Annotated in this window: 77 protein-coding genes (1 of these 77 cut by a window edge); 45 read left to right on the plus strand and 32 right to left on the minus strand. The window is 68.6% G+C overall.

The features are described from left to right. The 3 genes in view from ACG02S_RS11705 to ACG02S_RS11715 are tightly spaced (at most 6 nt apart) and all read left to right on the plus strand, a layout consistent with a single transcriptional unit that may run on beyond the window. Nucleotides 1-283: the 3' portion of an ABC transporter permease gene (locus ACG02S_RS11705; RefSeq protein ID WP_394470632.1), read on the plus strand. It extends 2,192 nt beyond the left edge of the window; only the last 283 of its 2,475 coding nucleotides appear in the window; its start codon lies beyond the left edge, outside the window; it ends in the stop codon at nucleotides 281-283. Next, nucleotides 280-1,542: an efflux RND transporter periplasmic adaptor subunit gene (locus tag ACG02S_RS11710; RefSeq protein WP_394470633.1), complete on the plus strand. Its 1,263-nt coding sequence runs from the start codon at nucleotides 280-282 to the stop codon at nucleotides 1,540-1,542. The genes ACG02S_RS11705 and ACG02S_RS11710 overlap by 4 nt, the downstream gene beginning before the upstream one ends. Before the next feature lie 6 nt (nucleotides 1,543-1,548). Next, nucleotides 1,549-2,232: an ABC transporter ATP-binding protein gene (locus ACG02S_RS11715; RefSeq protein ID WP_394470634.1), complete on the plus strand. Its 684-nt coding sequence runs from the start codon at nucleotides 1,549-1,551 to the stop codon at nucleotides 2,230-2,232. A 134-nt stretch (nucleotides 2,233-2,366) separates the two neighbouring features. Here the strand turns inward: ACG02S_RS11715 and ACG02S_RS11720 are convergent, their stop codons facing one another. Together ACG02S_RS11720 and ACG02S_RS11725 are read right to left on the minus strand one after the other, a co-directional pair. Beyond that, a complete protein-coding gene (locus ACG02S_RS11720) occupies nucleotides 2,367-2,927 on the minus strand; it encodes a prolyl hydroxylase family protein (RefSeq protein ID WP_394470635.1) in 561 nt (186 codons plus the stop codon). Nucleotides 2,928-3,010: 83 nt separating this feature from the next. Continuing rightward, nucleotides 3,011-3,319, minus strand: a complete 309-nt coding sequence (locus ACG02S_RS11725) for a hypothetical protein (RefSeq protein ID WP_394470636.1) — start codon at nucleotides 3,317-3,319, stop codon at nucleotides 3,011-3,013. 210 nt (nucleotides 3,320-3,529) lie between these two features. On the opposite strand from ACG02S_RS11725, the gene ACG02S_RS11730 reads away from it, so the two are divergent. The 7 genes from ACG02S_RS11730 (at nucleotide 3,530) to ACG02S_RS11760 (ending at nucleotide 13,156) form a co-directional block, all read left to right on the plus strand. After that, nucleotides 3,530-4,279: an AAA family ATPase gene (locus tag ACG02S_RS11730; protein ID WP_394470637.1), complete on the plus strand. Its 750-nt coding sequence runs from the start codon at nucleotides 3,530-3,532 to the stop codon at nucleotides 4,277-4,279. A gap of 58 nt (nucleotides 4,280-4,337) precedes the next feature. Beyond that, nucleotides 4,338-7,433, plus strand: a complete 3,096-nt coding sequence (locus tag ACG02S_RS11735; RefSeq protein WP_394470638.1) for a ligand-binding sensor domain-containing diguanylate cyclase — start codon at nucleotides 4,338-4,340, stop codon at nucleotides 7,431-7,433. A 114-nt stretch (nucleotides 7,434-7,547) separates the two neighbouring features. Then, a complete protein-coding gene (locus ACG02S_RS11740) occupies nucleotides 7,548-10,388 on the plus strand; it encodes a xanthine dehydrogenase family protein molybdopterin-binding subunit (RefSeq protein ID WP_394470639.1) in 2,841 nt (946 codons plus the stop codon). Continuing rightward, complete coding sequence (locus tag ACG02S_RS11745) at nucleotides 10,385-10,912, plus strand: (2Fe-2S)-binding protein (protein ID WP_394470640.1); 528 nt, start codon at nucleotides 10,385-10,387, stop codon at nucleotides 10,910-10,912. The genes ACG02S_RS11740 and ACG02S_RS11745 overlap by 4 nt, the downstream gene beginning before the upstream one ends. Next, the gene (locus ACG02S_RS11750) at nucleotides 10,909-11,922 is read left to right on the plus strand and encodes a hypothetical protein (protein WP_394470641.1); all 1,014 of its coding nucleotides are present in this window, start codon (nucleotides 10,909-10,911) and stop codon (nucleotides 11,920-11,922) included. The genes ACG02S_RS11745 and ACG02S_RS11750 overlap by 4 nt, the downstream gene beginning before the upstream one ends. Nucleotides 11,923-11,943: 21 nt before the next feature. Continuing rightward, a complete protein-coding gene (locus tag ACG02S_RS11755; protein ID WP_394470642.1) occupies nucleotides 11,944-12,075 on the plus strand; it encodes a hypothetical protein in 132 nt (43 codons plus the stop codon). A 28-nt stretch (nucleotides 12,076-12,103) separates the two neighbouring features. After that, nucleotides 12,104-13,156, plus strand: a complete 1,053-nt coding sequence (locus ACG02S_RS11760; RefSeq protein ID WP_394470643.1) for a fatty acid desaturase — start codon at nucleotides 12,104-12,106, stop codon at nucleotides 13,154-13,156. Between the two features lie 33 nt (nucleotides 13,157-13,189). Here ACG02S_RS11760 and ACG02S_RS11765 read toward each other — a convergent pair whose 3' ends face one another. Beyond that, nucleotides 13,190-13,858 (minus strand): glutathione S-transferase family protein, encoded by a 669-nt coding sequence (locus ACG02S_RS11765; protein ID WP_394470644.1) that lies wholly within the window; start codon nucleotides 13,856-13,858, stop codon nucleotides 13,190-13,192. A gap of 102 nt (nucleotides 13,859-13,960) precedes the next feature. On the opposite strand from ACG02S_RS11765, the gene ACG02S_RS11770 reads away from it, so the two are divergent. Beyond that, nucleotides 13,961-14,284: a hypothetical protein gene (locus tag ACG02S_RS11770; RefSeq protein ID WP_394470645.1), complete on the plus strand. Its 324-nt coding sequence runs from the start codon at nucleotides 13,961-13,963 to the stop codon at nucleotides 14,282-14,284. A 2-nt stretch (nucleotides 14,285-14,286) separates the two neighbouring features. Here ACG02S_RS11770 and ACG02S_RS11775 read toward each other — a convergent pair whose 3' ends face one another. After that, complete coding sequence (locus tag ACG02S_RS11775) at nucleotides 14,287-15,708, minus strand: peptide MFS transporter (protein ID WP_394470646.1); 1,422 nt, start codon at nucleotides 15,706-15,708, stop codon at nucleotides 14,287-14,289. Nucleotides 15,709-15,850: 142 nt separating this feature from the next. Here ACG02S_RS11775 and ACG02S_RS11780 point away from each other — a divergent pair, with 142 nt between their 5' ends. From ACG02S_RS11780 to ACG02S_RS11790, 3 genes are all read left to right on the plus strand, one after another. Beyond that, nucleotides 15,851-16,921: a serine hydrolase domain-containing protein gene (locus ACG02S_RS11780; protein WP_394470647.1), complete on the plus strand. Its 1,071-nt coding sequence runs from the start codon at nucleotides 15,851-15,853 to the stop codon at nucleotides 16,919-16,921. A 66-nt stretch (nucleotides 16,922-16,987) separates the two neighbouring features. Continuing rightward, nucleotides 16,988-17,632, plus strand: a complete 645-nt coding sequence (locus tag ACG02S_RS11785; RefSeq protein WP_394470648.1) for a cytochrome c oxidase assembly factor Coa1 family protein — start codon at nucleotides 16,988-16,990, stop codon at nucleotides 17,630-17,632. Continuing rightward, the gene (locus ACG02S_RS11790; protein ID WP_394470649.1) at nucleotides 17,629-18,654 is read left to right on the plus strand and encodes an NAD-dependent epimerase/dehydratase family protein; all 1,026 of its coding nucleotides are present in this window, start codon (nucleotides 17,629-17,631) and stop codon (nucleotides 18,652-18,654) included. Before ACG02S_RS11785 ends, ACG02S_RS11790 begins: the two co-directional genes overlap by 4 nt. Nucleotides 18,655-18,666: 12 nt before the next feature. On the opposite strand, the gene ACG02S_RS11795 is transcribed toward ACG02S_RS11790, so the two are convergent. The 4 genes from ACG02S_RS11795 to ACG02S_RS11810 are packed head-to-tail and all read right to left on the minus strand — an operon-like array spanning nucleotide 18,667 to nucleotide 23,589. Further along, entirely contained in the window at nucleotides 18,667-20,724 is a 2,058-nt protein-coding gene (locus tag ACG02S_RS11795; protein WP_394470650.1) for a hybrid sensor histidine kinase/response regulator, read from the minus strand. A gap of 33 nt (nucleotides 20,725-20,757) precedes the next feature. After that, a complete protein-coding gene (locus tag ACG02S_RS11800; protein WP_394470651.1) occupies nucleotides 20,758-21,048 on the minus strand; it encodes a hypothetical protein in 291 nt (96 codons plus the stop codon). 2 nt (nucleotides 21,049-21,050) lie between these two features. Then, a complete protein-coding gene (locus ACG02S_RS11805) occupies nucleotides 21,051-23,294 on the minus strand; it encodes a helicase-related protein (protein WP_394470652.1) in 2,244 nt (747 codons plus the stop codon). A gap of 46 nt (nucleotides 23,295-23,340) precedes the next feature. Next, nucleotides 23,341-23,589 (minus strand): hypothetical protein, encoded by a 249-nt coding sequence (locus tag ACG02S_RS11810; protein ID WP_394470653.1) that lies wholly within the window; start codon nucleotides 23,587-23,589, stop codon nucleotides 23,341-23,343. 155 nt (nucleotides 23,590-23,744) lie between these two features. Between ACG02S_RS11810 and ACG02S_RS11815 the strand changes: the two genes are divergently transcribed. Genes ACG02S_RS11815 through arsH form a run of 4 tightly spaced genes read left to right on the plus strand, consistent with a single transcriptional unit; the run spans nucleotide 23,745 to nucleotide 25,966 of the window. Further along, nucleotides 23,745-24,068 (plus strand): ArsR/SmtB family transcription factor, encoded by a 324-nt coding sequence (locus ACG02S_RS11815; RefSeq protein ID WP_394470654.1) that lies wholly within the window; start codon nucleotides 23,745-23,747, stop codon nucleotides 24,066-24,068. A gap of 5 nt (nucleotides 24,069-24,073) precedes the next feature. Then, nucleotides 24,074-24,577, plus strand: coding sequence for an arsenate reductase ArsC (locus ACG02S_RS11820; protein ID WP_394470655.1), 504 nt, complete (start codon nucleotides 24,074-24,076; stop codon nucleotides 24,575-24,577). Nucleotides 24,578-24,579: 2 nt separating this feature from the next. Continuing rightward, a complete protein-coding gene (locus ACG02S_RS11825; RefSeq protein ID WP_394470656.1) occupies nucleotides 24,580-25,242 on the plus strand; it encodes an aquaporin in 663 nt (220 codons plus the stop codon). Next, nucleotides 25,235-25,966: an arsenical resistance protein ArsH gene (gene arsH / locus ACG02S_RS11830; protein ID WP_394470657.1), complete on the plus strand. Its 732-nt coding sequence runs from the start codon at nucleotides 25,235-25,237 to the stop codon at nucleotides 25,964-25,966. Before ACG02S_RS11825 ends, arsH begins: the two co-directional genes overlap by 8 nt. 60 nt (nucleotides 25,967-26,026) lie before the next feature. Here arsH and ACG02S_RS11835 read toward each other — a convergent pair whose 3' ends face one another. Continuing rightward, nucleotides 26,027-26,896 carry an oxidoreductase gene (locus tag ACG02S_RS11835; protein ID WP_394470658.1) on the minus strand — a complete coding sequence of 290 codons (870 nt, stop codon included), beginning with the start codon at nucleotides 26,894-26,896 and terminating at the stop codon, nucleotides 26,027-26,029. Between the two features lie 124 nt (nucleotides 26,897-27,020). Between ACG02S_RS11835 and ACG02S_RS11840 the strand changes: the two genes are divergently transcribed. Next, nucleotides 27,021-27,980 (plus strand): LysR family transcriptional regulator, encoded by a 960-nt coding sequence (locus ACG02S_RS11840; RefSeq protein WP_394470717.1) that lies wholly within the window; start codon nucleotides 27,021-27,023, stop codon nucleotides 27,978-27,980. A gap of 33 nt (nucleotides 27,981-28,013) precedes the next feature. Here ACG02S_RS11840 and ACG02S_RS11845 read toward each other — a convergent pair whose 3' ends face one another. Both ACG02S_RS11845 and ACG02S_RS11850 read right to left on the minus strand, forming a co-directional pair. Next, nucleotides 28,014-28,694 carry a phosphatase PAP2 family protein gene (locus ACG02S_RS11845; protein WP_394470659.1) on the minus strand — a complete coding sequence of 227 codons (681 nt, stop codon included), beginning with the start codon at nucleotides 28,692-28,694 and terminating at the stop codon, nucleotides 28,014-28,016. After that, nucleotides 28,691-29,338 carry a hypothetical protein gene (locus ACG02S_RS11850; protein ID WP_394470660.1) on the minus strand — a complete coding sequence of 216 codons (648 nt, stop codon included), beginning with the start codon at nucleotides 29,336-29,338 and terminating at the stop codon, nucleotides 28,691-28,693. The genes ACG02S_RS11845 and ACG02S_RS11850 overlap by 4 nt, the downstream gene beginning before the upstream one ends. On the opposite strand from ACG02S_RS11850, the gene ACG02S_RS11855 reads away from it, so the two are divergent. Further along, complete coding sequence (locus ACG02S_RS11855) at nucleotides 29,324-31,255, plus strand: vanadium-dependent haloperoxidase (RefSeq protein WP_394470661.1); 1,932 nt, start codon at nucleotides 29,324-29,326, stop codon at nucleotides 31,253-31,255. The two genes, ACG02S_RS11850 and ACG02S_RS11855, sit on opposite strands and share 15 nt — an antisense overlap. Nucleotides 31,256-31,281: 26 nt before the next feature. Here the strand turns inward: ACG02S_RS11855 and ACG02S_RS11860 are convergent, their stop codons facing one another. The 10 genes from ACG02S_RS11860 to ACG02S_RS11905 all read right to left on the minus strand — a co-directional run bounded on the left by ACG02S_RS11860 (nucleotide 31,282) and on the right by ACG02S_RS11905 (nucleotide 37,196). After that, nucleotides 31,282-31,620, minus strand: coding sequence for a hypothetical protein (locus ACG02S_RS11860; RefSeq protein ID WP_394470662.1), 339 nt, complete (start codon nucleotides 31,618-31,620; stop codon nucleotides 31,282-31,284). Then, nucleotides 31,617-32,171: a DUF2242 domain-containing protein gene (locus ACG02S_RS11865; RefSeq protein WP_394470663.1), complete on the minus strand. Its 555-nt coding sequence runs from the start codon at nucleotides 32,169-32,171 to the stop codon at nucleotides 31,617-31,619. The genes ACG02S_RS11860 and ACG02S_RS11865 overlap by 4 nt, the downstream gene beginning before the upstream one ends. A gap of 411 nt (nucleotides 32,172-32,582) precedes the next feature. Continuing rightward, nucleotides 32,583-33,170: a DUF4304 domain-containing protein gene (locus ACG02S_RS11870; RefSeq protein WP_394470665.1), complete on the minus strand. Its 588-nt coding sequence runs from the start codon at nucleotides 33,168-33,170 to the stop codon at nucleotides 32,583-32,585. A 102-nt stretch (nucleotides 33,171-33,272) separates the two neighbouring features. Continuing rightward, on the minus strand, nucleotides 33,273-33,773 hold the full coding sequence (locus ACG02S_RS11875; protein WP_394470666.1) for a DUF2199 domain-containing protein: 501 nt from the start codon (nucleotides 33,771-33,773) through the stop codon (nucleotides 33,273-33,275). A 57-nt stretch (nucleotides 33,774-33,830) separates the two neighbouring features. Further along, on the minus strand, nucleotides 33,831-34,319 hold the full coding sequence (locus tag ACG02S_RS11880; protein WP_394470667.1) for a hypothetical protein: 489 nt from the start codon (nucleotides 34,317-34,319) through the stop codon (nucleotides 33,831-33,833). A gap of 425 nt (nucleotides 34,320-34,744) precedes the next feature. Then, nucleotides 34,745-35,056 carry a DUF6968 family protein gene (locus tag ACG02S_RS11885; RefSeq protein ID WP_394470668.1) on the minus strand — a complete coding sequence of 104 codons (312 nt, stop codon included), beginning with the start codon at nucleotides 35,054-35,056 and terminating at the stop codon, nucleotides 34,745-34,747. Between the two features lie 516 nt (nucleotides 35,057-35,572). After that, nucleotides 35,573-36,016: a DMP19 family protein gene (locus ACG02S_RS11890; RefSeq protein WP_394470669.1), complete on the minus strand. Its 444-nt coding sequence runs from the start codon at nucleotides 36,014-36,016 to the stop codon at nucleotides 35,573-35,575. A gap of 97 nt (nucleotides 36,017-36,113) precedes the next feature. After that, the gene (locus ACG02S_RS11895; RefSeq protein WP_394470670.1) at nucleotides 36,114-36,530 is read right to left on the minus strand and encodes a hypothetical protein; all 417 of its coding nucleotides are present in this window, start codon (nucleotides 36,528-36,530) and stop codon (nucleotides 36,114-36,116) included. A gap of 65 nt (nucleotides 36,531-36,595) precedes the next feature. After that, nucleotides 36,596-36,904: a hypothetical protein gene (locus tag ACG02S_RS11900; RefSeq protein ID WP_394470671.1), complete on the minus strand. Its 309-nt coding sequence runs from the start codon at nucleotides 36,902-36,904 to the stop codon at nucleotides 36,596-36,598. An 85-nt stretch (nucleotides 36,905-36,989) separates the two neighbouring features. Next, nucleotides 36,990-37,196, minus strand: a complete 207-nt coding sequence (locus tag ACG02S_RS11905; RefSeq protein WP_394470672.1) for a hypothetical protein — start codon at nucleotides 37,194-37,196, stop codon at nucleotides 36,990-36,992. A gap of 886 nt (nucleotides 37,197-38,082) precedes the next feature. Between ACG02S_RS11905 and ACG02S_RS11910 the strand changes: the two genes are divergently transcribed. Beyond that, nucleotides 38,083-38,526 (plus strand): OsmC family protein, encoded by a 444-nt coding sequence (locus ACG02S_RS11910; protein WP_394470673.1) that lies wholly within the window; start codon nucleotides 38,083-38,085, stop codon nucleotides 38,524-38,526. Nucleotides 38,527-38,580: 54 nt separating this feature from the next. On the opposite strand, the gene ACG02S_RS11915 is transcribed toward ACG02S_RS11910, so the two are convergent. From ACG02S_RS11915 to ACG02S_RS11935, 5 genes are all read right to left on the minus strand, one after another. Next, nucleotides 38,581-39,852: a Glu/Leu/Phe/Val family dehydrogenase gene (locus ACG02S_RS11915; protein WP_394470674.1), complete on the minus strand. Its 1,272-nt coding sequence runs from the start codon at nucleotides 39,850-39,852 to the stop codon at nucleotides 38,581-38,583. Nucleotides 39,853-39,990: 138 nt separating this feature from the next. Beyond that, nucleotides 39,991-40,749, minus strand: coding sequence for an AlbA family DNA-binding domain-containing protein (locus ACG02S_RS11920; protein WP_394470675.1), 759 nt, complete (start codon nucleotides 40,747-40,749; stop codon nucleotides 39,991-39,993). A 91-nt stretch (nucleotides 40,750-40,840) separates the two neighbouring features. Next, the gene (locus tag ACG02S_RS11925; RefSeq protein ID WP_394470676.1) at nucleotides 40,841-41,950 is read right to left on the minus strand and encodes a PDDEXK nuclease domain-containing protein; all 1,110 of its coding nucleotides are present in this window, start codon (nucleotides 41,948-41,950) and stop codon (nucleotides 40,841-40,843) included. After that, nucleotides 41,947-42,576, minus strand: coding sequence for a restriction endonuclease subunit S domain-containing protein (locus tag ACG02S_RS11930; protein WP_394470677.1), 630 nt, complete (start codon nucleotides 42,574-42,576; stop codon nucleotides 41,947-41,949). The genes ACG02S_RS11925 and ACG02S_RS11930 overlap by 4 nt, the downstream gene beginning before the upstream one ends. Further along, complete coding sequence (locus ACG02S_RS11935) at nucleotides 42,500-43,195, minus strand: DEAD/DEAH box helicase family protein (protein WP_394470678.1); 696 nt, start codon at nucleotides 43,193-43,195, stop codon at nucleotides 42,500-42,502. Before ACG02S_RS11935 ends, ACG02S_RS11930 begins: the two co-directional genes overlap by 77 nt. Nucleotides 43,196-43,206: 11 nt before the next feature. On the opposite strand from ACG02S_RS11935, the gene ACG02S_RS11940 reads away from it, so the two are divergent. Both ACG02S_RS11940 and ACG02S_RS11945 read left to right on the plus strand, forming a co-directional pair. After that, nucleotides 43,207-43,518: a hypothetical protein gene (locus ACG02S_RS11940; protein WP_394470679.1), complete on the plus strand. Its 312-nt coding sequence runs from the start codon at nucleotides 43,207-43,209 to the stop codon at nucleotides 43,516-43,518. Next, nucleotides 43,515-45,506: a cation:proton antiporter domain-containing protein gene (locus tag ACG02S_RS11945; protein WP_394470680.1), complete on the plus strand. Its 1,992-nt coding sequence runs from the start codon at nucleotides 43,515-43,517 to the stop codon at nucleotides 45,504-45,506. Before ACG02S_RS11940 ends, ACG02S_RS11945 begins: the two co-directional genes overlap by 4 nt. 10 nt (nucleotides 45,507-45,516) lie before the next feature. Here ACG02S_RS11945 and ACG02S_RS11950 read toward each other — a convergent pair whose 3' ends face one another. Further along, nucleotides 45,517-46,986 (minus strand): sensor domain-containing diguanylate cyclase, encoded by a 1,470-nt coding sequence (locus ACG02S_RS11950; protein WP_394470681.1) that lies wholly within the window; start codon nucleotides 46,984-46,986, stop codon nucleotides 45,517-45,519. Between the two features lie 236 nt (nucleotides 46,987-47,222). Here ACG02S_RS11950 and ACG02S_RS11955 point away from each other — a divergent pair, with 236 nt between their 5' ends. The 3 genes from ACG02S_RS11955 to ACG02S_RS11965 all read left to right on the plus strand — a co-directional run bounded on the left by ACG02S_RS11955 (nucleotide 47,223) and on the right by ACG02S_RS11965 (nucleotide 50,178). After that, on the plus strand, nucleotides 47,223-48,203 hold the full coding sequence (locus ACG02S_RS11955) for a TRAP transporter substrate-binding protein (protein ID WP_394470682.1): 981 nt from the start codon (nucleotides 47,223-47,225) through the stop codon (nucleotides 48,201-48,203). A gap of 131 nt (nucleotides 48,204-48,334) precedes the next feature. Next, a complete protein-coding gene (locus ACG02S_RS11960; protein WP_394470683.1) occupies nucleotides 48,335-48,886 on the plus strand; it encodes a TRAP transporter small permease in 552 nt (183 codons plus the stop codon). Continuing rightward, nucleotides 48,877-50,178 carry a TRAP transporter large permease gene (locus ACG02S_RS11965; RefSeq protein ID WP_394470684.1) on the plus strand — a complete coding sequence of 434 codons (1,302 nt, stop codon included), beginning with the start codon at nucleotides 48,877-48,879 and terminating at the stop codon, nucleotides 50,176-50,178. Before ACG02S_RS11960 ends, ACG02S_RS11965 begins: the two co-directional genes overlap by 10 nt. Here the strand turns inward: ACG02S_RS11965 and ACG02S_RS11970 are convergent. After that, on the minus strand, nucleotides 50,168-52,141 hold the full coding sequence (locus tag ACG02S_RS11970; RefSeq protein ID WP_394470685.1) for an acyltransferase family protein: 1,974 nt from the start codon (nucleotides 52,139-52,141) through the stop codon (nucleotides 50,168-50,170). The two genes, ACG02S_RS11965 and ACG02S_RS11970, sit on opposite strands and share 11 nt — an antisense overlap. Before the next feature lie 93 nt (nucleotides 52,142-52,234). Here ACG02S_RS11970 and ACG02S_RS11975 point away from each other — a divergent pair, with 93 nt between their 5' ends. Beyond that, complete coding sequence (locus ACG02S_RS11975) at nucleotides 52,235-53,497, plus strand: acyl-CoA dehydrogenase family protein (RefSeq protein ID WP_394470686.1); 1,263 nt, start codon at nucleotides 52,235-52,237, stop codon at nucleotides 53,495-53,497. Here the strand turns inward: ACG02S_RS11975 and ACG02S_RS11980 are convergent, their stop codons facing one another. Next, a complete protein-coding gene (locus tag ACG02S_RS11980) occupies nucleotides 53,498-55,291 on the minus strand; it encodes a RecQ family ATP-dependent DNA helicase (RefSeq protein ID WP_394470687.1) in 1,794 nt (597 codons plus the stop codon). After that, a complete protein-coding gene (locus ACG02S_RS11985; protein ID WP_394470688.1) occupies nucleotides 55,288-56,076 on the minus strand; it encodes an esterase/lipase family protein in 789 nt (262 codons plus the stop codon). Before ACG02S_RS11985 ends, ACG02S_RS11980 begins: the two co-directional genes overlap by 4 nt. A gap of 162 nt (nucleotides 56,077-56,238) precedes the next feature. On the opposite strand from ACG02S_RS11985, the gene ACG02S_RS11990 reads away from it, so the two are divergent. Together ACG02S_RS11990 and ACG02S_RS11995 are read left to right on the plus strand one after the other, a co-directional pair. Beyond that, nucleotides 56,239-56,634 carry a DUF2177 family protein gene (locus ACG02S_RS11990; protein WP_394470689.1) on the plus strand — a complete coding sequence of 132 codons (396 nt, stop codon included), beginning with the start codon at nucleotides 56,239-56,241 and terminating at the stop codon, nucleotides 56,632-56,634. A 17-nt stretch (nucleotides 56,635-56,651) separates the two neighbouring features. Continuing rightward, a complete protein-coding gene (locus ACG02S_RS11995) occupies nucleotides 56,652-56,885 on the plus strand; it encodes a DUF2805 domain-containing protein (RefSeq protein WP_394470690.1) in 234 nt (77 codons plus the stop codon). Here ACG02S_RS11995 and ACG02S_RS12000 read toward each other — a convergent pair whose 3' ends face one another. Continuing rightward, nucleotides 56,886-58,142 carry a peptide MFS transporter gene (locus ACG02S_RS12000; protein WP_394470691.1) on the minus strand — a complete coding sequence of 419 codons (1,257 nt, stop codon included), beginning with the start codon at nucleotides 58,140-58,142 and terminating at the stop codon, nucleotides 56,886-56,888. 282 nt (nucleotides 58,143-58,424) lie between these two features. On the opposite strand from ACG02S_RS12000, the gene ACG02S_RS12005 reads away from it, so the two are divergent. From ACG02S_RS12005 to ACG02S_RS12070, 14 genes are all read left to right on the plus strand, one after another. Next, a complete protein-coding gene (locus tag ACG02S_RS12005; protein WP_394470692.1) occupies nucleotides 58,425-61,301 on the plus strand; it encodes a TonB-dependent receptor in 2,877 nt (958 codons plus the stop codon). Nucleotides 61,302-61,384: 83 nt separating this feature from the next. Further along, nucleotides 61,385-62,338 carry a glycoside hydrolase family 43 protein gene (locus ACG02S_RS12010; protein WP_394470693.1) on the plus strand — a complete coding sequence of 318 codons (954 nt, stop codon included), beginning with the start codon at nucleotides 61,385-61,387 and terminating at the stop codon, nucleotides 62,336-62,338. Between the two features lie 116 nt (nucleotides 62,339-62,454). After that, the gene (locus tag ACG02S_RS12015; protein WP_394470694.1) at nucleotides 62,455-64,209 is read left to right on the plus strand and encodes an IlvD/Edd family dehydratase; all 1,755 of its coding nucleotides are present in this window, start codon (nucleotides 62,455-62,457) and stop codon (nucleotides 64,207-64,209) included. A gap of 9 nt (nucleotides 64,210-64,218) precedes the next feature. Continuing rightward, nucleotides 64,219-65,805: an aldehyde dehydrogenase (NADP(+)) gene (locus ACG02S_RS12020; RefSeq protein WP_394470695.1), complete on the plus strand. Its 1,587-nt coding sequence runs from the start codon at nucleotides 64,219-64,221 to the stop codon at nucleotides 65,803-65,805. 157 nt (nucleotides 65,806-65,962) lie between these two features. Next, nucleotides 65,963-67,507 (plus strand): alpha-N-arabinofuranosidase, encoded by a 1,545-nt coding sequence (locus tag ACG02S_RS12025; RefSeq protein ID WP_394470696.1) that lies wholly within the window; start codon nucleotides 65,963-65,965, stop codon nucleotides 67,505-67,507. Nucleotides 67,508-67,683: 176 nt separating this feature from the next. Continuing rightward, the gene (locus tag ACG02S_RS12030) at nucleotides 67,684-69,252 is read left to right on the plus strand and encodes a glycoside hydrolase family 43 protein (RefSeq protein WP_394470697.1); all 1,569 of its coding nucleotides are present in this window, start codon (nucleotides 67,684-67,686) and stop codon (nucleotides 69,250-69,252) included. Nucleotide 69,253: 1 nt separating this feature from the next. Then, the gene (locus ACG02S_RS12035; protein ID WP_394470698.1) at nucleotides 69,254-71,608 is read left to right on the plus strand and encodes a beta-L-arabinofuranosidase domain-containing protein; all 2,355 of its coding nucleotides are present in this window, start codon (nucleotides 69,254-69,256) and stop codon (nucleotides 71,606-71,608) included. Between the two features lie 20 nt (nucleotides 71,609-71,628). Next, on the plus strand, nucleotides 71,629-73,254 hold the full coding sequence (locus ACG02S_RS12040; RefSeq protein WP_394470699.1) for an alpha-L-fucosidase: 1,626 nt from the start codon (nucleotides 71,629-71,631) through the stop codon (nucleotides 73,252-73,254). A 110-nt stretch (nucleotides 73,255-73,364) separates the two neighbouring features. Continuing rightward, entirely contained in the window at nucleotides 73,365-74,318 is a 954-nt protein-coding gene (locus ACG02S_RS12045; RefSeq protein WP_394470718.1) for an ABC transporter substrate-binding protein, read from the plus strand. Between the two features lie 85 nt (nucleotides 74,319-74,403). Then, nucleotides 74,404-75,984 carry a sugar ABC transporter ATP-binding protein gene (locus ACG02S_RS12050; RefSeq protein ID WP_394470700.1) on the plus strand — a complete coding sequence of 527 codons (1,581 nt, stop codon included), beginning with the start codon at nucleotides 74,404-74,406 and terminating at the stop codon, nucleotides 75,982-75,984. Nucleotides 75,985-76,007: 23 nt separating this feature from the next. Next, a complete protein-coding gene (locus ACG02S_RS12055; RefSeq protein ID WP_394470701.1) occupies nucleotides 76,008-78,929 on the plus strand; it encodes a glycoside hydrolase family 31 protein in 2,922 nt (973 codons plus the stop codon). Nucleotides 78,930-78,946: 17 nt separating this feature from the next. Further along, a complete protein-coding gene (locus ACG02S_RS12060; protein ID WP_394470702.1) occupies nucleotides 78,947-79,933 on the plus strand; it encodes an ABC transporter permease in 987 nt (328 codons plus the stop codon). Beyond that, the gene (gene yjfF, locus ACG02S_RS12065) at nucleotides 79,930-80,907 is read left to right on the plus strand and encodes a galactofuranose ABC transporter, permease protein YjfF (RefSeq protein WP_394470703.1); all 978 of its coding nucleotides are present in this window, start codon (nucleotides 79,930-79,932) and stop codon (nucleotides 80,905-80,907) included. Before ACG02S_RS12060 ends, yjfF begins: the two co-directional genes overlap by 4 nt. Continuing rightward, nucleotides 80,907-81,869 (plus strand): glycoside hydrolase family 43 protein, encoded by a 963-nt coding sequence (locus ACG02S_RS12070; protein WP_394470704.1) that lies wholly within the window; start codon nucleotides 80,907-80,909, stop codon nucleotides 81,867-81,869. The genes yjfF and ACG02S_RS12070 overlap by 1 nt, the downstream gene beginning before the upstream one ends. A gap of 87 nt (nucleotides 81,870-81,956) precedes the next feature. On the opposite strand, the gene ACG02S_RS12075 is transcribed toward ACG02S_RS12070, so the two are convergent. Next, nucleotides 81,957-82,190: a hypothetical protein gene (locus ACG02S_RS12075; RefSeq protein WP_394470705.1), complete on the minus strand. Its 234-nt coding sequence runs from the start codon at nucleotides 82,188-82,190 to the stop codon at nucleotides 81,957-81,959. A gap of 164 nt (nucleotides 82,191-82,354) precedes the next feature. On the opposite strand from ACG02S_RS12075, the gene ACG02S_RS12080 reads away from it, so the two are divergent. Next, nucleotides 82,355-82,654, plus strand: coding sequence for a hypothetical protein (locus tag ACG02S_RS12080; RefSeq protein WP_394470706.1), 300 nt, complete (start codon nucleotides 82,355-82,357; stop codon nucleotides 82,652-82,654). A gap of 39 nt (nucleotides 82,655-82,693) precedes the next feature. Continuing rightward, complete coding sequence (locus tag ACG02S_RS12085; protein ID WP_394470719.1) at nucleotides 82,694-83,089, plus strand: glyoxalase superfamily protein; 396 nt, start codon at nucleotides 82,694-82,696, stop codon at nucleotides 83,087-83,089. The last annotated feature ends 594 nt before the right edge of the window (nucleotides 83,090-83,683 follow it).

The raw sequence follows: 83,683 nt of genomic DNA on the forward strand, positions 1-83,683 counted from the left end.
GCTGCGCAAGCTGCATGGCGCCGGCGCGGGCGCCGTGTCGGCCTTGCTGGCGCGGGAGTTCGCGGGCGTGCTGGCGGTGGCCTGCGCGCTGGCGCTGCCGGTGGCGGCATGGCTGTCGCAGCGCTACCTGGCGGACTTCGTCGAACGCGCGCCCGTGGGGCCGTTCTCGCTGTGGGTGCTGCTGGCGTCGGCGGCGTTGCTGGCGGTGGTGACCTTGCTGGCCGTGGCGCGCCACCTACGCGCCGCGCTGGCGTTGCGGCCGTTGCTGGCTTTGCGCGGATGACCACGATCCCCGCCTCCGGCGCTGCGATGGACCGCCACGTGGCGGTGCCGCGACGTTACGGCGCTTTTGCGCTGGTGGTGGTGGCCGTGGCGCTGCTGGCCGTGCTGGGCGTTCACTACTGGCCGCGCGGCGTGCCGGTGGCGCGCGCGGACGTGGAGATCGCGGCGGCGAAGACGGGCCCCTTTCGCGACGTCGTCGTCGGCCGCGCGACGACGCAACCGCTGCAGTCCGTGCTGCTGGACGCGACCGAGGATGGCCGCGTCGAGCAGGTGCTGGTGGGTGACGGCGCGCGCGTCGAGGCCGGCCAGCTGCTGGTGGTGCTGAGCAGCACGCAGCGCGCGCAGGAGTTGATGGCGCGCTCGGCGGAAGCGGCCCAGCAGACGGCCAACCTCGCCACCTTCCGCGCCGGCCTGATGCAGGCCCAGGCGCAGCTGCGCCGTGAGCTGACTCAAGGCCAGTTCGAGCTGGAGCGGGTGCGCCGCCTGCACGAGCGCAACCGTGAGCTGGCCGCCACCGGCTTCCTGTCGCCGGCGGCGCTGGAAGACTCGGCCGACAAGCTCGTGATGACCGAGCGCCTCCTCACGCAGGCGCGCCATGACAGCCACGAGGAACTCGCCACGCGCCAGCAGTCCATCGAGGCGATGCAGCGCGCCGTGACCGACCTGGACCAGCGCCTGGCCGCCATGCGCACCGCCAGCGAAGGCCTGGTCATGCGTGCGCCGGTGGCTGGCCGCGTGACGGGCCTGACGCTGCAGGTCGGCGAGAGCGTGCGCGCGGGCACGCGCATCGCGCGGCTGGACAGCCTGGGCCGCTTCAAGCTCGACCTTCGGCTCGACGAATTCCACCTCGGCCGCGTGCGCGAGGGCCTGGCGGCCACGCTGGCCCACGGCGGGCGGGAGCACCCACTGCACGCCGCCCGCATCGACCCGCAGGTCAAGGACGGCCGCTTCAGCGTCGAGCTGACCTTCGACGCCGACCCGCCGCCGCTGCAGGTCGGCCAGGGCCTGGACGTGCGCCTCGCGCTGGGCCAGCCCACGCAGGCGCTGCTGCTGCGCGACGCCGGCTTTTACGCCGACACCGGCGGCGCCTGGGCCTTCGTGCTCGACGCGGATGGCCGCCGCGCCGAGCGCCGCCCGCTGCAACTGGGTCGTCGCGCCGACGGCGTCGTCGAAGTGCTGGGCGGCCTGCAACCCGGCGAGCAGGTCGTCGTCTCTCCCTACCGTGTGTTCACGAACGCGCCCGCCCTCCAACTCCACTGAGCCGTCATGTTCCAACTCAAGCACCTGACCAAGACCTTCCGCACAGGCGACATCGAGACCACCGCGCTGGACCGCATCGACCTTGACATCGAGCCCGGCGAATACCTCGCCATCACCGGCCCCTCGGGCTGCGGCAAATCCACGCTGCTGGGCATCCTCGGGCTGCTGGACGCGCCCAGCGGCGGCGAGTACTGGTTCGATGGCCACAACATCGCGGGCTGGAACGAGCGCCAGCTGAATGCGCTACGCCGCGGCCGCATCGGCTTCGTGTTCCAGAGCTTCAACCTCATTGACGACCTGACCGTGGCCGAGAACATCGGCCTGGCGCTGGAGTACGGCGACCTGCCGGCGCGCGCGCGCCGCGACCGCGTCGCCGAGGTCATGGAGCGCCTGGGCCTGAGCCACCGTGCCGGCCACCGGCCCAGCCAGCTCAGCGGTGGCCAGCAGCAGCGCGTGGCGATCGCGCGCGCGATCGCGGCGCGGCCCGCGCTGCTGCTCGCCGACGAACCCACCGGCAACCTCGACAGCGCCCACGGCGCCGAGGTCATGCGCATCCTGCGCGAGCTGAACGCGCAAGGGACGACGCTGGTGATGGTGACGCACTCGCTGGAGCATGCAGCGCAGGCGTCGCGGACGCTGCGGCTGCTGGATGGGCGGGTGGTGGTGGATGCGGCGGCGGCGGTGGGTTGAGGGCAGCGCGCTCCGCGAATGCTCCGCTCTAGCAGCGAAGCTGATCTGCGCGCTGAGCCAGCGAACCGGAGGGCGGAAGCTCTTCAGAGCCCCCATGGGCGGATTGGCATTGCGTGTCCGTGTTGAGCGACCTGCTACGCATCCAGCGTCCCGGCGTCTACGGCGTACAAGACGTCGGATCGGAGAACGTACTTTGTTCCTTCCTTGACAGACGCGCCCTCATGCCAAGTGTCATGAACGAAGAGCAGTGCAGCGCCCGTAGACGGCACGACCTTGAACTCACGAAAGTCCGTTTCTCCTCCGATGAATCCGTCGTTCAGATAAACCAAGAAGGTGAGTTTGCTTGCGAGTCCACGCTCCTTCCAGGGGCCGTCCTTGTGCATCTTGAAACGCTGACCACTCGAGTACTTGTAGAAGCGGATGTCTTTGGGGAGCCCAACGGCGACCTCGCCGTCCACCTTTGGCAGACGTGTGATGGCAATTCGCTGCCAAAGAGCGTCCACCCAGCAACGATGTTCGAACATGGCCCGCTCGTTGTTCCGGATCTTCGGCATCGCAACCTGGCGTTCAACCGTCCGCACGCTGGCTGATTCAAACCCACTGGCCTCTGCGAGGCCAATCAGCTCAGCGCATTCGACCCGGCTCAGAAAGCAGGGAATGCTGAAGACTCGATCCGAGTGGGCTATCAACTGCATGGCGAAACTGGTCTTCAGGAGTCGAAGTTCAATGTCAGCGGGACGGCGGAGCCACCAGCTGCAGTGAAGGGTTGGGATGAGGGTCAGCGGAGGCGTGTGCCATCTGGGTTGATCGCAGCTTCATCCCTTCTTGTCGGGTAGTACTGCTTCTTTTGAGGCATCTCGTAGAAAAGAATGCCGTGGATCCCTTTTGCTTCGGCCTTCGCAACGCGGCGCTGCCAAATCGCGGCGAACGCATGATCCAGCGCGGCCACTGGTGTGCGCGCTATCACTTCGTCAATGAACGCCACATCCTGACCTGCCGGGAAGATCAACGCGAACTCGTCCTCGGTCGCGGCAAAGATGTCGTACATCGCGTTGTCCGCGCCGTCGATGACTTGGATGTTCCTCATGCGTTTAACGTTCTATACGCGGATTGCCAATGAATTCTGCCCAACATCTGCGCATGCAACTCTGCCTCCCAGATTCGGCTCAGAGTGTTGCTCGACCGACGCCGCAGCTGGATGATGCTCAGGCCCGGACGGCCGACGCTACGCTGGCGGCCCGCACCGCTGCCATAGAGGCCGCATAGTCCCGTCCGCCCCTGCCGCGAAGCGCCCGCCATGCTCGCCTCCCAATTCGTCTTCCACCTCGCTCTGCAGCGCGACAAGGTCGAGTCCTTCGACTGCTATCCGTTCAACCTGCCGGCGATCCGTTCGCTGGAACAGCGGCTGGAGCTGCACCCCAAGGTGACGTTCTTCGTCGGCGAGAACGGCTCGGGCAAGTCCACGCTGCTGGAGGCGCTGGCCGTGTCGCTGGGCTTCAACGCGGAGGGCGGCAGCAAGAACTTCAACTTCGGCACGCGTGCGTCGCATTCGGTGCTGCATGAGGTCCTGCGCGTGGCCAAGGGCGTGAAGCGTCCCAGGGACGGCTGGTTCCTGCGGGCGGAGAGCTTCTTCAACGTCGCGACCGAGATCGAGCGGCTGGACGAAGGGCCGGGCGGTGCGTCCGTCATCGGTGCCTACGGCGGCCGCTCGCTGCACGAGCAGTCGCACGGCGAGTCCTTCCTGAAGCTGCTGAACGAGCGCTTCGGCGGGCGCAGCCTGTTCCTGCTCGACGAGCCGGAGGCGGCGCTGTCGCCGCAGCGTCAGCTCGACGCGCTGGCGCGTCTGCACGAGCTGGTGAGGCGGGAGTCGCAGTTCGTCATTGCGACCCATTCGCCCATCCTGATGGCCTACCCGGATGCCTGGGTCTACCGCTTCGACGCCGACGGCATCCACCGCGTGGGCGTCGAGGACACCGAGCATTTCCGCGTCATGCGCAGCTTCATGGCCGATCCCGGTCGGGCGCTGCGCCAACTACTGGACAACTGAGGCCGTCAGATCGCGCCGCAGGGGCCGGAGCCCCGAATCCGGCCCTTAGGATGCCGGGATGATCCTCCTGGTTCGCGGCCTCCTGGCGCTCGCCCTGTTGGCCGGCGCGCCTGCGGCGTGGGCGGATGCCAGCCCGCTGGAGGTGCAGTTCCGCAGCGTCACGGTGCCGATGAACTCGGTGCCGGCCATGGCGCAGGACAAGGCCGGCTTCATGTGGGTGGCCACGTCGCGCGGGCTGACGCGCTACGACGGCTACCGGCTGCGGCCCATCGAGCTGGCGCGCGAAGGCCCGACGGACACGCGGCAGCGCAACCTGGGCTGGGTGCGCGCCATGGCCGCCGGCGGCGATGGCCGCCTGTGGATCGGCACCGAGACGCAGGGCCTGGCGGTCTATGACCCGCAGGCCGACCGCGTGGCGGCGCTGGGCAGCGGGGCGGCGCCGGGCGTGCCCCAAGCGCCCATCCGCGCGCTGGCGGTGGACGCGGCCGGTGATGTCTGGGTGGGCAGCGTGGGCCAGGGGCTGTACCGCTACAGCCCGGTGTCGGAGCGTTTCGAGTCGCAGCCGCTGGTGGTGGGCGGCCAGCCCGAGGCCCGCGTGCTGGCGCTGCGCGTGGGCGCCGACGGGACGGTCTGGGCCGGCCACTGGCGGGGTCTGGCGCGCCTGAAGCCAGGCGGCGGCTGGGAGCAGCTGCCGCTGCCGGCGCTCGGCGACTTGCCCGCGGTCGCGACCGTGCTGACGCTGCTGGAGAGCCGCGGCGGCCGGGTGTGGCTGGGCACGCAGGACGGGCGGCTCGGCGTGGTGGACGCCGCCGGCGTGCGCTGGGTGCAGTCGCTGCACACGCCGGTGCAGGCGCTGGCCGAGGGCCCGGATGGCCGGCTGTGGGTGGGCACCAAGACCGGCCTGTTGTGGATCAACCCCGGCAGTGAGGCCGTCGAGGCGCGGCTGACGCACGACCCGCGCCGCACCATGGGCCTGGCCGGCAACGACATCAGCGCGCTGCTGCGCGACCGCAGCGGCGCCATGTGGGTCAGCGGCTACGGCCTGGGCCTGCAGCGCCACCTGTTCCACCCGGCGCTGGCCGTGCGCGGGCCCGACCTGGAGCCGGCCGCCACGCTGGTCGACGCCGACGTGCGCGCCGTGCTGACGCTGGCCACCGGCGACGTGCTGGGCGCCACGCAGCAGGGGCAGGTCGTGCGGTTGGACGGCCGCGGCGACCTGCAGACGCTGGGGCAGCTGGCGCGCGAGCGCCGCACGGTCGTCGAGATCATGGCCGAGGCCGGTGACGGCAGTCTGTGGCTGGCCGCGGCCGGCCGGCTGGAGCACCGCGCCGCGGACGGCCGCCTCCTGCGCGACTGGCCGCTGGACGGTGGCCGGGCGCAGCGCCTGCTGGTGCGCGCCGGCGGTGACGTGTGGGTGGGCACGCAGGAGGGCCTGTACTGGCTGGCCGCGGCCGACGCCGCGGCGCTGGAGCGCGTGGCGCTGGCCGATGGCCGGCCGCTGCACGGTGCCATCCATGCGCTGATCGAGCGACCCGGCAGCGGCGAGCTGTGGCTGGGCGGCCAGGCGGGCCTGATGCGCGTGCGCGACGGGCGGCGCGCGGAACTGCTGCCGCAGTCCCGCAGCGAGGCGCTGGCCAACCCGGTGGTGCTGGCGCTGCTGCCCGGCCGCGACGGCACGGTGTGGGTCGACACGGCCGTCAGCGGCCTGCACCGCCTGGTGGGCTGGGACGCGCAGGGCGGCGCTCGCTTCGAGCGCGTCAGCGAGCGCATGGGGCTGGAGGGTGCGTTCGGGGGCAACCTGCACGAGGACCGGCAGGGGCGCATCTGGAGCCAGATGAACGTCTACGACCCGCGCGCCCAGCGTGTCGACAGCTTCGGCAGTGCCGAGGGGGCCAGCTTTGGCAGCTTCTGGTTCTTTGCCAGCACCGAGCTGCCTGGCGGCGGCCTGCTGTTCGGCGGCAGCCGGGGCCTGCTGCGCGTGCTGCCCGAGGCTTTTTCGCCGCTGATGACCAGCCCGCCGCTGGTCATCAGCGGCCTGCGCGTCAACGGCCAGCCGCACCGCCCGCCGGGCCCGGACGGCCTGACGCTGCCGGCCGGCACGCGCAGCCTGGGCGTGGAGTTCGCGGCGCTGGACTACGCGGACCCGGCACGGCTGCGCTACCAGTACCGGCTGCTGGGCCTGGACAACGACTGGACCCGCGTTGACGCCAGTGCCCGCAACCCCAGCTTCGGGCCGCTCAAGCCGGGCCGCTACGTGCTGCAGGTGCAGGCCAGCGCGCACCAGACTTTGTGGGGCGCCGAGCAGCTGGAGCTGCCCATCGAACTGCTGCCCGCCTGGTGGGAGACCGCCACCGCCCGCGCGCTGGCCGTGGCGCTGGCACTGGTTGCCATCTGGGGCTGGATGCGCTGGCGCACGCGGCTGCTGCGCCAGCGCGAGGCCGCGCTGCAGGTGCTGGTGGACGAGCGCACCGCCGAGCTGCGCGAACTCAGCCTGACCGACACGCTGACCGGCCTGCGCAACCGCCGCTACCTGGAGCTGCGCCTGGATGAAGACCTGCGGCTGTGCCTGCGTCGCTTCGAGGCGACCGATGGCGACGCCCCCGGCCAGAGCGCCGGGCCGGGGGCCGACCTGCTGCTGATGCTGCTGGACCTGGACAACTTCAAGCGCATCAACGACCAGCACGGCCACGCCGCCGGCGATGCGGTGCTGATGCAACTGGCCGATCGGTTGCGCAGCGTGTTCCGCGAGACCGACTCGCTGGTGCGCTGGGGCGGCGAGGAGGTGCTGGTGCTGGTGCGCGAGACCGAGCGCCGCGACGCCGCCGCGCTGGCCGACCGCGTCTGCGCGGCAGTGCGCGAGCAGCCATTTGACATCGGCCCCGGCGAGACCGTGCACGTGACCGTGTCCATCGGCTTCAGCGCCTTCCCGCTGGACCCGCGCCACCCGCGGCTGTGGGACTGGCGCGCCTGCCTGGGCCTGGCCGACTCGGCGCTGTACGTCGCCAAGGCGCAGGGCCGTGACGGCTATGTGGGCGCCGTGCGCGCCAACGGCTTGTCGCCGCGCGACGCCCCGCAGGGTCTGGACGCCTGGCAGCGCGAGACGCGGCTGGACGTGGCGCGCAGCGCCGTGCGCGACGCCACGCTCGTTGACTGACGCCGGGGCGTCGCGGTCTGCGGGCAAATCCGGGGCCCAATCCCGTCTGATCTGCCGACTGCAGCGGGGGCTGCGGTGACACACTCGCGCCCGAACCTAACTGAGGGAGCCAACGTGTCGCAGTTGCCGGACAAGACCGGGCCTTTCCAGCTGACGCGCCGCCGCGTGCTCGGCAGCGGCGCTGCCGCCGTGACGCTGCTGGTGCACGAGCTGGCGCTGGCGATGCGGCCCGCCACGCCGCCGCTGCGTGGCGCGCGGCCGCCGCAGCCGGGCAACCCCACGCAACCCTTTGTCGGCAACACGGCGCCCCCCGGCGCGCCAGACTGGTCCGGCGGCCCCGGCAAGGCGCGCTTTCGCATCGAGGGCCTGGCCAAGGTGACGGGCCAGAAGATCTATGCGCGCGACTTCCGTGCGAGCGACATGCCGCAGTGGCCGGCCACCGAGCGCATGGCCATGATCCTGCGTGCGACCGACCCGGGCCGCGTGTTCTCCGGGCTGGACCTGAGCGCGCTGGCCGGCGCGGACGCGCAACCGCTGCTGGTCATCACGCAGACACCGTTGGGCGACTACACCGGCGCGCAGCGCGACCTGGTGTCGCTGAACCTCACGCTGCCCTTCTCCAGCGCGGGTGCGGACGGCATCAAGCAGCTGCTGGTGCCGGTGGGCAGCGCGCCACAGTTCTTCGGCCAGCCGGTGGCCATCCTCGTCTTTGCCGACGGCAACGCGTACCGCCGCGCCAGGCGCGCTCTGCAGTTCCAGCCTGGCGTCGTGCAGACCGGCGCCCTGCCCCCGCCGCCCGCGCAACCCTGGGTGATGGCCTACAGCCCGGTCAACTACCTGACGCGTTATGACGCGCCGGGCCTGCCGCCGTTCTCGCAGGTGCAGGCGGGCTACGCGTCCGACCCCTACCAACCCGACTCCACCAGCCAGCCCGTCAACAGCACCGCCCGCGCGCTGCGCCAGCGCATCGACGCGGCGCTGCAGGCGCCCCGCCCCACCGTGCTGCAACTGGGCGGCACTTACAGCACGCAGGTGCTGGACCCGATGTTCATGGAACCGGAGGCCGGCCTGGCCTGGCTGGACCGCTCTGGGGCAGGCACGCTGCACCTGGTGCTGGGCACGCAGGCCACCAACGGTGATGCGACCGACAGCTTCACGATGTTCAGCAAGAACAGTCCGGTGCAGGTCGGCACCGTGGTGCTGAACTCCTGCTACCCCGGCGGCGGCTTCGGCGGGCGCGACGTGTCCACCTTTGCGTCGCTGCTGACCGTCACGGCCGCGCTGGCCGACGGGCCGGTGCGCATCGCGCAGGACCGCTACGAACAGTTCCAGGGCGGGCTGAAGCAACTCGCCAGCACCATCACGCAGCGCATTGCGGTCGATACGAAGACCGGCAAGTTCCTCGCATTCGGCAGCCAGCAGGTGCTGCCGTCGGGCGGGCAGAACAACTACAGCCAGTTCGTCGCCATGCTGGCGGCCTACTGTGGCCTCAGCGGCTACGACATCAAGCAGGCCTATGTGGACGCCATTGCCCAGCCCAGCACCGGCGTGGTGGCCGGCTCCATGCGCGGCTTCGGCGGGCCGCAGGCCAGCTGGGCGGTCGAGACGCTGGTGGACGAGGTGGCCGTGGCGCTGAAGCGCGACCCCATCGCGCTGCGCGAGGCCAACGCACTGCGCGAGGGCGACCGCACCATCACCGGCGCGCCGCTGGAGCAGCCCATGCGGCTGCATGAGATCTGCCGCCGCTCGCGCGAGCACGCGCTGTGGCGCAACCGCGAGGCCGTGAAGCGGCGCAAGGCGCGCGAGGGCATCCGCTACGGCGTGGGCTTTGCGCTGGCCAACCAGGCCTACGGCACAGGCAAGGACGGCGTGATGGCCGAGGTGGCGCTGGCGCCCGATGGCCGCCTCACCGTGCGCAGCAACTGCGTGGACATGGGCAACGGCTCGGCGACGACACTGGCCATTTCCACCGCCGGCTGGCTGGGGCACAACGCGCACGACGTCGTCATGGGCGATGTCGGCTCCTTCAACGCGCTGGACCTGAACAGCGACTACGGCGGCAGCTGGACCGACCCGCACTGGACGGCCGCGTTCTCGATGTCCAGCAGCGCCTGCCTGACCGCCTTCCACCAGGTGCACGTGACCGAGCAAGCGGCACGGGTGTTGTTCGAGAGTGGCCTGCTGCCGGCCGCCGCGGCGCTGTGGGGCGTGCCGCTGGCGCAAGTGCAGGGCAAGACGACGTGGGACGCCGGGCGGCTGGTGGCGCCGGGACTGGCGCCGCTGTCGCTGGCGGCGCTGGCCGCCCGCGTGCATCGGGACCAGCTGACATCCGGCGCCATGGTGCATGGCCTGTACGAAGGCGCCTGGGTGTCGGCCAGCTACCCGGTGCAGGCCGGCGCCCTGCTGAAGCTGCCCATTGACGGCCTGTCGCTGCGCGCGGGCGGGCAGCCGAACTGGAGCTTCATTGCGCGGCAGGACGTGGTGCCGCCGCGCCCGGCCGCGTCGCTGTACGGGCGCAGCCTGTACGCGCCCTCGGGCGTGCTGGTGGCGGTGGAGATCGCGCCCCGCACCTTTGAGCCGCGCGTGGTGGCCGTGGAACTGCTGGTGGACGCCGGCAAGGTGCTGCAACCCGACCTCCTGCTGGGCCAGGCCCAGGGCGGCGTCGCGATGGGCATCGGCTACGCGCTGCTGGAGGACCTGCCGCTGGAGGCCGGCGGCGCCGGCGACGGGCGCTGGAACCTGGACCGGTATCACGTGGCCTTGTCGGCCGACGTGCCACTGGGGCGGCTGAACATCACGACGCTGGGGGGTGACGACGCGACGGCCAAGGGCATCGCCGAGGCCGTGCTGTGCCCCATCGCGCCGGCCATCGGCAACGCGATCGCCCATGCCACGGGGCAGCGGTTCCGCAGCCTGCCCATCACCGCTGCCGACATCAAGGAGGCCCTGTCATGAGCGAACCCCTCGTCCAAGTCCTGTTCCACGTCAACGGCCGCCCCGTCAGCACGACGGTGCCCACCGACCTCCCCCTCGTCGACTTCCTGCGCGAGGAACTGGGCTTGTCCGGCACCCGGCTGTGCTGCGGCATCGGCGTCTGCAAGGCCTGCACCGTCGCCGCGCGCCGTGCGCCCACCAGTCAGGCCCAGCCCATGCTCGCCTGCTCCACGCCGGTAGCGCTGCTGCAGGGCCAGTCCATCACGACGGTGGAGGGCACCGGCAGCATGGAGCGTCCCAGCAAAGTCCAGCAGGCCTTCCTGGATCACTTCGCCTTCCAGTGCGGCTACTGCACGCCCGGCTTCATCATGGCGACCGAAATGCTGCTCGGCCGCCTGCGCGCGCAGCCCATCCAGCGCGACCGGCTGGACGCCGCCATCGAGGAGGCCGTGGGCCAGCACATCTGCCGCTGCACCGGCTACGCCCGCTACCACCAGGCCATCCGCGCCGTGGTGATGGCAGAGAAAGGCCTGGTGACGGCATGAGGACGAAGCAAGCACTGTTGCTGTTGCTGCTGGCGGGCAGCGCCCAGGCGGAGACGCTGTTCGAATACGGTCGCCAATGCGCCGTGCAGATCAGCGAGATCCCCGCCTTCAGCTGCATGGCCGGCGAGGAGATCCCGATCACTGTCGACGGCGGCAAGCCCGTGCCGGCCGACCAGGCGCCCGCGCGCTGCGACCGGCCGTCGCTGCTGCCGCAGCACGACGAAGGCAGCCAGGGCCAGTGCGTGCCCGGCAGCCGCGCGCTGGTGCTGCGCGACGACAAGAACGCGCAGATCAGCGCCATCTGTCGCAAGCAGGTCGCGCGGCCCCGGGGCAGTACGTTGTTCGACGAGATCAACGTCATCTCGCACAGCCTGAAGGATGGCAAGACCTGCTGGTTCACCGCCAAGGCCACCGCGCCGCTGACGAAGGACAAAGGCATCGACGGCCGCTGGGTGCCCTCGCCCAGCACGCTGACGCGCAAGCCGCAGCCACCCGGTCCGGATGGCCTGAAGCCGCTGCCGGCCGACAAGGTCTGGCAGACGCCGCACCAGGTGGCGTGGAGTCAGCCGGCCTGCATCAACTGCCACGACAGCGGGCCGTTCATGTACTCACCCTACATCGCCCAGACCACGCAGCTGCCCGGCGACCCGTTCGGCTTCTACCAGCCCAAGGCCATCGGCGCGGACTTCAAGAAGGCCTGGGCCCGGCTCAACGCGTTCGGAATCACGACGCGCGGCAACACCTGCACCGCCTGCCACCGCATGGGCAACATGAATTCCTGTCAGGTTGCGATGGACCAGTCCACGGGCCGCGGGGAGCAGCAGGGCGGCGACGACTGGTCCAAGAAGTTCCCGCATTCGCACTGGATGAGCCCGGGCAACCTGCACAGCCCCGCGCAGTGGGATCAGCAATTTGCCGACAGCCTCAAGAAGCTGGCGGCGTGCTGCGAGGATCCGAAGGGGCCGGGGTGCCAGGTGGTGGAGTACGGACCGAAAGACGCGAAGCGCTGACGGCCGCCACGTGACGCGGTCTTGACCCATCTCAAGGCCCTGGTGCAGCGGCTGGATAGCATCGAACGCGTTCACTGCCAGCGTTTTCATGAGCCCAGTCCCGCCGACGCCGCCCGTTTCCTCTTCGGGTGCCTGTTCATCCCCTCCTTCTGAGGTGCCAGTCATTGCCCGAGATGCGCGCATGCCCGCGCGTCGGGAGATCCGGTCCTGGCTGACGCCCATCTCGCAGCCGCAAACAGCGCGCGCCCTGGGACTGCTGCTGCTGGATTGGGCGCTGTTCATTGCAGCCATCGCAGGCGTGGTGCTGTTGCCGGTGTGGTGGATGAAGCTGCCGGTGGCGCTGGCGGCCGGCTTCGTGATCGGCCGTCTGTTCATCATCGGGCACGACGCCTGCCACCAGAGCTACACGCCGCACCGCCTGCTCAACCGCTGGCTGGGACGCATCGCGTTTTTGCCTTCGCTGACGCCCTACAGCCTGTGGGAGGTGGGACACAACGTGATGCATCACGGGTTCACCAACCTCAAGGGCAAGGACTTCGTCTGGCAGCCCCTGACCCCTGATGAGTACCGTGCGCTGTCACCGGCCCGGCGCCTGCTGGAGCGCGTCTACCGCAGCGGATGGGCACCCGGCCTGTACTACTTCATCGAGATGTGGTGGCTGCGCATGCTGTTCCCCAGCCCGCGCTACATGCCGGCACGACGCGGGCTCTTCGTGGCCGATGGCCTGCTTGCCGTTGCCGCGGGTGCCGTGTGGATCGGCGCGCTGGTGTGGGCGGCGCACGCCACCGGCCAATCGGCATGGGCAATGGTCGTGCTGGGCTTCGCCGTGCCGTTCGCGTTCTGGAACGTGATGATCGGCTTCGTGATCTACGTGCATCACACGCACACAGAGGTGCGGTGGCATGAAGACAAGGCGAACTGGTCGGCGAGCGACCCCTTCGTGTCCACCACCGTACACCTGACCTTTCCGCTGAAGATCGGCGGCCTGCTGCATCACATCATGGAACACACGGCGCATCACGTGGACATGAGCATCCCGCTTTACAGGCTCAAGCAGGCCCAGGCCGTGCTTGAGACCGCGTTGCCGGGGCGCATCATCGTCCAGCGCTTCTCCTGGCGCTGGTACTTGCAGACGGCCAGCCGCTGCAAGCTGTACGACGTGGCCGCCGAGTGCTGGACTGACTTCAAGGGGCGGGTGTCCGAGCCCACGACATGGGGGCGGGTGCTGCGCTGAGTTGCGCAGCGGCGTGCAAAGGCGCCTGCGTGCTCAGCTCAGCAGGTCGTACTTCCCACCCCGCTCCAGCGCCCTTTGATAGGCCGGCCGCGCATGGATCAGATCCAGGAACGCCTTCAGCTTCGGATAGGCCGCCAGGTCGGCGCCCCGTGATGCCGCGGCTTCCAGCGGGAAGCTCATCTGCACGTCGGCCGCGCTGAACTCGCTGCCCGTGAACCACGGCCGTGCGGTCAGCTCGCCTTCCAAGAACTTCAGCTGCGCGTCGATGTTGGGCTGTACGAAGCTCTTCAGCACCTTGTCGGCGATGCCCTTCGCAATCGGCTTCACGAAGAATGGTGCGGGCGCGCGCTTGACCTTGTTGAACACCAGCTTCATGACCAGCGGCGGCATGGCCGAGCCTTCGGCGAAGTGCATGAAGTAGCGGTAGTGCAGCAGGCCCTGTTCGTCGGTGGGCTTCAGCCGCCCCTGGCCGTAGCGCTCCACCAGGTACTCCAGGATGGCGCCGCTCTCGGCCACCGTCAGCGCGCCATCGGTGATGACGGGCGACTTGCCCAGCGGGTGGATCTTGCGCAGCTCCGGCGGGGCCAGCGACGTCTTGGCGTCGCGCTGGTAATGCTGGATCTCGTAGGGCAGGCCCAGCTCTTCGAGGAGCCACAGCACGCGCTGCGAGCGGGAGTTGTTGAGGTGGTGGACGGTGATCATGGGTTTGAGTGTAGAAACCTGGCCGATATGACCCATCGCCCAGTGTCCGCCCGTCAGCGCCGACTGTCAGAGCCGCTCGATGTGCCGCGCATGAAAACGGTCATGCGCCGCCTGTTCGCGCGCCGCAGCAACCATGGCGTCGCGTCGTGGGATGAGCTGCTGCCGCAGATGGCGCGCTTTGGCATCACGACGCGTGGCGACTTCGTGCGGCTGATGAAGCGCCATCGGCGGCAGCTGATCGTGATTGACCGGGACCCGCTGACGCCCCGCGAGGTGGCCTACTACAGCCAGGAGTTCGGTGCCGACTTCGTGCGAGATGCGCTACGGCGCCAGTATTGGTTCTCCTGGCTGTCAATGATTGGGATCGCGATGGAGCTGGAGTTTGGCGACGCGGCAACGGTCTGGGCGAAACCCGCAGAACTTTGAATCTAAGGTGCCGAACTAGTCTCTTCAGGCGCCAGCAGCCGCCCGAACACCAGCTTCACCCCCAGCAGCCCCACGCCCGCAGCCGCCACCAGCGCGGCGTGCAGCAGCCAGAAGTTGGAGCCCTTCATCACCTCCAGCAACCCGGCCAGCCAGCCGACGAACAGGTTGCCAATGAACAGGTGCAGGTAGTAGATGCCCAGCATCACGCCCTGGTAGCCGCGCGGCGCCACGCGCGAGTACAACGCCAGGCCCACCGGCATGATGTTGGCGAAGCCGATGTTGTTGACCAGCGCATAGCCGAACGACCACAGGATGCTGATGCGCGCGCCGCCTTCCTCGATGGACAGCGCCGGGATCATCAGCAACAGCGGCGCACCGGCCGCGACGAAGCAGCCGAGCGCCATCTTGGTGATCTCGTCGGGCTCGCGACGGCGGTTGGCCCACCAGCGCCAGAAGGCGAGAGACGCCAGCATCGTCGTCGTGCTCAGCAGCGCGTCGATGGCTTGCAGCCAGGTCACCGGCACGGTGAAGCCGGCGACGACCATGTCCATGTGCTGCTGCGACCACAGCGGAAAGCCGTTGTTGTATTGCTGGTTGCCGACGATGGACAGCATCAGCACCGGCAGGATGGCCACCAGCAGCGCCACCTGCAGCAGGCCGCGCCGGCCGATGGGCGGGCGCGCGGGCGCGTCGTGCCGGGCGGCGCCGCGCGGCGCCTCGGGTGGCAGCCAGCGGCGGCCGGCCAGGTAGACGAACAGGCCGATCAGCATGCCCACGCCGGCCGAACCGAAGCCCCAGTGCCAGCCCACCTTCTCGCCCAGCGTGCCGCAGACGATGGGGGCGGCGATGACGGCGATCTGCACCGCCAGCATGAAGATCTGGAAGGCGCTGGCGCGGCGCTTGTCGCCCGGCGCGTAGAGGTCGCCCACCTGCGCGGCGATGTTGCCCTTGAACGCGCCCACCCCCAGCAGCAGGCAGCCCAGCGCCGGCAGCAGCAGCATCTCGAACGCCATCAGGAAGTGGCCCGCCGCCATCAGCAGCGCGCCGATGACGACGGTCTTCGTGCGGCCCAGCCAGCGGTCGGCGATGAGCCCGCCGAAGATCGGCGTCAGGTAGACGAGGCCCACGTACAGCCCGAACACGGCGGAGGCCAGCTGCTGCGGCGAGCGTGCGCCGGTGACGCTCTCGATGGCGGCGCGCAGCGCGTCCATGCCGGCCACGTTGCCGATGTTCTCGGGCATGAACAGGTAGTTGCTGAGGTACAGCACCAGCAGCGCCTGCATGCCGTAGTAGGAGAAACGCTCCCACAGCTCGCAGAAGGACAGCCAGCCCAGCCCGGCGGGGTGGCCGAGGAAGGCGCGGTCGTGGCGGGCGCGCAGGTCGCTGGTGGCGGCGGCGCTCGCAGTCGATGTGACGGAGGACAAGGCGTGGATTCCGGTAAGCGATGAAGGCTGCCACTGTCCGCGCAGGGCGATGCGCTGGCAATCGGCAGTGGCCCGGGCATGACGACGGTCAGAACGCTTCGCAGACGTGAAATCATGGCCGCTCCGAACGGAGGAGGCCGATTTGCGAGAGCGGAAGAGTGCAGGGTTGGTGCAGGCGGCGTTGTGCATGGCGCTGGCGACGCCTGCCGCCGCCGAGACGCGGCCGCCGTTCCCGACAGGGCCGGCACTCGACCGTCTGCTGGCTGCCCATGACGTGCCGGGCATCGCCATGGTGACGCTGAAGGACTGCGAGCCCGAGGGGCCACCGGTCGTCGCCGGCAACGCGTCTTTGCAGCCGGCGGTGGCTGTCACACCCGCCACGGTGTTCGAGTCGGCGTCGCTGTCCAAGCCGGTGTTCGCGTGGCTGGTCATGCAGCTCGTTGACGAGCAGGTCATCGATCTGGACCGGCCTTTCGCCCAGTCCTTTGACTACGTGCGCATTCCGGACAAGGCCGCCTACGCGCAGCTCACACCGCGCCTGGTGCTGTCCCACCGCACCGGCCTGCCCAACTGGGTCGATGGCGACACGGATTTCCCGCAGCGCACCGCGCCCATCCCCTTCACCGTGCCGCCGGACACCACGTACAGCTATTCCGGCGAGGCTTACCAGCTGCTGCAGGCCTTCGTCGAACACAAGACCGGTAGCACGCTGCAGGCGCTGTTTGAGCAACGGTTGGGCCGCTGGATGCCCGACTCCACGTTCACCCGTCCCCTTCGCCCCGGCACCGTGGCCTCGCGCGCCTACCGCAGTGCCCGCGACGCCGACAGCGGCCGCGACATGACCAACCTGACCGGCTTCGCGATGTCTGCCGCGTCACTGGTGACCACCGCGCAGGACTACGCCCGCTTTCTGTCGCTGGTCTGCAAGCGCGAGGGCCTGTCTCGCGCGGCCTACGACGACATGCTGCGGCCGCAGACACCCGTGCCCCGCAGCGAGTCGTTGTTGCCGACATTCCGCAGCATGGGCTGGGCGATCACGGACGCGGGCGGCACCACGCTCGTGAGCCACAGCGGCAACAACGGCGCGTACCGGGCGTTCGCCGGTTTCGTGCAGGAAAGCCGCGACGGCGTCGTCATCCTGACCAATGGCGCCAAAGGGCGTGAACTGATCGACGCGCTGTTGCAGCCGCCGCCTGCGCCCGCCAGCCGCTGAAGGGAAGACACCACCGACGCGGGCGCCCGGCATCTGGTGCAATGCCGCCCACGACATGGAGTGGGCATGGACACCAACGACAACACATCGGGCCAGGGGCCGGCCAGCCAGGTACCGCCGGAAGTCCGGCGCTGGAGCTGGGGCGCATTCCTGCTGAGCTGGATCTGGGGCATCGGCAACAACACTCTGGCAGCGCTGGCGGTGTTCATCCCGTTCTTCGGCTTCGTGTGGCTGTTCGTGCTCGGTGCCCGCGGCAGCGAATGGGCCTGGCGCAACAAGCGTTGGGACAGCCTGGCACAGTTTCAGCGCACGCAGCGCAGCTGGGCGAAGTGGGGCGCCATCGTCTGGCTGGGCTGGCTGGCGGTGATGGCGGCGTTCTTCTTCTTCATCTTCGGCCTGCTGAAGGACTCGGACGCCTACAAGCTCGCGCAGGCGCAGCTGGCGGCAGACGACCGCATCGCCGAGATCGTCGGGCGGCCTCTGTCCAGCGGCTTCCCGATGGGCCAGATCCAGATCTCCGGACCTCGCGGTTCGGCCAGCCTGTCGTTCAGCGTCGAAGGCCCCAAGGGCGAGGGCACGGTGTTCGTCGAGGCGAGCAAGGACATGGGCGCCTGGCGCATCGACCGTCTGGTGTTCGAGGAGGAAGGGACAGGCCGCCGCGTCGACCTGTCACCGCCGCGTGCGTCCGAGTCCGTGGAAGGCAGCGTATGAGCACGCGCATCCTCGTCACCGGCGGCACCGGCTACATCGCCGGTGTGCTGATCCGCCAGTTGCTCGCCGCCGGCTGGCAGGTGCACACCACCGTGCGCGACCTGAAGCGCGACCCGGCGTTGCGCCGCCTGCTGGGCGTGCAGGCGGGCGACGAGCGGCTGCGCTGCTTCGCGGCCGACCTGCTGCACGACGCCGGCTGGGCTGAGGCGGCGGCCGGCTGCAGCCATGTCGCCCACCTCGCGTCACCGCTGCCGGCCGGCGTGCCGCGCGACGCCAACGACCTCATCACCCCCGCCCGCGACGGCGCGCTGCGGGCGCTGCAGGCTGCGCGCGACGCCGGCGTGCAGCGCTTCGTCATGACCTCGTCCGTCGCGGCGATCGCCTACGGCCACGGCCCCGGCGAGCACCGCTTCACCGAGGACGACTGGACGCGGCTGGAGACGCCCGGCATCCCGGCCTACGTGCAGTCCAAGACCATCGCCGAGCGTGCCGCGCGTGACTGGGTGGCGCGCGAGGGGGGTGGCATCGAGTTCTGCACGGTCAACCCGTCCGTCGTGCTGGGGCCGGTGGCCAGCGCCGACTACTCGGCCAGCGTCGTCATCGTGCAGAGCCTGCTGCAGGGGCGCGTGCCGGCGCTGCCCCACATCGGCTTCGGCATCGTCGACGTGCGCGACGTGGCCGAGCTGCACTGGCGCGCACTGACTGCGCCCGGCATGGCCGACGAGCGCTTCATCGCCTGCGGCGGCTTCCTGTGGCTGCGCGAGGTGGCGGCCATCCTGCGCGCCGAGCTGGGCGAGCAGGCGCGCAAGGTGCCCACGCTGTCGCTGCCCGACTGGACCGTGCGGCTGCTGGCCAAGTTCAGCCCGCTGGTGCGCAACGCGGCGGGCGAGCTGGGCACGGTGCGGCACCAGGATGCCAGTCATGCGCGCGAGGTGCTGGGCTGGGTGCCGCGGCCGCCGCGTGAGGCGATCGTGGCGACGGCACAGGATCTGATCCGTCTGGGCGTGGTGGCGGCGCGTTGAGCGCCGCTGCCGTCACGTCGCAATCAACTCCCGGATGCGCGCCGCCAGCGTGTCCAGCGCGAACGGCTTGGTCAGCACCGACATGCCCGGCTCCAGCTGCCCGTTGTTGAGCAACGCGTTCTCGGCGTAGCCGGTGATGAACAGCACCTTCAGCCCCGGCCGCGTCACCCGGGCGGCGTCGGCCATCTGGCGGCCGTTCATGCCGCCGGGCAGGCCCACGTCGGTGATGAGCAGGTCCACCCGCGCGCCGGACTGCAGCACCTGCAGCCCGCCCGCGCCGTCACCCGCCTCCAGCGCGGTGTAGCCCAGCTCGTCCAGCACGTCGGTCACCAGCATGCGCAGCATCGGTTCGTCGTCGACGATGAGGATGGTTTCGCCCGCCTGGCCGGTGGGGCGCGGGCCCAAGTCCGGGGGGGTGTCGTCGCGCTCGGCCTCGCCCAAGTGGCGCGGCAGGTAGATGCACACATTGGTGCCCTCGCCCACTTCGGAATAGATGCGCACCTGCCCGCCGGACTGCTTGGCGAAACCGTAGATCATCGACAGCCCCAGGCCCGTGCCCAGGCCGAGCGGCTTCGTGGTGAAGAACGGGTCGAAGGCCTTGGCGATGACGTCCGGCGTCATGCCGGTGCCGGTGTCGGACACGCACAGCGAGACGTATTGGCCCTCGGGCATGTCGTGCTGCCGGGCGCCGTCGCGGTCGATCCAGCGGTTGGCCGTCTCGATGGTGATCTTGCCGCCATCGGGCATGGCGTCGCGCGCATTGATGCACAGGTTCAGCAGCGCGTTCTCCAGCTGCGGCGGGTCCACGCGCGTGGACCACAGGCCCGCCACGCCCACCGACTCCACCGCAATGGCGGGACCAACGGTGCGCTGGATCAGCTCCACCATCCCGCCGGCCAGCTCGTTGACGTCGATGACCCGGGGCGCCAGCGTCTGCCGCCGCGAGAAGGCCAGCAGCCGGTGCGTCAGCGCGGCCGCCCGCTTGGTAGCGCCCTGCGCGGCCATCAGGTAACGGTCCACTTCGTGCACGCGGCCCTGGCGGATGCGCTGTTCCGCCAGCTCCAGGCTGCCGGAAATGCCGGCCAGCAGGTTGTTGAAGGCGTGCGCCAGGCCGCCGGTGAGCTGCCCCACGGCTTCCATCTTCTGGGCCTGCACCAGCTGCTCGGCTTGCAGGCGCTCGTGCGTGGTTCTGCGGCCCGACGCGTACACCTTGTCGCCCTCCATGGCCGCCGTCCAGGCAAACCACTCGTGATGGCCGTTCTTGTGCAGGAAACGGTACTCGTACGCCTGCTTCAGAGGGCGCTCGAAAATGCCGGCGAACACCTCCCGCGTTCGGGCGAGGTCGTCCGGGTGCACGAACTCGGCGAACTGATGGCCGACAAGTTCGCTTTCCGTCCAGCCCAGCAGCTCGGTCCACAGCGGGTTGACGGCCTCGAAAGAGCCACCGGGCGCCACCACCACCAGCAGCTCCTGTGAGATCTGCCAGGCCAGGTTGCGGTCGGCCGTGCGCTCGGCCACCTGCTGCTCCAGCGACGCGTTGAGGTCGCGCAGCGCGGTGTCGGCCCGCACCTTGGCCGTGGTCTCGTTCGTGAAGATGAACAGCGCGCACACGTCGCCTTCGGCATCCAGCACGCGCGAGTACGAGAACGTCCACCAGGTTTCCTGCTCGCCGCGGTCGGTGGCGAGCTTCCAGGGCAGGTCGTTGAAGCGCTGGCTGCGGCCGTCGAAGGCGTCCTCGATGATGGGCTTGGCCTGCGCCCAGCCATCCGCCCACACCTCGATGAACGGCGACCCCATGGCCCACGACAGCCGCGGGCCGAGCAGCGGGAAGTAGGTCTCGTTGAAGAAGAAGAACAGTTCCTCCCGGCCCCACGACAGGATCATGGACTCGGGCGAATTCAGCAGCAGGCTGAGCGACGTCTTCAGCTCGGTGGGCCACCCCTCGGGCGGGCCGAGCGGGTGCTGGGTCCAGTCGCGCGCCAGGATGAGGCGTGTGGCCTCGCCGCCGCCGGCCAGGAACCGCAGACCTCGAGGCAGTTCGTCGGGTTGGCGGTAGGCATGTGAGACCATGGGCTTTCAGAGGCAGTGCCGTCGAGAGCCTGCTCAGCGCCTTCTGGGTGCCGGAGCGCTGCCGTCCAGGAAGAGGTTCACCAGGACATCGGCGACCCAGTCGCCCACGCTGTAGTTCGCCGCACGCGCTCGCAACCGGTCGGCGCGGTCCTCCTGGATGCGGGCCACCTCGGGCGCACCGGTCTTCTGCGCCGCAATGGCGCGCTGCTCACTGCGATCGGCCTCGGCGGTCAGGCCGGGGTCTCGCAGTGCGACGTTGGCGCAGCCGCTCAACGCCAGTACCAGCGGCGCCAGGGCCAGGAGTGCCTTCGGGTGTTGCTTCATGTTCATCGTCCTCGCCGCTGCCACAACGGCCGCTTCCCCTTCAGCTGTCGCTCAATGCCATCGTTGAGTCGCCCGCGCAGGTCGACGACCGCCTCAACGTGACCGTACACGCCGGGGAAGCGCAGGTCCAGCCACAACCACAGCGTGCAGATGCGCAGCGCCTGCTCCATGCGGTCCAGGCGGCCGTGCTGGTCGAACTCGTCGAGGAAGTAGGGGTCGCCGGCCTGGCCAGTGCGGGCGTGGTTGGTGGCCCAGCTGGCGAACTGCTCCACCAGCATCGGCAGGCGTGAGTCGACCGGCGCCTGCGCGTACTTGAAGCGCTCGTTCAGCGGCAGTGCGGCGGCGTTGCGGTCCAGCATCTCGGCCAGCTCCAGCATCTGCTCCAGCTCGGCGACGGCGAAGTGCGCGTCGTCCAGGCGCAGCTGCTGCATGAAGATGCTGAGCACGGCGTACAGCTTGTTGACGCCCATGCGCTGCGAGATGGTCTGCACGTGGCGCCAGTTGGGCGCGACCGGGCATTTGAAGTCGCGCGGCGCGCGCGGCTCCTTGGGCAGCTGCGTGCGCAGGATCTTCATCGCGTCCGCCTCTGCCTCCTTCAGCACGCTGGTGAAGCCCTCGTCGTGCATGCCGTAGCGGCCCGCGCGGCCGGCGATCTGATGCACCTCGCTGACGGACAGCTCGCGGTCGCCGACGCCGTCGAACTTGGTCAGCGTGGAGAACAGCACGCGGCGAATGGGCAGGTTCAGGCCCATGCCGATGGCGTCGGTGGCCACGAGCACCTGGCTCGCGCCGACCGCGAAGCGCTCGGCCTCGCGGCGGCGCACCTCGGGCGGCAGCGCGCCGTAGATGACGCTGACGTTGTGGCCGTTTTGGGAGATCTGGTCGCGCAGCATCAGCACGTCGCGGCGGCTGAAGGCCACGACCGCGTCGCCCGACTGCAGGTGCGTCATGGGCACGGGCGCAGGCATCAGCTGCACTTGCTGCTTGCGCTCGAACACGCGCTTCTCGGGCTTCTCGCCGCACAGCTGCAGCAGCCGCTCGATGGCGGGCGCTGCATAGGCGGACGCGATGATGATGACCTCGCGCGCCGGCACGCCGACGATGGCCTGCGTCCAGGCCCAGCCGCGCGAGTCGTCGAAGATCATCTGCGCTTCGTCGATGACGGCCACGTCGACGATGTCGCGCGTGTTGACCATCTCGATGGTGCTGCTGACGACGCGGGCGTTGTCGGCGGGCACGCTCTCCTCGCCGGTCAGCAGCGAGCACGGCACGCCGCGCCCCACCAGGCGGTCGCGACCTTCCAGCGCCAGCAGCCGCAGCGGCGCCAGGTAGGCGCCGTCCAGCGCCTGCGCCAACCGCTCGAAGGCGGCATACGTCTTGCCGCTGTTGGGCGGGCCGAGGTACAGCGTGACCTTGCGGCCCAGCTTGCGTGCGGCGTCGAAGCTGTCGGGGTAGCCTTGGAAAGCCAGCTCGCGGCCCAGGCTGGCCAGCGTGCTCTGCTCCTCCACAGTCTGCTCCCAGCGGTCCTGCGCGCGCGTCAATGCGGCCTTCAGGTCGGCATAGGGCATGGGCACGCCGCACTCGGCCTGCAGCCGCGGCAGCAGCGACGCGAGCTGGGCCGCGTCGCCCATGGCCTCGCTGCGCGCCACCAGGTGGTTCAAGTGCAGCGTCAGCTCGGCTGTATAGGAGTATTCCGGCGCCTGACCCAGGCCGTGGCGCAGCGCGGCCGTGTCGCCGTCGCGGAAGAAGGCCCACACCGGCGCCTCCTGCACCGGCACGCGGTGTGACAGGTCGATGCGCCAGGCCTCATGGGCCAGCGTGATCGGGTGAATGCAGAGCCGCGTGAACACCAGTCCTTCGCGGCGCAGACCCAGGCTTTCCAGCTGCTGCAGCCGCTGCTGCATCTGCGGGCGCAGCGTGTTGGTCAGTGGCGTGGCGTTCAGCTGCGCCAGTGCGACAGGGATGTGCGCCGGCAGGATCCAGCGGCTGGGCCGACCGCCGCCGGCGGCCTTGGAGATCTGGATGCAGCCCAGCCGGTCCAGCGCGGCATCGGCGCTCTTGTCGCTGCCGTCGTCGAGGTCGTCCGGCACCAGCACCTGCGGCAGCGCGTGCGCGGCCTGGCGGATGCGGGCCCAGTCCTCGGGCGCCAGGCCTGCGGGCAGGCGCGCGGCGTGGCCGGGTTGCGGGAGGGGAAAGGCCGGCGCGGGCGGCCGGGCGGGCTTGTTCTGAGGGACTTCGGGATTCACGGCAGAAGTGGAACACAGGCGCGCCGGCGCCTGCTCCGGCCGGCGCTCAGCGCCTGGCCCGCTCCCCGGCACGGTTTTGCAGGGCGGTCTGGTGCTTGCAGACGTTCTCGCCCGTCGTGGTCAGGCGCAGCGTGCCGCCCTGCCATTCGAGCCAGTGCAAGGCCACGTAGTCGTCGATGTCGCCCTCGGCAATCTCGGCCGCCCGGCGCTGCTTGAGCAGGCCCACGGTGGCGGGCAACTGGTCGCGAAGCACGACATGTCGCGTTGCGGCGGGAAGCGAGGCATAAGGGGTCATCGAGATCTCCGAAAAGGACGGTCGCGGACTGGACTTCGCCGCCGAGTGGAACACGAAAGGATGATGGCGTGATGTCAGACCGTGCCGCGCTGCGTCGAGGCCCACTGTCCGACACGGGCTTGCAGATCACCAAACACTTCGAGTATTCTGGAAGCATGGATGAAAAAGACGTCGTCAAGGCCCTCGCGGCGCTGGCCCAGCCGGTGCGGCTGAAGGTGTTCCGCGCGCTGGTGGTCACCGGTGACGCGGGCCTCACGCCCGGCACCATGGCCGAGGGGCTGGACATGCCGGCCAACACGCTCTCCTTCCACCTGAAGGCGCTGGTGAACGCCGGCCTGGTCACGCAGGAGCGCGCCAGCCGCCACCTCATCTACCGCGCCGCCTACCCGCGCATGAATGCGCTGCTGGGCTACCTGACCGAGAACTGCTGCCAGGGCGCCGACTGCGCCGTGCCGGCCACGATGGGCTCCTGCTGCTGACTCCCATGACCACCCACGTCCTCATCCTCTGCACCCACAACTCCGCGCGCAGCGTCCTCAGCGAAGGCATGCTCAACCACTGGGCCCGCAAGCTCGGCAAGGATGTGCAGGCGCACAGTGCCGGCAGCGCGCCCAGCGGGCGCATCAACCCGTTCGCGCTGGAGGCGTTGAGGCATGCGGGTGTCGACACCACGGGCTGTCGCAGCAAGAGCTGGGACGAGTTCACGACGCCCGATGCGCCGCCGCTGTCCATCGTCATCACGGTCTGCGACAGCGCCGCGGCCGAGCAATGCCCGGTGTTCTTCGGTGGTCAGGGCCAGCCGGTCAAGGTGCACTGGGGCTACCCCGACCCGTCCAACGCCGACGGCGGCGACGAAGGCAAGCGACGCGCCTTCGAGCTGACGCGCCAGGCCATCGGCTATCGCATGCTGCAGCTGCTGCAACTGCCGTTGCAAACGCTGAGCAAGGGGGAGCTGCAGCAGGCGCTGGCCGAGATCGGCACGGCCTGAACGTGAGCCTGTCCCGCAAACTGCTGGCTGAAGGCCTGGGCACGGCACTGCTGCTGGCCGTCGTCATTGGCTCCGGCGTCATGGCCGAGCGGCTGTCGGGCGGCAACGTGGCGGTAGCGCTGCTGGCCAACACGCTGGCGACGGTGGGTGGCCTGTACGTCCTCATCGAGATCTTCGGGCCCGTGAGCGGCGCCCACTTCAACCCGGCCGTCAGCGCCGTCATGGCCTGGCGCGGCGAACTGCCGGTGGCGCTGCTGTTGCCCTACGTCGCCGTGCAGCTTGTCGGCGCCATGCTGGGCGCGTGGCTGGCGCATGCGATGTTCGACATGAACATCCTGCAGTGGTCCGTCAAGCTGCGCAGCGGCACCGGCCAGTGGATTGCAGAGGCCGTGGCCACGTTCGGCCTGCTGCTGGTCATTCTGCGGGCGCCCGCCACGCGCGTGGCGGCTCTGGTGGCGGCCTACATCGGGGCGGCGTACTGGTTCACGGCGTCCACCGCCTTCGCCAACCCGGCCGCCGTGTTCGGCCGCATGTTCAGCGACAGCTTTGCCGGCATCGCGCCGGCGAGCGCGCCCGGCTTCGTGGCCGCCGAGCTGGCCGGTGCCGCGCTGGCTGTGGCGGTCCATCAACTGCTGTCTTCGCCCGCCAAGGCCCGCCATGTCTGAGCCCCTGTTCCCCAACCCCGGTTTCCCCGCGCTGCGAGCCGATCTTTTCGACGTGCCCACGCAGGCGCGCCTGACGCCCCCTGCAACGTCGCCACACCGTCCGCGCTTCCTGATGCTCTACGGCTCGCTGCGCGAGCGCGCCTACAGCCGGCTGCTGACATTCGAGGCCGCCCGGCTGCTGGAGGCCATGGGCGCGGAGGTGCGCATCTTCGACCCCAGCGGCCTGCCGCTGCCCGACGACGCACCTGACAGCCACCCGAAGGTGCAGGAGCTGCGCCAATTGGCGCTGTGGTGCGAGGGCATGGTCTGGACCTCGCCCGAGCGGCATGGCGCCATGACCGGCATCATGAAGGCGCAGATCGACTGGATCCCGCTGAGCGCCGGTGCCGTGCGGCCGACGCAAGGCAAGACGCTGGCCGTCATGCAGGTGTGCGGCGGCTCGCAGTCGTTCAACGCGGTCAACCAGCTGCGCGTGCTGGGCCGCTGGATGCGCATGCTGACCATCCCCAACCAGTCTTCCGTCGCCAAGGCCTTCGCCGAGTTCGACGACGACGGACGCATGAAGCCCTCGGCCTTCTACGACCGCGTGGTGGACGTGATGGAAGAACTCTTCAAGTTCACGCTGTTGACGCGCGACGTCGGTCCCTACCTGGTGGACCGCTACAGCGAGCGCAAGGAGAGCGCCGAGGCACTGTCCCGGCGCGTGAACCAGCGCGCGATCTGAGCCGGACCCGCGGGGCTTCGAGCCCAGCGGGCTGCCATTGACAACCAGACCCGGCTTGACTCAGGCCGCCTGCGCTCGCGGGAAATCCGTCGACGCCGCCACCTCGTGCCAGGCGGCCGTCTCGCGCTCGACGAACGCGTGCTTGTCGGCAATCACCCGCAGCGTGTCCGTGCCCAGCGGCAGGCGCAGCGGTGGCGTTCGGGCGTCCACCAGCTTCAGCATCGCCAGCGCCAGGCGCTCGGGGTCGCCGGGCTGGTTCAGGCTGATCTGCTTGGCGGCCTCGCGCACCGCGCCCGCCGTGGCGGCATAGTCGGCCAGCACGCGTGGCGACGTGACCAGCGACTGGCCCTCCAGGAACTCGGTGCGGAAGTAGCCCGGCTCGACGACGGTGGCGTGGATGCCCAGCGGTGTCAGCTCGGCATGCAGCGCTTCGGTGATGCCTTCGACGGCGAACTTGGTCGAGCAGTACACGCCGAAGCCGGCGCTGGACTGAACCCCGCCCAGCGACGAGACGTTGATGACGTGGCCGCTGCGGCGCTCGCGCATGGTTGGCAGCACGGCCCGCGTCACGTTCAGCAGGCCGAACACGTTGGTCTCGTACAGCCGTCGCACCTCGTCGGCGCTGGCCTCCTCCACGGCACCCAGCAGGCCGTAGCCGGCGTTGTTGACCAGCACGTCGACCCTGCCGAAGCGGGCCAGCGCGGCGGCCACTGCCTGCGCGGCCTGGGCCTCGTCGGTCACGTCCAGGCTGACGGCCAGCAGGCCCGGCTGCGCGCCGAAGCGTTGCGTGACTGCCGCCGCGTCGCGGGCGGTGGCAACGACGGCGTCGCCGCGGCCCAGCGCGGCAGCCGTGATGCGCGCGCCGATGCCGCGCGAGGCGCCGGTGATGAACCAGACGCGCTGGCAGGGGGACGAGGTGATGGTGGTCATGGCGTTTCCTTGCAGTGAGGAGTGTTGAAGGGTGGAAGCTCGGCCGATGGGCGGCAATGTAGGCATCCGATTGATGTCGAACTAGCCCAGAATCACTTCATTGATTGGCAAGGAGATCGTGACAGTGGCCTTCAACGAACTGCGCGCCATCGCCGTCTTCACGCAGGCCGCCGAGCTGGGCAGCCTGCGCCAGGCGGCGGTATCACAGGGCATCACGCCGCAAGCCGCCAGCCAGGCGCTGACGCAGCTGGAGGCGCACCTGGGTGTGCGCCTGTTCCACCGCACGACGCGGCGGCTCAGCCTGACCGAGGAGGGGCAGCGCTTCCTCACCGCAGCCGCGCCGGGACTTCAGTCGTTGCAACGTGCGCTGCATGGCGCCCGCCAGGGGCGCGACGCCATCGCCGGCCCGCTGCGCATCGCGGCGCCGCGCTCCATCATGCTGCCGGTGCTGTGGCCGCTGATCGAGGCCTTCTGTGCGCGCCACCCCGACATCGAGCCCGATGTGCAGCTCGACGACCGCATCGGCGACTGGGTGCAGGAGCGTGTGGACGTCGGCTTTCGCGCGGGCAGCCCGCCGGCGGAAGGCGTCATCGCGCGCCACCTGCTGCCGTTGCAGCTGGTCGTCTGCGCATCACCCGACTACATCGCCCGGCACGGTGCGCCGCGCTCCATCGACGAGCTGGCGCGCCACCGCTGCAGCGGCTTCCGCCATCCCAGCACCGGCAAGGTCATGGCCTGGGAGTTCGCGGTCGGCGGCGAGATCGTCGCGCGCGACGTCGCCTCGGTCGTCGTCACCAACGACGTCGAGCTGGAGGCGAATGCCGTCGTCGCCGGGCAGTGCATCGGCCAGCTGGTGGGCGTGACGGCCGCGCCGCTGGTGCGTGCCGGCCGCCTGGTGCCGCTGCTGACGGCCCATGTCACCGACCACCTCGGCCTGTACCTCTACTACGGCAGCCGCGTCGCCCAGCCGGCGCGCGTGCGGGCCTTCATCGACCTGATCGTCGAGCAGCTGGACGTCAGCCAATGGGTGCTGAGCCCGCAGGAGCTGGCGGCTGCAGCGAAGCCCCGCAAGCCGCGGCGCTGACGCGGCATCGATGCGGTACCGATGCGTCGCCAGCTATCCCAAGCCGCTCGTGCGCTGACGCCGGACGTCGCGCAGCTGCGCTGCAATGCAGAACCACAGGGCTGCCCAGCCCGCGCCGAAGGCCCAGCCGGCCAGCACGTCGCTGGCCCAGTGCACGCCCAGCATCACGCGCGTGATGCCGACCAGCACGGCCATGAAGGCCGCGATGCCCACCACGAAGACGCGCAGGCGCAGCCCGTCGTGGCGCTGAGCCACCAGCACGCCCACGGTCAGGTAGAACACCGCCGACATGCTGGCGTGGCCGCTCGGGAAGCTCAGCCCTTCCTGCACCAGCGCCGCGAAAGCGGGGTCGGGCCGGGCGCGACCAAAGCCCGCCTTCAGCGCGGTGACGGCCAGCGCGCCGGTGATCATCGCCACGCTGACCGCGACCGCGCGCGCCAGCCGGCCCACGGTGCACAGGTAGACGGCGGCCAGCACGGTGAACAGCGTCATCACCGGCGTGCTGCCCAGGGCGCTGAGCTCGCGCATGATGGCTTCGACGAGGGGATGTGTGGCTCGCCATTGCTGGGCCAGCTGCAGGGCGGCCTGATCCCAGTGCTGGGTGTTGTCCTCGCGCATTTCGCCGGCCAGTGCGCCGAAGAGGCTCAACGCGAACATCGCGAAGGCGAAGGTCAGCCAGCGGCGCAGGCGTGGGGAGGGGTCGCGGAAGTTCATGGTGGGCTCAGCAGCGCCTTGGCCGCCTCGATGCGCAGCGCAAGCGGCGCGGATTCGTCGTTCAGCACGCGCTGCAGGAAGCCGCGCGGGTCCAGGTCGGCAGTCTCGCCGGGCGCCGCGGCCACCGGCGTGGGAGCGGGCTGCAGGGCCTGCATCGCCGCGTCGAAGGCGCTGGGCTTGATGCAGGCCAGCCGCGCCAGCAGGTCGGCCTGGCCGTCGGCGCCGGGCTGGATGTCCAACCAGGGCGTGTCGGCGAACACCGGCGCGAGGTCAGGCGCGACGAAGGCGGACCAATTGCCCGTCGCGGTGTCCTGGGCAGGCAGGGCGGGCAGCGCGGCCCCGGCAAGCAACCGCAGTCGCGAGGCGGCGATGCCGGGCAGGTAGCGCGCCTGCAGCCGGGCGAGGAAGTCGGTCGCGCGGGCCGGCGTCACCGGCTGCTGCAGCGAGAACCACAGCTGCAGGCCGTCGGTGCCCGACACGGCAATGCCAGGTGCCGGCAGCTGCAGCTCGGCCTGCACACCGCGCCAGACGGCACCCAGCGCGGTCCAGTCGGCCGGCCGTGCCAGTTCCAGCAGCAGGCCGCGCACGCCATCCGGCGCCGGCGGCGGGTACAGGCGATGCAGTTCGGAATGAAGACGGTTCATGGGCTCAAGCCTGCCACAACAGCGGACGGTCCAAAGAGGCTGCCAGCGCTTTCGCCGCACTCAACAGAACTGGCGATGCCTGCCAGCGCACGGCCTTTGACACTGCCGTCGCTCATCGCGAGCGCCTCTTCGCCAACCGGAGTGACCATGTTGAACCTGCCACCTCTCCAAGAAACCCCCGGCCTCAACGACTACGCGGTTCTTTACTGGAACCACGTCGGGCTGCAGATGAACCGCATCACCCACTCGCTCGGCGGACCGCAGGGCGGGCCGACGATGAGTTCGCGCGCTCTCGGCCTGCTGCATCTGGCCATGCACGACGCCTACTTGGGCTGGCTGGGCAGCACCACGCCATCGCCTTACCTGCCCGTGGGCGAGCGGCCGGCACCTCCAGCCGGCGCGGATGCTGCTGACGCCGACGCCGCCTTGACCGGCGCCGCCCTGCATGTGCTCGACGCGCTGTACGCGAACGCGGCAGGCGCTGGCATCTCCCTCGTCGCGCGCGACACGCTGACCAGCAGTCTGAACGGCATGGTCAGCGCCTACTTGCCACGAGTCGACGTGTTGTCTCCGGCGCATTGCTACGGCAGTGCGGTCGCGGTGGCGGTCATGAAGCGGCTGGCCGTTCAGCCCGGCGAGCCCGGGGCCGACCAAGGGCGGTACGAGCCCAGGCATGAGCGCTCGTACTTCTCCGACGAGCCGATCAATCCGTTGCGCCAGGTACTGCTGGACCCCAATGATCCTTCGCGCGGCACGCGGTCGCGGCGCGTCTACCACGGGCCGTATTACGGCGAGACAGCGCGGACGTTTGCGGTGCACGATGCCGCAGGCCACCAGTTGCAGCCGCCGCCCTACGACAAGGAGCGCAAGGCGGGTGGTGTCACCGCCCCGGCGGCGGCGGCGGAGTACGTCGCCGCGGTGGAGGAGGTGAAGGCGCTGGGTGGGGCCAGGGGACAGCCGGGCACCACCCGAACCCCCGACCAGACCGTCGCGGGCGTCTACTGGGCCTACGACGGCGCCAACCTGATCGGTACGCCGCCGCGGCTGTACAACCAGATCGTGCGCGAGATCGCGTGGGCACGCCGCGACCCGGCGGCAACGCCTGCTGCCAGGGCGGCCAACACGGCGGCGTTCGTCCGCCTCTTCGCGCTGTGCAATGTCGCAATGGCCGACGCGGGCAAATTCTCCTGGAAGGAGAAGTACCGCTGGGACTTCTGGCGGCCGTTGACCGGCGTGCGGGAGCACGATACCGCCGGAAATCCCATCCGCGTCGGCGACCCGTTCTGGGTGTCGCTGGGTGCGCCGGACACCAACACCAACCGCATCTCTTTCAAGCCGCCGTTCCCGGCCTATCCGTCGGGGCACGCCACGTTTGGCGCGGCCTGCTTCCAGATGGTTCGGTTGTTCTACAAGCAAGGCGTGGCGGGGTTCGACCCCACCCAGGCTGGCTTTGATCCCAACAAGGTAGACGACATCGAGTTCACCTTCGTGTCGGAAGAGCTCAACGGCGTCAGCCGGGACCTGTATGCGCCTCACGATCCCGCACTGCCCTTGGACGAACAGCCTGGCACCGTGCGCACGCGGATCGAGCGCAGCTTCCCGTCGTTGTGGTCGGCCATTTTCGAGAACGCCTTCAGCCGCATTTACCTGGGGGTGCACTGGCGCTTCGATGCGGCAGCGGCGGCGGACATCAAGCAGCCCGGGACGGAACAGAACAAGCCCGCGCATGAAATCGTCTACAGCGAAGTCTGGACGGCGCCGCGGGGCGCGGCGGGCCCATTCCCAACTGGTGGGGTGCCGTTGGGTCTGGGCATCGCCAACGACATCTGGCGCCATGGCCTGACGCCGCCTGTCGACGACAAGCCCGCGGGCGGCGCCAGCAGCGAAGTCAAGCACAGCAACACGACGCGCGGTTGAAGCGCTCGTGCAGTCTCAGGAGCTCCTCAAGCCTGCCACACTCCGTAGCCTTGCTCCCGCAGCGCGATGGCCAGCTCCACCTCCATGTCGCGCGCCGCGTCGTAGGGCATGGGGTTGTAGACCTCGTACAGCGCCGGCAGCAAGCGCTCGCCGTACTTCAGCACGAAGCGGTTGGCCTGCACGCCCGCCATGTGGCGGTCAAAGCGCAGGTCGGGGTCGAGCCCGGTCATGCCGACGTAGACGCAGGGCCGGGTGATGTCGTGATCGGGGTTGGCCTTGCGGAAGGCGGGCTCATTCCAGACCTGCGCCGACAGCAGCACCACGTACACGTGGTGGTGGTGCCCCGCGCGCCGTCGTGGCGTCACCGCTCCGACGTGTTCTCGCGCAGCATGCGTTGCATCAGCACGAAGAACCGGTCGTAGAACTCGCCGGCTGGGATGGTCTCGGATGCGACCTTGACCAGCGAGTCCTCCGTGGACGACAGCGGTACCGAGATGGAGCCCAGCGCGCTGACGCCCAGGCTGGCAGCCTGCGAGTTCTTCTTCAGCACGTAGCGGTCCTGCTGCGCGCTGACGTAAGCGGTGGCGACCTGGTTCTTGGGGCCGTCGCCCACGCAGACGACGTTGAAGCCGATCTCCACGTGAACCTCGCCCTCGGGCTGGAAGCGCTTGGCGCCCTGCACCATGCCGCTGCCGGCCTTGCCGATCACGTAGCCCTGGCTCATCAGCGCGCGCCGCGCCGCCTCGCAGGTGTCGTCCACGCCCGCGTCGAACAGGCGCGAAAAGGTCTCTTCAGCGGCGAAGCTCTCGCCCTGGTAGACCTTGCGGGACTTGTCGGAGGCCTTGGGCAGGCCGCCGCAGCCCGCCAGCAGGACACCGAGCAGCAGCGGGAGGAACAGCGAGCAAAAACGTGGCATGGGGGCCATTATTCAGTGCGGTGGCAAGGCGGACCCTGGGCAACGCTCACGGCCTGCCAGCCGATGACAGCACTGCACCCCGCGCAGGTGCCGGCGACACATCCCGGACCCGGCTGCCTGCAGTCAGAATGGCCGCAGGCGCCGAAGAACAAAGTTTCGAACTCGGCGCTGGGTGAGGGTGGCCGCTGATGCGACAAAATCACCGGCAAAGTTTCGAACTTTGAGCCCTTCGAGCGGTCTGGAACACGCTCGGTGTGCTGTCAATGTGTCGAACTTTTCCCACGGGAAACGGTGGCTCCTCAAGCAACCCAAACGGGCGATGCGGTCCTGAACTGGTTGCTGCAGGGAGCCTTCTTCAACGTTGGCGCTCAGCGGGCGGCGAAGCCGTCCGCTGCAATGACAGGTTCGACCTCATTGCAGGCTCGCTAGTTCGTTGAGCTCGTGCCGAAGCGCAACCGCGGTACCGATGCCCGCGAGCCCAATCGCGGCAAAGCGAGCGGACTCGGCAAAACGCCCTTGCGCACGACGCAGCCGAGCCAGAACGAGTGCCATTCGAACTTTCGTAGAACCAAAGCCTCGAAAGTCAAAATCTCCCGCCGCGAAGGCACCTGGTGATACTAAGTCGAAGGGCGATTCGGGTCGGCAGACATGGGAAAGCATCTCGCGGCCAGCAGTTTCGTAGATGGCGTTTGCTGCCTGCACCGCCGCATTCATGCTCTCGATGGTGGGCTCATGAATCCACCATTGATCAGCGTCGTCGCGCGATAGCCGGCGGCGAAACTCGCACAGCGGCTCCGTGATCTTCTTTGGATCGGGCAACTCGCCGAGAACATGGAAGACCGACAGCGGTTGCAAACCCAGGTTGATAGCGAACTGGCCGCCATGCCTGGAGCCCTGCACACTGACTACGTGCACCCAACCGTGGCGTACCCGTCGAAAGGTACGACCCGACCCGCCGAAGCCGTCAGCTCGCAGACTCGGAACGAGGTGATCGCGCAAGGCAGCTTCCAAACGCGGGAGAGCAGCAGCCGTCATGAAATCGAACGTTCGCGCTCAGCGGGCGGCGAACCCGTCCGCTGTAGCAAAAGGTTGAACATCAAGCTACCCATGTAGGGCCGCCTCGACGATTTCTTGAACACGAGCCATAGTGATGCCGTCGCGCTGTTCGATGAAAAGCGGATGATCCGATGCCTCCAGCGTAACCACTGGCCGCTCACCTGCTGGCGATGTTTGGACCGAAGTCTTCAAGCTGAGAGTTGTTGGTTGGTATGGAAGCGCGCTCTGAAGCCAGCCGAAGTACGGGGGCTCGCTCTCTCGGCCTTCTTGCTCCCACAACTCGTTGACCCGCCGGAAGCTCGCTTCGCTCAGGGAAACCCAGACAAGCCACACGAACGAATCGGGGCCGTCGATGACCGGAAGCAGCAGGCGACCGAGTACGAAGAAATGCTCTCCCCGAATTACGCATTGATCGGACGACAACCCGGAGTTCTCGCCACGCTCAGTCTCTGACAGTGAATTCCAAAGCGGGGGTGCTGGCGCTCCGAGGCACATTGGGAGTTCGTTGTGGTATTCGCCGCAGGTGGCGCAATGGAAGCCGCTCATGCTGATGTTCAACCTTGAAGTTGTGGGGCGGCGAAGCCGTCCCACACGAACGACCAGTTAGCCAGCATTTGCACCTCCCGGAAGGCGACCGAGATAGCCCTCCCCGCCGATGCCACGCGGCCACTGAAGAAATGGTCGCAGCGTCCGTCGGTCCTCTTCCGTCAGGGGTTGAGCAAGCACTGCACTGATTGTGCGCACCTGTGGCCATGGAGCTTGCTCAGCGATGACTGCGTAGAACGGCATCAGCTTGGCGATGTTTTCCATCGGGCTCGCCGCCTCTAAAGGCCGCAAGTCACATACAAAACTGAACTCAAAGGTATTCAGCAGCGGAAGCCACTCATTCGGGCGCGGCGCGTGTGCTGGCTCTTCGCGCAGCATGAGGTTGACGATGTTCACGCCCTTGACCTCGGGCCCGCGCAACTGCTCGCGTATAGGCTTGAGCCGGCGTTCGAACCATTCCGCGAAGCCCCAGTGTGAACCGGTGAGTTTCCGCTCGCGTCGTTCGCCGCGAGGGTAGTAGTAGATGCGAACACTGGTGATCGTCATGGTGCTGACTAACGTCGGCGTTGGCCGGCGCACCCAGACCGACGCTGCGGAGCGTTCGCCTGCGTGTGTTCGTCCGTGTCGAACAACCAGTTAGACAGCACCGCCGACGTTGTCATCAATTGCCTTGCCACTCCAGAACAATGATAGAAATAATCACAGACAGTGCCGCCACAAAGGTCCAACGTGACGTGGGCCGACTTGAGCGGTCAGGATTGAGTGCGGGAAATAGAAAGAACATAACCCTGCTTGCGCTCGCGTCAGGGTTTCGTCGTGCATACGCGCCGATGTAGATCACCGCGGCCACACCCAGCAGCCAGATGGGCACCTCCCACCAGTTGTCGGACCAAAAGTTGCTGTTCACTGCTGTCTAACGTTTGCGCTCAGCGGGCGGCGAAGCCGTCCGCTGCAGAAAAAGGTTAGAGAGATCACGGCACACTGGCCAAATCCTCTGCTGTAGCAAGCTCACCTCCCCGTTCCCAATAGAACTTCCATCCTTGCTCAGCGAAGTGACTGAGTCGGGTGGACGCAAAGCTCATGGCTAAGCGGATGGCCTGCCAAGAATCCATACCTGCGATCGACCTGGCTTTCGGATCGACGAGTTCCATGGTCACCGATGAGCGCCACTCCCCACGCTCACCCAGCACCGGCACGCCGATTGTGATGACGAAGTCATGCTCTGTGCCATCGGGAGCAACGGCAAACCAAGTGCGTTCGGCGGCGAAGTCTGATTGCGGCATGGAGCGCTCTAACGTTGTAAGTCAGCGGACCAGCCGGCGTAGCTGGCGCAGGTCCGCTGCAATGCTAGGTTGGGCATCAGTTCGATCAGCGCTCGCACTCGTGGACCTCGTAATTCCAGTGGCCGCCGTTGTCGAGGCAGCGATCAACCCGGACGAACTGGATGGCAGATGAGCATGCGACGGCGAGCGCAGCCACTGCGCTCGCTGCAAGCAGACATGAACCGACACGGATTAGGAATGCTGGGCGAAGTATCGATAGGCCGGTGCGGTCTTCCGCGGGACCGCTGCAGACGTAGAAATACGCCGGTAGACCGATGGCGGCGGTGCACACAACCAGCCACACCGATGCCGCGCGGCCTGGCGCATCGATCACTGGGCCGGCGAAGAAGAGGAGGAGAAGTCCAGCTACGGCGCCAACAGCCGCGGCTGATCGATTCGTGGCATGGATATGCATATCCGGCTTCTGGCTAACGTCGAAGCCAAGCGGCACCGCAGGCGTCCGCCTTGGGCGACCAGTTATACGGATTTGAAGGCGTCACGCTTTGCACCCACATATTCGGCAAGTTTTAGAAACACAGCTTGGTCGCCACAGATCTTGCGACTCAGCTTCACAAATGTGTGATTCTCATCATCACGAACCTCATCAAGCCACTGCTGCCGCTTTGCTTCATGCAGGTGCGGCTGACCAAACGGGAACATTGCGGCAGACTCTTCGATACAAGCTGCGGCGCTCTCAGCACCTATGCGCCTGTACGCATTCACAAAGATGGAGTACTCGGGCGTTCCGTCGAAGTCGCTCTCATAAAAGTACTCGATGCCACCGTTGTCTATAACGCCCTGAGCCGAGTAGATAACTGCAACGGTCTGAAGAGGCACAGGCAGGCGCGATACGTCGCCGCCCGTCTCCTTCAGCCGTGCGAACGCATAGTCGGATGCCTTGTCGAGCAGCGATTCAGTCATGGAGCCGTATAACGTTGGACGTAACGGGCGCCGGAACGCAGCGAAGGGGACCAAACTGCGCAGCAGTTTGGCGTCCCGTTGACGGACTTGTTAGGCATCAGGCCCGCCGTACATCCAGCCGCATGACGTCGAAGGCGACAAACGCGCCGATGTTCTCGACACCGAAGACCTCAATAGGAAGTGGGATGAGTGGCCCGCCACAGTCAGCGAGTAAATCGTCATCTGGGCTTCCGTTCGGCACTAGCTTGCCGTAGGCGCGGTAGGACCAAATACCAGTTGGTTCGAGCTTCTGCTCTTCAAGAGGGTTGCCACCAAACACAGTGAGCCAGTTGGGCGGTTCGCTGTCGTTAAACAGGCAAGTAAAGCGCGGCTCAAAGACATCGCCGACATTTGGGTGGAGTTGGTTCGACGTTCCATAGCCAAGGCAATCCATCGCGACCACTTCCACGCCACCAATGGCAATGACGGCGGCTCCGCCCTCATCGTCCTCGACACTGATTAGCTGCGCACTCACGGTGTATGCCTAACGTGAAAGCTCAGCGGGCGGCGAAGCCGTCCGCTGGGGCGAAAGGTTGGACGTCATAGCCATGCCGGCGGCGCTTCCGCTCCGGACCAGCCCCAGTCTCGAAGAACGTCGATTGCGCTCCCGCGTTCGTACTGGAAGGCATCCATGCACGAATAGCCGTAGCCATTCTCCGTGGCGGCCTTCGCCTTCGCTTCGTCCCACTGCTCCATGAGCAGCATGCCTTGGGTTGAAGCGAAGCCGAGAACAAGAGCGTCGAAGGAAACCAGCTGACCAGCTGCCGTTTTGAGCTCGAATGGCGCGGCAACGCGCAAGCCCAAATCTTCGCCAGCTTCAATCCAGCATTGGCCAAGACGCGATTTCATGACGCTCAACGTTCGCGCTCAGCGGGCGGCGTAGCTGTCCGCTGCAGCAACAGGTTAAAACGCAGAGAGCCGCGCCAATGTCTTGTCATGGCGAGCCGGCTAAATAGGCAAGCAGTGCCAGCGGCACGATGACGCCGAACAGAAAGGAGACGGTTGCTTCGAACACTAGTCCGGCCCTTTCAATGAGCCCGCCGCCGGCCCACTCCTCAATCTGAGCGCGCCGAAACCTGGCGTTGAATACGAACAGCCAGAAGAACGCAAAGTAGCCGAGGACGTCCACAACTTCGCTCATGCTCGCTCTGCCTGCGCTTCAACGTTGAAGCTGAGCCGCGAGCGGCGGCTCGCCGACCCGAGTCTGCTCGAGCGACTGGTTAGGCGTCGCACCCCTCGCCGTACGACCCGACTTGGCAAGGAAAGACAAGGAAGCCGACTTAAGCATTGACATCCTCGTCCGGCGCAGAACTTGACCGTTGTAGGTACCGAATGAGTCCTTTTCGAAGAGAGCCATCCTCGACTGAGTAGACATCGACGGTGCTTGGATCCCGCATACGAGCAGCATTGACGACAAGCTGGCCGAGCCGCAGGTCTGGGTCGCGCCGCCAAACCTCGCGAAGCAGCGAAATCATTTCTTCGATTCGAGCAGGGTCTCTCACGTTCTGGGAGGCCTAACGTGTTATCGGTGGATCGTTAACGATATTTGCCTAACATTTGAGCATGCGACCCTACCGTCCAGCAACGCCCGCCGAGCGCGATGCTCGTCGCGAGCGACGCTTGAGCCTCCCTTCTGATGGACCGGCTGGCTTCCCTGAGCCAAGGCACGAGGACCAGCGCCAGCCGTTCGACTGGAGCTTCTCATGTGGCGGCGTCACCTGGGCCGTACACTTTGAGCCCAACCCAAGAGACGTACGGCAGTGGCGAGTGTTCAGGGATGTCAGGCCGTGGATGTGCGCGGGTCTGGAGCGCGTCTGGCGCGCGCTGCAGCGCGAGATGAGCACCGCTTTAGGCCGTCGTCACTGGCGATGACGCAGCGGCCGTCGACGGCCGCAACCGTTCCCCGCCGGTAGCTGAGGTCGACACTTTGACATCGCTTCCCATCCCACCGGACTGGCCAACTTCGAAACTTTGACAGCCAGTTCGAAACTTTGTTATCAGCCCCCAGCTGTCAGATCGGAGGCTTCATGGACCAACCCAGCGTCACCCTGACCCAGCGGCAGGGCTACCAGTTCGAGCACCACTACGCGCCCGGCATCCCGGCACTGCTCGCCGATGAACCCACGCCGCTCGGCACGGGCCAGGGACCCGACCCGGTCGAGCTGTTGGCGTCGGCCGTGGGCAACTGCCTCAGCGCGTCGCTGTGGTTCGCCGCCCAGAAGTACAAGGACGACCCGTCGCCGCTGCGCACCGAGGTCAAGGCGACCGTGGGCCGCAACGAGCGCAACCGCAACCGCGTGCAAGGCCTGGCGGTGGACCTGCACCTGGGCAAGCCCGCCGCCGAGCTGGGCCACATCCAGCGCGTGCTCGACACGTTCGAGGACTTCTGCACCGTCACGCAGAGCGTGGCGTCGGCGATCCCCGTCACGCTGCGCGTGCTGGACAGCACGGGTGCGGTACTGAAAGGCTGACGCAAAAAGGCCCGCTCGGCGGCGGGCTCGTGTCTCCTCGGCACCCGCCGAAGATCAGGGATACAGGCCGCGCTCCTCTCGCGCTTGCAGAACCCGCGTGCACGCCACCGTGAACGCAGCGGTGCGCAGCGGGATCTTGTGCTGCTCGCCGGTCTCCCAGATGTGCTTGAATGCGCCGATCATGATCTTGTCCAGGCGCACGTTGATCTCGTCCTCGGTCCAGAAGAAGGACGAGAAGTCCTGCACCCACTCGAAGTACGACACCGTCACGCCGCCGGCGTTGGCGATGACGTCCGGCACCACCACGATGCCGCGGTCCGCCAGCACCGCCTCGCCGTCGGGCGTGGTGGGGCCGTTGGCGCCTTCCAGCACCAGGCGTGTCTGCAGGCGCCGGGCGCGCTCGGCGGTGATCTGGCCTTCCAGCGCGGCCGGGATCAGCACGTCGCTCTTCACGTTCCAGAAGTCGTCGTTGGCGATCGTGTCGCCGCCCTTGAAGCCGGCCACGCCGCGCGTGGCGGCCACGTGGTCCAGCAGGTTGGTCATGTCGAAGCCGGCGTCGTTGAAGATGGTGCCGGTGTGGTCCTGCACGGCGACGACCTTGGCGCCGTTGGCGGCGAACAGCTTGGCGGCGATGGAGCCCACGTTGCCGAAGCCCTGCACCGCGATGCGGGCGCCGTCCAGCTCCATGTTCAGGCGGCGCATGGCTTCGCGGCCCACGACGAACACGCCGCGGCCGGTGGCGGCCACGCGGCCCAGCGAGCCGCCCAGCTCGATGGGCTTGCCCGTGACGACGCCGGTCGCCGTGGCCCCGGTGTTCATCGAGTACGTGTCCATCATCCAGGCCATGATCTTGCCGTTGGTGTTCACGTCCGGTGCCGGGATGTCCTGCTGCGGGCCGATGATGATGCCGATCTCGCTGGTATAGCGGCGCGTCACCTTCTCCAGCTCCTTCATCGACAGCAGCGCCGGGTCCAGCCGGATGCCGCCCTTGGCGCCGCCGTAGGGCAGGTTCACCGCGGCGTTCTTGATCGTCATCCAGGCCGACAGCGCCATCACTTCTTCCAGCGTGACGTCCGGGTGGTAGCGCACGCCGCCCTTGCCGGGGCCGCGCGTCAGGCTGTGCTGCACGCGGTAGCCCTCGTAGTGGGCGATGGTGCCGTTGTCCAGCTCGATGGGGATGTCCACGATCAGCGCCCGCTTCGGGCGGCGCAGCGTCTCGACCCACCGACCCAGGTGGCCCAGGTAGGGTTCGACGGCGTCGATCTGCGACAGGTACGTTCCCCACGGGCTGTTGCGCGTGGGCGAAACAAAGGACAGATTGGGCATGAAATGCTCCGTAACTTTCAGTGGGGCGAACGGTAGCGCGAAGGCAGGTTTCGCCGCTACAGCTTGTCTAGCCAAGTGCGTATGCGTTCATGCACGGCGCGCATGAGCCCCCCACATCGTGACCGATGGCACGCCCGTTCAGCGGGTGGGGAGCGCCGCCGTCCACATGTAGTGCGGGAGGGCATCGCGGATCACCTCGGCGCGGCCGAACATCAGCAAACCCGCCAGGCGCAGGCCCGAGGTGCCGGCCTCGCGGTTGCGGCCGAACGCGCCGATGCGCTCCAGGAACTCCGGCACGGCCAGATCCGTCCACGGGTGATTGGGCTTCACCGCCGCGAAGCGGTTGCGGTAGGCCTGCACCGTGTCCAGGTCCAGATCGACAATGTCAAGACCCTGCAGCACCCGCTCGTCGCGCGAATCCTCCACCCGCTCGGCCAGCATGCGGCGCACCGTCTCGTCATCCGCGGCGTAGTCGCCCTCGTGGCGCCGCAGGTAGGTACCGCCGAACGGGTTGGCCCCCAGGTGCACGGGCCGCAGTTGGCGCGCCGCCCGCGGCACCCGGATGCGCAACACCGAGTGACCGTCCATCAGCACCGGCTGCACATCGCCCTCGCCGAGGAGGTTGCTGCTGATCTGCTTGCGGTTGTGCAGGTTGTCCCATAGCGCCTTACGCACCCGTTCCAGCCCCGGCAAGCCCAACACCTTGAACTGGCCCGGAGGCCTTTCCTGAACACCCAACAGGATGACGCCGCCCTCGCCGTTGGCCATCGCGCTGTAGGTTCGCCAGACATCGTCGGGCAGCTCGCCGCGCCCGTCGCGCCCCTGGGCCGCCTTGCATTCCAGGTCGCAGGACTCCGCCAGCGTGGCCAGATCGAGCAAATCCGTGTCGGCACTCATGAGGCGGCTTTCGAGGAACGGGAGCTTCGGCGAGTCGGCACGACGGCCGACCGCACGGCGTGCAGGAGGTTTTGGCGTTGGGCAGTAGGCTTCATGGCGCCTCAGGCTCTGTCGAACCCGCCCCCAGCTCCGCCTCCAGCTCCTCAATGCTCGGCAGCGCGCTTTGCAGCGACTCCGGCAGCGCCCGCGTGAGCTCGTAGCTGGCAATGCCGATGGGCTTGTCGATGCCGCGCAGCGCGTACTCGGCCAGCACCTTGTCCTGGCCCTGGCACAGCATCAGCCCGATGGTGGGCGCGTCCTGCGGGTGGCGCAGCGTGTCGTCCACCACGTTGCAGTAGAAGTTCAGCTTGCCGGCGTACTCGGGTTTGAAGTCGCCCCGCTTGAGCTCGATCACCACAAAGGCGCGCAGCTTCAGGTGATAGAAGAGCAGGTCAACGTAGAACTCGTTCTCGCCTACGGTCAGCAGGTGCTGACGTCCCACAAAGGCAAAGCCCTGGCCGAGTTCGAGCAGGAATTTTTCGAGATGGGCGACCAGGCCGGTTTCCAGCTCGCGCTCATGGAAGGTCGGCGCCAGCGTCAGGAAGTCGAAGACATATGGGTCCTTCAGCGCCTGCTGTACCAGCTCTGACTGCGGAGCCGGCAAGCGGCTGGCGAAGTTGTTCGCCAGCGAGCCCTGGCGCGCATGGGCGGCGCTCTCGATCTGCATTTGCAGCACGCTGCGGCTCCAACCCTGCGCCACGGCCTGGGCCATGTACCAGGCGCGCAGGTCGACCGCCTTGACCTTCTCCAGCAGCAGCGCATGGTGACCCCATGGCACCTGCCACAGCAGGCTTGGCTCGGCCTGCGTTTTCGCCACAGGCTGTGGCAAAAAGCCTTCGCTCGCCGCTTTCGCCACAGCCTGTGGCGAAAACAGTCCGGGGTCGGGGTAGGCACGGGCAAAGGCCAGCATGCGGTCCAGGTTGCGTGGCGAAAAGCCCTTCAGTTCGGGCAAGGCATTGGCCAGGTCGCGTGACAGCCGCGGGATGACGGCAGCGCCCCAGCCGGCTTCCTGTTGCCGCGCATGCAACAGCTGGCCCACCTGCCAGTACAGCGCCACCAGCTCGGCATTGACCGCCAGCACCGCCCGCACCTGGGCGGCCTGAATGCGGTTCTGGATGGCCGCCAGCAGGTCGGCATAGAGCAGGGAGCGGCTGTCGGTCATGGGGACTCCGGCCGGGGTCGGGCCTTGCGCGCTTTGCCTGGGGCTGCCCGCGCTGCCCGCCCGGCGCGGATGCGCGCCAGCAACTCGGCGGCGGGATCGTCGGCCGGGTCTTGAGGGACGAGCTGGCCGGCGAAGGCGGCGCGGAGGAGGTTTTGGCGTTGGGCGGTGGATTGGGCCTGCGCGGCCTCCAGCGCAGCGACCAGTTCACGCGCAGCAGGCAGCTGCTGGCTGAGCAACAAGACCGCTGAAGATTGCTCGGCGAGCGGGGGGATCGGCACGGGCGATCGTCGAACGTCCTGCTGATTGATGCTGGCCTGATTCACAGCCCATTTGGCTTCAGCCGTCAGCCGCATTCGACCGATTTCCGAACCCACGTCGGCCGAGACGAACTTACCCTCGACAGCGGCAGAAAGGCTCAGCCGCATCATGTTCGACTCCAAGACAGCGCCTGCAAGCGAACTGGGCACCCGCATCGACTTGCCCGGGTGGGTCATGCTGTTGACGCGGTGGATGACCAAATCATCCATCTCCAGCCCATACGTATCGACTTCATCGCCATTTGCGGTCACTTGTCGTAGCCCGTCGCGCGGCCGGTACCAGCCGATCTGATAGTCGTCGATGCGCACGATGGGCACACCCGCGGCGTAGCGTTCCTTGGGCAAAGGAAGGCCATTCTGTGGCCCCGCGACGATCAGGGCGTCCAGAGTGGCCCAGGTCCACGACTGAGGCAACGCCGGCAGTGCTGCCGACGCGCTGCACGTTGTACAGCTCGGTGAAGGTGCGGCCGTCGTCCGGCGGCGTGTAGGCCATGAACTCCTGGTGCGCCTGCTTGCCGAGGTGGCAGGTGTCGACGAGGAACAGGATGCGCTTCGCGCCAGCGAACTTGAGCAGCCGGTAGACGGCGGTGATGGCCGTGAAGGTCTTGCCCGCGCCGGTGGCCAAGTGCACCAGCGCGCGCGGGCGGTTGGCGGCCAGCAACTGCTCCAGGCCGGTGACGGCGGCGGTCTGGCAGTCGCGCAGGTTCTCGTCGGGCAGGGGCGGCATGGCCGCCTCCAGGAGGCCGCGCAGCGTGGCAGGCTGGGCCGCCCAGGCCGCCAGCGTGTCGGGGCGGAAGAAGCTGAATACCTCGCGCGAGCGAGGCGCGGGGTCGCGGCCGTCGGTGAAGCGGGTGAGCTGGCCGGTGGCTTCGAGCTGGCCGGTGGAGCTTCGAACAGGAAGGGCAGCGGCTGGCCGCTGGCACGCCACTTCAGCCGCGAATGGGCGTAGCGCTCGGTCTGCGCCTCGGTGACGACGAGCTGCTCGCCGGCGTCGTCGCGCTTGGCCTCCACGACGCCGACCGGCTCGCGGTCCACGAACAGCACATAGTCGGCCGGACCGGTGTCGGTCGGGAACTCGCGCACCGCCACGCCCGACGCCGCGCCCAGGTTGAGGCGGGCGTGGTCCTGCACCTGCCAGCCGGCGGCGCGCAGGCGTTCATCGATGACTTGGCGGGCCTGGGCCTCTGGGGTCATGTGGGCTCCCGGATTGCGGCCCGCATTGTGAACGCCCGCATACCATCGCCGCCGTGACCTCCCTCGACCTCGCCCTGCTCTACCTCGTCGCTGCCGTGCTGGGCGTTGTGGCCTGCCGCTCGCTGAAGCTGCCGCCCATGCTGGGCTACCTGGTGGTGGGGGTGGTCATCGGGCCCAACGTGCTGGCGGTGGCGCAGGACTCGGCTGGCCTCACCTACCTGGCGGAGTTCGGCGTCGTCTTCCTGATGTTCTCCATCGGGCTGGACTTCAACCTGCCCAAGCTGCGTGCACTGAAGATGGCGGTGTTCGGCATCGGCATGGCGCAGGTGGCGCTGACGGTGCTGGGCGCCATGGCCGGCAACGCGCTGCTGATCTGGGGCTTTGCGATGCTGGGCGTGGCCTGGGAGCTGCAATGGCAGGGCGCGCTGGTGCTCGGTGCGGCCATGGCGATGAGCTCCACCGCCATCGTCGTGAAGCTGATGGCCGAGCGGCTGGAGCTGGAGAGCCCGCATGGCCGGCTGGTGATGGGCTCCCTGCTGTTCCAGGATCTGGCAGTGGTGCCGCTGCTGGTGCTGATCCCGGCGCTGAACAGCAGCGGCGCCGAGATGGTCCATGCGCTGGCCCTCGCCGGCCTGAAGGCCGCCGTGGTGCTGGGCCTGCTGCTGTACGGCGGCCAGAAGGCCATGCGCTGGTGGCTGACGCTGGTGGCCCGGCGCAAGAGCGAGGAGCTGTTCATGCTGAACCTGCTGCTGGTCACGCTGGGCCTGGCCTGGCTGACCGAGCACGCGGGGCTGAGCCTGGCGCTGGGCGCGTTCGTTGCGGGCATGCTCATTTCTGAGACGGAGTTCCGCCACCAGGTGGAGACCGACATCCGGCCCTTCCACGACGTGCTGCTGGGCCTGTTCTTCATCACCATCGGCATGAAGCTGGACTGGCACCCGCTGGTGGAGCACTGGTGGCTGGTCATCCTGCTGACGGCGCTGCCGGTGGGCGCCAAGTTCGTGCTGACGGCCGGGCTGGTGCGGCTGTTCCGCCAGCCACCGGGCGTGGCGCTGCGCACCGGCCTGTACCTGGCGCAGGCGGGCGAGTTCGGCTTCGTGCTGCTGACGCTGGGCGCCCAGCACCAGCTGGTGGCGCCGCAGTGGGTCAGCCCGGTGCTGGCCAGCATGGTGCTGTCCATGCTGGCCACGCCGCTGCTCATCATGTACAGCAACCGCATCGTCATGAAGCTGTCCAGCAGCGACTGGTTGATGCAGTCGGTGCAGCTGACCAGCATCGCCAAGAAGTCCATCAAGCAGGAGGCGCACGTCATCATCTGCGGCTACGGCCGCTCGGGCCAGAATCTGGCGCGGCTGCTGGAGGGCGAGCACATCCCCTACATGGCGCTGGACCTGGACCCCGACCGCGTGCGTCAGGCGGCCGCGGCCGGGCAGAGCGTGGTGTTCGGCGACGCGGCCAAGGTGCAGAGCCTGATGGCGGCAGGCCTGGCGCGCGCCAGCGCCGTGGTCGTGAGCTATCACGACACGCCGTCGGCCCTGAAGATCCTGGACCTGGTGCGCGCCCACGCGCCTCGCGTGCCGGTGGTCGTGCGCACCATCGACGACGTGGATCTGGAGCGCCTCAAGGCGGCCGGCGCCACTGAGGTGGTGCCGGAAGCCATCGAGGGCTCGCTCATGCTGGCCTCGCATGCGCTGGCGCTGGTGGGCGTGCCGATGCGCCGCGTGCTGCGCATCACGCGCGACGCGCGCGACAAGCGCTACGGCCTGCTGCGCGGCTACTTTCATGGGGCGGACGACGACTTTGGCGACGACGCCGAGCAGGCGCGGCTGCGCTCGATCACGCTGCCCACGGCCAGTGTGCTGGACGGCCAGCCGGTCGGCGAGCTGCTGCTGACGCAGCTGGGGCTGGGGCTGGTGTCGCTGCGGCGTGCCAACGGCGCGGTGGTGGTGCCCGACGACGCCACCTGCGTGGCGAGCGGAGACACGCTGGTGCTGTCCGGCACGCCGGAGGCGCTGGTGCTGGCGGAGGAGCGGTTGCTGCGCTAGGCGCGGTCGCTCAAGGCGCCGCTTCGGCCTGCACGCGGTTGCGGCCCTGGCTCTTGGCCACGTACAGCGCCTGGTCGGCGCGCCCCACGAGGGCGGACAGGCTGTCGCCCGTGCGGTGGCCCGCGAAGCCGCCGCTCAGCGTGATGTGCAGCGGGCCGGCCGAGGTCGGGAAGGGCTGGTCCGCGACGCTGCGGCGCAGTCGCTCGGCGAAGCCCAGCGCCGCGTCCGGCGGGCCGTGCAGCAGCGCGATGAACTCCTCACCGCCCCAGCGGCCCCCCAGGTCGGACTTGCGCAGCACCTCGCGCAGGCGCCGCGCCAGTTCCACCAACACTTCGTCGCCGACGTTGTGGCCATGCTCGTCGTTGACGCGCTTGAAGTGGTCCACGTCCACCAGCAGCAGCGTCAGCGGCAGGCCATGCCGCTCGGCGGTGTGCATGGCGCGCTCGGCCTCGGCGCTGAAGCAGCGCCGGTTGGCGATGCCGGTCAGCGCGTCCTCCTGGGCCAGCCGGTTCAGCGCGCGCTCGGCCTGGCGCCATTCGGTGATGTAGTGCTGGATGGATACCACCACCGGCTGGCCGTCCACGTCGAAGCAGCGCCGCTTGACGACGACGCGGAAGCACTCCTCGCCGGTGAGTGGCAGCACGCTCTGCTCTTCCTTGACGATCTCCTGCCCCTGCAGCACGAGCTGGTCTTCCGCCAGAGAGGTCTCGCCCACGCCCGGGCGCGGCGCCAGGTCCATGGCGTTCAGCCCGATCAGCGCCTCGCGGCTCATGCCGCGCAGGCGCACGGCGGTGGCGTTGACCATCACCAGGCGGCTGTGGGCGTCCTTGATGTAGATGGCGTCGGGCAGCAGGTCGATGAGGTCCTGCACGAACTGCTCGGTGCGCTTGCGCAGCGCCACTTCGCGCTCCAGGGACTGCTTCAGCTCGCGCTCGGCCACGCGCCATTCGGTGATGTGGTGGTCGATGCCGACGACCACCGGCTGGCCGTCCATGCCCATGCTGCGGTGCTTGCTGATGATGCGGTAGACCTCTTCCCCCGTGTGGCGGCGGATGGTGTGCTCCTCCTTGGTCAGGTCGGCGCCCGCGAGGACCTGTTCGTCTTCCTGCAGCGACAGCGCGTGGCTGGCGTTCCCGCAGGTGCGGCCGACGACCCCTTCTTCCAGAACCTGCTGGCGGCTGACACCGTGATAGCGCGCGAACGCCTCGTTGACCATCACGTAGCGCCCGCCGTGCTGCTTCACGTAGGTGGGGTCGGGGATGGCGTCGATCAGCGCCTGCGCGAATGCCTGCGAGCGGCGGGCCGCGGCCTTGCGGTGGCGCTCGGTCTTCAGCAGGCTGCGCAGCGTCGGGGCAAAGGCCGCCAGGCCCACGGCCAGCGCCGTCGCGCCGGCGGGCGCCTGCAGCAGCAGGCAGGCGCCGGCCACGAGCAGTGCTGGCAGGGCCAGCAACAGGGAGCGCACGAGGGTGGCGGCAGTCACGGCGGATCTTTTGGGGTTGTTGGCGAGCCTATCAGCGGGCGCCCCGCGACGGTGCGCCGCGCCCGTGCGGACTTTGCGCCCGGGTCTGTTTCATGCAGCAGCGCTTCGTTTTGGCTGGGCGTAAGTAAAAACGAGACACCGTTTCAACAAAAAGAGAACTTGATTTTGACAATTCGTTATCAGACACTGCGGCGCGCCGCTTCCGGGCGGAAAGACAACGATCAGGAGACCAGACGATGACCCGATTCCGCCCGCTGGGCCTGCTGGCCGCCGCCGTGCTGAGCCTGACGGCCGCGCTGCCGGCCAGCGCCGTGGTGTTCCGCTCGGCCGATGTGCACAACGCCGACGACTACCCCACCGTGGCCGCGGTCAAGCACATGAGCGAGCTGCTGGAGAAGCGCAGCAACGGCAAGTACACGATCAAGGTCTTCAACAAGAGCGCGTTGGGCTCCGAGAAGCAGACGCTGGACCAGCTGAAGATCGGCGCGCTGCAGCTGAACCGCGTGAACATCAGCTCGCTGAATTCGCTGTGCCCCAAGAGCCTGGTGCCCACCATGCCCTTCCTGTTCGACTCGGTCGCCCACATGCGCAAGACGCTGGACGGCCCCGTCGGCGACGAGATCCTGCGTGGCTGCGAGGCGCAGGGCATGGTCGGCCTGGCGTTCTACGACAGCGGTTCGCGCTCCATCTACGCCAAGAAGCCGGTGCGCACGCCGGCCGACACCAAGGGCCTGAAGATCCGCGTGCAGCCGTCCGAGCTGTGGGTGGCCGTGGCCAGCGCCATGGGCGCCAACCCCACGCCCATGCCCGCCGGCGAGATCTACACGGCGCTGAAGACCGGCGTCATCGACGCGGCCGAGAACAACATCCCGTCCTACGACGGCTTCAAGCACTACGAGGCGGTGAAGTTCTATTCCCGCACCGAGCACTCGATGGCGCCCGAGGTGCTGCTGATGTCCAAGATCGTCTACGACCGCCTCAGCAAGGCCGACCAGGACCTGTTCCGCGCCGCGGCCAAGGAGTCGGTCGTGTTCCAGCGCAAGAAGTGGGACGAGCAGGAGCAGAAGTCGCTGGCCATCGTCACCAAGGGCGGCGCGCAGTTCGTGAGCGACGTGGACCGCGCCGCCTTCAAGGCCGCGATGGCGCCCGTCTACGCCAAGTTCATCAACACGCCGGATCTGCAGCGCCTGGTCAAGGCCACGCAAGACAGCAAGTGATCACGCGGTTGCGTGCTGGCGCCGCCCGCTGCGGCGGCCGGCCCGCGACACTGCATGCCCCATGAGCCGCCGGCCCCGCCGAGGGCCGGCCCGGTGTGCGCTGCCGTCGCGGTGGTGCAGGAGACCTGTCGATGACTTCCCCCGTTCCTGACGTTGCCGCTGCGGCGTCGCCGGCTGGCCCGCCTTCGGACTCTGCCTTCACGCGCCTGTGCGCGCTGCTCGCCAAGGCCAGCCTGATGCTGGCGGTGGTGATGCTGATCGGCGTGATCCTGTGCGTGCAGACCCAGGTGGTGGGCCGCTACATCTTCAACGACACGCCGACCTGGGCCGAATCGCTGGCGCTGCAGCTGGTGCTGTACGTGACGGCGCTCGGCGTGGCGGTGGGCGTGCGCGATGCCGGCCACATCGGCCTGGAGTCGCTGGTGTCGCTGCTGCCCGAGGCGTGGCGGCTCAAGCTGGAGCTGCTGATCCATGCGCTGGTGGCGCTGTTCGGCGGGCTGATGGCCTGGAGCGGCTGGGTCTGGACGACGATGAACTGGAGCGAGCGCGACCCGATGCTGGGCATCCCGGTCGGCGTGAACTACCTGGCGCTGGTGATCGCGGGCGCGCTGATCGTGCTTTTCTCGATTGAACACATGGTGGCGCTGCTGCGCCACGAAGAGGTGGTGCCCGCATGGAACTGACCGTTCTGCTGATCAGCTTCTCGCTGCTGCTGCTGCTGGGCGTGCCCGTCGCGTTCGCGATCGGCCTGGCCTCCGTGGCGACCATCGTCGCCGCCGGCCTGCCCATCCCCATCGTCTTCCAGCAGATGGTGGGCGGCATGCAGGTGTTCTCATTCCTGGCGATCCCGTTCTTCGTCTTCGCCGGCGAGCTGATGCTGTACGGCGGCATCGCCGACCGCATCGTGCGCTTTGCCAACTCGCTGGTGGGCCACGTGCGCGGCGGCCTGGGCATGAGCAACGTCCTGGGCTGCACGCTGTTCGGCGGCGTGGCCGGCTCGCCGCTGGCGGACGTATCAGCGATGGGCTCGGTGATGATCCCGCTGATGAAGAAGGAGGGCTACGACGCCGACTACGCGGTCAACGTCACCACCCACGCGTCGCTGGTCGGCGCGCTGATGCCGACCTCGCACAACCTCATCATCTTCACGCTGGCCACCACGGGCATCGCGTCGGTCAGCGTGTTCAGCCTGATCCTCGCGGGCATCATCCCCGCCGTGCTGCTGACGATCTGCAACCTCGTCGCGGCCTACTACGTCGCGGTCAAGCGCGGCTACAAGACGCACGGCCGGTTCCCGGGCTGGGGCGAGGTGTTCTCGGCCTTCCTCGGCGCGCTGCCGGGCCTGCTGGTGGTGGTCATCATCCTGGCCGGCATCCTGTCGGGCATCTTCACGGCCACCGAGTCGGCTGCCACGGCCGTGTTGTGGGCGTTGCTGGTCACGGCGGTCGTCTACCGGTCGCTCAGCTGGCACAACTTCCTGAAGGCCTGCGCCAAGGCCTGCAAGACGACCGGCGTGGTGCTGCTGCTGATCGGCATCTCGTCGGCGTTCGGCTACTTCATGGCGCTGTACGAGGTGCCACAGAAGACCGGCGAGCTGATGACGTCCATCAGCTCGGAGCCGTGGGTCATCTTCCTGATGATCAACATCCTGCTGTTCCTGCTGGGCACCTTCCTGGACATGGCGGCCACCATCCTGATCTGCACGCCCATCTTCCTGCCCATCGCGGCGCAGTACGGCATGGACCCGGTGCAGTTCGGCATCATGATGCTGATCAACTGCGCGCTGGGCCTGAACACCCCGCCGGTGGGCGTCACGCAGTTCGTCGGCTGCGCCATCGGCGGCGTCAGCGTCGGCCAGGTCATGCGCTCCATCCTGCCGTTCTATGGCGCGCTGTGTGCCTGCCTATTCGCCGTGACCTACGTGCCCGCGTTCTCGCTGTGGCTGCCCAACCTGTTCCGCCCGGTCAGCGGTTGAGCCCGGCCAGCGCTTCGATGGACTGCCGCGTCGCGACCTGAGGCAGCAGCCGGCGCGAGCCGGCCACGCTGAGGTGTCCGGCGTCGCGGTAGAAGGCCAGGCCGTCCGCATCGGCGGTGCGGCAGACGCCGCCGCTGCACAGCGACGCGTGCAGCCACAGCACCGGCACGCCGGCCTCGCGTTCGAAGCGCTGCAGCAGCGCTGTCGCGCGCTTGGCCAGCGGCGGCGCGTCGGCCAGCGTGATGCCGCAATCGACCGGTGCACCCAGCGTGAACTGACCGAGCTGGCGGCGTTCCACGCAGGCACCCGCATCGAAGCCGCCCTTGGGCGGCGCTGACACCCACACCAGCCGACGACCCTGCGCACGCAGCGCCTCGGCCAGCCGCGCGGCGGCGGCCACCAGTTCGTCCTCGGCCTGGGCCGGCGCCACCTCGCGTTCGAGCGCGCCGTCGATGCGAAGCAGCTGGCCCCCGGGCGGCCCGAGGTATTGCTCCAACAGGCTGGACACGATGACGACGCCCGGCGCCCCTGGCGCGCGCAGGGCTTGGATGACCGAGCGGTTGAAGCGCTCGCACTGGCGCGCCCAGTCACGCGTGAAGCTGGCGCCGGCCGGTGCGTCGGGCCGCCAGGGCACCAGGCCCGGCAGCGGGCCGCAGGAGGATTCGGTCATCTGCACCAGCCCCGGCGCCAGGGGCGCCAGGCCCGGCACCAGGTGCATGGCGTACGAGTCGCCCCAGACCGCCCAGCGGGGCTGCGCGGCGTTGCGGCATTCGGGGCGGTCGACCCAGCGCTCCCACTGGTCGCAGCTGACCGAGAACCCGTGGTTGGGGCGGCGCGCGTCGGTATCGCCCTGCGGTGACGGCAGCAGCAGCGGCAGCACGGCCAGCAGCGCCGTCGCGCCCAGCACTGCGCCCCAGCCGCGCCAGGTGCGCGGCAGCGGCCAGCGCCGCGTCGGCTGCTCCACGCCGCGCCACAGCAGCCAGCCCAGCGGCAGCGACACCGCGGCGGCGATCCAGCGCGCCTGCGCCAGGCCAGGCGCGTCCGGCGGCCCCACCCACGCGTTGTTGACGAAGGCGATCAGCGGCCAGTGCACCAGGTACAGCGCGTACGAGATGTCCCCCAGCCGCACCACGGGCGCCAGCACGCGCGGCGCTTGCGCCCGGCCGCGGCTGAGCAGCAGCGTGGCCGTCGCGAGCGTGACCAGCAGCGCATTCGCCCCGGGATGGCCGAAACCGCCCCAGGCGGGCAGCGGCATCAGCAGCAGCGACAACAGCAGCACCGTCGCCGGCCAGCGCGTCGCCGCCGGTGCGCGCCAGCCGCTGGCATGCGCCCAGGCGGCCAGCGAGCCGATGCCCAGTTCCCACGCGCGGCTGGGCAGCAGGTAGAACGCGGCGCTCGCGTCCACGCGCTGCAGGGCCAGACCCAGCAGCAGGCTGGCCAGCGTCAGCCCCACGAGCACGCCCAGGCCGCGCCGGCCGGTGCCGACTCCCATCAGCAGCGCGGGCAGCAGCAGGTAGTACTGCTCCTCCAGCGACAGCGACCAGAAGTGCAGCAGCGGCTTAAGCTCGGCCGCCACGTCGAAATAACCGCTCTGCGCCCACAGCACGAAGTTGCTCGCAAAGCCCAGCGCGCCCCAGTGCTGATGTGCCAAGTCGGCTCGCTCCAGCGGCGCCAGCGCCCACGGGCTGGCCAGCATCGTCAACGCCAGCACCACGTAGGCGGCCGGCAACAACCGGCGGGCGCGGCGCGCGTAGAAGCCCGCCAGGCTGAAGCGCCCGGCGCGCAGCCCGGCCAGCACCTGGCCGGTGATCAGGAAGCCCGAGATGACGAAGAACAGGTCCACGCCCAGGTAGCCGCCGCGCAGCAGGCCGGGCGCGGCATGCTGCAGCAGCACGCCGGCCACGGCGAGGCCGCGCAGGGCCTGGATGTCCCAGCGGTGGGAGGTGTCGGCGGTGGTGGACATGGGCCGGCATTGTTGCGGCGGCCTTGATGCCTGCGTGACAAGTGCCGGCCTGAGGCTGGGCCACACTGGCATCCGTCCCACCGGAGCCGCGCCATGAACTTCGACTACAGCCCCCAGGTCACGCAGATGCGGGAGCGCCTGCTCGCGTTCTTCGAGGAGCACATCTACCCGAACGAGCTGCGCTACCTGCAGGAGGTCGAGGCCAACCGCCGCGCCGGCAACGTCTGGCAGCCGACGAAGGTCATCGAGGAGCTGAAGCCCAAGGCGCGCGCGGCCGGGCTGTGGAACCTGTTCCTGCCCAAGTCATCGCGCGCCCCCGAGGGGCTGAGCAACCTCGAGTACGCGCCGCTGTGCGAGATCATGGGCCGGGTGTTCTGGGCGCCCGAGGTCTTCAACTGCTCGGCGCCCGACACCGGCAACATGGAGACGCTGGAGCGCTATGCCTCGGAGTCGCTGAAGGACCGCTGGCTGGAACCGCTGCTGCGCGGCGAGATCCGCTCGGCGTTCCTGATGACCGAGCCGGCGGTGGCCTCCAGCGACGCGACCAATATCGAGTGCCGCATCGAGCGCGATGGCGATGAGCTCGTCATCAACGGCCGCAAGTGGTGGAGCAGCGGCGCGGGCGACCCGCGCTGCGCCGTTTACATCGTCATGGGCAAGACCGACCCCGAGGCGGGTCGCCACGAGCAGCAGTCCATGGTGGTCGTGCCGGCGGACACGCCGGGCATCACCGTCATCCGCCCGCTGACCGTGTTCGGCTACGACGACGCGCCGCACGGCCACATGGAGGTGGAGCTGAAGAACGTGCGCGTGCCGGCCGCCAACATCCTGCTGGGCGAGGGCCGCGGCTTCGAGATCGCGCAGGGGCGCCTGGGCCCGGGGCGCATCCACCACTGCATGCGCTCCATCGGCGCGGCCGAGCGTGCGCTGGCGCTGATGTGCGAGCGCGCCATCGCGCGCACCGCTTTTGGCAAGACGCTGGCGCAGCAGACCGTCACGCAGGAACGCATCGCCGAGGCGCGCTGCAGCATCGAGCAGGCGCGCCTGCTGACGCTGAAGGCCGCCTACATGATGGACACGGTGGGCAACAAGGTCGCCAAGGCCGAGATCGCGATGATCAAGATCGTCGCGCCCAACATGGCGCTGCAGGTCATCGACTGGGCCATCCAGGTGTTCGGCGGCATGGGCGTGTCGGGTGACACGCCGCTGGCCATGATGTGGGCCCACCAGCGCACGCTGCGCTTGGCCGATGGACCGGACGAGGTGCATCGCAACTCGCTGGCCAAGCTGGAGCTGGCGCGGCACATGAAGCTGCCGACCGACAAGGTCGACATGCCCATCACGCGAGGGGGCTGATCAGCCTCTCGCAGTCGCGAGCACGAAGTCCGGGTGGATGTCGCGTTCGCCGTGATTGGGGAAGGCGATACGCACGGCGTCACTGCTGCTGGCGATGACCAGCCCCCAGCCGAAGCGGCGCACGCGCACGCGCTGGCCCGGTTCGCAGACGCTCTGGGCCGTCGGCCGCATGTCGCTGGCGTCCTCGATTGCCTGCTCGGCCTGGAGCAGCGCCTCGAAACGCGCGCAGCTGTCGCAATGGCCGCAGCGCGCCGCGCCGTCGTCCAGCGTCTCGCCGAAGTGCGCCAGCACGCCGGCCCAGCGGCAGCCGCCGGACTTGGCATACAGCACCATCGCTGACAGGCCGTCGCGCTCGCTCTGCTGGCGCTGCTGCACGGCACTCGCGGCGGCGTCCACCACCGCGTCGGGTTCGCGCTTCGTGGCGGGGCGCAGGCCGCTGGTGTCGCTGCTGCCGACCGAGCGCACGGCACGCACGGAGCGCAGCGCGGCCAGCACCTGGTCCAGTCGGCGCTGCGGCAGCCGCGCCATCTCGGCCAGTGCCGCGGGCAGCCAGCCGCCCTGCGGCGTGTGGCTGACCAGCGCCTGCCACACGGCGCCCAGCTCCTCGCGGCTGGGCACGCTGCCGCCGGTGAAGAACTGCTGCAGCGCGCGGTCGCCCTCGCGGAACAGCAGCAGGCAGTCGGCCGGCTCGCCGTCGCGCCCGGCACGGCCGCATTCCTGCACATAGGCCTCGATGGAGGCCGGCATCTGCGCATGCAGCACCAGACGGATGTCGGCCTTGTCGATGCCCATGCCGAACGCGTTGGTCGCGACCATCACGCGCGTGCCGTCGTTCATGAACGACTCCTGCGTGGCCTCGCGTTGTGCCTTTGGCAGCTTGCCGTGGTACAGGCCGGCGTTGACGTCGGCGTCGCGCAGCTGGCGGTGCAGCGCCGTGGCCTCGCGCACCGTGGCGCAGTAGACGATGGCGCTGCCCTGGCCCGCGGCCTCGATGGCCTGCAGCCGTTGCACGATCAGCTCGCGGCGCGCCTTCTCGGTCTGCGGCAGCTCGACGGCCAGGCGCAGGTTGGCACGGTAGACGCCGTGGCACAGCACGCCGTCGCGCGGGATGTCCAGCGCCTCGCGGATCTCGCGCTGCACGTGCGACGGCGCGGTGGCCGTCAGCGCCAGCACGGGTGGGCGGCCCAAAGCGCGGCGGGCGTCGCGCAGTGCGCTGAACGCAGGCCGGAAGTCATGGCCCCACTGCGCGATGCAGTGCGCCTCGTCCACCACCAGCAGCCCCACGCGCTGCTCCTGCAGCAGCCCCAGCGTGCGCGCGTCGGCCAGCCGCTCGGGCGTGGTGAACACCACGCGCACGGCGCCGCGCTGCAGCAGCGCCTCGTTGGCCAGGCGGCGGTTGCCGTCCAGCGCGGAATTCAGCTGCACGGCGGCCACGCCGCGTTCGTTCAGCGTGTCGCACTGGTCCTTCATCAGCGAGATCAGCGGCGAGATGACGACGGTCAGCGCGTCGCTGAGCACGGCGGGCAGCTGGTAGCACAGCGACTTGCCGGCGCCGGTAGGCATGACGGCCAGCGTGTTGCGGCCCTCCAGCACGCGGGCGATCACTTCGGCCTGGCCGGGGCGCAGCGAGCGCAGGCCGAACACGCGCTTGAGCGTCGTGCGCAGCTTGACTGGCGTGACGGGCTCGCGCGGCGGCAGCTTCTCGGGGACAGGTTTGGGCGTGGGGCCGGGCTCGTCCTCGCGCGGGACGGTCAGCGCCACGCGCGCCGGTGCGGTCATGACGGCGGCGCTCATGCGGCCACCTGTTGGCGGCGGCAGCCCAGTACGCCGGTCACGTGGTTCAGCACCTCGGGTGCCCAGCCCATGCCCATGTGGCTGGCCTGCACTTCGATATCGCGCGCCAGCGGCCAGCAGCCGCCGTGCGTGCAGGCCTCCCACGACACCACCCCGTCGCGGCGGCTGTACAGCGAGATCGTCGGCACCGGCGGCGGCTCGGCCAGCCGTGCGCGCAGCGCGGCCTCGGCGGGCGCCTCCTTGCCGTTGAGCAGTCGGAACAGCCAGCCGACATTGGTGTCGTCCACGCTGCCATTGAACGGTGTGCCGATGGTGACGACGTGGTGCACGCGGTCGTGCCAGCGCTTGGCCAGCTCGCGCGCGTAGAAGCCGCCCAGGCTCCAGCCGACGAAGCTCACGTCCCGCGCTGGCGCCACGCGGTCGTGCAGCGCGTCAGCCAGCTTGTCCAGCCAGGCGTCCACGTCGCCGCGCGGACCGATGTTCTTGCCCTGGCCCCAGTCCAGCGCGCGAAAGCCCGATCGCTCCAGGTGGCGGCGCAGCGGCCACAGCGTCAGCCCGTCGGTGCCCAGGCCGGGGAACAGCACCACCGTGTGGCCCGCGCCGATCTGCGCCGGCGTCTTGCGCCAGTGCATCAGTGCTGCCCACGCTTCCATCGTGGCGCGTGCCGGCTCTGACGCCAGCAGCGACAGCGCCGGTCGCCGGCGCGGCAGCGGAGCGGTCGTGGCGGGGGCCAGCAGGGGCGCGGCGCCGGATTTGGGCGACAGGGGCAGCGAGGACGTTGTCATGGCTGGGGACGGCGGGGCCGGGTTGTCGTTTTGTGGGGCTGATGCTGGGGCGTGGCGGGCATGCGCGGTGCCGGCCTGCCGGCACAGGCCTTGTAGGACAGCGCGTGATGCGGCGACTTCCTACGCGGCACGCGCGGGCAGCGCCGCACACTGCGGCTCACCATGCATGCCTACCTGACGCCCTATCTCGCTGCGCTACTCGCGTTGGGCGCTCTGGATGGCGTCTGGCTGGGCTGGCTGATGCGCGGCTTCTACCGCCAACAGATCGGCGCGCAGATGCTTGACCGCCCGCGCTGGCGGCCGGCGCTGCTGTTCTACGTGAGCTATCCGGCCGCGCTGGTCGCGCTGGCGCTGTTCCCGGCCGGCCAGCCGCCGAGCCAGCAGGTGGCGCGCGCGGCGCTGGTGGGCCTGGTGGCCTACGGCGTCTACGACCTGACGAATCGGGCGACGTTGCGCCACTGGCCGCTGAAGCTGGCGGTGGTCGATGTGGCCTGGGGCACATTCGCGAGCGCCGCCGCCGGCGCGGCCGCCGTGTGGGCGGTGCAGCACTTCGGCTGAGCCGCGACAATGCCGCCATGGCCAAGACCGCACCCCGACTCAGCCCCGAAGAGACCCAGCGCGTCATCGCCACTGCGTGGGACGACACGCCGCCGTTCCGCAAGGTGCTGGTCCAGCACGGCATCGGCCACGGCGAACTGGTGGCGCTGCTCAAGCGCGAACTGACGCCGGCGGCCTACAAGCTGTGGGTGTCGCGCACCAAGGCGGCCAAGGCGCCGCCGTCCAAGGGCACCTGGCCCCACGGTCGCTGATCAGGCACGTGCCGTCGCGGCCGTATCCATGTCCGCATAGCGCCGCAGCGCGCCCGACACCGAGATCAGCAGCACGCCACCCGCCAGGCTGATGGCCGTCACCACCAGGTACAGCGACAGCCCCGTCGGCAGCAGCCAGCCGTACAGCTGGCCGGCCAGCAGCCCGGCGGTGGCCTTGGCGAGCATCCAGGCGCCCATCAGCGTGGAGCCCCAGCCCGGCGGCCCGTAGCGCGACACGACCGCCAGCCCGATGGGCACCACCAGCAGCTCCGCCACCGTCTGCACGCCGATGACGCCCACCATCATCCAGGCCGGCACGACCTGCCCCGCCGCGGCCAGCCCCTGCAAGGCCTGCAGCAGCAGGAAGCTCAGACCCAGCACCAGCATGCCGATGCCCTGCACGCGGAACTCGGGCCAGTCCATGCGCGACAACAGGCGCGCCGTCACGGGCGCCAGCAGAATCACGAGGATGGGGTTCACGGCCAGGAACTGCGCGGCCGTCAGCTCCAGGCCGAGGAACTGCGGCGACACGTGGTCACGCACGAACAGCGTCATGACGCCGGCCGCCTGCTCGTAGCCCAGGTAGAAGCAGATGGCCACCAGCGACATCAGCAGGATGACCTGGATGCGGCGTCGCGCGGACGCATCACTCCAGGCTGCGCGCGCGGGCTGGGCTGCCGGCGCCACGGCCGCCGGCAGGAACCGCCAGCCGGCCATGAAGACCACCACGCCCAGCGCCATGCCAACCGCCGCCGCCAAAAATCCATAACTCCAGCCGTGCCGTTGCGCCAGATATCCACCAATCAGCGCCGACAACGCGGCGCCTATGTTGATTCCCATATAGAAGACGGTATATCCACTTTGACGTCTGCCGTCGTCAATTGCATATAGCTCGCCCACCATGGCGGTCGTCGTGGGTTTGAACAAACCGGTGCCGGCGGCCAACAAGCCCAGGGCCAGCGTGATGGACTGGTCCAGCCCGAGCACGATGTGGCCTGCCATCATCAACACCATGCCCAGCACGACGGCGCGGCGCTGCCCCAGGAAGCGGTCGGCCAGCCAGCCGCCGAATATGGCGCAGAAAAAGGCCGATCCGGTATACATCCCATATACCGACAGCGCATCAGAGCGCGAGTATTGAAGCGCCTCGACGAGATACAGCACCAACAGGGATCGCACGCCGTAGAAACTGAAGCGCTCCCACATTTCGGCGCCGGCCAGCACGAACAGACCGGGGGGTTGGCGGGGTGATTTCATCGGTGTTGTGCAAATCTCGGCGGACATGGATTCGCGGGTGGGTGGAACGTCGGGAGATTCCCCGCAGTGGAGCAGCATCCGGCTGGCGACCGCGGGGCGGCAGGTGCGGGGATACCCGCGGAGGCGATGCAGGAAGCGGCATCGACTATTCCAAAAATGTGATTAGTCCGGGATCAGTCGGGCCCCTAGCATGAATTTCAGACCCCAGCCCGACCGCGCCCCCTGACGAGGCCGGACGGCTGCCGAGGTTGGCCGCTCACCCATAACGATCCCGGAGACAAGATGAAGAAACCAGCCCTGGCAGCGCCGCGCGCGTCCGCCAATCCCTCCCGCTTTGCCCTGCGCCTGACCGCCGCCGCCGCGCTGGCCGCCCTGTCCGCCACCGCGGGGGCCCAGGAGCCCGCCAAGGGCGAGACGCAGCTGGAAACGGTGGTCGTCACCGGCGTGCGGGCCTCGCTGACCAAGAGCCTGGCGAACAAGCGCACCAGCGATCAGGTCGTGGAATCGGTGGTGGCCGAAGACATCGGCAAGCTGCCCGACAACAACGTCGTCGAGGCGCTGCAGCGCGTCACCGGCATCCAGGTCACCAACCGCGCCGGCGGCGAGGTGGGCACCATCTCCATCCGGGGCCTTCCGGACATCGCCACCACCTGGAACGGCCGCAACATCTTCACGGCCTCCGGCACGCAGGTGGCGCTGCAGGACATCCCGTCGACGCTGGTGCGCCAGATCGACGTCTTCAAGACCCGTGACGCCAGCCAGCTGGAAAACGGCATCGCCGGCCAGATCGACGTGAAGTCGCTGCGCCCGTTCGACTTCAAGGGCGCCAAGCTGTCGCTGCTGGCGCGCGGCACCTACCTCGACCCCGCCGAGAAGTGGAACCCGCAGCTCAGCGCGATGGCCAGCAACCGCTGGAAGACCGGCATCGGTGACATCGGCGCGCTGGTCAACCTGTCGATGGTCAAGACGGACTACCGCAACGAGAGCGTGACGCCCGGTGCGATGGTGCCGTTCACCAGCCCCAATGCCGCTGAAGTGCCGGCCGGCTACACCCCGCTGCAGCGCATCTTCCCGGAGAGCAACGCCTGGACGCCAGGTACGTACACCGGCCTGCCGCAGAAGGCCGGCTCGACGCTGAATTTCAACGGCACGCAACGCCCTTACTACCTGGCGCGTGACGCCGTGTTCCAGAGCGATGTGCTGGGCCAGCGCGAGCGCCCGGCCGCCAACGTCGCGCTGCAGTGGCAGCCCAACGACGATGCCGTCTACACGTTCGAGGCGATGTACAACGGCTACCGCGACAAGTCCTTCAACCGGCTGCTGTTCAGCTTCGTCGACTGGTGGGGCAGTCTCGGCCCCAACCCCGCGTCGACGATCACGACGTTCCCGGGTACCAACGTCATCAAGACGCGGACCGTGAATGACGTGTACGGTTTCAACAGCGGCGACTACACGACCTCGGCCACCGACTCACGGATCGTGGCCCTGAACGGCAAGTGGAACGTCGGCGACCGGCTGCGGCTGGACGGCGATGTGTCGTACCAGACCAGCAGCTTCCACTCCGAATTCACCGCCACCCGCATCGACCGCGTCGCGCCGTCCATCACCGTCGACTTCAATTCCGGCGGCGGCAACATGGCGTTCAAGTTCAACAACAACGCCGACCTGGCGGACCCCACCAAGTGGAACGTGGCGCAGTTCTACGACAACGCCAACCGCAACGAGGGCAGCGCCGCCACCGCCAGCCTGAACGGCGCCTACGACGCCGACTGGGGCCCGCTGAAGACGCTGAACTTCGGCGTGCGCTTCGATACGCGCAAGGCGGCGGAAGCCAAGCGCGAGCAATCGGCCTTCCTGGGCCGCAACCTGGCTTCGCTGGGCGCGAACTACTACCACGTCAACGCCGACTTTGGCACCGACATCTCGGACGTGCCACGCTCCTGGATCGAGCCGAACGCGTACTACATCCGCGACAACCTCGATGCGTGGCGCACGATGTACAAGGCGGCCGACGCGAATTTCCAGACGACCGACAAGCTGTTCCTGCAGAAGACCTTCGACGTGAAGGAAGACACGACGAACGCCTACCTGATGGCGGACAGCGAGCACCAGTTGTTCGGCCGGCCGCTGCGCGCCAACTTCGGCGTGCGCTACGTGCAGGTCGAGACGAGCATGACGGCCTACAGCGTCAATGCCACGACCAAGGCGGTCACGCCGACGAACGGCTCCAAGACGGCCCGCAAGTTCCTGCCCAGCCTGACGCTGCGCTATGAGCCGGTGAAGGACGTGCTGGTGCGCTTCAACTACGGTGAAACGCTGCGCCGTCCGGGCTTCGGCGACTTGAACCCGGTGCTGCAGCTCAGCGACGACGTCTCGCGCGTGGGCTACGGCGGCGGCAGCGGCGGCAACCCGGGCCTGGAGCCGACGCGCTCCAAGAACCTGGACCTGACGGGCGAGTGGTACTTCCAGAAGGACAGCGCGCTGTACGGCACCGTGTTCCAGCGCAAGATCGAAGGTCTGGTCGTGCCGCTGCGCCGGCGCATCCGCGTCGGCCCGGCCGACGATCCGTTCCGCAACTCGACCTCGGGTGGCGACCACACCAACGGCTACGACTACGTCATCAGCTCGCCGGTCAATGCGTCGGACGGCAAGATCAGCGGCGTCGAACTCGGTGCGATCTACTTTCCCAAGGGTCTGCCGGGCCTGCTGGACGGGCTGGGCTTCCAGGGCAGCGTGACGCGCCTGACCTCGTCGCAGAACGTGCCGACCGCTGACAGCGCCGGCAACATCGTCTCGCAGCTGGAGTCGCCGTTCTTCGGCGTGTCCAAGCTGTCGTGGAACGCCACGCTGGCCTACGAGAAGGGCCCCGTCGGCGCCCGCCTGTCGTACGTTCGCCGCGCCAGCTTCCTGGCCGCCAACGAAGCGGCGCTGTTCGCCAACCCGATTGGCATCTGGCGCCACCCGGAAAAGAGCGTGGACCTGCAGCTGACCTACAACCTCAATGACCGCATGGCGTTCGACATCAGCGGCGTCAACCTGACCAACGAGATGCAACAGCAGTACTACAAGTTCGGCGATGCGGGCAGCCCGGAGCTGACCAACTTCGGCACGGTGCAGACCGGCCGATCGGTGTCGGTCGGGTTCCGCTGGAAGCTGTGATCCTGCGAGGCTGAAACGCTTCCTCGTTGCGGGCGTTGCACGGGCCTCCCGGGCAACGCCCTTTTTTCTTCTCTGCCTTCCCTATGTCCGACCTGCTTGAGCCGCTGATCCGCCAGCGCGCAGACCCCCACATCACCCGCCACACCGACGGCCTGTACTACTTCACCGCCTCGGTGCCGCAGTACGACCGCATCGAGCTGCGCCGCGCAGCGACCCTCGAAGGCCTGGTGGACGCACGCGCCTTCGTCGCCTGGCGCAAGCCCGACACGGGCCCGTGGTCCGAGCTGATCTGGGCGCCCGAGCTGCATTTCAACCAGGGCGCCTGGTACGTCTACTTTGCTGCCGCCCACACCCGGGCGCTGGACGAGCAGGGCATGTTCCAGCACCGCATGTATGCCATCAGGAACACCGCAGCCGACCCGTTCACGGGCGAGTGGGAGTTCCTGGGCCAGGTGGACAGCGGCATCGACAGCTTTTGCCTCGATGCCACCACCTTCACCCACCGCGGCCAGCTCTACTACCTGTGGGCGCAGAAGGACCGGGCCATCGCCGGCAACTCCAACCTCTACATCGCGCCCATGAGCATGCCGTGGCAGCTGGCCGGCGCGCCCGTGCTGCTCAGCCAGCCCGAGTTCGACTGGGAATGCCGCGGCTTCCTCGTCAACGAGGGGCCGTCGGTGCTGCAGCGCCACGGCAAGGTGTTCATCAGCTACTCGGCCAGCGCGACGGACGAGAACTACGCGATGGGCCTGCTGTGGGCGCACGACGACGCTGACCTGCTCGACCCGTCCAGCTGGCACAAGTCGCCCGAGCCGGTGATGCGCAGCTGCGCCGAGGACAGCGTCTTCGGCCCCGGCCACAACAGCTTCACCGAAGGCGCGACGCCCGACGAGGTGCTGCTGGTCTATCACGCCCGCACCTACACCGAGATCGAAGGCGACCCGCTGTGGAACCCCGACCGCCACACGTTCGTGAAGCCCTTGCGGTGGTCCGCTGAAGGCATGCCGCTGTTTGGCCGTCCTTCTCGCCGCGATTGATATCAAAAACGGCATCGCTACGGGCGTGAATTTGATTGGATTGCAATTCCGCCGCGGTCTAGCATCTTTTGAATGCGGCACTCCGTCCGCGCGCCTGAACGACTCCGAGACAAGACATGACGACTGAGGACAAGAAGAGCAAGGTCAAGCTGCGTTCGGCCGAGTGGTTCGGCACCCAGGACAAGAACGGCTTCATGTACCGCTCCTGGATGAAGAACCAGGGCATCCCCGATCATGAGTTCCAGGGCAAGCCCATCATTGGCATCTGCAACACCTGGAGCGAGCTGACGCCCTGCAACGCCCACTTCCGCAAGCTCGCCGAGCATGTGAAGAAGGGCATCCTCGAAGCCGGCGGCTGGCCGGTCGAGTTCCCGGTGTTCTCCAGCGGCGAGAGCAACCTGCGCCCCACCGCCATGCTGACCCGCAACCTCGCCAGCATGGACGTCGAGGAGAGCATCCGCGGCAATCCGGTCGATGCGGTCGTGCTGCTGGTGGGCTGCGACAAGACCACGCCCGCGCTGCTGATGGGCGCGGCCAGCGTGGACGTGCCGGCCATCGTCGTCACCGGCGGTCCGATGCTCAACGGCAAGCTCAACGGCAAGAACATCGGCTCGGGCACGGCCGTGTGGCAGCTGCACGAGCAGGTCAAGGCCGGCGAGATCAAGATGCACGACTTCCTGGCCGCCGAGGCCGGCCACTCGCGCTCTGCCGGCACCTGCAACACGATGGGCACCGCGTCCACGATGGCCTGCATGGCCGAGTCGCTGGGCACGTCCCTGCCGCACAACGCCGCCATCCCCGCCGTCGATGCACGCCGCTATGTGCTGGCCCACCTGTCCGGCATGCGCATCGTCGACATGGTGTGGGAAGACCTGCGCCTGTCCAAGGTGCTCACCAAGGAGGCCTTCGAGAACGCCATCCGCGTCAACGCGGCCATCGGCGGCTCCACCAACGCCGTCATCCACCTGAAGGCCATCGCCGGCCGCATGGGCGTGGACCTGGAGCTGGAAGACTGGACCCGCATCGGCCGCGGCACGCCCACCGTCGTGGACCTGCTGCCCTCGGGCCGCTTCCTGATGGAAGAGTTCTATTACGCCGGCGGCCTGCCGGGCGTGATCCGCCGCCTGGGCGAAGCCAACCTGCTGCCCAACCCGACGGCGCTGACCGTCAACGGCAAGAGCCTGTGGGACAACTGCCATGACGCGCCGATCTACGACGACGAAGTCATCCGCCCGCTGGACAAGCCGCTGATCAAGGACGGGGGCATCTGCATCCTGCGCGGCAACCTCGCGCCGCGCGGCGCCGTGCTGAAGCCCTCGGCCGCCACGCCCGAGCTGATGAAGCACCGCGGCCGTGCCGTCGTGTTCGAGAACTTCGACGACTACAAGGCCCGCATCGGCGACCCCGACCTGGACGTCGACGCCAGCTGCATCCTCGTCATGAAGAACTGCGGCCCCAAGGGCTACCCCGGCATGGCCGAGGTCGGCAACATGGGCCTGCCGCCCAAGATCCTGGCCTCCGGCGTGAAGGACATGGTGCGCATCTCCGACGCGCGCATGAGCGGCACCGCCTACGGCACGGTCGTGCTGCATGTGGCGCCCGAAGCGCGCGCCGGTGGCCCGCTGGCGGTCGTGCAGGAGGGTGACTTCATCGAGCTGGACTGCGCCGCCGGCCGCCTGCACCTGGACGTGTCCGAGGAAGAGCTCGCCAAGCGTCTGCAAGCCTGGGCCGCCGCGCAGACGGTGGACCCGGCTGACGCCACCGGCTACCGCCACCTCTACGTGCAGCATGTGCTGCAGGCCGACGAGGGCTGTGATTTCGACTTTTTGCGCGGCTGCCGGGGTTCGGCCGTCCCGCGTCATTCCCATTAAGGAGCTCTCATGAGCCACATGATTCAAGGCCTGGCGCTGATCGGCGGCGAGGCGGTCCGCGGCAATGGCGCGGCCTTCCAGGGCTTCGACCCCAGCAAGAACGAAGCGCTGGGCCCCGACGTCCATTCGGTGGATGTCGCCCAGGTGAACCAGGCCTGTGAACTGGCCAACGCCGCGTTCGACGCCTTGCGCGCCACCAGCGACCACGAGCGTGCCGACTTCCTGGACCAGATCGCCGCGCAGATCCTGGCGCTGGGTGACGACCTCATCGTGCGCGCGATGGCCGAGAGCGGCCTGCCGCGTGCCCGCCTGGAAGGCGAGCGCGGCCGCACGATGAACCAGCTGAAGCTGTTCTCGGAACTGCTGCGCGAAGGCAGCTGGCAGGACGCCCGCATCGACACCGCGCTGCCCACCCGCACGCCGCCGCGGCCGGACCTGCGCCTGCGCTTCATCGGCGTGGGCCCCGTGGCCGTGTTCGGCGCCAGCAACTTCCCGCTGGCCTTCTCGGTGGCCGGTGGCGACACCGCCGCCGCGCTGGCCGCCGGCTGCCCGGTCGTCGTGAAGGGCCACCCGGCCCACCCCGGCACGTCCGAGCTGGTGGGCCGCGCCATCGTCGAGGCCGTCAAGCTGTCCGGCCTGCCGGCCGGCGTGTTCGCGCTGCTGCCGGGCCATGGCAACGACATCGGCACTGCACTCGTGAAGCACCCCGCCATCCAGGCCGTGGGCTTCACCGGCTCGCGCGCCGGCGGCCTGGCGCTGATGGCGGTTGCCGCCGCGCGCCCGCAGCCCATTCCCGTCTACGCGGAGATGAGCAGCATCAACCCGACCATCCTGCTGCCCGGTGCACTGGCCAAGCGCGGTGCTGAGATCGCCACCGGCTTTGCCGGCTCGCTGACGATGGGCGTGGGCCAGTTCTGTACCAACCCCGGCCTGGTGCTGGGCATTGCCAGCGAAGACTTCGACCGCTTCGCCACCGCGGCCGCCGAGGCGCTGAAGCCCGTGCCCGCCGCCACCATGCTGACGCCTGGCATCGCCGGCGCCTACCAGCGTGGTGAAGCGGCGCTGGCCAGCCAGCCGCAGGTGGACGCGCTGCTGCGCGGCACCTCGGCCGCCTGCACCGGCGCGCCCAGCCTGTTCAAGACGACCGGCGCGGCGTTCCTGGCCAACCACGCGATGCAGTCAGAGATCTTCGGCCCGGCATCGCTGCTGGTGGCCTGCAAGGACGAGGCCGAGCTGCTGGCCGTCATCGAAGGCCTGGAAGGCCAGCTGACCGCCACGCTGCAGCTGCAGGACGACGACGAGGCCGATCTCGCCGCCGCCCGCGCGCTGCTGCCGGCGCTGGAGCGCAAGGTCGGCCGCATCCTGGCCAACGGCTTCCCGACCGGCGTGGAGGTGTCCACGGCCATGGTGCACGGCGGCCCGTTCCCGGCCACCAGCGACGGTCGCAGCAGCTCCGTCGGCACGGCGGCGATCCAGCGCTTCCTGCGCCCGGTGAGCTACCAGAACCTGCCGCGCGCGCTGCTGCCTGCCGTGCTGCGGGAACCCAACGAACGCGGCGTGTGGCGTCGTCGGGATGGAGCCCTGACCCGCAATTGAAGCCCCTCGTCCAGGGCTTGGCCCTGGCCGGTCCCCCGAGGGGACGGCGACGCTTGCCGGATCGACCGGCAAGCACATCGCCAAACCGGGCCGGCTTGGGGCGGCCCGGCGCTCGGCCCGAAGAGGCCAGATAGACAAACCAAAGGAGACAAGACAGATGAAGAAGCAACTGCTGGCCCTCGTGGCCACGCTGGTGGTGAGCGCGGGCGCGCACGCCGCCGACATCAAGGTCGTCGTCAGCGCCGACCAGCCCGGGCCGGTCATCCACCGCAACATCTACGGCCAGTTCGCCGAGCACCTGGGTACCGGCATCTACGAAGGCATGTGGGTGGGCCCCGAGTCCAAGATCCCCAACGTGCGCGGCTGGCGCAAGGACGTCGTTGCGGCACTGAAGGACCTGAAGGTGCCGCTGGTGCGCTGGCCTGGCGGCTGCTTCGCCGACGAATACCACTGGCGCGACGGCATCGGCCCGCGCAGCAAGCGCCCCATCAAGGTCAACACCCACTGGGGTGGCGTGCCCGAGAACAACGCCGTGGGCACGCACGAGTTCTTCGATCTGGTCGAGCAGCTGGGCGCCGAGGCCTACGTGAACGCCAACGTGGGCACCGGCTCGCCGCAGGAAGCGGCCGAGTGGCTGGAGTACATGACTGGCGAGGGCAACGCGACCATCGTCGAGCAGCGCCGCAAGAACGGCCGCGACAAGCCGTTCCGCGTTCACTACTACGCGCTGGGCAACGAGACCTGGGGCTGCGGCGGCAACATGCGGCCGGAGTACTACGCCGACCTGTACCGCCACTGGGCCACCTTCCTGAAGACGCCGGCGCACAACCGCCCGCAGTTCATCGCCAGTGGCGGCAACGACCAGGACACCGCCTGGACCGAGGCGCTGAGCAAGAGCGTGCGCCACAACTTCGACGGCATCGCCCACCACGCCTACACCTTCCCCAGCGGCAAGTGGGAGACCAAGGGCGCGGCAGCCGGCTTCCCGGAGAGCGAATGGGTCGCCATGCTGTCGCAGGTCAAGAAGATCGACGACACGCTGGTCAAGAACAAGGCCATCCTCGACAAGAACGACCCGAAGAAGAAGCTGGCCATCTACTTCGACGAGTGGGGCAGCTGGTACGACCCGGAACCCGGCAGCAACCCCGGCTTCCTGGTCCAGCGCAACACGCTGCGTGACGCGCTGCTGGCAGCGCTGCACTTCAACGTCTTCCACGCCCATGCCGACCGCGTGAAGATGAGCAACATCGCGCAGATGGTCAACGTGCTGCAGGCCATGATCCTCACCAGCAAGGACAAGCTGGTGCTGACGCCGACGTACCACGCGTTCAAGCTCTACACGCCGTTCCAGGACGCGACCTCGCTGCCCGTCAAGATCGAGAACAACCCGACCTACAAGGTCGACAAGTTCGAGATGCCGGGCTTGAGCGTCACCGCAGGCCGTGGCAAGGACGGCAAGCTCTGGGTGGGTCTCGTGAACGCCAACGCCACGCAGGCCGCCGAGCTGGACCTGCTGCTGGGCACCAACGCTCCCAAGGCCGTCAAGGGCCAGGTGTTGACCGCCGGCGCAATGGACGCGCAGAACGAACTGGGCAAGGCGCCGCAGGTGCTGCCTCAGCCGTTCGAGGCGCAGTCGGCCAACGGCAAGCTGACCATCAAGCTGCCGGCCAAGTCCGTCGTCGTCGTCGCCGTCGAGGGCTGATCGCCCCACTGCACTGACCCGGCTCCGTCCTTGCGACGGGCCGGGCTTTGCCGTGGATGCGTCCCATGGCGGCATATCGAAACAGGGATCGAGCACGCGCGCAATGTCATTGGTGTGACCGCGCGTGGCCTCCTAGGCTGTGCGCCCACAACCATAGCTACCGGAGACAAGACACCATGGCCTTGCACAAGCGCCGCGACTTCATCGCCGGCACCGCCGCCCTCGCGCTGACCGCGTGTGGCGGCGGTGGCGGCGGCAGCCCCACCCCCGCGCCCAGCCCCATCACGCCGCCCCCGCCTCCGCCCCCGCCGCCTGCGGCGCCGCCCCCGCCCCCGCCGCCCCCGCCGCCGCCGCCCACGCAGACGGCGCTGACCTTCGCCAACGCCGGCGTGCATGACCCCTCTGTCATCAAGGCCGACGGCACCTTCTACGTCTTCGGCTCGCACCTCGCGGCCGCCAAGACGACGGACCTGATGAACTGGACCAAGCTGGCCGACGGCGTCAACAACGCCAACCCCATCTTCGGCAACAAGGTGACCACCGAGCTGGCCGAGACGCTGGCCTGGGCCGAGACCACCACGCTGTGGGCGCCCGACGTCATCAAGCTGGCCGACAACAAGTTCTACATGTACTACTGCGCCTGCAAGGGCGACTCGCCGCGCTCGGCGCTGGGCATCGCCGTGGCCGACAAGGTGGACGGCCCCTACGTCAACAAGCAGGTCGTGCTGAAGTCGGGCATGTGGGGCCTGCCCAGCGAGGACGGCACCGTCTACGACGCCACCAAGCATCCCAATGCGGTGGACCCCGCCGTGTTTGCCGATGCGACGGGCAAGCTGTGGATGGTCTACGGCTCGTACTCGGGCGGCATCTTCATCCTGCAGCTCAACGCGACGACCGGCGTGCCGCTGCCTGGCCAGGGCTATGGCAAGCACCTGATGGGCGGCAACCATGCGCGCATCGAAGGGGCCTACATCCTGTACAGCCCCGAGAGCCAGTACTACTACCTGTTCGTCTCCTTCGGCGGCCTCGGTGCCGACGCGGGCGGCGGCTACAACGTGCGCGTCGCGCGCTCGCGCAACCCCGATGGCCCCTACGTGGACGGCGCCGGCAAGGACATGTCCACCGTCAAGGCCGACCCCACCAAGCCGCTGTTCGATGACGCCAGCATCACGCCGCACGGCATGAAGCTGATGGGCGCCCACCAGTTTGCCAACGCCACTGGCGAGACCGGCACGGCGCTGGGCTACGTCTCGCCCGGCCACAACTCGGCCTACTACGACGCGGCGACCAAGCAGTACTTCATCATCTTCCACACGCGCTTCCCCGGCACCGGCGAGCTCCACGAGATCCGCACGCACGAGATGCACCTGAACGAGGACGGCTGGCCGGTCATCGCGCCGCTGCGTTATGCGCCGCTGAGCCTGGCCAGCCCGGCGCAGACGGCCGACGTGAGCGCCGCCCAGGCGGCAGGCACGTACAAGCTGGTCAACCACGCCAAGGACATCGCCGCCGCGGCCAAGGCGTCCATCAACGTGGTGCTGAACGCCGACGGCACGGTGACCGGCGGCATGACCGGCACGTGGACACACAAGGGCAGCAACAAACTCAGCGTGGTGAGCGCCGGCGTGACCTATTCGGGCGTACTGTCCCGGCAGTGGAATACCAACGCGAGTGCTTTCGTCGTGAGCTTCTCCGCCCTGTCTGCCGGCGGCGTGTCGTTGTGGGCCATCCGAACCGGAGCTTGATGTGAGAAAGCTGCTCGCCTCGCTGGCCCTTGTGGTCTGTGCCCACAGCGCCGGTGCGGCGACGCAGCTGTTCCCGCTGGAACGCGTGCGCCTGCTGGACGGCCCTTTCAAGGCCGCGCAGGACACCGACCTGAACTACCTGATGGCGCTGGACGCCGACAAGCTGCTGGCGCCCTTCCTGCGCGAGGCCGGCTTGCCGGCCAAGGCGCCGACCTATGGCAACTGGGAGTCCACGGGCCTGGACGGCCACATGGGCGGCCACTACATCTCGGCGCTGGCGTTGATGGTGGCGTCCACCGGCGACGCGCAGGCGAAGCAGAAGCTGGACTACGCCATCGCCGAGCTGAAGCGCTGTCAGGACGCCTTGGGCACCGGCTACATCGGCGGCGTGCCCGACGGTGCCAAGGCCTGGGCCGACGTCGCAGCGGGGCGGCTCAAGGTGGACAGCTTCTCGGTCAATGGCCGCTGGGTGCCCTGGTACAACATCCACAAGGTCTTCGCCGGCCTGCGCGACGCCTGGGTCTACACCGGCAACGCGGACGCCAAGGCCATGCTGGTCAAGCTGTCCGATTGGGCCTTGCGGCTGACCACGCCGCTGAGCGAAGCGCAGATGCAGGACATGCTGCGCGCCGAGCACGGCGGCATGAACGAGGTGCTGGCCGACGTGTCGCAGATGACCGGCGACCTGCGCTACCTGGCGCTGGCGCGGCGCTTCTCGCACCAGGCCCTGCTACAGCCGCTGGCCCAGGGCCGTGACAAGCTGACCGGCCTGCATGCCAACACGCAGATCCCCAAGGTCATCGGCTTCGCGCGCCTGGCGCAACTCACCGGCGAGGACGAGTCCCGGCAGGCGGCCGAGTTCTTCTGGCGCACGGTGGTGGACAAACGCTCCGTCGCCATCGGCGGCAACAGCGTGAAGGAGCACTTTCACCCCGACACCGACTTCAAGCCGATGCTCAACGAGGTGGAGGGGCCGGAGACCTGCAACAGCTACAACATGCTGAAGCTGACGGCGCTGCTGGCGCAGGCGTCGCCGCAGGTGGGCCGGTACGCCGACTACTACGAGCGCACGCTCTACAACCACATCCTGGCCTCCCAGCATCCGCAGGGCGGCTTCGTCTACTTCACGCCGATGCGGCCGCAGCACTACCGCGTCTACTCGCAGGTGCACGACGGCATGTGGTGCTGCGTGGGCTCGGGCATCGAGAGCCATGCGCGCCACGGCGAGTTCGTCTACGCGCATGACGGCGATGCGCTGCACGTGAACCTGTTCGTCGCCTCCACGCTGGACTGGCGCGAGCGCGGCATCAAGCTGACGCAGAGCACCCGCTTCCCCGACGAGTCGCGCACGCGGCTGACGGTGGACGGCACCGGCACGTTCGCGCTGAAGATTCGCTATCCCGGCTGGGTCGCGCCCGGCGCGCTGAAGGTCAGGGTCAACGGCAAGGCGGTGGCCGTGAAGGCCAGGCCCGGCGGCCAGGTCGAACTGCGCCGCGACTGGAAGACGGGCGACCACGTGGACGTGGAGCTGCCCATGCGCACGACGCTGGAGCCACTGCACGGCATGAAGAATTTTGTTGCCGTGCTGCATGGCCCCATCGTGCTGGCGGCCAAGACGCCGCAGCCGGGCGAGACGCTGAACTTCCGCGCCGACGCCTCGCGCATGGGGCACATCGCGCACGGCGCCGTGTGCCCGCAGGAGGCCGCGCCGGTGTTCGTCAGCGACAAGGCAGACTTCATCCGCCGCTTCAAGCCCGTGCCCGGCCAGCCGCTGACCTTCACCGCGCCGGGGCTGATCCACGGCGCCAAGGGTGAAGAGAAGCTGCAGCTCATCCCGTTCTTCCGGCTGCACGATTCGCGCTACATGCTCTATTGGGGCCGCAGCACGCCGGCCCAGCAGAGCCTGATGCGGGCAGAGTTGGCCCAGGCCGAGCAAGCCCGACTGGCGCTCGATGCCATCACCATCGACCAGGTGGCACCGGGCGAGCAGCAGCCCGAGTCCGACCATTTCTTCAAGGGCGAGGGCGCCGAGAGCGGCATTGCGCCGGCCGGCCGCTGGCGGCATGCGAAGAAGTGGTTCAGCTACGAGCTCAACGATGCGAAGGTCGAGGCCCGCGCGCTGCGCCTGAGCTTTTCCACGCGCGACAACGGCCGCCGCTTCGAGCTGGTCGTCAATGGCCAGCCCGTTGCCGACATCGAGCTGGCGTCGGACGCCGCTCAGGAAGCCATCTACACGCGTGACTTCGAGCTGCCTGCGGACCTGGTGCGCGCTGCCGGCGGCAAGCTCAGCGTGAAGTTCGTGGCCAAGCCGGGCAGCATGGCCGGTGGCCTGTACGGCCTGCGGCTGCTGCGCTGAATCCAAGCCCCGGGGTCCGAATGAAGAGAAGACAAGTCCTCCAGCAGTTCTCCGCCCTCATGCCCGCCGCGGCGCTGCCGGCCTGGGCTCAACAGGCACCCGCGGCGACCGCGGCCCCGCGCGGCGCCTTCCAGCCGAGCTGGGACTCGCTGATGAAGTACCAGGTGCCCGACTGGTTCCGCGACGCCAAGTTCGGCATCTGGGCTCACTGGGGTCCGCAGTGCCAACCCGAGTTCGGCGACTGGTACGCGCGCGAGATGTACATCGAGGGCAGCGCCAAGAACCGCCATCACGTCGCCACCTACGGCCACCCGTCGGTCTATGGCTTCAAGGAGGTCATCCGCGACTGGAAGGCCGAGCGCTGGGAGCCCGAGGAGCTGGTGGGCCTCTACAAGAGGGCCGGCGCGCGCTATTTCATGGCGATGGCCAACCACCACGACAACTTCGACCTGTTCGCCAGCCGCCACCATGCGTGGAACTCGACGCGCATCGGACCGAAGCAGGACATCATCAAGCGCTGGGCCACCGCCGCCCGCGCACAGGGCCTGCCGCTGGGCGTGAGCGTGCACGCGGCGCATGCCTGGACCTGGTACGAACCGGCCCAGCGCGCCGACACCCAAGGTCCGCTGGCCGGCGTGCCCTACGACGGCCGCCTGCGCAAGGAAGACGGCCGCGGCCAGTGGTGGGAAGGCCTGGACCCGCAGCAGCTGTATGCGCAGGACCATGCCCCCAGCGCGGACGCCCACGATCCCAAAGCCATCCACCGCCAGTGGGACTGGGGCGAGGGCGCCAGCAAGCCCAGCGAGGCCTACTGCCGCAACTTCCTGGCCCGCACGCTGGACCTGCTGGACCAGCACCGCCCCGAGCTGGTCTATTTCGACGACACCGCACTGCCGCTGTGGCCCGTCAGCCCGGTGGGCCTGGACATCGCCGCCCACCTGTACAACCAGCACCTCGACAAGACCGGCCGCACCCAGGCCGTGCTGTTCGGCAAGATCCTGGACGAGCAGCAGCGCCGTGCCATGGTGTGGGACATCGAGCGTGGCCAGGCGCAGGGCATCGAGCCGTTGCCCTGGCAGACCGACACCTGCCTGGGCGCCTGGCACTATGACAAGCGCGTGCTGGAGCGCGGCCAGTACAAGTCCGCCGAGACGGTGATCCGCATGCTCATCGACGTGGTCAGCAAGAACGGCAACCTGCTGCTGAACGTGCCCGTCAAGGGCGACGGCAGCATCGACGCGGTCGAGCGCCGGGTGGTCGAGGCCATCGGCGTCTGGATGCAGGGCCACGGCGAGAGCATTTACGGCACGCGCCCCTGGCGCGTGTTCGGCGAGGGCCCCGCGATGGACAAGCAGGCGCCGCTGACGGCCCAGGGGTTCAACGAAGGCAAGGGCGCGCCACTGGGCGCGCAGGACTTCCGCTTCGTCGCCAAGGGCGACCGGCTCTACGCCAGCGCCTTCGGGCTGCCGGCCGACGGCCGTTGGCTGATCCGCAGCCTGGCCCGCGGCGCCCACCCACCCGTGCAGCGCGTGGACCTGCTGGGCGGCGCCCAGGCGCTGGCCTTCGAGCAGACGGCGGAGGGCCTGGTGGTCAAGTTGCCCTCAGGCCTGGCGCCCAGTCCGGCCCACGTCCTGAGAATTGCCTGATGCGGCCGTGGCGAACGATGCCGAAACCGATATGACTTCGGCCAAAAAAGTCATTGGCTGCGCATCGCCCGCCTTCTAGCATCCACCTACAACCCGGAGACAACCGAATGATGAAGCTCATTGCCCGCCGCACCCTGATCGCGGCTGCACTGTCCTTGCCCGCCTTCGCTGCGTTCGCCAAGCCGCTGACCATGGGCTTCTCCCAGGTCGGCGCCGAGAGCGAATGGCGCACCGCGAACACCGCCTCCATCAAGTCGGCGGCCAAGGAGGCCGGCATCACGCTGAAGTTCGCCGACGCGCAGCAGAAGCAGGAGAACCAGGTCAAGGCCATCCGCAGCTTCATCGCGCAGAAGGTCGACGTCATCGCGTTCTCGCCGGTCGTCGAATCGGGCTGGGACACCGTGCTGAAGGAAGCCCAGAAGGCCGGCATCCCGGTCATCCTGACGGACCGTGCCGTCAAGGTGGCCGACCCGTCGCTGTACGTGACCTTCATCGGCTCCGACTTCGTCGAGGAAGGCCGCAAGGCCGCGCGCTGGTTGCTGGAGCGTGCCGCCAAGACGCCCAACGCGGCGCTGAACATCGTCGAGCTGCAGGGCACCGTGGGCTCGGCCCCGGCCATCGACCGCAAGAAGGGCTTCGAGGAAGTCATCAAGACCAACCCCAAGCTGCAGATCATCCGCTCGCAGTCCGGCGAGTTCACGCGCGCCAAGGGCAAGGAAGTGATGGAGTCCTTCCTGAAGCAGCGCGACAAGAAGATCGACGTGCTGTACGCGCACAACGACGACATGGCCATCGGCGCCATCCAGGCCATCGAGGAAGCCGGCCTGAAGCCGGGCAAGGACATCGTCATCATCTCCATCGACGGCGTGCGTGGCGCGTTCGAGGCGATGAAGGCCGGCAAGCTCAACGTCACCGTCGAGTGCAACCCGCTGCTGGGCCCGCAGCTGATGCAGCTGGCCAAGGACGTGGTGGCCAAGAAGCCGGTGGAAAAGCGCATCACCGTCATCGAGGGTGTGTTCCCGGCCGAAGTGGCCGCCAAGGAACTGCCGAACCGGAAGTACTAAGGCGGGTCGGTGGACGGGGGCCAAGCCCTGTCCGCCACCCACCGCAGGCCTCGGCACCGCAGTCGCCGAGGGTGAGCCCATTGCCATGAACCTCGACAAAACCGTGCCCGTGCTGGAGCTGTCCGGCATCCACAAGGGCTTCCCCGGCGTGAAGGCGCTCAGCGATGTGAGCCTGCGCCTGTTCCCCGGCGAGGTGCATGCGCTGATGGGCCAGAACGGCGCCGGCAAGTCCACGCTGATCAAGGTGCTGACGGGCCTCTACCAGCCCGACGCCGGCGTCATCACGCTCGACGGCAACACCATCGCGCCCAAGCGCACGGAAGACGCCCAGGACCTCGGCATTCGCACGGTCTACCAGGAGGTCAACCTCTGCCCCAACCTCAGCGTGGCGGAGAACATCTGCGCCGGGCGCTTCCCCCGCAAGTCCTGGCTGGGTGGGGGCCGCATCGACTGGTCGGCCGTCAACGCCGAAGCCGAACGCGTGCTCAAGCAGATGGACCTGGACATCGACGTCACCGCGCCGCTGTCGCGCTACTCGCTGTCCGTGCAGCAGATGGTCGCCATCGCCCGCGCGCTGCGCATCTCGGCGCGCGTGCTCATCCTGGACGAGCCGACGTCCAGCCTGGACGACGCGGCCGTGCAACGCCTGTTCACCGTGCTGCGCCGCCTGCGCGACCAGGGCCTGGCCATCCTCTTCGTCACGCACTTCCTGGACCAGACCTATGCGCTGGCCGACCGCATCACCGTGATGCGCAACGGCGAGACCGAAGGCGAGTACCTGGCCGCCGACCTGGGCCGCCTGGCGCTGGTCAACAAGATGGTCGGCGCGCCGCCTGATCAACAACCGACTCGCCTGGACAGCAGCGGCGCCGGCAGCAGCGAGGTCGTGCTGAAGACCGAAGGCCTGGCCCGTCGGGGCGCCGTGCAGCCGCTGGACCTGACGCTGCACCGCGGTGAGGTGCTTGGCCTGGCGGGCTTGCTGGGCTCCGGCCGCACCGAGGCCGCGCGGCTGCTGTTCGGGGCCGACGCGGCCGACGCGGGGCACGTCGAGATGGCCGCACGCAATGGCCGAAGTGGCCGCAATGGCCGCAAGGGCCGCAAGGGCGCCTGGCATTCGCCGCGCGAAGCCATCGCCGCTGGCATCGCCTTCTGCTCCGAGGACCGCAAGCACGAGGGTGCCATCCTGGACCTGTCCGTGCGCGACAACATCCTGCTGGCGCTTCAGGCCCGCACCGGGCTGCGGCTGTGCATGAGCCACGAGCAGCAGCAGGCGCTGGCCGACGACTACATCCGAAAGCTCGGCATCAAGACGTCCAGCGCCGACACGCCCATCGGGCAACTGTCGGGCGGCAACCAGCAAAAGGCGCTGCTCGCGCGCTGGCTCGCCACGCAGCCGGACGTGCTGATCCTGGACGAGCCCACACGCGGCATCGATGTGCGCGCCAAGGAAGACCTGATGGACCAGGTGCGTGCGCTGGCCCACGCCGAGGACGGCAAGGCCGGCATGGCCGTCGTCTTCATCTCCTCCGAGCTGCCCGAGGTCCTGCATTGCAGCGACCGCGTGCTGGTGCTGCGCGACCGCCGCGCCGCCGGCGAGTACCGCCGCGGCGAGCTGGACGAGCGCAGCGTGCTCGAAGTGATTGCCGCCGAGCCCGCAGGGGCTTGAACCTGCGCGCAGAGGAGCCTCCGGTGAAGCACCCCCTTCCGCTTGCGCGTTGCCGCGCGCTGGCTGCTGCCTTGCTGCTGTGCCTGTCGCCCGTCCTCCATGCCCAGACCCCCACGGGCCTGGACGCCCTGGGCCAGGCTCAGCGCCAGCTGCTGACGCCCGATGCAGGCGGCTTCGCATGGACGCGGTTGGCCGCCGGCGTGCAGGTGCAGCGCGGGGCGCTCACGCGCAACGTGCTGTTCTACGGCCCCGGCCTGGTGCGCGTGACCACCCACCTGGGACACAGCCACGCCACCCAGCCCAGCCTCGTCGTGGTGGCCGCGCCGCAGCCCCAGACGCTGGAGCTCCAGGATGGCGCGGACATGCTGGTGCTGACCAGCCCCGCGCTGCGCGTGCAGGTGGACAAGCGCAGCGGCGCCATCGCCTTCCTGCGGCCCGACGGCCAGCCCTTCACGCGCGAGCAGGCGCCAGCCGCGCTGCAGCCGGCCGAGTTCTCCGGCGCGCCCAGCTACACGATGACGCAGGCCTTCAGCCTGACGCCCGACGAGTCGTTGTACGGCCTGGGCCAGTACAACGAGTCGCACATGGACTACCGCGGGCGCGACGTGACCATGGTGCAGACCAACATCGGCACCGTGCTGCCCTTCATGGTGTCCACGCGGCGCTGGGGGGTGCTGTGGGATGTGTATTCCAAGATGCGCTTCACCGACGACGCGCAGGGCGCCCGCTTCTGGGCGGAGAGCGCGCCGGCCGGTGCCGACTACTACTTCGTTGCCGGCACGACGATGGACGAGCTGATGGCCGGCTACCGCCAGCTGACAGGCGCCGCGCCGATGTTCCCGAAGAGTGCCTTCGGCCTGTTCATGAGCAAGGAGCGCTACAGGACGCAGCAGCAGTTGCTGGACGTGGCCAAGCGCTTTCGGGCCGAGCGCTTCCCGCTCGACACCATCGTGCAGGACTGGCAGTACTGGGGCGGTGACAAGGACGGCACCTGGAGCGGCATGACCTGGAACGCCGAGCGCTTCCCCGACCCGCGCGGCATGGTGGACACGCTGCACCGCCAGCTGGACATGAAGCTGATGGTGTCCATCTGGCCCTCGGTGGGCGACGACACCGCACTGGCCCGCGAGCTGGACGCGCAAGGCCTGCGCTTCGCACCCAAGCACTGGATCTCCGGCAAGGCGCAGATCTACGACGCCTTCAGCGCCGAGGGTCGCCGCATCTACTTCAAGCACGTCAAGCAAGGGCTGCTGGACATCGGCGTGGATGCGCTGTGGATGGACGGCACCGAGGTGGAGGTGGGCGGCGCCGCGCACGACCCTGGCGAGGTGGAGGCCGACATCAAGCGGCTGGGCCGCAACGCCATGGGCGACTTCACCCGCTACCTCAACGTCTACAGCCTCGTCACCACGCGCGGTGTCTACGAGGGCCAGCGCGCCAGCAGTGACAAGCGCGTGTTCACGCTGACCCGCTCGGGCTGGGCCGGCCAGCAGCGCTATGCTGCCCTGCCGTGGTCCGGTGACACGACGGCCAGCTGGGCCGCGTTGCGCGCGCAGATCGCCGGCGGCCTGAACGTGGGCATGGCCGGCTCGCCGTACTGGACGCAGGACACCGGCGGCTTCTTCGTGCGCCATCCAGGCGGCGAGCGCAACCCCGCCTGGCGCGAGCTGTACGCGCGCTGGAACCAGTTCGGCATCTTCAACCCCATCTACCGCATCCACGGCACCGACGTGGAGCGCGAGCCCTACCTGTTCAAGTCACTGGACCCGGCCGTCTACCAGTCGCTGCTGAAAGCCGCGCAGCTGCGCTACCGCCTGCTGCCTTACGTCTATGGCCTGGCCTGGCGCGCCCACACCGAGGGCTACGTGATGATGCGCGGCCTGGCGATGGACTTCCCCGACCAGACCGCGCTGCGCCGCGTAGACGACACCTTCATGTTCGGCCCGGCCTTCCTGGTGCAGCCCGTCACGCGGGCGCAGATCCATGTCGAGCCGCCGCCGGCCGCCACCATCCCGGCCAGCGCCTTGCGGACGCCGCAAGGCGAGCCGGGCTTGCAGCTGGACTACTTCTCGGGCATGAACTTCGAGACGCCGGCCAGCCGCACCGTGGACGGCCCGGTGGACCAGAGCTGGCCGCCGGCGCCGCTGGGCAGCGTGCCACCGGGGCTGCAGGACCTGGACCGTTTCTCCGCGCGCTGGCAGGGCACGCTGGTGGCGCCCGAGGCAGGCGAGTACGAGATCGGCGTCGAGGGCGACGACGGTTTCCGCCTGTGGCTGGACGACAAGCTCGTCGTCGACGACTGGAAGCACGGCGCGCCGCGCTACCAGAGCACCCGGCTGCAGCTCGCCGCTGGCCAGACGGTGCGGCTGCGCATCGACTACTACCAATACATCTACGGCGCCAAGCTGCGCCTGGCCTGGCGCACGCCCAGCCAGCAGCGCGCGGCGGCCGCCGCCGCGAAGCAGGGGCCGGACAAGCGCCAGGCCACGGTACTGCCCGCCGGCCACCGCTGGTTCGACTTCTGGACCGGCCGCGTGCACGACGGCGGCCAGGCCGTGTCGCGCGAGTACGCGCTGGACGAGTTCCCGCTGTTCGTGCGCGCGGGCAGCATCGTGCCCATGGGCCCCGTGGTCCAGCACGTGGGCGAGCGCCGCGACGCGCCCTTCGAGATCCGCATCTACCCCGGCGCCGATGCGCAGTTCACGCTGTACGAGGACGACGGCGAGACCTACGCCTACGAGCAGGGCCAGCGCGCCACCGTGCAGCTGCGCTGGGACGACGCCCGCCGCACGCTGCAGGTGGCGGCGCGCGAGGGCCGCTACCCCGGCCTGGTCGCGCAACGCCGCTTCGACGTGAAGCTGCTCGACGCGGCCGGCCGCCCGGCCGCCACGCGGTCCGTCGTCTACCGTGGCGAAGCGACGGCGCTGCATTTCAAGACCCCATGAGTTCCCTCACGCCAGCCATGTCCTCTCCTCCCGCGCGCGCCGCTGTCTGGCGCCATCCGCTGTTCCGCCCGCTGGCCGCGCTCGCGCTGCTGCTGGCCATCGCCGCCTTCAGCGTGCCCGGCTTCCTGCACCTGGAGATCAAGGACGGCCGCCTGTACGGCAATTTGGTCGACATCCTGCACCGGGCCGCACCGCTGATGCTGGCTGCGCTGGGCATGACGCTGGTCATCGCCACGCGCGGCATCGACGTGTCGGTGGGCGCCATCGTCGCCATCTCCGGCACCGTGGCCTGCGTGCTGGTCGCCGAGCACGGCCTGGCGGTCGCATTCGCGGCCGCACTGGGCGCCGCGCTGCTGTGCGGGCTGTGGAACGGCCTGCTCGTCGCCGGCCTGGGCCTGCAGCCCATCATCGCCACGCTGATCCTGATGGTGGCCGGCCGCGGCCTGGCGCAGCTGCTGACCGACGGCCAGATCATCACCGTCTACGAGCCCGCCAGCTTCTTCTGGCTGGGCGCCGGCTATGTGCTGGGCCTGCCGGTGTCGTTCTACGTCGTCGCCATCGTCGCGGGGCTCACCGCGCTGCTGATGAAGCGCACGGCGCTGGGCCTGTTCATCCAGACGGTCGGCATCAACCCCGTCGCTGCGCGGCTGGCCGGCGTGCGCACCGCCGCCATCGTGTTCTTCGTCTACGTCTATTGCAGCCTGGGATCGGGCCTGGCGGGCCTGCTGATTTCATCCAACATCAAGAGCGCCGACGCCAACAACGCCGGCCTGCTGCTGGAGCTGGACGCCATCCTCGCCGTCACGCTCGGCGGTGGCCAGCTCAACGGCGGCAAGTTCAGCCTGCTGGGCAGCCTCATCGGCGCGCTCATCATCCAGACGCTGACCTCCGCCATCTACGCTTTGGGCGTGCCGCCGCAGGTGACGATGGTCGTCAAGGCCGTCGTCGTGTTCGCCGTCTGCATCTCGCAGTCGTCCATCTGGTCTGCGCGGAGTTCCAAATGAAGGCCATTCGCGCGGCGATGGCCGCTCCCTCCTTCACCACCTGGGTCAGCGTCGTGCTGATGCTGCTGCTGTTCGTCGCGGGTGCGACCAACTACACCGGCTTCGGCTCTGCGCAGGTGGTGCTGAATCTGCTCATCGACAACGCCTTCCTGCTGGTCATCGCGGTGGGCATGAGCTTCGTCATCCTGTCCGGCGGCATCGACCTGTCGGTGGGCTCGGTGCTCGCGCTGACCACCATGGTGGCCGCCTGGCTGCTGCAGGTGGCGCACTGGCCGGCCGAGCTGGTCATCGTCGTCGTGCTGCTGGGCGGCTTCGCGTTCGGCGCGCTGCAAGGCCTGGTCATCCATGTGTTCAAGCTGCAGGCCTTCATCGTCACGCTGGCCGGCATGTTCCTGGCGCGCGGGCTGTGCTTCCTCATCAGCGTGGACAGCATCACCATCGACGCGCCGCTGTTTGTCACGCTGTCGCAGACGCAGATTCCGCTGTTTGGCGACGCCTTCCTGTCGCCCGGCGCCGTCATCGCGCTCGTCGTGCTGGGCCTGGGCCTGTGGCTGGCGCACTGGACCGCCTTCGGCCGCACCGTCTACGCGCTGGGCGGCAACGAGGCCTCGGCGCTGATGATGGGCCTGGCGGTTGGCCGCACCAAGGTCGCGGTGTACGGCCTCAGCGGCTTTTGCGCGTCGCTGGCCGGCCTGCTGTTCGCGTTCTACATGCTCAGCGGCTACGGCCAGCACGGCCAGGGCGTGGAGCTGGACGCCATCGCCGCCGTCGTCATCGGCGGCACCGTGCTGACGGGTGGTTATGGCTTTGTCGCCGGTGCGCTGTCCGGCGTGCTGGTGCTGGGCCTGATCCAGACGCTGATCGCCTTCGACGGCACGCTCAGCTCCTGGTGGACCAAGATCGTCATCGGCGCGTTGCTGTTCGTGTTCTGCGCGGTCCAGCGCCTGCTGTCCTTGAAGAAGGCCCAACACTGATGTTCAAGCCACTCCTGCTGGCCGCCGCCTTCGCCTGCGGCACGGCCCAAGCCGCCAACCCCCTGTTTGCGCCGCTCTACACGGCCGACCCGGCCGTGCTGGTGGACGGTGGCCGCGTCTACCTCTTTACCGGCCGCGATGAAGCGCCGCCCGAGGGCAAGGACTACGTCATGCACGAGTGGCGCCTGTTTTCCACCTGTGACATGGTGAACTGGAAGGACGAGGGCGTTCCGCTGAACGCCAAGACCTTCGCCTGGGCCAAGGGCCGCGCGTGGGCGTCGGACATCGTCAAGCGCCACGGCAAGTACTGGTTCTACTCAACGGTGGAGCATGCGACGGTGCCCGGCTTTGCCGTGGGCGTGGCGGTGTCTGATTCGCCCACCGGCCCGTTCGTCGATGCACGCGGCTCTGCCTTGATCACCAACGACATGACCAAGCAGACCGACATTGCCTGGGACGATATCGACCCCGGCGTGTTCATCGACGACGATGGCCAGGCCTACCTGTACTGGGGCAACACGGTGCTGAAGGTCGCCAAGCTCAAGGCGAACATGACGGAGCTGGACGGACCGATCACGGTGGTGCCGGTGGCCAACTTCGTCGAGGCGCCGTATGTGCACAAGCGCCAGGTCAACGGCAAGAGCGTCTACTACCTGAGCTACTCGCAGCACTGGCCGGAAGAGACGGCCTACATGACGGGGCCGTCACCCGTCGGGCCGTGGACGCCGCAAGGCGTGATCATGGAGCGCAACACGAAGACGAAGACGATTCATCAGGCGTTCTTCGAGTTCAACGGCAAGAGCTATGTGGCGTATCACAACGCGGAGCTGCCGGGCGGGCATGAGCATCGGCGGTCGGTGGCCATCGAGGAGTTCTCGTACCGGGCGGATGGGACGATTCCGTTCATCCATCAGACGAAGGCGGGGCCGAAGGCTAATCCTTCGGCGGCTTGCAAGCGCTGACGTCTGTCCGGGTGCTTGGGCAGGACGCCCGGCAATGCAGCGAGCACGCGCACGCCCCGCCAGAGCATCCAAGCCGCCCGACGACCGTCACGGCAGGCTCAAGTCCATGCCCAGCATGCGTGCGAGGCCGAAGGTGAAGGCCAGCACCACGCCGAGCAGCAGCACAAAGATGGCACCCAGCTTGCCGCCCATGCGCAGCAGCGCGCGCGGGTCCGCGCCCTTCTTCTTCTCCTTGTCGTAGTGCCACTTGATGGCGAAAACCATGCCTGCGATGAAGACCAGGCCCTTGAACAACACGAAGACGATCAGAACCCAGTCCACTTGCGCATTCCCGCCCTTTGCCCGACAGCGCCCATCTTGACCGCAAAGCGGCGCCGCCGGTAGTGGACGTTTTGACCCATGCGCCGTCCAGGCGGTATGCACAGCCCGTCGTGGGTGGGGGCGCCGTGTCGCCCCGCCGCGGGCATTCGGCGGACACTGGGTTCATGCGCTATCTCGCCTTCGATCTGACCGACAGCTCCGACGACATCCTCACGCTGGAAGCCATGGCCTCCACCCGCGAAGCCGAGCATGCCGCCGTGATGGCAGAGGTGGAGCAGGTGCTGGCCTGGGCGCAGGCCGAGTTCGGCGGCCGGCAGGGGCCGGTGGAGGACGGCCACGCCTGGGACCATGAACTGCTGGTGCAGCACGAGGCGGGCGGGTGGGTCACGGTGACGCTGACGTTCAGCGCGTCGGCCGAGTTCGCCGAGGCGTTTGAGGCGGCCTTCGCCCAACCCGACGACTGATCGGGCGTCTCACCGCCTCGGTTGCAGGGGCTTGCACCACTGCGCCGAACCGCCACACTGCGCCCCATGCACTTCGACCAGACCACCCCCATCCTGCGCAGCTTCGACGAAGCCAAGGCGCGCGAGTTCTATGTGGACTTCCTCGGCTTCAAGGTCGACTTCGAGCATCGCTTCGAGCCGGGCCTGCCGTTGTACATGCAGGTGTCGCGCGGCGACTGCGTGCTGCACCTGAGCGAGCACCACGGCGATTGCTGCCCCGGCGCCGGCATGCGCATCCGCGTCAGCGACATCGATGCCTTCCACGCTGAGCTGAGCGCCAAGCACTACGGCAATGCACGCCCGGGCATCCATGACACGCCCTGGGGTTCGCGCGACGTGTCGGTGACCGACCCGTTCGGGAACCGGCTGACGTTCACCAATGCGGTGAGCACCTGAGCACTTGAGCGTCAATCCGCCTGCGTCGCCCGAGCGACGTTGTTCAGGCATTGCTGGTGAAGCCGGCGTGCAGCCGGCGGAAAGCGGGCAGGTGATGCGATGGATTTTGCTGGTGACAGGGACAGCAGCGAGAGCGAAGCGGGTCGCGTCTCGGCGCAATGCCAACGTACGATCTCGCGCGCCGCTCTGGGAGGCGTCGCGATGGTGTGCGGTTCAGCGCCTCTTCTTTGGCGACATTGTTCTGGCGCGCAGAAGTAAGTTACCCGCCGCCGGGCAGGACTCCCGGACTCCCGGCAGCACGGCATCGATGTCGGTTCTCACTCAAGGTGGAACTTTTTCGCTGAAGATGGAACCGCTACTGCGGCTGCCGCATGTCAGGCTCTCGCCGGTACGCCCCAGGCTGCGACGTCGCTGACCGCTATGCGGCGATCGCTGACGGTTGCGGTCGGCGTGCTCACGGCAGCAAGGTGCCCAAAGCGGAAGGTCAGGATCGGCGACGAAGGCCGGCACCGCCAGCGGGTGCCGTCATTGACGAGCAGCCGCCGAGTTCACGATCATGGCATGAAGCGGTCGCCAATCCCCTTGGCCGGTTGA

Source organism: Pelomonas dachongensis (assembly GCF_043555865.1).
GTDB lineage: Bacteria > Pseudomonadota > Gammaproteobacteria > Burkholderiales > Burkholderiaceae_C > Pelomonas > Pelomonas dachongensis.

Bases quoted from the DNA above. Each gene is read 5' to 3' on its own strand.
- ACG02S_RS11710 (WP_394470633.1), top strand. From the start codon at position 280: ATGACCACGATCCCCGCCTCCGGCGCTGCGATGGACCGCCACGTGGCG.
- ACG02S_RS11715 (WP_394470634.1), top strand. From the start codon at position 1,549: ATGTTCCAACTCAAGCACCTGACCAAGACCTTCCGCACAGGCGACATC.
- ACG02S_RS11720 (WP_394470635.1), bottom strand. From the start codon at position 2,927: ATGCAGTTGATAGCCCACTCGGATCGAGTCTTCAGCATTCCCTGCTTT.
- ACG02S_RS11725 (WP_394470636.1), bottom strand. From the start codon at position 3,319: ATGAGGAACATCCAAGTCATCGACGGCGCGGACAACGCGATGTACGAC.
- ACG02S_RS11730 (WP_394470637.1), top strand. From the start codon at position 3,530: ATGCTCGCCTCCCAATTCGTCTTCCACCTCGCTCTGCAGCGCGACAAG.
- ACG02S_RS11735 (WP_394470638.1), top strand. From the start codon at position 4,338: ATGATCCTCCTGGTTCGCGGCCTCCTGGCGCTCGCCCTGTTGGCCGGC.
- ACG02S_RS11745 (WP_394470640.1), top strand. From the start codon at position 10,385: ATGAGCGAACCCCTCGTCCAAGTCCTGTTCCACGTCAACGGCCGCCCC.
- ACG02S_RS11750 (WP_394470641.1), top strand. From the start codon at position 10,909: ATGAGGACGAAGCAAGCACTGTTGCTGTTGCTGCTGGCGGGCAGCGCC.
- ACG02S_RS11760 (WP_394470643.1), top strand. From the start codon at position 12,104: ATGCCCGCGCGTCGGGAGATCCGGTCCTGGCTGACGCCCATCTCGCAG.
- ACG02S_RS11765 (WP_394470644.1), bottom strand. From the start codon at position 13,858: ATGATCACCGTCCACCACCTCAACAACTCCCGCTCGCAGCGCGTGCTG.
- ACG02S_RS11770 (WP_394470645.1), top strand. From the start codon at position 13,961: ATGCGCCGCCTGTTCGCGCGCCGCAGCAACCATGGCGTCGCGTCGTGG.
- ACG02S_RS11785 (WP_394470648.1), top strand. From the start codon at position 16,988: ATGGACACCAACGACAACACATCGGGCCAGGGGCCGGCCAGCCAGGTA.
- ACG02S_RS11790 (WP_394470649.1), top strand. From the start codon at position 17,629: ATGAGCACGCGCATCCTCGTCACCGGCGGCACCGGCTACATCGCCGGT.
- ACG02S_RS11795 (WP_394470650.1), bottom strand. From the start codon at position 20,724: ATGGTCTCACATGCCTACCGCCAACCCGACGAACTGCCTCGAGGTCTG.
- ACG02S_RS11800 (WP_394470651.1), bottom strand. From the start codon at position 21,048: ATGAAGCAACACCCGAAGGCACTCCTGGCCCTGGCGCCGCTGGTACTG.
- ACG02S_RS11810 (WP_394470653.1), bottom strand. From the start codon at position 23,589: ATGACCCCTTATGCCTCGCTTCCCGCCGCAACGCGACATGTCGTGCTT.
- ACG02S_RS11815 (WP_394470654.1), top strand. From the start codon at position 23,745: ATGGATGAAAAAGACGTCGTCAAGGCCCTCGCGGCGCTGGCCCAGCCG.
- ACG02S_RS11820 (WP_394470655.1), top strand. From the start codon at position 24,074: ATGACCACCCACGTCCTCATCCTCTGCACCCACAACTCCGCGCGCAGC.
- arsH (WP_394470657.1), top strand. From the start codon at position 25,235: ATGTCTGAGCCCCTGTTCCCCAACCCCGGTTTCCCCGCGCTGCGAGCC.
- ACG02S_RS11835 (WP_394470658.1), bottom strand. From the start codon at position 26,896: ATGACCACCATCACCTCGTCCCCCTGCCAGCGCGTCTGGTTCATCACC.
- ACG02S_RS11845 (WP_394470659.1), bottom strand. From the start codon at position 28,694: ATGAACTTCCGCGACCCCTCCCCACGCCTGCGCCGCTGGCTGACCTTC.
- ACG02S_RS11855 (WP_394470661.1), top strand. From the start codon at position 29,324: ATGAAGACGGTTCATGGGCTCAAGCCTGCCACAACAGCGGACGGTCCA.
- ACG02S_RS11850 (WP_394470660.1), bottom strand. From the start codon at position 29,338: ATGAACCGTCTTCATTCCGAACTGCATCGCCTGTACCCGCCGCCGGCG.
- ACG02S_RS11865 (WP_394470663.1), bottom strand. From the start codon at position 32,171: ATGCCACGTTTTTGCTCGCTGTTCCTCCCGCTGCTGCTCGGTGTCCTG.
- ACG02S_RS11875 (WP_394470666.1), bottom strand. From the start codon at position 33,773: ATGAGCGGCTTCCATTGCGCCACCTGCGGCGAATACCACAACGAACTC.
- ACG02S_RS11880 (WP_394470667.1), bottom strand. From the start codon at position 34,319: ATGACGATCACCAGTGTTCGCATCTACTACTACCCTCGCGGCGAACGA.
- ACG02S_RS11885 (WP_394470668.1), bottom strand. From the start codon at position 35,056: ATGCCGCAATCAGACTTCGCCGCCGAACGCACTTGGTTTGCCGTTGCT.
- ACG02S_RS11890 (WP_394470669.1), bottom strand. From the start codon at position 36,016: ATGACTGAATCGCTGCTCGACAAGGCATCCGACTATGCGTTCGCACGG.
- ACG02S_RS11900 (WP_394470671.1), bottom strand. From the start codon at position 36,904: ATGAAATCGCGTCTTGGCCAATGCTGGATTGAAGCTGGCGAAGATTTG.
- ACG02S_RS11905 (WP_394470672.1), bottom strand. From the start codon at position 37,196: ATGAGCGAAGTTGTGGACGTCCTCGGCTACTTTGCGTTCTTCTGGCTG.
- ACG02S_RS11910 (WP_394470673.1), top strand. From the start codon at position 38,083: ATGGACCAACCCAGCGTCACCCTGACCCAGCGGCAGGGCTACCAGTTC.
- ACG02S_RS11915 (WP_394470674.1), bottom strand. From the start codon at position 39,852: ATGCCCAATCTGTCCTTTGTTTCGCCCACGCGCAACAGCCCGTGGGGA.
- ACG02S_RS11920 (WP_394470675.1), bottom strand. From the start codon at position 40,749: ATGAGTGCCGACACGGATTTGCTCGATCTGGCCACGCTGGCGGAGTCC.
- ACG02S_RS11925 (WP_394470676.1), bottom strand. From the start codon at position 41,950: ATGACCGACAGCCGCTCCCTGCTCTATGCCGACCTGCTGGCGGCCATC.
- ACG02S_RS11940 (WP_394470679.1), top strand. From the start codon at position 43,207: ATGGGCGTAGCGCTCGGTCTGCGCCTCGGTGACGACGAGCTGCTCGCC.
- ACG02S_RS11955 (WP_394470682.1), top strand. From the start codon at position 47,223: ATGACCCGATTCCGCCCGCTGGGCCTGCTGGCCGCCGCCGTGCTGAGC.
- ACG02S_RS11960 (WP_394470683.1), top strand. From the start codon at position 48,335: ATGACTTCCCCCGTTCCTGACGTTGCCGCTGCGGCGTCGCCGGCTGGC.
- ACG02S_RS11965 (WP_394470684.1), top strand. From the start codon at position 48,877: ATGGAACTGACCGTTCTGCTGATCAGCTTCTCGCTGCTGCTGCTGCTG.
- ACG02S_RS11970 (WP_394470685.1), bottom strand. From the start codon at position 52,141: ATGTCCACCACCGCCGACACCTCCCACCGCTGGGACATCCAGGCCCTG.
- ACG02S_RS11975 (WP_394470686.1), top strand. From the start codon at position 52,235: ATGAACTTCGACTACAGCCCCCAGGTCACGCAGATGCGGGAGCGCCTG.
- ACG02S_RS11980 (WP_394470687.1), bottom strand. From the start codon at position 55,291: ATGAGCGCCGCCGTCATGACCGCACCGGCGCGCGTGGCGCTGACCGTC.
- ACG02S_RS11985 (WP_394470688.1), bottom strand. From the start codon at position 56,076: ATGACAACGTCCTCGCTGCCCCTGTCGCCCAAATCCGGCGCCGCGCCC.
- ACG02S_RS11990 (WP_394470689.1), top strand. From the start codon at position 56,239: ATGCATGCCTACCTGACGCCCTATCTCGCTGCGCTACTCGCGTTGGGC.
- ACG02S_RS11995 (WP_394470690.1), top strand. From the start codon at position 56,652: ATGGCCAAGACCGCACCCCGACTCAGCCCCGAAGAGACCCAGCGCGTC.
- ACG02S_RS12000 (WP_394470691.1), bottom strand. From the start codon at position 58,142: ATGAAATCACCCCGCCAACCCCCCGGTCTGTTCGTGCTGGCCGGCGCC.
- ACG02S_RS12005 (WP_394470692.1), top strand. From the start codon at position 58,425: ATGAAGAAACCAGCCCTGGCAGCGCCGCGCGCGTCCGCCAATCCCTCC.
- ACG02S_RS12010 (WP_394470693.1), top strand. From the start codon at position 61,385: ATGTCCGACCTGCTTGAGCCGCTGATCCGCCAGCGCGCAGACCCCCAC.
- ACG02S_RS12015 (WP_394470694.1), top strand. From the start codon at position 62,455: ATGACGACTGAGGACAAGAAGAGCAAGGTCAAGCTGCGTTCGGCCGAG.
- ACG02S_RS12020 (WP_394470695.1), top strand. From the start codon at position 64,219: ATGAGCCACATGATTCAAGGCCTGGCGCTGATCGGCGGCGAGGCGGTC.
- ACG02S_RS12025 (WP_394470696.1), top strand. From the start codon at position 65,963: ATGAAGAAGCAACTGCTGGCCCTCGTGGCCACGCTGGTGGTGAGCGCG.
- ACG02S_RS12030 (WP_394470697.1), top strand. From the start codon at position 67,684: ATGGCCTTGCACAAGCGCCGCGACTTCATCGCCGGCACCGCCGCCCTC.
- ACG02S_RS12040 (WP_394470699.1), top strand. From the start codon at position 71,629: ATGAAGAGAAGACAAGTCCTCCAGCAGTTCTCCGCCCTCATGCCCGCC.
- ACG02S_RS12045 (WP_394470718.1), top strand. From the start codon at position 73,365: ATGAAGCTCATTGCCCGCCGCACCCTGATCGCGGCTGCACTGTCCTTG.
- ACG02S_RS12050 (WP_394470700.1), top strand. From the start codon at position 74,404: ATGAACCTCGACAAAACCGTGCCCGTGCTGGAGCTGTCCGGCATCCAC.
- ACG02S_RS12060 (WP_394470702.1), top strand. From the start codon at position 78,947: ATGTCCTCTCCTCCCGCGCGCGCCGCTGTCTGGCGCCATCCGCTGTTC.
- yjfF (WP_394470703.1), top strand. From the start codon at position 79,930: ATGAAGGCCATTCGCGCGGCGATGGCCGCTCCCTCCTTCACCACCTGG.
- ACG02S_RS12070 (WP_394470704.1), top strand. From the start codon at position 80,907: ATGTTCAAGCCACTCCTGCTGGCCGCCGCCTTCGCCTGCGGCACGGCC.
- ACG02S_RS12080 (WP_394470706.1), top strand. From the start codon at position 82,355: ATGCGCTATCTCGCCTTCGATCTGACCGACAGCTCCGACGACATCCTC.